Annotated in this window: 102 protein-coding genes and 2 pseudogenes (1 of these 104 running past the window's edge); 51 read left to right on the top strand and 53 right to left on the bottom strand. The window is 66.1% G+C overall.

Annotated features, from left to right (window positions below; genetic code table 11):
* Positions 1-5: 5 nt before the first annotated feature.
* The 4 genes and pseudogenes from HUK68_RS09445 to HUK68_RS09430 all read right to left on the bottom strand — a co-directional run.
* Positions 6-230 (bottom strand): annotated as a pseudogene (locus HUK68_RS09445) (LysR substrate-binding domain-containing protein); the annotation flags it as partial.
* Between the two features lie 222 nt (positions 231-452).
* On the bottom strand, positions 453-1,382 hold the full coding sequence (locus tag HUK68_RS09440) for a LysR substrate-binding domain-containing protein (protein WP_175503968.1): 930 nt from the start codon (positions 1,380-1,382) through the stop codon (positions 453-455).
* 190 nt (positions 1,383-1,572) lie between these two features.
* Positions 1,573-2,592 (bottom strand): tyrosine-type recombinase/integrase, encoded by a 1,020-nt coding sequence (locus HUK68_RS09435; RefSeq protein ID WP_175503967.1) that lies wholly within the window; start codon positions 2,590-2,592, stop codon positions 1,573-1,575.
* A gap of 192 nt (positions 2,593-2,784) precedes the next feature.
* Entirely contained in the window at positions 2,785-3,423 is a 639-nt protein-coding gene (locus tag HUK68_RS09430) for a GntR family transcriptional regulator (RefSeq protein WP_175505793.1), read from the bottom strand.
* A 106-nt stretch (positions 3,424-3,529) separates the two neighbouring features.
* Here HUK68_RS09430 and scpA point away from each other — a divergent pair, with 106 nt between their 5' ends.
* The 10 genes from scpA to HUK68_RS09380 all read left to right on the top strand — a co-directional run bounded on the left by scpA (position 3,530) and on the right by HUK68_RS09380 (position 16,703).
* Positions 3,530-5,704 carry a methylmalonyl-CoA mutase gene (gene scpA / locus HUK68_RS09425; RefSeq protein ID WP_175505792.1) on the top strand — a complete coding sequence of 725 codons (2,175 nt, stop codon included), beginning with the start codon at positions 3,530-3,532 and terminating at the stop codon, positions 5,702-5,704.
* Positions 5,701-6,729 carry a methylmalonyl Co-A mutase-associated GTPase MeaB gene (gene meaB / locus HUK68_RS09420; protein ID WP_175503966.1) on the top strand — a complete coding sequence of 343 codons (1,029 nt, stop codon included), beginning with the start codon at positions 5,701-5,703 and terminating at the stop codon, positions 6,727-6,729. The genes scpA and meaB overlap by 4 nt, the downstream gene beginning before the upstream one ends.
* Before the next feature lie 73 nt (positions 6,730-6,802).
* Entirely contained in the window at positions 6,803-8,335 is a 1,533-nt protein-coding gene (locus tag HUK68_RS09415; protein ID WP_175503965.1) for an acyl-CoA carboxylase subunit beta, read from the top strand.
* 25 nt (positions 8,336-8,360) lie between these two features.
* Positions 8,361-10,421 (top strand): acetyl-CoA carboxylase biotin carboxylase subunit, encoded by a 2,061-nt coding sequence (locus tag HUK68_RS09410; protein WP_175503964.1) that lies wholly within the window; start codon positions 8,361-8,363, stop codon positions 10,419-10,421.
* A gap of 183 nt (positions 10,422-10,604) precedes the next feature.
* Complete coding sequence (locus HUK68_RS09405) at positions 10,605-12,167, top strand: Fic family protein (protein WP_175503963.1); 1,563 nt, start codon at positions 10,605-10,607, stop codon at positions 12,165-12,167.
* Complete coding sequence (locus HUK68_RS09400) at positions 12,164-13,057, top strand: LysR family transcriptional regulator (RefSeq protein WP_175503962.1); 894 nt, start codon at positions 12,164-12,166, stop codon at positions 13,055-13,057. Before HUK68_RS09405 ends, HUK68_RS09400 begins: the two co-directional genes overlap by 4 nt.
* A 132-nt stretch (positions 13,058-13,189) precedes the next feature.
* A complete protein-coding gene (locus tag HUK68_RS09395; RefSeq protein WP_175503961.1) occupies positions 13,190-14,167 on the top strand; it encodes a Bug family tripartite tricarboxylate transporter substrate binding protein in 978 nt (325 codons plus the stop codon).
* 1 nt (position 14,168) lies between these two features.
* A complete protein-coding gene (locus HUK68_RS09390) occupies positions 14,169-15,338 on the top strand; it encodes a CaiB/BaiF CoA transferase family protein (RefSeq protein ID WP_175503960.1) in 1,170 nt (389 codons plus the stop codon).
* Positions 15,335-16,087 carry an enoyl-CoA hydratase gene (locus tag HUK68_RS09385; RefSeq protein ID WP_175503959.1) on the top strand — a complete coding sequence of 251 codons (753 nt, stop codon included), beginning with the start codon at positions 15,335-15,337 and terminating at the stop codon, positions 16,085-16,087. The genes HUK68_RS09390 and HUK68_RS09385 overlap by 4 nt, the downstream gene beginning before the upstream one ends.
* Before the next feature lie 145 nt (positions 16,088-16,232).
* On the top strand, positions 16,233-16,703 hold the full coding sequence (locus HUK68_RS09380) for a VOC family protein (protein WP_175503958.1): 471 nt from the start codon (positions 16,233-16,235) through the stop codon (positions 16,701-16,703).
* A gap of 7 nt (positions 16,704-16,710) precedes the next feature.
* Here the strand turns inward: HUK68_RS09380 and chrA are convergent, their stop codons facing one another.
* Entirely contained in the window at positions 16,711-17,928 is a 1,218-nt protein-coding gene (gene chrA / locus HUK68_RS09375) for a chromate efflux transporter (protein ID WP_175503957.1), read from the bottom strand.
* Here chrA and HUK68_RS09370 point away from each other — a divergent pair.
* Both HUK68_RS09370 and bioB read left to right on the top strand, forming a co-directional pair.
* Positions 17,891-18,241 carry a hypothetical protein gene (locus HUK68_RS09370; RefSeq protein WP_175502329.1) on the top strand — a complete coding sequence of 117 codons (351 nt, stop codon included), beginning with the start codon at positions 17,891-17,893 and terminating at the stop codon, positions 18,239-18,241. The two genes, chrA and HUK68_RS09370, sit on opposite strands and share 38 nt — an antisense overlap.
* 16 nt (positions 18,242-18,257) lie before the next feature.
* Positions 18,258-19,301 carry a biotin synthase BioB gene (gene bioB / locus HUK68_RS09365; RefSeq protein WP_175503956.1) on the top strand — a complete coding sequence of 348 codons (1,044 nt, stop codon included), beginning with the start codon at positions 18,258-18,260 and terminating at the stop codon, positions 19,299-19,301.
* Positions 19,302-19,310: 9 nt separating this feature from the next.
* On the opposite strand, the gene HUK68_RS09360 is transcribed toward bioB, so the two are convergent.
* The 4 genes from HUK68_RS09360 to HUK68_RS09345 all read right to left on the bottom strand — a co-directional run bounded on the left by HUK68_RS09360 (position 19,311) and on the right by HUK68_RS09345 (position 22,713).
* Complete coding sequence (locus tag HUK68_RS09360) at positions 19,311-19,727, bottom strand: organic hydroperoxide resistance protein (protein ID WP_175503955.1); 417 nt, start codon at positions 19,725-19,727, stop codon at positions 19,311-19,313.
* A gap of 28 nt (positions 19,728-19,755) precedes the next feature.
* Complete coding sequence (locus HUK68_RS09355; RefSeq protein ID WP_175503954.1) at positions 19,756-20,229, bottom strand: MarR family winged helix-turn-helix transcriptional regulator; 474 nt, start codon at positions 20,227-20,229, stop codon at positions 19,756-19,758.
* A gap of 82 nt (positions 20,230-20,311) precedes the next feature.
* A complete protein-coding gene (locus tag HUK68_RS09350) occupies positions 20,312-21,481 on the bottom strand; it encodes an ATP-binding protein (RefSeq protein ID WP_175503953.1) in 1,170 nt (389 codons plus the stop codon).
* Positions 21,482-21,570: 89 nt separating this feature from the next.
* On the bottom strand, positions 21,571-22,713 hold the full coding sequence (locus tag HUK68_RS09345) for a site-specific integrase (RefSeq protein WP_175503952.1): 1,143 nt from the start codon (positions 22,711-22,713) through the stop codon (positions 21,571-21,573).
* A gap of 116 nt (positions 22,714-22,829) precedes the next feature.
* Between HUK68_RS09345 and HUK68_RS09340 the strand changes: the two genes are divergently transcribed.
* The 3 genes and pseudogenes from HUK68_RS09340 to HUK68_RS23525 form a co-directional block, all read left to right on the top strand.
* Positions 22,830-23,804: a DNA-binding protein gene (locus tag HUK68_RS09340; RefSeq protein ID WP_175503951.1), complete on the top strand. Its 975-nt coding sequence runs from the start codon at positions 22,830-22,832 to the stop codon at positions 23,802-23,804.
* Positions 23,805-23,894: 90 nt separating this feature from the next.
* Positions 23,895-24,161 (top strand): YHYH domain-containing protein, encoded by a 267-nt coding sequence (locus HUK68_RS23170; RefSeq protein WP_208458691.1) that lies wholly within the window; start codon positions 23,895-23,897, stop codon positions 24,159-24,161.
* 165 nt (positions 24,162-24,326) lie between these two features.
* Positions 24,327-24,980, top strand: a pseudogene (locus tag HUK68_RS23525) (Fic family protein); the annotation flags it as partial.
* On the opposite strand, the gene HUK68_RS09325 reads toward HUK68_RS23525, so the two are convergent.
* From HUK68_RS09325 to HUK68_RS09280, 10 genes are all read right to left on the bottom strand, one after another.
* A complete protein-coding gene (locus HUK68_RS09325; RefSeq protein WP_175503950.1) occupies positions 24,911-25,438 on the bottom strand; it encodes a (2Fe-2S)-binding protein in 528 nt (175 codons plus the stop codon). The pseudogene HUK68_RS23525 and the gene HUK68_RS09325 sit on opposite strands and share 70 nt — an antisense overlap.
* Positions 25,435-27,720: a molybdopterin cofactor-binding domain-containing protein gene (locus HUK68_RS09320; protein WP_175503949.1), complete on the bottom strand. Its 2,286-nt coding sequence runs from the start codon at positions 27,718-27,720 to the stop codon at positions 25,435-25,437. Before HUK68_RS09320 ends, HUK68_RS09325 begins: the two co-directional genes overlap by 4 nt.
* On the bottom strand, positions 27,717-28,562 hold the full coding sequence (locus HUK68_RS09315; RefSeq protein WP_175503948.1) for an FAD binding domain-containing protein: 846 nt from the start codon (positions 28,560-28,562) through the stop codon (positions 27,717-27,719). The genes HUK68_RS09320 and HUK68_RS09315 overlap by 4 nt, the downstream gene beginning before the upstream one ends.
* An 8-nt stretch (positions 28,563-28,570) precedes the next feature.
* Positions 28,571-29,062: a nucleoside deaminase gene (locus tag HUK68_RS09310; RefSeq protein WP_175503947.1), complete on the bottom strand. Its 492-nt coding sequence runs from the start codon at positions 29,060-29,062 to the stop codon at positions 28,571-28,573.
* 25 nt (positions 29,063-29,087) lie between these two features.
* The gene (locus tag HUK68_RS09305; protein ID WP_175503946.1) at positions 29,088-29,846 is read right to left on the bottom strand and encodes an ABC transporter permease; all 759 of its coding nucleotides are present in this window, start codon (positions 29,844-29,846) and stop codon (positions 29,088-29,090) included.
* 48 nt (positions 29,847-29,894) lie between these two features.
* On the bottom strand, positions 29,895-30,668 hold the full coding sequence (locus HUK68_RS09300) for an ABC transporter ATP-binding protein (protein WP_175503945.1): 774 nt from the start codon (positions 30,666-30,668) through the stop codon (positions 29,895-29,897).
* Positions 30,669-30,711: 43 nt separating this feature from the next.
* On the bottom strand, positions 30,712-31,701 hold the full coding sequence (locus HUK68_RS09295; RefSeq protein WP_175503944.1) for an ABC transporter substrate-binding protein: 990 nt from the start codon (positions 31,699-31,701) through the stop codon (positions 30,712-30,714).
* A 103-nt stretch (positions 31,702-31,804) separates the two neighbouring features.
* Positions 31,805-32,593, bottom strand: a complete 789-nt coding sequence (locus tag HUK68_RS09290) for an alpha/beta fold hydrolase (RefSeq protein WP_244146298.1) — start codon at positions 32,591-32,593, stop codon at positions 31,805-31,807.
* The gene (locus tag HUK68_RS09285; RefSeq protein WP_175503943.1) at positions 32,590-33,561 is read right to left on the bottom strand and encodes an isopenicillin N synthase family dioxygenase; all 972 of its coding nucleotides are present in this window, start codon (positions 33,559-33,561) and stop codon (positions 32,590-32,592) included. The genes HUK68_RS09290 and HUK68_RS09285 overlap by 4 nt, the downstream gene beginning before the upstream one ends.
* Before the next feature lie 117 nt (positions 33,562-33,678).
* Complete coding sequence (locus HUK68_RS09280) at positions 33,679-34,578, bottom strand: LysR family transcriptional regulator (RefSeq protein WP_175503942.1); 900 nt, start codon at positions 34,576-34,578, stop codon at positions 33,679-33,681.
* Between the two features lie 49 nt (positions 34,579-34,627).
* Between HUK68_RS09280 and HUK68_RS09275 the strand changes: the two genes are divergently transcribed.
* From HUK68_RS09275 to HUK68_RS09245, 7 genes are all read left to right on the top strand, one after another.
* Positions 34,628-35,209: a nucleotidyltransferase family protein gene (locus HUK68_RS09275; protein WP_175503941.1), complete on the top strand. Its 582-nt coding sequence runs from the start codon at positions 34,628-34,630 to the stop codon at positions 35,207-35,209.
* Between the two features lie 390 nt (positions 35,210-35,599).
* A complete protein-coding gene (locus HUK68_RS09270; protein WP_175503940.1) occupies positions 35,600-35,887 on the top strand; it encodes a DUF3649 domain-containing protein in 288 nt (95 codons plus the stop codon).
* The gene (locus HUK68_RS09265) at positions 35,884-37,536 is read left to right on the top strand and encodes a PepSY-associated TM helix domain-containing protein (protein WP_175503939.1); all 1,653 of its coding nucleotides are present in this window, start codon (positions 35,884-35,886) and stop codon (positions 37,534-37,536) included. Before HUK68_RS09270 ends, HUK68_RS09265 begins: the two co-directional genes overlap by 4 nt.
* Positions 37,533-37,877 (top strand): DUF3325 domain-containing protein, encoded by a 345-nt coding sequence (locus HUK68_RS09260; RefSeq protein ID WP_175503938.1) that lies wholly within the window; start codon positions 37,533-37,535, stop codon positions 37,875-37,877. Before HUK68_RS09265 ends, HUK68_RS09260 begins: the two co-directional genes overlap by 4 nt.
* Before the next feature lie 45 nt (positions 37,878-37,922).
* On the top strand, positions 37,923-38,348 hold the full coding sequence (gene gloA, locus HUK68_RS09255) for a lactoylglutathione lyase (RefSeq protein ID WP_175503937.1): 426 nt from the start codon (positions 37,923-37,925) through the stop codon (positions 38,346-38,348).
* A 93-nt stretch (positions 38,349-38,441) separates the two neighbouring features.
* Positions 38,442-39,104, top strand: coding sequence for a pyridoxamine 5'-phosphate oxidase (gene pdxH, locus HUK68_RS09250; protein ID WP_175503936.1), 663 nt, complete (start codon positions 38,442-38,444; stop codon positions 39,102-39,104).
* Between the two features lie 283 nt (positions 39,105-39,387).
* Entirely contained in the window at positions 39,388-40,476 is a 1,089-nt protein-coding gene (locus tag HUK68_RS09245) for a site-specific integrase (protein ID WP_175503935.1), read from the top strand.
* Positions 40,477-40,725: 249 nt separating this feature from the next.
* Here the strand turns inward: HUK68_RS09245 and HUK68_RS09240 are convergent, their stop codons facing one another.
* The 5 genes from HUK68_RS09240 to msrA all read right to left on the bottom strand — a co-directional run bounded on the left by HUK68_RS09240 (position 40,726) and on the right by msrA (position 44,889).
* Positions 40,726-42,768, bottom strand: coding sequence for a TonB-dependent receptor domain-containing protein (locus tag HUK68_RS09240; protein WP_175503934.1), 2,043 nt, complete (start codon positions 42,766-42,768; stop codon positions 40,726-40,728).
* A gap of 220 nt (positions 42,769-42,988) precedes the next feature.
* Positions 42,989-43,405 carry a hypothetical protein gene (locus HUK68_RS09235; protein WP_175503933.1) on the bottom strand — a complete coding sequence of 139 codons (417 nt, stop codon included), beginning with the start codon at positions 43,403-43,405 and terminating at the stop codon, positions 42,989-42,991.
* A 33-nt stretch (positions 43,406-43,438) separates the two neighbouring features.
* Positions 43,439-43,714, bottom strand: a complete 276-nt coding sequence (locus tag HUK68_RS09230; protein ID WP_175503932.1) for a hypothetical protein — start codon at positions 43,712-43,714, stop codon at positions 43,439-43,441.
* Between the two features lie 39 nt (positions 43,715-43,753).
* Positions 43,754-44,194, bottom strand: a complete 441-nt coding sequence (locus HUK68_RS09225) for a transcriptional repressor (protein WP_244146296.1) — start codon at positions 44,192-44,194, stop codon at positions 43,754-43,756.
* A gap of 161 nt (positions 44,195-44,355) precedes the next feature.
* Positions 44,356-44,889 carry a peptide-methionine (S)-S-oxide reductase MsrA gene (gene msrA / locus HUK68_RS09220; protein ID WP_175503931.1) on the bottom strand — a complete coding sequence of 178 codons (534 nt, stop codon included), beginning with the start codon at positions 44,887-44,889 and terminating at the stop codon, positions 44,356-44,358.
* 87 nt (positions 44,890-44,976) lie between these two features.
* Here msrA and HUK68_RS09215 point away from each other — a divergent pair, with 87 nt between their 5' ends.
* The 6 genes from HUK68_RS09215 to HUK68_RS09190 all read left to right on the top strand — a co-directional run bounded on the left by HUK68_RS09215 (position 44,977) and on the right by HUK68_RS09190 (position 52,606).
* Positions 44,977-45,672 carry a TetR/AcrR family transcriptional regulator gene (locus HUK68_RS09215; RefSeq protein ID WP_175503930.1) on the top strand — a complete coding sequence of 232 codons (696 nt, stop codon included), beginning with the start codon at positions 44,977-44,979 and terminating at the stop codon, positions 45,670-45,672.
* Between the two features lie 15 nt (positions 45,673-45,687).
* Positions 45,688-46,848, top strand: coding sequence for an efflux RND transporter periplasmic adaptor subunit (locus HUK68_RS09210; RefSeq protein WP_175503929.1), 1,161 nt, complete (start codon positions 45,688-45,690; stop codon positions 46,846-46,848).
* A 12-nt stretch (positions 46,849-46,860) separates the two neighbouring features.
* The gene (locus HUK68_RS09205; protein WP_175503928.1) at positions 46,861-50,055 is read left to right on the top strand and encodes an efflux RND transporter permease subunit; all 3,195 of its coding nucleotides are present in this window, start codon (positions 46,861-46,863) and stop codon (positions 50,053-50,055) included.
* 65 nt (positions 50,056-50,120) lie between these two features.
* On the top strand, positions 50,121-50,831 hold the full coding sequence (locus HUK68_RS09200) for a protein-L-isoaspartate O-methyltransferase family protein (RefSeq protein WP_175503927.1): 711 nt from the start codon (positions 50,121-50,123) through the stop codon (positions 50,829-50,831).
* 1 nt (position 50,832) lies between these two features.
* Complete coding sequence (locus tag HUK68_RS09195) at positions 50,833-51,183, top strand: rhodanese-like domain-containing protein (protein WP_175503926.1); 351 nt, start codon at positions 50,833-50,835, stop codon at positions 51,181-51,183.
* A 10-nt stretch (positions 51,184-51,193) separates the two neighbouring features.
* The gene (locus HUK68_RS09190) at positions 51,194-52,606 is read left to right on the top strand and encodes a TolC family outer membrane protein (protein WP_175503925.1); all 1,413 of its coding nucleotides are present in this window, start codon (positions 51,194-51,196) and stop codon (positions 52,604-52,606) included.
* Here HUK68_RS09190 and HUK68_RS09185 read toward each other — a convergent pair.
* The 3 genes from HUK68_RS09185 to HUK68_RS09175 all read right to left on the bottom strand — a co-directional run bounded on the left by HUK68_RS09185 (position 52,597) and on the right by HUK68_RS09175 (position 56,211).
* Positions 52,597-53,919: a 3-deoxy-D-manno-octulosonic acid transferase gene (locus HUK68_RS09185; RefSeq protein WP_175503924.1), complete on the bottom strand. Its 1,323-nt coding sequence runs from the start codon at positions 53,917-53,919 to the stop codon at positions 52,597-52,599. The two genes, HUK68_RS09190 and HUK68_RS09185, sit on opposite strands and share 10 nt — an antisense overlap.
* Before the next feature lie 191 nt (positions 53,920-54,110).
* Positions 54,111-55,499, bottom strand: coding sequence for a phosphomannomutase/phosphoglucomutase (locus HUK68_RS09180; RefSeq protein ID WP_175503923.1), 1,389 nt, complete (start codon positions 55,497-55,499; stop codon positions 54,111-54,113).
* 109 nt (positions 55,500-55,608) lie between these two features.
* On the bottom strand, positions 55,609-56,211 hold the full coding sequence (locus tag HUK68_RS09175; RefSeq protein WP_175503922.1) for an isochorismatase family protein: 603 nt from the start codon (positions 56,209-56,211) through the stop codon (positions 55,609-55,611).
* A 195-nt stretch (positions 56,212-56,406) separates the two neighbouring features.
* Between HUK68_RS09175 and HUK68_RS09170 the strand changes: the two genes are divergently transcribed.
* A complete protein-coding gene (locus tag HUK68_RS09170; RefSeq protein WP_175503921.1) occupies positions 56,407-56,982 on the top strand; it encodes a C40 family peptidase in 576 nt (191 codons plus the stop codon).
* Here the strand turns inward: HUK68_RS09170 and HUK68_RS09165 are convergent.
* Both HUK68_RS09165 and HUK68_RS09160 read right to left on the bottom strand, forming a co-directional pair.
* A complete protein-coding gene (locus HUK68_RS09165; RefSeq protein WP_175503920.1) occupies positions 56,972-57,541 on the bottom strand; it encodes a hypothetical protein in 570 nt (189 codons plus the stop codon). The two genes, HUK68_RS09170 and HUK68_RS09165, sit on opposite strands and share 11 nt — an antisense overlap.
* Entirely contained in the window at positions 57,538-57,798 is a 261-nt protein-coding gene (locus HUK68_RS09160; protein WP_175503919.1) for a GlsB/YeaQ/YmgE family stress response membrane protein, read from the bottom strand. The genes HUK68_RS09165 and HUK68_RS09160 overlap by 4 nt, the downstream gene beginning before the upstream one ends.
* Positions 57,799-57,925: 127 nt before the next feature.
* Here HUK68_RS09160 and HUK68_RS09155 point away from each other — a divergent pair, with 127 nt between their 5' ends.
* From HUK68_RS09155 to HUK68_RS09145, 3 genes are all read left to right on the top strand, one after another.
* Positions 57,926-58,423, top strand: coding sequence for an EVE domain-containing protein (locus HUK68_RS09155; protein WP_175503918.1), 498 nt, complete (start codon positions 57,926-57,928; stop codon positions 58,421-58,423).
* Between the two features lie 200 nt (positions 58,424-58,623).
* Entirely contained in the window at positions 58,624-59,655 is a 1,032-nt protein-coding gene (locus HUK68_RS09150; RefSeq protein WP_175503917.1) for a M4 family metallopeptidase, read from the top strand.
* Positions 59,655-60,080: a protealysin inhibitor emfourin gene (locus HUK68_RS09145; protein WP_175503916.1), complete on the top strand. Its 426-nt coding sequence runs from the start codon at positions 59,655-59,657 to the stop codon at positions 60,078-60,080. The genes HUK68_RS09150 and HUK68_RS09145 overlap by 1 nt, the downstream gene beginning before the upstream one ends.
* A 59-nt stretch (positions 60,081-60,139) precedes the next feature.
* On the opposite strand, the gene lpdA is transcribed toward HUK68_RS09145, so the two are convergent.
* From lpdA to aceE, 3 genes are read right to left on the bottom strand one after another with little or no spacing between them, the layout of a single operon-like run.
* Positions 60,140-62,029 (bottom strand): dihydrolipoyl dehydrogenase, encoded by a 1,890-nt coding sequence (gene lpdA, locus HUK68_RS09140; protein WP_175503915.1) that lies wholly within the window; start codon positions 62,027-62,029, stop codon positions 60,140-60,142.
* A 12-nt stretch (positions 62,030-62,041) separates the two neighbouring features.
* Positions 62,042-63,811 (bottom strand): dihydrolipoyllysine-residue acetyltransferase, encoded by a 1,770-nt coding sequence (gene aceF, locus HUK68_RS09135; protein WP_175503914.1) that lies wholly within the window; start codon positions 63,809-63,811, stop codon positions 62,042-62,044.
* An 18-nt stretch (positions 63,812-63,829) separates the two neighbouring features.
* Positions 63,830-66,553: a pyruvate dehydrogenase (acetyl-transferring), homodimeric type gene (aceE, locus tag HUK68_RS09130; protein ID WP_175503913.1), complete on the bottom strand. Its 2,724-nt coding sequence runs from the start codon at positions 66,551-66,553 to the stop codon at positions 63,830-63,832.
* Between the two features lie 272 nt (positions 66,554-66,825).
* On the opposite strand from aceE, the gene HUK68_RS09125 reads away from it, so the two are divergent.
* The 6 genes from HUK68_RS09125 to HUK68_RS09100 all read left to right on the top strand — a co-directional run bounded on the left by HUK68_RS09125 (position 66,826) and on the right by HUK68_RS09100 (position 75,474).
* Complete coding sequence (locus tag HUK68_RS09125; RefSeq protein WP_175503912.1) at positions 66,826-69,378, top strand: PAS domain-containing sensor histidine kinase; 2,553 nt, start codon at positions 66,826-66,828, stop codon at positions 69,376-69,378.
* A complete protein-coding gene (locus HUK68_RS09120; RefSeq protein WP_175503911.1) occupies positions 69,375-70,013 on the top strand; it encodes a response regulator transcription factor in 639 nt (212 codons plus the stop codon). Before HUK68_RS09125 ends, HUK68_RS09120 begins: the two co-directional genes overlap by 4 nt.
* A gap of 76 nt (positions 70,014-70,089) precedes the next feature.
* On the top strand, positions 70,090-70,944 hold the full coding sequence (gene folD, locus HUK68_RS09115; protein ID WP_175503910.1) for a bifunctional methylenetetrahydrofolate dehydrogenase/methenyltetrahydrofolate cyclohydrolase FolD: 855 nt from the start codon (positions 70,090-70,092) through the stop codon (positions 70,942-70,944).
* A gap of 98 nt (positions 70,945-71,042) precedes the next feature.
* Positions 71,043-73,097: a M3 family metallopeptidase gene (locus tag HUK68_RS09110; protein WP_175503909.1), complete on the top strand. Its 2,055-nt coding sequence runs from the start codon at positions 71,043-71,045 to the stop codon at positions 73,095-73,097.
* 65 nt (positions 73,098-73,162) lie between these two features.
* Positions 73,163-73,840: a glutaredoxin family protein gene (locus HUK68_RS09105; protein ID WP_175503908.1), complete on the top strand. Its 678-nt coding sequence runs from the start codon at positions 73,163-73,165 to the stop codon at positions 73,838-73,840.
* 287 nt (positions 73,841-74,127) lie between these two features.
* Positions 74,128-75,474: a hypothetical protein gene (locus HUK68_RS09100; RefSeq protein ID WP_175503907.1), complete on the top strand. Its 1,347-nt coding sequence runs from the start codon at positions 74,128-74,130 to the stop codon at positions 75,472-75,474.
* Between the two features lie 117 nt (positions 75,475-75,591).
* Here HUK68_RS09100 and rpiA read toward each other — a convergent pair whose 3' ends face one another.
* The gene (gene rpiA / locus HUK68_RS09095) at positions 75,592-76,284 is read right to left on the bottom strand and encodes a ribose-5-phosphate isomerase RpiA (RefSeq protein WP_175503906.1); all 693 of its coding nucleotides are present in this window, start codon (positions 76,282-76,284) and stop codon (positions 75,592-75,594) included.
* A 46-nt stretch (positions 76,285-76,330) separates the two neighbouring features.
* On the opposite strand from rpiA, the gene HUK68_RS09090 reads away from it, so the two are divergent.
* The gene (locus HUK68_RS09090) at positions 76,331-77,377 is read left to right on the top strand and encodes a quinone-dependent dihydroorotate dehydrogenase (protein ID WP_175503905.1); all 1,047 of its coding nucleotides are present in this window, start codon (positions 76,331-76,333) and stop codon (positions 77,375-77,377) included.
* Positions 77,378-77,446: 69 nt separating this feature from the next.
* Here the strand turns inward: HUK68_RS09090 and HUK68_RS09085 are convergent, their stop codons facing one another.
* The 11 genes from HUK68_RS09085 to HUK68_RS09035 form a co-directional block, all read right to left on the bottom strand.
* Positions 77,447-77,785, bottom strand: coding sequence for a hypothetical protein (locus HUK68_RS09085; RefSeq protein ID WP_175503904.1), 339 nt, complete (start codon positions 77,783-77,785; stop codon positions 77,447-77,449).
* An 11-nt stretch (positions 77,786-77,796) separates the two neighbouring features.
* A complete protein-coding gene (locus tag HUK68_RS09080) occupies positions 77,797-78,192 on the bottom strand; it encodes a phage holin family protein (RefSeq protein WP_175503903.1) in 396 nt (131 codons plus the stop codon).
* 30 nt (positions 78,193-78,222) lie between these two features.
* Entirely contained in the window at positions 78,223-78,534 is a 312-nt protein-coding gene (locus tag HUK68_RS09075) for a DUF883 domain-containing protein (RefSeq protein WP_175503902.1), read from the bottom strand.
* Positions 78,535-78,664: 130 nt separating this feature from the next.
* Complete coding sequence (locus HUK68_RS09070; protein WP_175503901.1) at positions 78,665-79,771, bottom strand: NAD(P)/FAD-dependent oxidoreductase; 1,107 nt, start codon at positions 79,769-79,771, stop codon at positions 78,665-78,667.
* Between the two features lie 106 nt (positions 79,772-79,877).
* A complete protein-coding gene (locus HUK68_RS09065; protein WP_175503900.1) occupies positions 79,878-80,867 on the bottom strand; it encodes a tripartite tricarboxylate transporter substrate binding protein in 990 nt (329 codons plus the stop codon).
* Positions 80,868-80,909: 42 nt separating this feature from the next.
* Positions 80,910-81,365: a MaoC family dehydratase gene (locus tag HUK68_RS09060; protein ID WP_175505789.1), complete on the bottom strand. Its 456-nt coding sequence runs from the start codon at positions 81,363-81,365 to the stop codon at positions 80,910-80,912.
* 65 nt (positions 81,366-81,430) lie between these two features.
* Positions 81,431-82,645: a CaiB/BaiF CoA transferase family protein gene (locus HUK68_RS09055; protein WP_175503899.1), complete on the bottom strand. Its 1,215-nt coding sequence runs from the start codon at positions 82,643-82,645 to the stop codon at positions 81,431-81,433.
* Positions 82,632-83,675, bottom strand: a complete 1,044-nt coding sequence (locus HUK68_RS09050; protein ID WP_175503898.1) for an acyl-CoA dehydrogenase family protein — start codon at positions 83,673-83,675, stop codon at positions 82,632-82,634. The genes HUK68_RS09055 and HUK68_RS09050 overlap by 14 nt, the downstream gene beginning before the upstream one ends.
* A gap of 11 nt (positions 83,676-83,686) precedes the next feature.
* Positions 83,687-84,844, bottom strand: a complete 1,158-nt coding sequence (locus HUK68_RS09045) for an acyl-CoA dehydrogenase family protein (protein ID WP_175503897.1) — start codon at positions 84,842-84,844, stop codon at positions 83,687-83,689.
* Positions 84,841-86,088: a CaiB/BaiF CoA transferase family protein gene (locus tag HUK68_RS09040; protein ID WP_175503896.1), complete on the bottom strand. Its 1,248-nt coding sequence runs from the start codon at positions 86,086-86,088 to the stop codon at positions 84,841-84,843. The genes HUK68_RS09045 and HUK68_RS09040 overlap by 4 nt, the downstream gene beginning before the upstream one ends.
* Entirely contained in the window at positions 86,085-87,065 is a 981-nt protein-coding gene (locus HUK68_RS09035; protein WP_434082464.1) for a Bug family tripartite tricarboxylate transporter substrate binding protein, read from the bottom strand. The genes HUK68_RS09040 and HUK68_RS09035 overlap by 4 nt, the downstream gene beginning before the upstream one ends.
* A 116-nt stretch (positions 87,066-87,181) precedes the next feature.
* Between HUK68_RS09035 and HUK68_RS09030 the strand changes: the two genes are divergently transcribed.
* Positions 87,182-88,111 carry a LysR family transcriptional regulator gene (locus HUK68_RS09030; protein WP_175503895.1) on the top strand — a complete coding sequence of 310 codons (930 nt, stop codon included), beginning with the start codon at positions 87,182-87,184 and terminating at the stop codon, positions 88,109-88,111.
* 24 nt (positions 88,112-88,135) lie between these two features.
* On the opposite strand, the gene HUK68_RS09025 is transcribed toward HUK68_RS09030, so the two are convergent.
* The 5 genes from HUK68_RS09025 to HUK68_RS09005 all read right to left on the bottom strand — a co-directional run bounded on the left by HUK68_RS09025 (position 88,136) and on the right by HUK68_RS09005 (position 92,931).
* The gene (locus HUK68_RS09025; protein WP_175503894.1) at positions 88,136-89,065 is read right to left on the bottom strand and encodes an electron transfer flavoprotein subunit alpha/FixB family protein; all 930 of its coding nucleotides are present in this window, start codon (positions 89,063-89,065) and stop codon (positions 88,136-88,138) included.
* A 152-nt stretch (positions 89,066-89,217) separates the two neighbouring features.
* Positions 89,218-89,967 carry an electron transfer flavoprotein subunit beta/FixA family protein gene (locus tag HUK68_RS09020; protein WP_175503893.1) on the bottom strand — a complete coding sequence of 250 codons (750 nt, stop codon included), beginning with the start codon at positions 89,965-89,967 and terminating at the stop codon, positions 89,218-89,220.
* Positions 89,968-89,987: 20 nt separating this feature from the next.
* Entirely contained in the window at positions 89,988-91,295 is a 1,308-nt protein-coding gene (locus tag HUK68_RS09015; protein ID WP_175503892.1) for an MFS transporter, read from the bottom strand.
* On the bottom strand, positions 91,292-91,966 hold the full coding sequence (locus HUK68_RS09010; protein ID WP_175503891.1) for an alpha/beta fold hydrolase: 675 nt from the start codon (positions 91,964-91,966) through the stop codon (positions 91,292-91,294). The genes HUK68_RS09015 and HUK68_RS09010 overlap by 4 nt, the downstream gene beginning before the upstream one ends.
* Positions 91,963-92,931, bottom strand: coding sequence for an alpha/beta fold hydrolase (locus tag HUK68_RS09005; RefSeq protein WP_175503890.1), 969 nt, complete (start codon positions 92,929-92,931; stop codon positions 91,963-91,965). Before HUK68_RS09005 ends, HUK68_RS09010 begins: the two co-directional genes overlap by 4 nt.
* Positions 92,932-93,689: 758 nt before the next feature.
* Between HUK68_RS09005 and HUK68_RS09000 the strand changes: the two genes are divergently transcribed.
* The 11 genes from HUK68_RS09000 (at position 93,690) to HUK68_RS08950 (ending at position 108,071) form a co-directional block, all read left to right on the top strand.
* Entirely contained in the window at positions 93,690-94,646 is a 957-nt protein-coding gene (locus tag HUK68_RS09000) for an ABC transporter permease (RefSeq protein WP_175503889.1), read from the top strand.
* 12 nt (positions 94,647-94,658) lie between these two features.
* Complete coding sequence (locus tag HUK68_RS08995; protein ID WP_175503888.1) at positions 94,659-95,567, top strand: ABC transporter permease; 909 nt, start codon at positions 94,659-94,661, stop codon at positions 95,565-95,567.
* A 36-nt stretch (positions 95,568-95,603) separates the two neighbouring features.
* A complete protein-coding gene (locus HUK68_RS08990) occupies positions 95,604-97,307 on the top strand; it encodes an ABC transporter substrate-binding protein (protein WP_244146295.1) in 1,704 nt (567 codons plus the stop codon).
* Between the two features lie 44 nt (positions 97,308-97,351).
* Positions 97,352-98,320 (top strand): ABC transporter ATP-binding protein, encoded by a 969-nt coding sequence (locus HUK68_RS08985; protein ID WP_175503887.1) that lies wholly within the window; start codon positions 97,352-97,354, stop codon positions 98,318-98,320.
* Positions 98,321-98,336: 16 nt separating this feature from the next.
* Positions 98,337-99,308: an ABC transporter ATP-binding protein gene (locus tag HUK68_RS08980; protein WP_175503886.1), complete on the top strand. Its 972-nt coding sequence runs from the start codon at positions 98,337-98,339 to the stop codon at positions 99,306-99,308.
* Positions 99,309-99,341: 33 nt separating this feature from the next.
* Positions 99,342-101,084, top strand: a complete 1,743-nt coding sequence (locus HUK68_RS08975) for a long-chain-fatty-acid--CoA ligase (protein ID WP_175503885.1) — start codon at positions 99,342-99,344, stop codon at positions 101,082-101,084.
* A 114-nt stretch (positions 101,085-101,198) separates the two neighbouring features.
* Positions 101,199-102,401: an acetyl-CoA C-acyltransferase gene (locus HUK68_RS08970; RefSeq protein ID WP_175503884.1), complete on the top strand. Its 1,203-nt coding sequence runs from the start codon at positions 101,199-101,201 to the stop codon at positions 102,399-102,401.
* Positions 102,402-102,412: 11 nt separating this feature from the next.
* Positions 102,413-104,503 (top strand): 3-hydroxyacyl-CoA dehydrogenase NAD-binding domain-containing protein, encoded by a 2,091-nt coding sequence (locus tag HUK68_RS08965; RefSeq protein ID WP_175503883.1) that lies wholly within the window; start codon positions 102,413-102,415, stop codon positions 104,501-104,503.
* Positions 104,504-104,588: 85 nt separating this feature from the next.
* Positions 104,589-105,782: an acyl-CoA dehydrogenase family protein gene (locus tag HUK68_RS08960; RefSeq protein ID WP_175503882.1), complete on the top strand. Its 1,194-nt coding sequence runs from the start codon at positions 104,589-104,591 to the stop codon at positions 105,780-105,782.
* 10 nt (positions 105,783-105,792) lie between these two features.
* Entirely contained in the window at positions 105,793-106,926 is a 1,134-nt protein-coding gene (locus tag HUK68_RS08955; protein ID WP_175503881.1) for an acyl-CoA dehydrogenase family protein, read from the top strand.
* 104 nt (positions 106,927-107,030) lie between these two features.
* Entirely contained in the window at positions 107,031-108,071 is a 1,041-nt protein-coding gene (locus tag HUK68_RS08950) for a porin (RefSeq protein ID WP_175503880.1), read from the top strand.
* A gap of 54 nt (positions 108,072-108,125) precedes the next feature.
* On the opposite strand, the gene HUK68_RS08945 is transcribed toward HUK68_RS08950, so the two are convergent.
* The 4 genes from HUK68_RS08945 to HUK68_RS08930 form a co-directional block, all read right to left on the bottom strand.
* Positions 108,126-109,367 carry a TetR/AcrR family transcriptional regulator gene (locus HUK68_RS08945; protein WP_175503879.1) on the bottom strand — a complete coding sequence of 414 codons (1,242 nt, stop codon included), beginning with the start codon at positions 109,365-109,367 and terminating at the stop codon, positions 108,126-108,128.
* Positions 109,368-109,679: 312 nt separating this feature from the next.
* Positions 109,680-110,306 (bottom strand): hypothetical protein, encoded by a 627-nt coding sequence (locus HUK68_RS08940; RefSeq protein ID WP_175503878.1) that lies wholly within the window; start codon positions 110,304-110,306, stop codon positions 109,680-109,682.
* A gap of 73 nt (positions 110,307-110,379) precedes the next feature.
* Positions 110,380-111,135, bottom strand: a complete 756-nt coding sequence (locus HUK68_RS08935) for a hypothetical protein (RefSeq protein ID WP_175503877.1) — start codon at positions 111,133-111,135, stop codon at positions 110,380-110,382.
* On the bottom strand, positions 111,132-113,366 hold the end of the coding sequence (locus HUK68_RS08930; RefSeq protein ID WP_175503876.1) for a two-partner secretion domain-containing protein. It continues 6,210 nt past the right edge of the window; only the last 2,235 of its 8,445 coding nucleotides appear in the window; its start codon lies beyond the right edge, outside the window; it ends in the stop codon at positions 111,132-111,134. The genes HUK68_RS08935 and HUK68_RS08930 overlap by 4 nt, the downstream gene beginning before the upstream one ends.

The following is a 113,366-nucleotide window of genomic DNA, read 5'->3' as shown; positions in this document are numbered from 1 at the left end:
TCGAGCTACTGCGCCTGTGCAGCCTCGCGCTGCAACCAGTCCGAAAACGCCTGCAGCACCGCCGACGCTGGCTGCGCGGGCGTGATCAGGTAATAGCTGCGCTCGCGCCGCAGCGACAGCGAGCACGCGACCACCAGGTCGCCGCGCGCCAGTTCGGCTTCGACCAGCATGGGCGGAATCAGCGCGACGCCCATGCCATGCGTTGCCGCCATGGCCAGCATGGAGAAAAGCGAATTATGCAAAAACCGAATGATGACGCATTTGACATGCGTTTGGGAAATACTGAATCCTCATTTGCTTATTAGCAGGAACTGCTTGAAGACCTCCTGGTCCGGAGTACGCCCAGCCCGTCCGTTCTTAGCAGGCCCATGCCGTTCGTTCTGAGCAGGCCCATGCCGTCCGTCCTGAGCCTGTCGAAGGATGGACGTCCGCCCTCATACGTACCGCTCGAGCTACTGCGCCTGTGCAGCCTCGCGCTGCAACCAGTCCGAAAACGCCTGCAGCACCGCCGACGCTGGCTGCGCGGGCGTGATCAGGTAATAGCTGCGCTCGCGCCGCAGCGACAGCGAGCACGCGACCACCAGGTCGCCGCGCGCCAGTTCGGCTTCGACCAGCATGGGCGGAATCAGCGCGACGCCCATGCCATGCGTTGCCGCCATGGCCAGCATGGAGAAAAGCTCGTAGCGTGGACCGTCCAATGCACGCGCCGGCGCCAAGCCTGCGGCCTGGAACCACTGTTGCCAGCCATAGGGGCGGGTGCTCTGCTGCAGAAGCGGCAACTGGGCAATGGTTTCGGGCGGCACGGTCTGCCAGGCCCGTCCGAGGCCGCGCTGCGCCGCCTGGGCCAGCAGGGCAGGGCTGCACATCGGCACGACCTGTTCATCCATCAACCACTGCGCCTGGATACCCGGCCACTGGCTCACCTGCTCGGGCGTGCCGGCATACAGCGCGGCATCGAAACCGGTATCGGCAAACAGGAAAGGGCGGGTCTGCGTGTCGATATGCACGGTGATGCCTGGATGCTCCTTGGCCAGGGAGGGCAGGCGCGGCAGCAGCCAGCGCGTGGCAAAGGTCGGCACGGCCGCCAGGCTCAGCGCGCCGCCTTCGCCCTGACGCGCCATGATGTCCAGCGTGTCGCGCTCCAGACCCTGCAGCCAGCCGCGCACCTTGCGCGCATAGGTCTGTCCGGCAGGGGTGAGCTCCATGCCATGGCGCGTGCGGCGAAAGAGCGACACGCCGACGAAGTCTTCCAGCGCAATGATCTGGCGCGATACCGCGCTCTGGGTGAGTGCCAGTTCCTGCGCCGCCCGGGTATAGCTTTGGTGGCGTGCGCATGCCTCGAAGCAGGCCAGGGCTTGGGTGGAGGGGATGGCGCGGCGCATGGTTCTGAACGGATGGAACGTGGTGCAGGAATTAGGCCATAGATGATCGAGCGCCAGCGCAATGGTATGGGCATGCAGCGATCCAGTTTATGAATCCAGCTTACATGATTTCGCAAATAGAAAAAATCTAGGAATGTTGGGGATTTCTCCTGTTAAGCATGAAAAGAGGGCGTTTCCGGCCTCCGGCCCCTCAGAAACTGCGTGCGCGTTGCGAAAGTGCGGTGCGCGCTTCCTCGGAAACCAGGTCGCGCAGATGCAGCAAGCCGTTGACGTTCTTCAATCCGGCACGTTCCACCACATCGTTCAAGGACATTCCGGCATTGAGCCAGCGCACGATGGCCGTGTTGCGCACGATCTGCGGCCCGAGGCGGGCAGGCGTCGGCAAGCCCGCGGACTGCGCCGCCTCGGCAAGCGTCTTGGTGACCAGGTGCAGCAGGGTATGGTTTGAAAGCGTGCGCGCTTTGCGCGAGCAAAACAGCGACGGTTCACCCTGCATGGCGGGATATTGCGCACGCGCGCGCAGCCAGTGCGCCAGACCGCCGGCCAGCGGAGTGCTGATGGCCAGCTTGCGCTGCTGGTTGTCGCGCAGGCCTTCGACATGAACGCCGATGATCTGCTTTTCCTCCTGGCTGCCCGGTGGGGGATCGCTGTAGAGAATGCTGTCGACGCGCAGCGAGCGCAGTTCTTCGGGTGCCAGGCCCAGCTCGAACAGCAGCATCAGCACCGCGCGGTCGCGCGCGCCCACCAGGTCATCGCCCGGCGGAATGTGCGCAATGCCGGCCTGCCACATGGCGTCCGAAAGAATCGCGCCCTTGGGATCTTCGCTGGGCGGGCGCTCGGCGCTGGCCACGGCATGCACGGGATTGGCCGCGACCCAGCCATTGAACAGCGCGTGGTCGTAGATGCGATCGAGCACGCGCCAATAGCGCCGGCGCGTGATGTCGCTGACCTTGCGGCCTTTGGCGGTCTGCGGGATGTGATTGATGAAATGCAGCACCTCGACCGCACTGGCATGCTGCCATTCAACGGCGGGCATGCGCTGCGTCAGCAGGTATTTGCTCCATGCGCCCCAGATGAAGCGATAGGGCTTGGCGGCCTCGGCCGTCAGCGGGGTCCAGGCATCGTTCCCGCGCGCGCGAAGCCAGTGCTCGAACAGCCCGTCGGCATTGGGAATTTCGGTAGAAGGCTGGGGTAGGGCAGGTGTGGACATGGAGCGCCGCATCCGGGGAATGCGGGTAAAAGCAAAACGCGTGTGCATTGTTGCACTGGATCGCAAACAGGGCACGACCGGGGAAGCGGATCCCGCTCACCCTGAGCCTGTCGAAGGGTGTAATAGCTCGAAATCAACACCTGTCCCGTTCTTCGACAGGCTCAGCACAAACAGACTCGGGAACCCCGAGGGTCAAACCACCGCCGCCGCGAGCCCGTTTGCAAAATGCTGCTGCATCGCCTGGCGCGCGCGTTCGGGCTCGCGGGACTGCAAGGCTTGCACGATGAGGGCATGCTCATGCAGCGATTCATCGATGCGCCCCTGGCGGAACAGCGATTTGTGCCGATTGAGCTTCATCACCTTGCGCAGGTCGGCTACGACCTGATCCGACCAGCGGTTGTTTGCCAAAGCCAACAGCCGCATGTGAAAACGTTCGTTGACGGCAAAGAACTGCTGGGCGTCGTCCTTGTGGCGCACCAGTTCCTCGTGCAGCGCCTGCAATTCGGCGAGTTCGGCCTCTGTAGCGGACGATGCCACCACGGCAGCGGCGTCGCTCTCCAACAGTGCCAGCAGATGGTAGACATCGTGCACGTCCTTGGTGGAGACTTCCGTCACATAGGCGCCGCGGCGCACCTTCATCGTGACCAGTCCTTCTGCCGCGAGCACCTTCAGCGCCTCGCGCAGCGGCGTGCGGCTGATGCCGAGCTCCTCGGCAATCTTCAACTCGTCGATCCAGGTGCCGGGCTCGAGCACATGCTGGAAGATGCGCAGGCGCAGTTGTTCGGCAACCTGTTGGTAGAGCGCGGAAGGGGCTAGGGTAATCACTGACATGAATGTTGGATTGTAGCCTGGATTATTTTGAATCAATAATTATGAATCATGTACACTCATTTGGTCATAACCTACCGTGGTCTCACCGATGGACAAGCCTAACGATATGCGCCAAAGCGTGGCAAATGCCGCTGAATCCGGAGCGGCGCCCACAGACCTGAATGCCTGGGCCAAGGCTGCGGCCAAATCGGCGCCCGGCGGCGATATCGAGGCCCTGAACTGGATCACGCCCGACGGCATCACCGTCAAGCCGCTTTACACCGCGGCCGATACCGCCGAGCTGCCGCACGCCAATACCTTGCCCGGCTTCGCGCCCTATGTGCGCGGCCCGCAGGCCACGATGTATGCCGTGCGTCCCTGGACCATTCGCCAGTATGCGGGCTTCTCCACCGCCGAGGAATCGAATGCGTTTTACCGCAAGGCATTGGCAGCGGGCGGGCAGGGCGTCTCGGTGGCGTTCGACCTGGCCACACACCGCGGCTACGACTCCGACCATCCGCGTGTGACTGGCGATGTCGGCAAGGCCGGCGTGGCCATCGACTCGGTCGAAGACATGAAGGTGTTGTTCGACCAGATTCCGCTCGACAAGGTGTCGGTCTCGATGACCATGAACGGCGCGGTGCTGCCGGTGCTGGCCGGCTATGTCGTGGCGGCCGAGGAGCAGGGCGTACGCCAGGATCAGCTCTCGGGCACGATCCAGAACGACATCCTCAAAGAGTTCATGGTGCGCAACACCTACATCTACCCGCCCAAGCCGTCGATGCGCATCATCGGCGACATCATCGAGTACACGAGCCTGAACATGCCCAAGTTCAACTCGATCTCGATCTCGGGCTACCACATGCAGGAAGCCGGCGCGAACCAGGCGCTCGAGCTGGCCTTCACGCTGGCCGATGGCAAGGAATATGTGAAGACCGCCACCGCCAAGGGCATGGATGTCGACGCGTTCGCGGGCCGCTTGTCCTTCTTCTGGGCGATCGGCATGAATTTCTACCTGGAAATCGCCAAGATGCGCGCCGCGCGCCTGCTGTGGTGCCGCATCATGACGGAGTTCGGCGCCAAGAACCCCAAGAGCCTGATGCTGCGCACGCATTGCCAGACCTCGGGCTGGTCGCTGACCGAGCAGGATCCGTACAACAACGTGGTGCGCACCACCATCGAGGCCATGGCCGCGGTGTTTGGCGGCACGCAGTCGCTGCACACCAACAGCTTCGACGAGGCCATTGCGCTGCCCACCGAGTTCTCGGCGCGAATTGCCCGCAACACCCAGCTCATCATCCAGGAAGAAACGCATATTCCCAGCGTGATCGATCCCTGGGCCGGCTCGTACATGATGGAGAAGCTGACGCAGGACATGGCCGATGCCGCCTGGGCCATCATCGAGGAAGTCGAGGCCATGGGCGGCATGACGCAGGCCGTGGACAGCGGCTGGGCCAAGCTCAAGATCGAGGCCGCGGCGGCCGAGAAGCAGGCGCGCATCGATTCGGGCAAGGACGTGATCGTCGGCGTCAACAAGTACAAGCTGGCCAAGGAAGATCCGATCGACATCCTGGAGATCGACAACGTCAAGGTGCGCGACGGCCAGATTGAGCGCCTGAAGAAGATCCGGCAGGAGCGCGATCCGGCCGCGGTGCAGCAGGCGCTCGACGCACTCACGGCGGCCGCCGAGAGCGGCGAAGGCAACCTGCTCGACCTGGCGATCAAGGCAGTGCGCCTGCGTGCCACGGTGGGCGAAGTCAGCGATGCGCTCGAGAAGGTCTACAGCCGCCACCGCGCCGATACGCAAAAGGTCACGGGCGTCTACGCCGCGGCCTACGACTCGGCCGAAGGCTGGGACAAGCTCAAGGCCGAGATCAACGCACTGTCCGACGAACTCGGCCGCCGCCCGCGCGTGATGATCGCCAAGCTGGGCCAGGACGGTCATGACCGCGGCGCCAAGGTCGTGGCCACGGCATTTGCCGACCTGGGCTTCGACGTCGACATGGGGCCGCTGTTCCAGACGCCCGAGGAATGCGCGCGCCAAGCCATCGAGAACGACGTGCACGCGGTGGGCGTGTCGACGCTGGCAGCCGGCCACAAGACCCTGGTGCCGGCCATCATTGCCGAGCTGAAGAAGCAGGGCGCCGACGACATCATCGTGTTTGTCGGCGGCGTGGTGCCCGCGCAGGACTATGAATTCCTGTTCCAGTCGGGCGTCAAGGGCGTCTATGGTCCCGGCACGCCGATTCCCGCCAGCGCCAAGGACGTGCTCGAGCAGATCCGCAAGGCCGCTGCCGCATGACACCAGCGCAGCTGCTCGAAGGCATCCTGCAGGGCGAGCCGGCAGTCCAGCGCCGCGCGGTGGCCAAGGCCATCACGCTGCTGGAGTCGACGCGCGCCGACCATCGCCTGCAAGCCGATGCCTTGCTGACCGCGATGCTGCCGCACACCGGCAAGGCCTTCCGCCTGGGCATCAGCGGTGTGCCGGGCGTGGGCAAGTCGACCTTCATCGAGACGCTGGGCCTGTACCTGATCAGCCAGGGCCTGCGCGTCGCCGTGCTGGCCATCGACCCGTCGTCGTCGGTCTCGGGCGGCTCGATCCTCGGCGACAAGACGCGCATGGAGCATCTGTCGGTGCATCCCCAGGCCTATATCCGGCCGAGTCCGTCGAGCGGCACGCTGGGCGGCGTGGCCGAGAAGACCCGCGAGGCGATGCTGGTCTGCGAAGCCGCGGGCTATGACGTCGTGATCGTCGAGACCGTGGGCGTGGGCCAGAGCGAGACCGCCGTGAACGGCATGACGGACATGTTCGTGCTGCTGCAGTTGCCCAACGCGGGCGACGACCTGCAGGCGATCAAGAAGGGCGTGATGGAGCTCGCCGACCTGGTGGTCATCAACAAGGCCGACATCGACAAGAACGCGGCCACGCGCGCCGAGGCGCAGATCACCTCGAGCCTGCGCCTGCTGGGCATGCATGGCAATCCCGACCACGCCACGCATGGCGCGCTCTGGCAGCCGCGCGTGCTGCAGATCAGCGCGCTGCTGGGCCAGGGCGTCGAAGCCTTCTGGCAGGCCGTGGGCAAGTTCCGCGAGATGCAGACGGCCAACGGCCGCCTGGCGGCGCGGCGCGAGAAACAGGCACTGGCATGGATGTGGGAACGCATCGATGCCGGGCTGAAACTGGCCTTCCGCCAGCATCCGCAGGTGCAGGCGCTGCTGCCGCAGACCCTTGCCGCCGTGACCGAAGGCCGTCTGCCCGCATCGACCGCGGCGCGCCAGTTGCTGGCCGCACAGTCGCAACCGTCATTTCCCGGCGCGCCACAATAGGCGCGCAGTGACCGATTCCAAAGAAGCGCAGCCTTGGGGCCCGCGCCATGACTCAGAAAGAAAGACAGGCATCATGCAGGACATTCTGGAGCGACTTGAGAAGCAGCGCGAGCTGGCGCGATTGGGCGGTGGACAAAAGCGCATCGACGCGCAGCACAAGAAAGGCAAGCTGACGGCCCGCGAGCGCATCGAACTGCTGCTCGACGACGGCACCTTCGAGGAATGGGACATGTTCGTCGAGCACCGCTGCACCGACTTCGGCATGCAGGACAACAAGATCCCGGGCGACGGCGTGGTGACCGGCTACGGCATGATCAACGGTCGGCTGGTGTTTGTCTTCAGCCAGGACTTCACGGTGTTTGGCGGCGCTTTGAGTGAAACCCATGCCGAGAAGATCTGCAAGGTCATGGACCAGGCGATGAAGGTCGGCGCGCCCGTGATCGGCCTCAACGACTCGGGCGGCGCGCGCATCCAGGAGGGCGTGGCCAGCCTGGGCGGCTATGCCGACGTGTTCCAGAAGAACGTGCTGGCGAGCGGCGTGGTGCCGCAGATCAGCATGATCATGGGCCCTTGCGCGGGCGGCGCGGTGTATTCGCCGGCGATGACCGATTTCATCTTCATGGTCAAGGACTCGTCGTACATGTTCGTGACCGGCCCCGAAGTGGTCAAGACCGTCACGCACGAGGAAGTCACGGCCGAGGAGTTGGGCGGCGCGATGACGCACACCACCAGGAGCGGCGTCGCCGACATGGCGTTCGACAACGATGTCGAGGCGCTGATGATGCTGCGCCGCCTCTACAACTACCTGCCGCTGAACAACCGCGAGAAGGCGCCGCTGCGCACCACCAGCGACCCCTCGGACCGCGCCGACCTGTCGCTCGACACGCTGGTGCCCGAGAACCCGAACAAGCCCTACGACATGAAGGAGCTGATCGCCAAGACCGTCGACGATGGCGACTTCTTCGAACTGCAGCCCGACTACGCGAAGAACATCCTGATCGGCTTTGCGCGCATGGCCGGCCAGACCGTGGGCATTGTCGCCAACCAGCCGCTGGTGCTCGCCGGCTGCCTGGACATCAAGAGCTCGATCAAGGCCGCGCGCTTCGTGCGTTTCTGCGACGCGTTCAACATCCCGGTGCTGACCTTTGTCGACGTGCCCGGCTTCATGCCCGGCACCAGCCAGGAATACGGCGGCATCATCAAGCACGGCGCGAAGCTGCTGTACGCCTATGCCGAAGCCACGGTGCCCAAGATCACCATCATCACACGCAAGGCTTACGGCGGCGCGTATGACGTGATGGCCTCCAAGCACCTGCGCGGCGACGTGAACCTGGCCTGGCCGCAGGCCGAGATCGCGGTGATGGGCGCCAAGGGCGCGGTGGAGATCATCTTCCGCGAAGACAAGAACGACCCTGCGAAGCTTGCCGCGCGCGAAGCCGAATACAAGGCGCGCTTTGCCAATCCGTTCGTGGCCGGCGCGCGCGGCTTCATCGACGACGTGATCCTGCCGCACGAAACCCGCAAGCGCATCTGCCGCAGCCTGACCATGCTGCAGAACAAGCAGCTCGAGAACCCGTGGCGCAAGCACGGCAACATCCCGCTCTGAAGTCCACCGCGCCAGGAAACATCCCATGTTCACCAAGATTCTGATTGCCAACCGCGGCGAGATTGCCTGCCGCGTCATCGCCACCGCCCGCAAGATGGGCATTGCCACCGTGGCCGTCTATTCCGATGCCGACAAGGACGCGCGCCACGTGCAGCTGGCCGACGAGGCCGTGCACATCGGCGCCGCGCCCAGCCGCGAGTCGTATCTGCTGGCCGACAAGATCATTGCCGCCTGCAAGCAGACCGGCGCCCAGGCCGTGCACCCCGGTTATGGCTTTCTGAGCGAAAACGAAGCCTTTGCGCGCCGTGTCGAGGAAGAGGGCATCGCCTTCATCGGCCCCAAGCACCACGCGATCGCTGCCATGGGCGACAAGATCGCCTCGAAGAAGCTGGCCGCCGAAGCCAAGGTCAACACCATCCCCGGCTATAACGACGCGATTTCGGGCCCCGAGCAGGCTGTCGAGATCGCGCGCGGCATCGGGTATCCGGTGATGATCAAGGCCAGCGCCGGCGGCGGCGGCAAGGGCCTGCGCGTGGCGTTCAACGACAAGGAAGCGTTCGAGGGCTTTGCGAGCTGCCAGAACGAGGCGCGCAACAGCTTTGGCGACGACCGCGTGTTCATCGAGAAGTTTGTCGAGGAGCCGCGCCACATCGAGATCCAGGTGCTGGGCGATGCGCATGGCAACGTGGTGTTCCTCAACGAGCGCGAGTGCTCCATCCAGCGCCGCCACCAGAAGGTGATCGAGGAGGCGCCGTCGCCCTTCATCTCCGAGGAGACGCGCGCCGCGATGGGCGCCCAGGCCGTGGCGCTGGCCAAGGCCGTGCAGTACCAGAGCGCGGGCACGGTGGAGTTCGTGGTCGGCAAGGACCAGTCGTTCTACTTCCTCGAGATGAATACCCGGCTGCAGGTCGAGCATCCGGTCACCGAGGCCATCACCGGGCTGGACCTGGTCGAGCAGATGATTCGCGTGGCCGCGGGCGAGAAGCTGTCCTTCACGCAAGCCGATGTGCGCCGCGATGGCTGGGCCATCGAGTGCCGCATCAACGCCGAGGACCCGTTCCGCAACTTCCTGCCCTCCACGGGCCGGCTGGTGCGCTTTCAGCCGCCCGAGCAGACCATGTGGCAGGGCGACACCGAGCACCTGCAGGGCGTGCGCATCGATACCGGCGTCTACGAAGGCGGCGAGATCCCGATGTTCTACGACTCGATGATCGCCAAGCTGATCGTGCACGGCAAGGACCGCAACGACGCGATTGCCAAGATGCGCGAGGCGCTCAACGGCTTCGTGATCCGCGGTATCAGCTCGAACATCCCGTTCCAGGCCGCGCTGCTCGCGCACCCCAGTTTCATCGCCGGCGACTTCAACACCGGCTTCATCGCCGAGCACTACGCGGGCGGCTTCCATGCCGAGGACGTGCCGCACAGCGACCCGCAGTTCCTGGTGGCCCTGGCGGCCTACATGAACCGCCGCTACCGCGAGCGCGCCTCGACCATCACCGGCCAGATGCAGGGCCACGAGGTGCAGCTCGGCCTGCAGTACACCGTCGTGACGCTGGGCGCCGAAGGCCGCAACCAGCACACGCCGGTGCGCGTGGAGGATTTCGATCTGGCGCGCCATGCGAGCAAGGTCACCGTGCAGGGCGAAGGCGGCGACAAGACCTACGAGATCAGCAGCGCCAGCCATCTGCGCGATGTGCGCATCGAAGGCCTGGCCAACGGCAAGCCGTTCACCGTGCAGATCGAACGCGGCACGGGCAAGAACCCGCTGGCCCTGCGCATCGCGCACAACGGCGCGCAGATCGACGCGCTGGTGCTGTCGCCGCGCGGAGCCGAACTGTACCAGCTGATGCCGTACAAGGCGCCGCCGGATCTCTCCAAGTTCCTGCTGTCGCCCATGCCCGGTCTACTGATCGACATCGCGGTGCAGCCCGGCCAGAAAGTCCAGGCCGGCGAAAAGCTCGCGGTGATCGAAGCCATGAAGATGGAGAACATCCTGTTCGCGACGCAGGATGGCGTCGTGGGCAAGATCAGCGCCAGCAAGGGGGATTCGCTGGCGGTGGACGAGGTGATACTGGATTTCGTCTGATTCCGCTGCGGTCCTGGGCTGGTCAAGGATGGCACGCCTGCAGAACGACAACTCCTGCCTCTCGTCGGGGCCAGCGCCCGGCGAACAGCCCAGGACGGGTCGCTACTGCACCAGGCCATAGCATTTTCGCGAGAAATTCAGAAAATTCTATTGTTTTCACTTTAAATATAGTGAAATAGGCGGATGAGCACTAACTTCCTGGGCTTTCAAAAGCTCGCTGACCGGTACGCCATCCGCCTCATTCAACCGCTGCTCACGCAAAGCCGGCTCGGGACGGAGCGCAGAAGTCTCATGGAAGCCGATGTCGAACATCGCTTCTGGCCCGCCTCATACATGCCCCAGGATGACTTGCGTGGCCATTTCGAATTCGGCCTCAAATACGAGCGCATGAATTTCGAGTTTTTCTCGCGCTTGTTTGCCGTCATCGAACCGCAAGAGGTGCAAGCCTGGGTTCGGGACGCACCGACGGGCCAGTACGCCAGGCGCTGCGGCTTTTTCTACGAATGGTTCACCGGCCTGACGCTGGATGTGCCCGACACCCCGCAAAACGTCCCCTATGTAGACGCGTTGCCTTCCCGCGACTACCTCTGCGCCAGCAAATCGCACAACAGCAAGCGCTGGAAGGTCCGGGACAACATGCCGGGCGATGCCCGCTACTGCCCGCTGGTCTACCTGGGCCCGGTGGCGGACCGGGGCTGGATCTATGACGTGGCGGCAGGGGTCGAGAAACTCGATAACACCTATGGCAAGGACTTGCTGATGCGATCGGCAGCGTGGCTGACGTTCAAGGAGTCGCGCGCCAGTTTTGCCATCGAGCACGAAGACGACAACAAGGACCGGGTCAGGCGCTTCGCCGCGGCGATTCAGGAGCACAGCGGCAAGATGGCCAAGCCGCTTTTCATGCAGAATCTGCAGCTCCTGCAGCGCTCCATCCTGGGAGAAAATGCGCTGCGGCTGGGAGTACGCTCGTCGCCGGTGTTCGTCGGGCAGACCGGATTCAAGGAGGTCGTGCACTACATCGCGCCCATGGGCCCTGATGTGCTGCCCATGCTGGAGGGATTGCTGGTCTTCGACGAGAAAATCAAGGGCTGCAATCCGGTGGTGCGCGCCGCGGCGGTGTCCTTTGCCTTCGTCTACCTGCACCCGCTGTCGGATGGCAACGGGCGAGTGCATCGCTTTCTGATCAATCACCTGCTGGCCGAAGATGGCGCCACGCCAGCGCACATCATCATTCCGGTCTCCGCCACCATCGCTGGCTCGGCCCGGGGGCTGGCCGAGTACGACAAGGCACTGGAGGGTTTCTCGCGTCCCCTGATGCGGCGTTATGCCGACGAGTACCGCTTCGGCGAGGAGCAGACCTATCCTGACGGCGTGAGCAGCAACCTGGAGTTCCCCGCAGCGGCCGACGCGCTGCACGCCTGGCGCTATATCGATCTGACCGAGAAGGTGCATTACCTCAGCGGCCTGTTGCGAGAAACCGTGGAGCATGAAATGGCCGACGAGGCCGAAGCACTGCGCACCAACGACGCGGCGCGCGCGGCGATCAAGGAAGTGGTCGAGATGCCGGATGCCGATGCCGACCGCATCATCCGTTCACTCAAGGCCAGCCAGTGGACCGTCAGTGGCAAGCTGGCGCGCGAATGGCCCATGCTGTTCGCGCAAGGCGGGCGGCTGTTCCACCTGCATGCAGAGGTGGTGAGCGCGGTTCGCGACGCATTCGTGCGCCAGCCAGGCGCAAAAGCATGAAGATCGACACTCTCACGGTCCAGTTGGCCCTGGCCGTCGCCGAGGAAGGCAGCATCTCGCGCGCGGCCGACAAATTGCAGCTGGCCGTGGCCGCAGCCTCCAAGCGGCTGACCGATCTGGAGCGCCAGCTGGGCACGCCGCTGTTCAAGCGCGTGCCGCATGGGGTCAAGGTCACCGAGTCGGGCACCAAGCTGCTGGCGCATATCCGGCAGATCGACAGCCTCATTGCGCGCCTGGGCGATGATGCACATGCGATGCGCGAAGGGCAGGACGGGCGCATCATCATCGGCGCGCCCAAGGCGGCGATCATCGAGTTCCTGGCGCGCGATATGGCACGGGTGCAGCAGAAATATCCTCATATCACGCTGCAGATCATCGAAGAGAACAGCAAGATCATCCAGCAGCTGCTGCGCGACAAGGTGATCGACATCGGCATCTACGAGAAGAAGAGCGGCTTTATCGACATGGAGAAGTTCGATTACCGCAGTGGCGAACTGGTCGCGGTGTACAGCCATGCGCATTTCAGCTTCGGCCGGGCGCCGCTTGAAGCTGATCAACTGCTCGACTGCCCACTGGTGAGCCTGGGTCAGGGCTCGGCCGTCCTCGCCAGCCTGCAGCGGCTGCAGCAAAGCCGCGGCCGCGCGCTAGGACGGCAGTTCACGGTGAGTGGCTTCGACACCATGCTGGCCCTGGTGCGCCACGGCCTGGGCGTGGGGCTGATGCCGCCGGCCGTGCTGGACAGCCTGCATCCCGAGCCAGGCATCGGCCGCGTGGAACTGGCCGGCGACTGGCATCACCGCTCCTACGTGCTGTCCAGCGTCGCAGGCCGGGCGCAGGAGCAGACGCTGCGCAATGTGGTTGCCGAACTGTTACGGCCAGCCAGCAGCTGAGGTTCCATTACGTTTTCATTGAACCATCAGCCGTCAGGTTTCGCAAAACACGAAGCCAGGCATGTTGATTGCGGTCTTGCGGCCCACTCCTGGCTCGGCGAGCATTGCGCCAAACAGAACTAGGAGACAAGCATGAAACGTCGCGACTTCATTGCCGGCAGCACGGCTGCACTGGCCGCCCCATGGTCCATGGCTTCGGCCGCCGACCTGCCCAAAGGACCGATCAAGATCCTCGTCGGCTGGGCGCCTGGCGGCGGCACCGATGTGTTTGCGCGCATCGTCGGCCAGAAGCTCACCGAGCTCTGGGGCCGTTCGGTGATCGTCGAGAACAAGCCAGGCGCGACCGGTGCGCTCGCCGCAGACTATTTCGCCAAGACGCGTTTCCACGACGGCCTCACGCTGCTCATGGCCCACGTCAACACCCACGCGATCTCGCCGCAGATCTTCAAGAGCATCACCTATGACCCGCTCAAGGACTTCGCGCCCATCGTGCTGATCGGCGCGACGCCGCATGTGCTGGTGACCAGCAGCAAGAACAGCTACGCCTCGGTCAAGGAAGTGGTCGAGCTGTGCAAGAAGAACCCCGGCAAGATCAGCTTCGGCTCGTCGGGCACGGGCTCGGTGCAGCACCTCGCGGCCGAGATGTTCAACATGGCGGCGGGCGTGCAGACCATCCATGTGCCGTACAAGGGATCGGGTCCCATGCAGACCGACCTGATTGGCGGCCAGATCGATTTCAGCTTCGACACCATGACCGCGGCCACGGCCCAAGTCAAGGCCAAGAAGATGAACGCCATTGCGCAGACCCGCGTGAACCGCGCCAAGGGCTTCCCCGAAGTCGTCACGATGGACGAGCAGGGCTTCAAGGGCTTTGATGCGTCCAGCTGGTACGGGCTGGTGGGTCCGAAGGACATGCCCAAGGACCTGGCCAAGCGCATCAATGCCGATGTCAACAAGGTGCTGGCGATGCCCGACGTCATTGCGCGCTTCGACGGCTTTGGCGTCGAGGATGGCGGCGGCAGCGTCGAGAAATTCGCGGCCTTCATGGCCACCGAGTACAAGAAATGGGGCGAGGTCGTGCGCATCGCCAAAGTGACCGAGGAAAGCTGATATGAGCCAACAAACCACTCCACTGCCGCTGCAAGGCATCCGCGTTCTCGATGTGAGCCAGGTCATGGCCGGCCCGTTTGCCTGCATGCTGCTGGCCGACCTGGGCGCCGACGTGATCAAGGTCGAGCCGCCCACCGGCGACCAGACGCGCGGTGCGATGGGCTTCAAGATGAAGGGGCCCGACAGCATGGGCTTCCTCAACATGAACCGCAACAAGCGCTCGCTGACGCTGGACCTCAAGAGCGACGAAGGCCGCGAGTTCTTCTACAAGCTGGCCGAGACGGCCGACGTCATCGTCGAGAACTACCGTCCCGGCGCGGTGCAGCGCATGAAGATCGACTACGAGACCATCCGCAAGATCAATCCCAAGATCGTCTACGTGAGCATTTCCGGGTTTGGCCAGAGCGGCCCCTGGGCCACGCGTCCGGGCTTCGACCTGATGGCGCAGGCCATGTCGGGCGTGATGAGCGTCACCGGCTACAAGGGCGAGAAGCCGGTCAAGGCCGGCGTGCCCGTGGCCGACATCGGCTGCGCGCTGTTTGCCACCTACGGCCTGCTGTCCGCGTACATCGGCGCGCAGAAGACCGGCAAGGGCCAGCATATCGATGCCTCGCTGTTCGATTCGGCCATGGCGTTCTCGATCTGGGACATGTCCGACTACTGGGGCACGGGCGTCGCGCCTTCGCCGCTGGGCACCAGCAACAAGATGAGCGCACCCTACCAGGCGGTGAAGGCGCGCGACGGCTACTTCGTCATGGGCGCCACGAACCAGAAGCTCTGGGCCAAGCTGTGTGCGCTGCTCGAGCGCCCGGACCTGGTCGAACACGCGGATTACGCGACCGTGGCGCTGCGCCTGAAAAACCGCGAAGCGCTGATCGAGGAAATCGAAAAGAGCTTTGCCGAGCGCGACAGCCAGGACTGGGTCGACACCATGCTCGAAGCCGGCATTCCCGCGGGCCCGCTGCTGACCTACCCCGAAGCCTTCGAAGGCGAGCATGGCACGCACCGCAAGATGTGCATGGAGATCGACCATCCGATCGAAGGCAAGGTCAAGAACATCGGCTTCCCCGTGAAGATGCTGGGCACGCCGCAGCAGGTGCGGCGCCACCCGCCGCTGCTGGGCGAGCACAACGAGGAAATCATGGCGGAAATCTACGCGCTGTCGGCATGAGCGAGCTGGTCCAACTCACCATCCAGCCCACGGGCGCGGCGGAAATCACCATCCACCGGCCCGAGCGCCACAACGCGATGACGCAGGGCATGTACGAGTCGCTGCTCGAACGCATTGCCGAATGCGCGCGCAACCCGCAGGTGCGCGCGATCCTGTTTCGCGGCGCGGGCGGCAAGTCCTTCATCTCGGGCACGGACATCGGGCATTTCGCCGAGTTCAAGACGGCAGGGCAGGGCATTGCGTACGAGGCGTTTGTCGAACGCGTGATCGATGGCGTCGAGCGCATTGTGGTGCCGACGATTGCGGTGATCGACGGCTGGGCGGTGGGCGGCGGCCTGGCCCTGGCCACGGCCTGCGACTTCCGCGTCTGCTCCAATGGCTCGCGCTTTGGCGCGCCGATCGCCAAGACGCTGTCCAACACGCTGTCGTCGCGCAACATCGCGCGCCTGCAGGCCGCGCTGGGCGTGCCGCGCGTGAAGAAGATGCTGCTGCTGGCCGAATATGTCGATACCAGCGAAGCGCTGTCGTGCGGTTTCATCTATGAAGCCTGCCCGGCCGAGCAACTGAGCGAGCGCGCCAATGCATTGGCCGAGCGGCTCATGCAGCTCTCGGGCGTGACGCAGGCGGCCATCAAGGAAAGCCTGCGGCGCATTGTCGTCGAGCAAAACCTCGACGATGACGATCTCGTGGGCGACGTCTATGCCAGCGAGGCGTTCCAGCAGGGTGTCGCAACATTTCTCAAGCGCTGAAAGATTGCATTCACTTTCCCACCGCCGTCTGCACACACGCAACGGCGGTTTTTTTATTCGCGCATCGCAGCCAATCCGGGGCATTTCTTTGAAAATGGCCTGAGCGCCCGGGCCGGGCGTGGATCACAACGATACAAGGAGCAACATGACAGCAGCGCAGCGCCCATTCAAGGTCTTGGGCATTCAGCAGGTGGCCATTGGCGGCACCGACAAGAGCCGCATGAAGAAACTCTGGGTCGACATGCTCGGGCTTGAGCAGACCGGCACGTTCCAGAGCGAGCGCGAGAACGTGGATGAAGACATTCTGTCGATGGGACGCGGTGCCATGAAGGTCGAGGTCGACATCATGCAGCCGCTGGATCTCGAGAAGAAACCGGCCGTCCACACCACGCCCTTGAACCATATCGGGCTGTGGATCGACGACCTTCCGCGCGCCGTCGAGTGGCTGACCGCGCAGGGCGTGCGTTTTGCCCCCGGCGGTATCCGCGCAGGCGCGGCCGGTTACGACATCTGCTTTCTGCACCCCAAGAGCAATGACGAGTTTCCCATCGCGGGCGAGGGTGTGCTGATCGAGTTGGTGCAGGCGCCCGCGGATGTGATCGCGGCGCTGGGCTGAGCCGCGGTCAGACCAGCAGCCAGGCCGCAACAGCCGACAGCGCGACCACGCGCAGCGGGGGCTGGCGGCCATAGGCGAGCAAGCCGAAGCCGACGAGCGCAATGGCGAAATCCAGGCGCGTATGGATGGCGCTGGTCCAAAGCGGGTCGTAGAGCGCAGCCAGCAGCAGGCCGACCACCGCTGCATTCGCGCCGGCCATCGCGCGCTGCACGCTTGGGCGCTGGCGCAATGCTTCCCAGAACGGCAAGGCGCCTGCCACCAGCAGCAGCCCGGGAAGAAATACCGCGGCCAGCAGCACCAGGCCACCCGTCCAGCCGCCCAGTGGCGCGGGCATCAGCGCCCCCAGATAAGCCGCGAAAGTGAACAGCGGCCCGGGAACGGCCTGGGCCAGGCCGTAGCCCGCAATGAAGGCGTCGTTCCCAACCCAGCCCGGCGGCACGACCGCGGCTTGCAACAAGGCAAGTACGACATGGCCGCCGCCAAAGACCAGCGCACCGGCCTGGTAGAACGCCGCGAGCTGCGCGGGCAACGAGGTACCCGCGGCCAACGCCATTGACAGCAGCAGCAGCAACGCAAAGACCAGCAGGAGCACGACGGCCGCTGCCCTGCCCACGCCGGGGTGGCGAGGCGTGGCGGCGGGCAGCGCTGCGCTCTGCAGCCACAACAGACCGGCGAACGCCGCCGCTGCAATCGCGCCGACCTGTCCCAGCGCCGAAGGCACGGCCAGCGCGAGCAGCGCGGCCGCAATGGCCAATGCCGCGCGCGGGCGATCGGGACACAGCGCGCGCGCCATGCCCCATACCGCATGCGCCACCACGGCAACCGCGGCAAGCTTGAGACCATGCACGGCGCCGGAGTGGGCGAGCCAGGACCATTGCTGGAGACCATAAGCGCACAGTATCAATACCAGCGCCGATGGCAGCGTGAATCCCAGCCACGCGGCCAACGCGCCCGGCCAGCCCGCGCGCCCCAGACCCAGCGCAAAGCCGACCTGGCTGCTTGCGGGACCAGGCAGGAACTGGCATAGCGCGACCAGGTCGGCATAGCTGCCGTCATCGATCCAGCGCCTCCGCTCGACGAATTCCGCCCGGAAATAGCCCAGGTGCGCGACCGGCCCGCCAAACGCCGTCAGGCCCAGTTTGAAAAAAGCGAAAAAGACTTCGACAGCGTTGCCCGTGGGCGCGCGCTTGTCTGGCGTGGAAGGCAAGGAGGGCAAGGACGACATCGACAGAACCGGGGTGAAAAACCGCAACCCGCAGCATAGCGCGCGCATGACCCACGCGCAGCGCGAACGCCGGGCAGGCCGCGTATGGTTTTGGCTGCCGTTGGCACGCGTTGTCTGCAGCATGCGCGCGGCAATCGGCACAACCATCAAACAATGCCTAAAACGCTCGCATCACACACTAAAAATAGCGCAATTTACCTGCATTTGCAGGCATCCATTTTTCGCCATTTATTTTGCGGTCTGGAGCACGCAAGCGACGTATTCGCCTCCCACAATGGCTGGCATGGACTGCCGGCCTTCGCCCGCAGCCTGATCCAGGAGTGATTTCCATGTCCCACGACAACGTCTTGAACCCGCCTGCCAACGCAGCAGAGCAGGCCCTGACATTCCACGCACCGGTTGCGGCGCAGCGCGCGCCGCGGCCCGAGGCCGGCGAGTGGTCCGAAGCATCGGTGCAGCAATTGCTGGAGCTGCCTTTTCTCGACTTGCTGCACCGCGCGCAGGCCGTGCATCGCGCGCATTGGCCCGAAGGCGATATGGAACTTGCCACGCTGCTGTCGGTCAAGACCGGCGGTTGCCCCGAAAACTGCGGCTATTGCCCCCAGGCCGCGGAGTTCGATACCGGCGTCAGCGCACAAAAGCTGATGGAGGTCGATGAAGTGAAGGCCGCGGCCCAGGCCGCCAAGGACGCCGGCGCGACGCGCTTTTGCATGGGCGCCGCCTGGCGCGCGCCCAAGGACCGCGATATCGAAAAGATGGCGGCACTCATTGAAACCGTCAAAGGATTGGGCTTGCAGACCTGTGCCACGCTGGGCATGCTGCAGGACCACCAGGCCGTCGCGCTCAAACAGGCGGGCCTTGACTACTACAACCACAACCTCGATACCGCGCCCGAGTACTACACCGATGTGGTCAGCACGCGCAGCTACCAGGACCGGCTCGATACCTTGGCCGCCGTGCGCTCGGCGGGCATCAGTGTCTGCTGCGGCGGCATTGTCGGCATGGGCGAGGCGCCCGTGCACCGCGCCGGCCTGATCGCGCAGCTGGCCAACCTCGATCCCTATCCGGAATCGGTGCCCATCAACAGCCTGGTCGCTGTGCCCGGCACGCCGCTGGCCGACAGCGAACCGGTGGATCCGCTGGACTTCGTGCGGGTGATTGCCGCCTGCCGCATCACGATGCCGCGCGCGCGCGTGCGCATGTCGGCCGGACGCCAGCAGATGGGGGAAGCGGTGCAGGCCCTGTGCTTTGTGGCCGGCGCGAATTCCATCTTCTACGGCGACAAGCTGCTGGTCACCGGCAATCCCGAAGTCGAGGCCGACAACCGGCTGCTGCGCAAGCTGGGCATGCCCATCCGGCGCAGCGCCGGTTGATGCAGCCGGTCAGGCGAGGGTCAGCGTGACGTCGATGTTGCCGCGCGTGGCGTTGGAATAGGGGCAGACCTGGTGGGCGTCGTCCACGAGCTTCTGGGCCTGTTCGCGGTCCAGGCCCGGCAGCTTGACGGTCAGGCGCACGGCAATGCCGAAGGCCTGGCCCACGGGACCCAGGTCGACTTCGGCGTCGATAGCCGTGTCTTGCGGCAGCGTGACCTTCTGGCGTGCGGCCACGGCCTTGAGCGCGCCGATGAAGCAGGCGGAATAGCCAGCGGCAAACAGCTGCTCGGGATTGGTGCCCTTGCCCGCGCCGCCCGGCGAGGAGAGGGTGATGTCGAGGCGGCCATCATCACTGCTGGCGGCGCCATCGCGGCCACCCGTGGTATGGGTGCGAGCGGTATAGAGAACTTTGTCGAGCGATGCCATGGAGGTACTCCTTGAAAGTGAAAACGCTTCAGTGGGAAGCGGGAGGGATCAGCGTGACCAGGTGGTCACGCCATTGCTGGAGTTGCAGGCGCAAGGCCTGCAACTCGGAAAGGGTGCAGGGGCTTTGCTGCAGCATGCATTCGGGAATGCCGGCGAGCTTTTCGCGCAGTTCCCGGCCTGCAGCGGTCAGCACGATGCGCACACGGCGTTCATCGGCGCTGTCGCGCTGACGCTGCAGCCAGCCCGCGCTTTCCATGCGCTTGAGCAGCGGCGTCAGCGTGCCGGAATCGAGAAAAAGCCGTTCGCCCAACTCCGACACCATACAGTCGTCGTTTTCCCACAGCGCAAGCATCACCAGGTACTGGGGATAGGTCAAGCCCCAGGGCTGCAGCAGCGGCTTGTAGAGCTTGGTCGTCGCCAGCGACGCCGAATACAGCGCAAAGCACAGCTGGTTGTCGAGCCGTGGAAGCTGGTCGCTCAAGGAGGAATCGGTGCGGGGCATGGGCTTATTGTTGCGCACAATTAAATTGCACACAACTTAATTGCAAAAAGAACCTTTGTTCAGCAGGGTCGGCGTACCGCGTTCAGTCCTGGGCAGGCGGGGGCACGGCGCCGGGCCGCGACTTGTGGGCGAGCCAGGCGCGGCGCACGAACGGGTCGGTGACGCAATACATGCCATGGCTTTTGCGCATGATGATGTTGGCATTGCGCAATTCGTCCGCCACGCGCTGCACCTGATCGGTCGTCACCTCATGGCCCACCACGGCACCGTAGGCGGCCACGGAGTCGGCCGAGAACAAGCCGCGCACGCCGTCTTCGGCAGCGACCACACGCTCGAACACCGCCAAGGCGAGCAAGCCCAGGTCTTCGATCTTGCGCAACTCCACATCCGCGGCCGCGCTTTTGAGCGTGAGCGCAATGACCGGAAAAAAAGTATCGACCTGGCCGGCCACGTATTGCTGGACCATGCGCAAGGCGCGCAGCAGCTCTTCGGGACGGTGGCCCAGCGTCTCGAATGCCGCGACTGCGACCGCAAGACTCGGCACTTTCGCGCCTTCGGCCGCGACCGCGGCCAGCAGGTATTCGACATAGTCGTCGCCCAGCGTCGGGTAGCCCAGCGAAGTTGCGCCCGCGAACGCCTGCTTGCCCTGCAGCGTGAGACTCGCCACCTGCGCGCGGTGCGAGCCCGTGCCGATGAACAGGAAATAGCCGGGCGTGTCGGGCCGCGGGTTGATCGCATCGCGCGCGGCCTTGAGCGCGAGCATCAACTGCGCGCCTTGCTCGGTCGCAAGCACCTGCTGCACTTCGTCGACGATCAGCACCACATGGGTCTTGGCCTTGTCGACGACTTCCATCAGCGCCTGGGCGAGCGTCGGGCCGCCCTTGCTGCCCAGATCCATGAGTTCGAAGCCGAACTTGACGCCCAGCGCCTCGACATCGAGCCCCTTGATGCGCGCGAGCCGCGCCAGCACACTCGAAGCAGGCGTCTGCAATTCCAGCAGCGCATTGCGTATTGCCGCATGCACCAGTGCTCCGGGCTCGGCATGGGTGTCCGACCAGAGATCCACATAGATGACGACCGCATCGTGCGCTTCGAGCGCAGGCATCAGATCCTGCTGGAGAAAGGTTGTCTTGCCCGTGCGCCGCAGTCCCGAAAGAAACAGGCCGGAGCGCAAGCCCTGGTCCAGAATGCCAGGGCGCAGCAGTTGCCCCGCCATCTGCTCGGCCAGCGCGTGTCGAGGGAAGTAGCTCATTAGCGTAAATTATTCAAATGGGATAATTATGATTATTGGATAATTTTCCATAATTGACCAGCGCAAGGCCGTACGGCGGGTCGGGCAGGCTAGTCTCCTTCCATCATGCGCGCCGCCTGGTTACCCAGCGCGGATTCGGCACGGAAGTAGCCCAGCACCGTGGCCACGCTCTGGTGGCCTGTCATTGCCATGGTGTCGGACAGCGGTACATTGCGCCGGCCAGCCTCGGTGACAAATCCCGAGCGCAGCGAATGCGCGGAGAAATCGCCCTCGATTCCCGCCGTGGCACAGCGCTCGCGCACGATGTTGCGCACCGCGGCCGGGCTCAGCGGCTCGCCCAGATGGCCGCCCTTGAGAATGCGCCGGAAGATCGCGCCTTGCTGGATGCCGCTGGCCTGCAGCCAGGCCTCGAGCGCGCGCGCGGCCGCGCCCAGAACGGGTTTGTGGTTCTCCGGCGCATCCACGCCCGCCTGGTTGGTCTTGGAATAGGCCAGGGTGTAGAGATAGTCGCCCGACGGCATGCGGCGCAGGAACTGCATGTCGGCCCCGGCGACTTCGGAGCGCCGCCGGCCGCCACTGGCCCAGGCAAACAGCAGCAGCGCGCGGTCGCGCCGCCCACGCAGGCTGTCGTCGCAGGTATCGAGCAGCTGCGCCAGCAGGTCGCGCGTCAGCGCATCCTTCTTTTGCGGCATGGCGCCGCGCTTGGCATAGGCCTTGCGCGTGCGCGACAGCAGCTCGCGCACGCGCGGATCGTGGCAGGGGTTGGGCAGATCGCGCACCTGGTGCGCCTTGGAAAGCACCGACACCCGGTGCACCAGCGTGTTGTGCGCTGGTGCGCCAGGGCGCGATTTGTAGCCGGCCTCGACCAGCGCCTGGTCGATGGCCGCCGGCATCTCGCAGCTCAAGCCGTTCGGCGTGCTGCGCTGCGCATGGTCGACCACGAACTGCAATACGCAATCCGCGGAGAGCGGGAGCACGATCTGGCGGCCGTAGCGCAAGGCATGCCAGGCAGCCCAGTAGCGCAGCGCGCTCTGGTAACTGGTGCGCGTATTGAGCGACTCACCCTCGCGCAGCAGCGCGTGCATGGCCTGGCGGGCCTGCTCATCAAGGCCTTGCGCCGACAGCGGCGCCGGCAGGGTGGAGTTTCCATCGGCCCGGTACAGGGCGTCTGACGTTGCCGGGGAGGAATGCTGGGAATTCGACACATCACCCACAAAAACCGTATTGGACATGTTGAAACTACACAGTTTGTATTATTAAATATGTAATGCGTATTGTATAATACATATATAGCAAATAACTAACGATAACAATCTCTTATCGATACCAATCCTAGCAGGATGCCAAGATGAACAGTCCCAAAGTAACCCGCGGCGTGCAGGAAGCCGATGTCTGGGCCGCTGCCGACGCCTTGCTGGCCCAGGGCCTGCGCCCGACCATCGAACGCGTGCGCCAGCAGATCGGCCGCGGCTCGCCAAATACCGTGAGCCCGATGCTCGAGTCCTGGTTTGGCACATTGGGGCAGCGCCTGGGCGTGGTGCAAACCCCCAATCCACAGCAGGGCGTGCCCGAGAATGTGCTGCGCCTGGCGCAAGAGCTTTGGGACAGCGCGCGCGGACAGGCCCTCGAAGCGGCGCAACAGGCCTTGCAGGAGCGCGAAGCGGCGCTCGAAGCCAGTCGCCGGTCCCATGAGGCCGACCTGGAGCACATGGAGCAGCGCGAAAAGGCCTTGCACCAGCAGAAGCAGGCGATGGACGAAGCCATGAAGCTGGCGCGCGCCCAGGCGCAGGAATTGTCCCGCCGTCTCGACGAGATGCAGCAACTGGCACAGGAGCGCGAGGCGCAGCTCAGCAGCCTGCGCGCCGAATTGGCGGCCGCGGCCAAGGCGCGCGAGCAGGAGCGCAAGGAACACAGCGAGGAGCAGCAGGCCGCGGCGCAAGAGCGCCAGCGCCTGGCCGAGCAGTTTGCGGGCAACGAACGCCGCATGCTGACCGACCTCGACCGCGCACGCCAGGAGGTCACCAGCGCCAAGAAGGCGCAGGCCGAGCAGGAGCGCAAATCCGAGGCGCGCCTGGCCGAATGGCAAACCCGCCAGCAGCATCTCGAGGAAGAACTGCTGCAGGCGCGCACCCAGTTGCTGGGCGCGCAGCAAAGCGCCCAGGCGGCCCAGGAGCGCGTGACGGATCTCAAGGCCTTGCTGCTGGCCACGCAGAATGCATCCGCGACGCCTGCGCCCGGCGCCAAGGCGCAGCCGCGTGCCGGCACGCCGTCGCTGCAGCGCCGGGCCCTGGCCCAGCGGGCGCGCCATCTGCCGCGCAAGTAGACCGTTGGCAAGGGCATTGCTTGCGCGGCAGGGCGATCGGAGCCATGGTCTTGGCCCGCGGCCCCTGCCGCGCTCCCAAGGAGAACCGATATGCGCTGCTTCCTCATTGCCTTGCTGACTGCGGCCGCCAGCCTGGCGCAGGCGACACCCGGCGGCCTCGATGCCAACGGCTGCCACAACTCCAGGAAAAAGGACTTCCACTGCCACGTGGCCGGCGACAAGGCGCGCGCCAAAACCCAGGGCCGCGCCGAAACGCCGGCGCAGCGCGAGAAGCGTTTGCTGCGCGAATGCCAGGGCCACCCCAATGCGGGTGCGTGCCTGGGTTATGCCAAGGGGCCGGCAGGGCCCGCGCGCTAGCTGCGCAGCGCCAAGCGAGCGGTCCAGCGTGGTGGCGGCCGGCGGTTTGGTCCATGTAAGGAGCTGTCCACAGCACGTTTCACCTACAGGCTGCTGGTTTGCGGCGAATACAAGCTCTATTCACAGCAAAAATGCGGAGAATAGAGCTTCAATTGCCGCATACCCCCCGGGGCGGCTCGGCTGCCGGCCGAAATGGAAGGTTTCGTCGAATGGGGGCACACCGACGGCAGCCACCATCCACTGATCAAGGCCGGGCTGGCCCATCTGTGGTTCGTGACGCTGCACCCCTTCGATGACGGGAACGGGCGCATTGCCTGCGCCGTGGGCGACCTGTTCCTGGCACGCGCCGACGCCAGCCCGCAGCGCTATTACAGCCTGGCCGGCCAGATCCAACGCGAACGCGAAACCTATTACGCAATCCTGGAGTAGACACAACAGCACGGCATGGATGTCACGGCCTGGCTTCAATGGTTTCTGCGCACGGTGCACAGGGCCGTAGAACAGGCGTTGGCCGGCGTGGACGTGAGCCGGCAGCGCAACGCCTATTGGAGCCGGTTTGCCGACGTGCCACTGAATGCGCGCCAGCAGAAGGTGCTCCACCGCCTGTTCGAAGACTTCGAAGGCAAGCTGACGACGCAGAAATGGGCGGCCATTGCCAAGACCTCGCCCGACACGGCCTTGCGCGACCTCAACGCGCTGGTCGAGGCCGGCATGCTGGTAAGGGCAACGGCCGGAGGGCGCAGCTCGGCCTACGAATTTCCGGCCGAGTTCCGGCGCGCGCAGGCAGGTGCAGGGAACAGCACCTCGATGGCGCGCTGAATTCCGCCATACCCGGTGCAGCGGCAAAGATGACCGCACATCAGCGCGCTGGCGTTGGCGGCATCCATGCCCGGCTGCTGGTGCAGATAGGTCAGTCCCATGACCATGCCCGGACTGCAGTAGCCGCACTGCACGCCGCCGCATTGCGCCAGCGCCGCAATGACCGGGACGCTCTCGGGCGCCTGGGACAGCGCCTCGATGGTGGTGATGCGCCGGCCTTGCAGTTGCCAGGCCATCAGCAGGCAGCTGTTGGCGGGCTGGCCGTCGAGCCACACCACGCAGGCACCACAGCGGCCCACCTCGCAGCCGGGCTTGGCGCCGGCAAGACCGAAATGCTCGCGCAGCAGGGTCAGCAGCCGCTGGTCGGCCGCGCAATGCAGGGACACCGGCTGGCCATTGAGCACGAAAGACCAGGCCGGATCCTGGATTGCCGCGTCGTGCGGGAGGTCCTTGTTCATATGGAAGCTCCTTCCAGCAGGCGAAAGACCGTTTCCGGCCGTACCGGCAGGCGGTCGATCGGCGCCTGCAACGCACAGGCAATGGCGTTGGCACAGGCCGGCGCCGCAATATTGACGCTGATTTCGCCCGTGCCGCGCGGCCCGGCGGTGTCGCCCTCGGGCAATCCCTCGACGGCCCAGACATCGAACATCGGCGCATCGGCCAGCGTGGGAACCAGGTAGCTGTCGAGATTGCGTTGCTGGTAGTGGCCGTCCACACAGTCCAGCGCTTCCTGGGTGCACAGCGCCTGGCCCATCAGCGCACCGCCTTCAAGTTGGCCCATATAACCCATGGCCGACACCACGGGGCCGACCGCGCCCACCAGCGCCATTTCCACGATGCGGATGCTGCCGGTCCAGCTGTCGACCACCGCATGCGCCGCCGCCGCGCAGGCGCCAAACACATAGTGGGTGTCGGGCGCGTCGCTGGGCGTGACTTCGGGCGCCTGGTCGATGGCGATGGCCGGACGCTGCGCGCCCAGCAGCCGCGCCAGCCGCGCATAGCTGGCGACAAGGCCGGCAGGGCCGTGGATGCCGCCGGCCCCGAGGCGCAGACTTTCGAGCGGCAACCCATGCAGAGCGGCCGTGGCCGCGCACAGCTGCGCGCGCCATTGCGGCGCGGCGCGCTGCAGCGCGCGCCATACCAGCGTGGTGGCCCGGGAGGCCGCCACCGGGCCCGAGTCGGGCGTGCAGCGCGTGTCGCCCAGCACCGGGCGCAGGTCCTGTGCGCTGCAGTGCAGGAAATGCATGCAGGTGTTGCGCACTGCAGCCAGCAGGTTCTGCCCGAGTTCGGTGAAGCCGCTGCGCAGCTCGATGGCGCCGTCTGCGGCCAGCGCCAGCTCCATGCGGCAGCCAAAAGGAAATCCCTTGCCGAAGCCATCGCTGCGATGTACCAGCGCCAGGCCGATGCCATGGCGGTAGCGGACATGCGGGCCATCGCTCCAGTGGCGCGTGCGATGGGCCGTCCACAGCGGGTGCTGCACCAGTGCCGCGAGTGCGCGCTGCGGGCCGTCGAAAGGCACCACGGTCTGGCCCAGCGGCCCGGGCGCATCGGCGGGCTTGAGGTTCTGTGCGCGGAAATGCGCGGGATCGAGCCCTGCGGCGCCGGCCAGCCGGTCGACCTGCTGCTCGAGCGCGAACTGCACCTGTACCGCGCCAAACCCGCGGAAGGCCCCGGCAACGCCATTGTTGGTATAGGCCAGCCGGCCGGCGATGTCGACGGACTGCCAGGCATAGGGGCCGGGCGCATGTTCGAGCGCCGCGTCAAGGACTTCCGGGCCATGGGTCGCATAGGCGCCGGTGTCGGCCAGGATTTGCACGTGGTGGAACGTGAGCCGGCCGCGCGCATCGCAGCCGCTTTCCATGCGGATGCGCATGGGGTGGCGCTTCACGCCGAAGTCGCTGGACTGGGCGCGTCCCAGATGCAGGCGCACGCTGCGCCCGGTCTTCCAGGCCAGCAGCGCGGCAATCGGCTGCACCGTGAGTTCATCCTTGCCGCCATACGAGCCGCCGACGGGTGAGCCCAGGCTGTGCACGCGCTCTGCAGGCAGCGCTAGCATCGCGGCAATGACCTGGCGTTCCCGCTCCGGGTTGTGGTTGGCAAAGAACAGGCGCAAGCCGCCCTCGCCGTCGCATTCCGCCACGCCGCCTTCGGTCTCGAGAAAAGCATGCATCTGGCGCGGGGTCTCGTAGCAGGCGCTGACGCGATGCACCGTGGCCGCATCGGCGGCGCTGGCGTCGCCCAACCGGTGGTGGTGCGCATGCAGCAGATTGCCGCCCGCATGCAATTCAGGGGCCTGGGGCGACAGCGCGGCCTCGGGGCAGGTGAGAGCCTCCAGCAGTTCGTACTCGACGGCGATCAGATCCAGCGCCGCATGCGCGATATCCAGCGTATCCGCGGCCACGGCCGCGACGGCATCGCCCACATAGCGCACGCGGTCGCGGCACAGCGCGGGCCGGTCCACGCGGCGCAGTCCGTAGTCGGCCTGGCCCGGAATGTCGGCGTGGGTGACCACCGCGTGCACGCCGGCAAGCGCGCATGCCGCAGCGGTATCGATGCGCAGGATGCGGGCATGCGGGTGCGGGCTGCCCAGGATCGCGCCGCGCAGCTGGTCCGGCGCAATGCGGTCCGTCAGATACAGCGGCATGCCGCTGAGCTTGACCGCGGCATCGCTGCGCACCAGGTCCGCCTGTTCCAGCGGACGCACCACGCCCGCGGGCAGGGAGGCAAAGGAGGGCTTCATGGCAAGGGGGCAGGGGCCAGCAGGCCGCAATGGCCGGCAATCAGCCGCGCGGCCAGATGGGCCAGGTCTTCAGGGTGGCCGATGGGCAGCCCGTCGTCGGCACAGGCTTCGCGCAGGCCGTCGAGCGCCCAGGCGCCGTGCAGGCCGGCATTTTGCTGCAACCAAGCCAGCGCATGCACCAGCAGCCGTGCCGGCAGGCCCGGCGCGGCGGCCGCGGCATGGCTCAGCGTGCGGCCGCAGGCCGGGATACCGCTCCAGCGCAACGCCAGGCGCAGCCGTGCAGGAGCAAAGGCCGCACGCACCGCCGCTTTTTCAAAGACCGCCTGCGGTGGCTGGCACCCGGGAAGCAACGGGATGTGCAGGGCGGCCAGCAAAGGCAACGCGGGGACGGGTGCAGCGAGCCATTGGGCAAGGGGCAGGCGCTGATCCGGCGCCAGCACACCCTCGGCCTGGGCATCAAGCACCAGCAACGCCGGCGTGCTGTCGCCCCAGCGCCAGCCGACATTGCCGCCCAGCGTACCGAGATGGCGCACGCCCAGCGCACCGAGCTGGTCCAGCGCCTGCGCCAGCAGCGGCGCATGCGCGATCACCAGTGGATGCGTGCGCACGGTTTCAAGCGCGCACCCCGCACCGATGCGCAGCGTGCGGCCGCCATCGGCAAGGCCGATGCCGCGCAGTGCCTCCAGCGCATGCAGCGGCACCAGGCAGCAGCCTTGCGGGGCGCGGTGGCGGTCGCCCCATTCCTGCTGCAGCGCCGTGGCGCCGGCCACGAAGCGCGCGCCGGGATGCGCATCGCGCAGTGCCTGCGCATGGGCTGGACTGTCGGGCCAGAGCAGTTGCATGGGAGCTTTCAGCGTCCGGCCCAGAAGGCCTTTTGCTGCGCCGCGATCTCGGCTTCGAGCGCAGGCACCGGGCCGATCAGCTCGACCGGCTTCTGGCAGTGGTCGAAGACATAGCGGGACGAAACGCTCATGGTCGGGTTCTCGGCATGGTTGCCGGTATGCGCCAGCAGCGCGTGTTCGGTCATGCCGAACACCACGCGGCCGATGTTGGCCCAGTACGACGTGCCGGCGCACATGCAGCAGGGCTCGACCGAGGTGTAGAGCGTGCAGCCCCAGAGGTAGTCCGCGGGATAGCTGCTGGCCGCAACCCGCGCCAGCGTCGATTCGGCGTGGTTGACGGTGTCGATGTTGCACTGCTCCAGCAACACCGTTTCGTTGTCTGGCGCGACCAGGATGGCGCCAAACGGGTGGCGGCCCATGCGCACGGCGCGCTCGGCAACTTCCATGGTGCGGCGCAGATGGCGTTCGATCTGTGAAGGAGTGGGGGGCAGGGTGGTCATGGCAGTGCAATGGTGAGAGAAGGGATCAGACCTTGGAGCTGCTCCAGCCGAAAAAGCGTTGATGCACCCATTGCACCAGGCTGTAGAGCGTCAGGCTGCTGAGCACCAGCAGCGCCAGCGCGGCGAACGCCACCGGCACCTTGAACGAGGATGTCGTGAACAGGATCAGATAGCCCAGGCCTTTTTCCGCGGCCACGAACTCGGCCACCACGGCACCGACCACGGCCAGCGTGACCGAAACCTTCAGGGCCGAGAACACATGCGGAATGGCAAACGGCATGCGCACCTGCCAGTACTGGCGCGCGGTGGTGGCGCGCAGCGAGCGCGACAGCTCGATGAATTCGGCCGGCACCGACGACAAGCCCAGACAGGTCGACACCACGAGCGGAAAGAACGCCAGCAAGGTGGTGATTGCCACGCGCGGCAGCACGCCCGCGCCCAGCGTGACCACGATGATGGGCGCCACGGCAACGATGGGCGTGGACTGGATCACGACCAGCCAGGGCATGACGATGCGCGACAGCAGCGCCGAGCGCGTGATGGCCACGGCCAGCGGAATCGACAGCGCGATGGCCAGCGCGTAGCCCAGCAGCGCCACTTCGATCGTCGCCCACAGATGCTCGGCCCAGCGCGCCAGGCCCAGGCTGCCTGCAGCCGCAGCGATCACGCTGGGGGCGGGAAGAATGTATTCCGGCAACTGAAGCGCGCGGCAGGCCAGCTCCCAGAGTCCCAGCAGGACGATGAAGGCCAGCAGCGAAGCGTGGCGGTAGGCAAAGGCTTTCATGGCAGGTCGGATCCGGAAGATGGCATGGGGAAGGCGGGCGGCGGCAGGTCAATGCGGGTGCCGCGTGAACACCTGCTCGCGGATTTCATGGGCCATGCGCGTGAACACCGGATCGGCCAGCGTCTGCAGCGTGCGAGGCCGGGCCAGCGGTACGTCGATGATCTGTGCCACGCGGCCCGGGCGCGCGCTCATCACCACGATGCGGTCCGACAGCAGCAGCGCTTCCTGGATGGAGTGCGTCACGAACACCACGGTTTTCGGGCGCTCGCTGCAGATGCGCAGCAGCTCGAAGCTCATTTCGTCGCGCGTGAGCGCATCGAGCGCCGAAAACGGCTCGTCCATGAGCAGGATGTCGGGGTCGTGCAGCAGCGAGCGTGCAATCGCCACGCGCTGCTGCATGCCGCCCGACAGCTCGTGCGGGCGCTTGTGGCCGAAATCCTGCAGGCCGATCATCTTCAGCAACGCCTGCGCCCGGACTCCATCCTTGGCGTCGACGCGGCCGTATTTGTGGCGCATTGGAAAGGTGATGTTGTCGACCACGCTGAGCCAGGGCAGCAGCGTGGGCTTCTGGAACACCATGCCGATCTCGTCGCGCGGCTCGGTCACCGGCAGATCGAAGATGCGCACCTCGCCGGCACCGGGGCGCAGCAGCCCGGCAATCAGGCGCAGCACCGTGGACTTGCCGCAACCCGAAGGCCCGATCAGCGAGATGAACTCGTTGCGCTGCAGGTGCAGGTCGACGTTGTGCAGCGCCGTGACCGGGCTGCCATCGCTGGACACGAAGGTTTGGGTGACGGCATTCAGATCGATGACGGAGGGCATGGGGCGGCGGGTCCGGCGGGGTGTGAAGGTAGAGGGCGATAGCTCAGCGCGCGAGGAAGCGGCGGTCGACCAGCGCTTCTGGATCGACCGCCTTCGGCTCATAACCCATCGATGCCGCAACCCAGCCCCAGGTGTCGGCCAACAGCTTGGGCTGGAATGCTCCGAAGCCGTCGCGTGCCGAGACTTCGGTCTTGAGCAGCGGGATCGAGGCGCGGAACTCGGCTTCGATCACATCGACATTGGCTTCGGGCACCATGGCCACCAGCGACTGCGCGGCCTTGCGCGGCTGGGCCATGGAGAACTCCAGCGACTTCACCAGCGCGCGCACATAGCGCTTGAGCACATCAGGGCGGTTGGCGATGGTCTTGTCGCTGGCGATGGCCGACCAGCCGTAGCCGGTCAGGCCGAACTGGCTCCACGGCAGCACCGACAACTCCTGCTTGGCCTGTCCCAGCACGTTCTGGAACGCCGGCGCCACCGTCACCCAGTTGATGGTGGCATCGACGCGGCCCTGGGCCAGCATGGGCGCCAGCGTGGCGGGGTCGGTCTTGATGATCTTGATCTTCGAGATATCGACGTTGTTGCGTTGCAGCACGATGGGCCACAGCGCATTGGACGACGAGAACGTGGGCATGCCCACGGTCTTGCCCTCCATGTCCTTGAGGCTCTTGATGTTGCTGCTGGCCTTGGTGAACAGCGCATCGGGCTGCGACGAGTACAGCGACATCACGGCCTTGACCGGAATCTTGCCTTCGGCCGCGGCCATCATCACGGCCGAGATACCGCTGAACCCCACATCGGCGGTACCCGCCGCGACCTTGGTCACGGCATCGGCCGAACCGCGGCCCGGCAGGATCTTGACCTCAAGCCCTTCGGCCTTGAAGAAGCCCTGCTGCACGCCTGCATAGACAAACGACTTGTCGCCGCCGGGCAGCCAGTCGAGCTGCACCGTCAGTGCATCGGCGGCATGCGAAGTGGATGCAAGCAAGGCCAGGGCCAGGGCGGTCAGGACAGGGCGAACAGTGGTGGACATGGCAGGCGCTCCAGAAAGGGGAAAAACGAAGTGAAAGCTTCAAAGCAATAAGCGGGCCAGATTTGCATACTGATTTCGTATACACATTGGCGCGCGAGAAAATTCAATGCGTGAACTGGGCCAGCAGGGCCGCAAGCGCCGGCAGCAGCGCCGCAGTCAAGGCCTGCGGGCAGGCCAGTTGCGGCACATGTCCACAGTCCAAGGCAATGCTGGCCTGGGGCGCTTGCAGGTGCTGCATGCGCTGCTGCAGCGCCCAGGGCACCGAGCGGTCGTTGCGGCAGCCGACATAAAGGCGGGGCACCCGGCCGAAGCGCTCGGCTGTGAGCGCGTTGGCCATGGCCCGTCCGGCCTCCGGCTGGGGCGCAAGGCGCCTGGCGGCCGCCTGCGCCGCGTCGGCCGGACAGTCGTGCAGAAAGACCTGCAACGCGCCTTCGTGGCTGACCTGGCTGTGCGAACCATCCTGGCTCCAGGCCAGGTGCGGACCTATGCCGGCGTAGGCCCAGCTGGGATCTTCAGCATGGTGCTGCCTGATCAGGTCCGCATAGGACATTCCATCGGGCAGCATCATTCCCACCAGATAGACCAGCGCCGCCACCTGGCCGGGCATGGCCTCGGCCACCTGCGAGGCGACGATGCCGCCGCCGCTATGGCCCAGCACCACGGCCGGGCCGCCAAGCGAGAGCAGGGTTTCACAGACAAAGGCGGTATAGCCTGCCAAAGTCGCTGGATGCCGTTTGGTCGCCGGCGTATGGCCGTTGCCTGGAAGATCGACGCAGTGCACGCGCCAGCCCGCGTCTTCGAGATACGGGCGCCAGGCATCGAATGCCCAGCTGCCTTGCCAGGCGCCATGGATCAGCACGATGTCGCGGACAGCGCCGTCATCCATGCTCATGCGGCCGCCACATAGGTTCGGCGATAGCACGCGCGCTGGTGCTCCTCGACCGTGGTCACGGGATAGCGCGGCGCTTCACCCGGGGCGAGGCAGGTGGGAATGCAGCGCACCTCGTGCAGCGGATTGCCGGTGAAGAAAAAAGGCACCGAGTAGCGGCGTTGCCCCGAGCGGTTGATCACGCGGTGCAGCGTGGAAACATAGCGGTCGTTGGTCCATCTCGCAAACAGGTCGCCGATGTTCACCACGAAGCTGCCGGGCACGGGCGGCGCGTCGATCCAGCCCTGGTGCTGGCGGTCCCAGACCTGCAGGCCGCCCAGCGCGTCCTGGAGCAGCAGCGTCAGCCCGCCGAAATCCGTATGCGCGCCGCAGCCTTTTTCCCCGGGCGCGGGCTGTGCAGGCTGCGTCGGATAGTGCAGCAGGCGCAGCGTGGCCGCAGCATCCTGGAGATAGGCTTCGAAAAAATCCTCGGGCAAGCGCAGCGACAAGGCCATGCCGCGCACCAGATCGGCGCCCAGCGCATAGGCCGCTTCGTAGTAGGCCTGGGCCACCGGCGCGAAATCCGGCAGCTCCGCCGGCCATTGGTTGGGGCCGGTGTTGAAGCGGCCGGCCAGCACACGCGGATCATCGGCCGGCACTTCGGCCCCGATATAGAAGCTTTCCTTGAGATCGGGCGGCGCGCCGGCTTCGAGCGTCTGCGCGCGCAGCGGTTCATAACCCCGGTTGCAGGGCGAATGGCGCTTGTCGAGCGCAGTCTTGCTGGCTTCGGGCAGATCGAAGAACGCACGGCTCGCGCCAAACACTGCGTCCACCAGTGCCGGGTCGATGCCATGGCCGGTGATGTAGAAAAAGCCGTGCGTTTCGCAGGCGCGGCCCAGTCGTGCGGCAACTGCCTGGCGCTCGGCAGCATTGCCGCGGCGCAAGGCCTGCACGTCGATCAGCGGCAGTTGCGGGGAATGGAATGTGGTCATGGAGGAGAGCTTCAATGGACGCTGCGAAACCGCGGCAGCCGCCAGTCTAGGAAGGAGCCGGGGCCAGCGGGTAGCACCGTTTTTGGCGCAGGGTGCTGCCGTTTTTGGCGCGCGGCCTCAGTCCGCGAGTTCGGCCATGAGCAAGTGCACCAAAGCGGTGACCGCGGGCGGCAGGCTGCGCCGCGCACGCACATAGACGCCCAATTCGCACCACAGCGGTGCCGGCGAATGCAGCGGCACATGCACCAGCTGGTTCTGCGCAATTTCGTGCTCTAGCCCCCAGCGGCTCTGGAAGGCAATGCCCAACCCTTGCTGCGCCAGGCGCTTGGCAAGATCGAGCGATGCGGTTTCCAGCAAAACCTCGGTATCCGCAGGCAGACGCGAGAGCAGGGGGGTCAGCAGCGCATGCAGCGACAGGCTGGGCAGCGGAAGAATCAGTGGCGACGCCTGAGCGCATTCGGCCATGCTCAGCGTGGCACGGCCGGCCAGCGGATGGTTTGGGCTGAGCACCGCGCCAATCGGGTCGCGCCGCAGGCAGCAGGCCTGCAGTTCGTCGCTGGCGGAAATGGAAAATCCCAGGCCGATGTCGGCATCGCCGGTGCGCACGGCCTGCGCCGTGCCAGCCGAGCCGCCGGTCTGCAACTGCACCGACAGTCCGGGGTGCCGGCGGTAGAGTTCGGCCAACACGCGCGGCAGCAGCCCGCTGCACAGGCCTTCGACCGCCATCACATGCAAGGGTCCGCGCTGCAGGCCGCGAATCTGCCCCAGTTCCTGCGACAGGCGGCGCTCGTCCTGAAAGACGTTTTGCACATGCCGCGCAAACGCTTCGCCTGCGGCCGTCAGCACCAATCCATGCGGCAGGCGCTCGAACAGCGGCATGCCCAGCGTGTCCTCGAGCTGCAGCAACTGGCGGTTGACGGCCGAGGACGCAATGTGCAGATGGCGGGCGGCTTCACGGATCGAGCCGCAGCGGCGGATCATGTCGAAGGACTTGAGGACACGGGCGTGGATGTGCATGCGGCGCTTCCGAGCAGCTTGCGTGCCAGCGCTTCCTACAATGGCCGGGATGCACAGTACAGATGACAACCCGGCACCCGTCGTGGTGGTGCTGGCCGCGGGCCAGGGACAACGCTTTCGCGCTTCGGGCGCGCAAACCGGCAAGCTGCAGGCGCCGCTGCAGGGCCGCAGCGTGCTCGAGCACACCGTGGCAGCGGCCGAGGCCAGCGGGCTGCGCATGGTCCTCGTTGAGAACGGGCCGCTGTGGCGCAGCGAAGGCATGGGGCACTCGATTGCGCGCGGCGTGGCGCTGTCGCCGGATGCCAGTGGGTGGTTGATCCTGCCGGGCGACTTGCCGGCTGTGTCGCCACGCAGCCTCCAAGCCGTGGCGCGGGCGCTGCAGGCGCATGGCGGCGCGGTGCGCCCGCAGATCCATGGCCGCTGGGGTCATCCGGTGGGATTTTCCGCGGCGTACAAGGATCGGCTCCTGGCGCTCAGGGGCGATGCCGGAGCCCAGAGCGTGGTCCGCGCCGCGCAGGCACAGGAAAGCCTGCACACGCTGCAGCTGGATGACTGGGGCGCGTTGGCGGATACCGATACGCTTGCAGACCTGGCCGCGGTAGCGGACCGCTGGAGCGACCGGCAGGCTTAGCCGAGCGTGGCTCCGGCACCGGCCCGGCAGCGACTGAAGGCCCGGAATCGTGGCGAACGCGGTCGATGCTGGGAACAGCGGGATAGAACAGCATCCGATACAAGACTGCATGTAGCCGCAACACGACTTAACATAATATACATCGTATCTAGTTAATATGGATGACCCGCAAAGTTCCCCAACTTTACTTCCCGTTTAAGAAACTACCCGGAGAAAGCAATACATTGAGAAGCATTCGCATTTCAAAACCATCATGACATTTGCATATCCTGAGCGAGCGCAGACGCGCGCATCTTCTGCTTTCTTCGTTCCCGCGCCCGCGCAGGTTTTGCAATGAGTGATACCGCATCCGTTCATGAGCCACGTTTGCAGCCCAAAGCCTTGATTGGCATGGGCCGCTACCGCTGGGCGGTCGCCTCGCGCGCGCTGGCGGCCACTGCCGGCGGCTACGCGCTGTCATCGGCCACCGCTGCAGGCCTGGGCCTGTTGCTCGCACGCAGCGGCAACAGCTCCGTCGATGCCGTCCTTTGGGCCACGATGCTGGCCTTTGTGGTGCATGCCGTGGCCGCGCTCTGGGCTTTTGGCTGTGCCAGCGCACTGCGTGCCTGGCTGGGCATAGGCATTCCTGCGGCGCTGCTCGGCGGCGCCGCACTGGCGCTGCGGGGAGCCCCGGCATGAGACCCGATGGGAAACCTGAAGGCCTGCGCCAATCCATGTCGTGGCTTCACACCTGGTGCGGGCTGCTGCTGGGCTGGCTGCTGTATGCGGTGTTCTTCACCGGCACGCTGAGCTTCTTCGTCGATGAAATCACGGACTGGATGCGGCCCGAGCTGCATCGGTCGGTTCCAGGCCCGCAAACCGCCGAACTGGCGGTGGCGGCAATGCAGAAGATCGCCCCGGATGCGGCGACCTGGACCATCAACCTGCCAGGCGAACGCCAGACCGCCGTCGAGGCCAGCTGGCGCGCGCCGGGTGCGGCTGCCGGACGCGCGGGCACGCAGCGGGTGCAGCTCGATGCGGGCACGGGCGAGGTGCTCACGCCGCGCGAAACCCGCGGCGGCAATTTCCTCTACCGCTTTCACTTCGAGCTGTATGCGATGCCGCGCATCTGGGGCCGCTGGATTGTCGGCATTGCCACGATGTTCATGTTCGTGGCCATCATCAGCGGCGTGATCACGCACAAGAAGATCTTCGCCGAGTTCTTCACCTTCCGCCCGCGCAAGGGCCAGCGCTCGTGGCTCGATGCGCACAACGCCACCGCCGTGCTGGCGCTGCCGTTCCACATCGTCATCACTTTCAGCGGCTTGCTGCTGCTCATGAGCATGCTCATGCCCTGGGGCATCGACGCGGTCTATAACGGCGATGCGCAAAAATATTTCGCCGAAAGCCGCGGTCGCGCCGCGGGCGGCGGCGGTGAGCGCGAGGCGCGGGGCGGCCGGCCGCAGGCCGCCGAGCCGGCGCCACTGACCGCCATCGCGCCGCTGATGCAGGCCGCGCAGGCGCGCTGGCCCGAACGCGGCGTGGGCAGCATCGTGGTGCAGCGGCCGGGGACACCGGGCTCCACCATCGAGCTGCGCGAGCAAGGTGCGCACAGCGTGGCGCGTGGCGCGGGCGAAAAGCTGCTGTTCGATGGCGCCACCGGTGCGCCGCGCACGCCGCCCGAGGCGCGTGCGCCCTCCGCCGCACAGATGGTTTCCGGTACGGTGATGGGTATCCATCTGGGGCGCTTTGCCGATCCGGCCGTGCGCTGGCTGCTGTTTCTCTCCGGGGTGGTGGGTACCGTGATGGCCGGTTCGGGCCTGGTGCTGTGGGTGGTCAAGCGGCTGCCCGAACGCCGCAAGCTCGGCCGCACGCCGCGCGGACACCGTTCGGTCGAGGTATTGAACATCGGCGCGATTTCGGGGCTATCCATCGCGACCGCCACATACTTCTTCGCCAATCGGCTGTTGCCCGTGGCCATCGCCCAGCGCGCCGACCTGGAAATTCGCTGTTTCTTCGTGGCCTGGGGCCTGTGCCTGCTGCATGCGTTGCTGCGCCCGCACCGGCGCGCCTGGCTCGAGCAGCTATGGCTCGCTGCCCTGGCCTTTGCCGCGCTGCCGCTGCTCAATGCGGCCACGGGCGGCACGCCCCTCCCCGCAGCCATGCTGCATGGCCAATGGAGCGTGGCCGGTTTTGATCTGGTGGCGCTGGCGTTTGCCGCGCTGCACGGCTTTGCCGCGTGGAAACTTGGCAAGTCCGCAGCCTTGGCCGCAACCCGGCCTGCGGCCAGCGGTGCGGGGCTGCGCGTTCCGCGCCCGGTGGCGCAATCCGCGGAGAAGCAGGCATGAGCGCGTGGATTCCCGTGGCGCTGGCGCTGCCCGCATTCACCTGCTTGAGCCTGGCCATGGAGCGCCACCAGGAGCAGGTCTTCGCCCGTGCGCTGGCCGGGGAGGCCAGCATTGCCTGGCGCATCAGCGGCATCGCCCTGCTCGCGCTGTCGCTGGCGAGCTGCGTGCTGTCAGGCTGGAGCGGCGCCGTGGCGGTCACGGCCTTCATCGGCGTGCTGAGCTTTGGCGCGCTCGCCACCGGCTGGCTGCTGACGTATGCGCCACGCCAACTGCTGCGCATCGCAGGCGCGAGCATGGGCGCAGCCGCCCTGGCCTTTGCCGCGCGGGCCTTCGCGGCCTGATGCAAGCTGCTGCGCAGGGCTTTATCTCGCGGCACAATCGAGCGCATGAGATTCCTCCACACGATGCTGCGCGTTGGCAACCTTCAACGCTCGATTGATTTCTACACCCAGGTGCTGGGCATGCAACTGCTGCGCCAGTCCGAGAACGCGGAGTACAAGTACTCGCTGGCCTTCCTGGGCTTCGAGGGCGGCAATCCCGGCCAGGCCGAGATCGAGCTGACCTACAACTGGGGCACCGAAAGCTACGATCTGGGCACGGCCTACGGCCATGTGGCGCTGGGCGTGCCCGATGCGTATGCGGCCTGCGAGAAGATCAAGGCCGCCGGCGGCAACGTCACGCGCGAAGCCGGCCCGGTCAAGGGCGGCAGCACGGTGATTGCCTTCGTGACCGATCCCGACGGCTACAAGATCGAATTGATCCAGGAAAACTCGCGCCGCGGCGCGAATGCCGACCCGCTGCGTTCGGCCTGACGAGCGCGTCGCCAGGGGCAGTGCGGGCAGGCCGCCCGCACGCTTGCGCGTACGGAATTACGCCACCGGCATGCAGCCGGCCAGGTTTGCTCCATGCACAATGGGGGCATGAGCCAAATCTCCACCTCCATTGCCGATCTGCGCAAAAGCTACGAGCGCGCAGAGCTCAGCGAAGATGCTTCGCACGCCAATCCGATGCAGCAGTTCGACCAGTGGCTGCAAGAGGCGGTGAATGCGCAGGTGCCCGAACCCAATGCGATGACGCTGGCCACCGTGGGCGCAGACCAGCGTCCGAGCACCCGCATCGTGCTGATCAAGGGCTATGACGAGCGTGGCATCGTCTGGTTCACGAACTACGACAGCCGCAAGGGCCGGGAAATTGCCGGCAATCCATTTGCGGCGCTGCAATTCCACTGGGTCGACCTCGAGCGCGTGGTGCGTATCGAAGGCCGGGTCGAGAAAGTCACTGACGAAGAAAGCGACGCCTATTTCCAGAGCCGGCCGCTGGACTCGCGCATTGGCGCCTGGGCCAGCCCGCAAAGCCAGGTGATTTCGGGCCGCAGCGTGCTGATGGCCAATGCCGCGCGCTATGGCGCGCAGTTCCTGCTGTCCCCTCCCCGGCCGCCGCACTGGGGCGGCTTTCGCCTGCTGCCCGAGCGCTTCGAGTTCTGGCAGGGACGCAAGAGCCGCTTGCATGACCGCCTGCGCTATCGGCTCGAAGACGGCCAGTGGATCCGGGAGCGTCTTGCGCCTTGAAACCAGCGGACAAGCTTCGCCGCCCTGGCCCGGGCCCCGCTGGGGAGCCGGTCCCCTCCCCTGAAATCCTTCATTTCTGCGAAGCCATATTTTCAGATATGGCATTTACGTTTTATTTAGTGCTTACCCAATTCATGTAAGTTACATTCAAACAATGAATCACAGCTCGTTTGAGTAAGCCGACGCCCGCCGCGCGGCATCGCATCCCGTTGCATGCCTTTCCTGCGCCGTACCATGTGCCCGCATCCCTGTGAAAGCCGATTCCCTATCTACCGCTATCCCGATGAACCCCCCAAAACCCACTTCCCCCTCCCAGCGGCCCGATGCTCTTGGCGTGTTTGCGCATTGGCAGCGTGCCGAGTTGGGCGTCGAAGACACTGCCCTGCCCTGGGCCCACGGCGGACATTCCGGCAGTGGCTACGCGCTGGTGTGGAATGCCTGGGTCCAGCAGCTGCAAGGGCTTTCGGCTCCGGCGCAGCGCACGCCGCGCGCCACCCGTCGCACCGCCTCGCCCGCCTCTCCTCCGCCCAGCGGCAAGGCCTGGCACGAGGCCACGCCTGAGGATGTGTCGAATTTCCTGCAGTTGCGCCCCGGCCAGCGTGCCCACCACCAGCCCGAACGCCAGATCAGCGAAGTCACGCGCCGGCGCTACTGGCGGCTGCTCGACCGCATCTATGCGCATGCGCTGCTCGAAGGCTGGGTCGCCCGCAACCCGGTCCAGGCATTGCACCCGATGGAGCGCCCTGCCCCCGAAGACCCGACGGGCCATGTACTGCCGCCAGCGCTGTGGGCGGCACTGCCGCGCTACTTTCCCAGCAGCGACGACCTGCAGGGCGCGCGCGATCTGGCCGTGCTACGGCTCTTGTACGACCTCGCGCTCGCGCCCGAGGAAATCCGCCTGCTGTCGATAGGCGCAGTGCGCGATGCGCGCCAGGCCACGCTGGCGGCTGGCAGCCAGCCGTGCTTCCTGCAGATCGAAGGCCAGCGCGCCGCACAAAGCCGCTGCCTGGCCCTGCCCGCTTCCACGGCGGCTGCGCTCGCTGCATGGATGAAGTTCCGACACCAGGGCGGCACGCCCGCGCACGCCTCGGCGCCGCTGTTCGAGTCGCGCAAGGGCGGTCCGTTGACCATCCGAGCGCTGTTCCATATCGCGTGGAAGACGATTGCGCTGGTCCAGCAGGCACACCAGGGACAGGCCATGCCGCTGGCCCGCATGGGCCCGCAGGTGGTGCGCAACACGGCTATCGTGCACTGGCTGCATCAAGGCATTGCTCCCACGGAGGTCGTGCAACGCATCGGTGTCGACCATCCGCGCGCGTTGGCCCATTTGCAGCACTGTGTCGATGCGCTGCAACCGGTGCGCTACACCTGAGCCGGACCGGAAGCTGTAAATACATACAGCTTGGCCGGAACTCCGGGCTCGGCAGGTTTGATCTCATGCGCAAGACAGCGATGAACAGCCGCCACCTTGCGCCACGACCCATACGGGATGTGGGCTCTCGACCAGCAAAGGCACACGGTCCTAAGCCGGGTTCGCGGTCATACTGTGCATACATACAGATGACCGGCAAACCCACCAAATTCGGCACTACTCCCCGACTTGGCCGCACCAGCTTGCGGCTTAGAAATCGACCTTCACGCCCACCGTGATGTTGCGTCCCATCAGCGGCGCGGCCGATTTGATGAACGAGGTGTGGGCATAGGCCAAGCGATCGGTCAGGTTGTTGGCCTTGAGGTAGATCTGCCAGGGCGTGCCGCCACCGGTGCGCAACTGGTAGCTGGCCGACAGGTTCAACATACCGTAACCCGGGGTCGCGCTTTCGAACTCGGCCACGCGGTCCTGCTTGGCCACCTGCACCCACTCGGCCATGCCCTGCCAGCTGTTCCAGCGGGCATCGAGGCGCAGGCCCACGCGCGCGGACGGGATGCGCGGCAGCGCACCGCCGTTGTCCAGCCGCGCCCGCACCGTGTCGCCAAACAGCGTCACGCCCCATTGGCTGTTGATGCGCTGGCGCACATGGCCTTCCAGCCCGGTGAAGCGCGCATCGGCCTGGCTGTATTGCAGCAATTGCAAGCCGTCATGTTCGTCCAGCGTGCGGCCGTAGATGTAGTTGTCGACCTGATGCTGGAAGGCGCTGACGCCGAAGGTGGTGGCTCCCGCGGTCTTGCGAAACGACAGGTCCCACGCCTTGGATTTCTCGGGCTGCAGATCCGCATTGCCGCGCTCATAGGTCGAGGTCGCCATGTGCAGGCCGCGCGCATAGAGCTCCTCCACGGTCGGCAGGCGCGTGGAATGGGTGAACGAGGTCGCGAGCTGATAGCCCGGTGCGAGCTGCCACACCGCGCCGAGCGATGCCGAAGTGCCGCTGTGCTTGCGCGTGATGCCGTCCGTCAGTGCTTCGGCCGTCTGGCGCTCATGGCGCAGCGCCCCTTCGAAGCGCCAGTCCTGCCAGCGGTATTCCTCGAGCAGGAACAGGCTGTTGCGCCGGGTCTCGGTGGGCTGTACATAGGCTTCCTCGCCGACCGCGCTGAACTTGCGGTTGGTGGCCTGGAAACCGACCAGGCCGCGCAGGCCGCCGATCGGCAGATGCTCCAGCTCGACCCGGGCATCATGCGCCTTGTTGGAGAAGGTGGTGGCCACCGCGCCCTCCTCGATCTCCTCATGGCGGTAATCGGTGACCCCGGCTCGGAAGCGGATCGCAGCCGCGCCGGCAAAGGGTTGGCGCAGCTCGCCGCGCACATCAAGGCGCTCGCTCACCAGATTCACCTCCGGCACGCCGTGGTCATGGTCGTGATCGTGATCGTGCTCATGGTCGTGCCCTTCGTGGTCGTCGTGGCCGCCGCAGTGCAGATGGTCGCCATGGGTGTGGCAGCCCTCGAAATCGTGGCTGTGGCCCGGCAGGCCATAGCGCGAGGCCTGGCGCGTGTAGGCCGCACCCAGATAGCCCTGGCTGCCGATCCACGACAACCCCAGGCTGCCGGTGTCGGTGCGGTTGAAGCTGCCGTCCACGCGCTTGCCTTCGCTCCAGCCGCTGCCCACACGGTAGTCGCCGGCATCGCGCGCCATGCCTTCGGCATGCACCGCGACCTGCCCTGCGCCGCCGGTCAGCGAGAACGCGGCGGCCTTCTCGCGCGCGCCGCTGCCGTAGCGTGTCTCGACACTGCCTTCATAGCCCTTCTCGGGAATTGCCGTCGGAATCTTGTTGTCCAGGATGTTGACCACGCCGCCCATCGCGCCGCCGCCATGGATCAGCGCCGACGGACCGCGCAGCACCTCGACCTGCGTGGCCAGCATGGGCTCGCTGGCGACGGCATGGTCGGGGCTGATCGTCGAGGCATCGTGCAGCTCGACGCCGTCGCTGAGGATCTTCACGCGCGGGCCGTCCATGCCGCGGATGATCGGCCGGCTCGCGCCCGCGCCGAAATGGCTGGAATTTATGCCGGGCTCGCCGCTCAGCGTCTCGCCCAGCGTGGCTTCGCGCCGCAGCACCAGTTCCTGGCCTTCGAGAACGCTGGCGGGCGTGGTCATTTCGCTGCCCGACTTGCCCAGGCCGCTGGCCGATACCTTGACCTCGGACAGCGTGGTTTCAGTTGCGGCCGGAGCCACGGCCTGCGCCGAGGCAAGACCCGAAAATGCCCAGGCGGCCAGAGTGGCGCAGGCCATGGCGACCTGGGTGGGGCGCGGCGCGCGCAAAGTGGCGGACGCGGAAAAATCACCCCGGAGGGATTCGATGCGGTGCATGGGAACGCTTTCAATGCAGGCACGGCAACGCCCCGGCAGGCAGCAGGCCGGGCACGCGCAGTGCCGCGCAGGCCACGTGTACGGCCGGCGCAAAAATCAGGGAAACAGGAGGACAGGCGCCGGCGGGCCGGCGGCCGAAGGATCAGGCGGCAACAGCGGGCGGTGCGCGCGGATCGAAAAAGGCGGCAGAACCTGCCGAGGCGGTTCGCGCTTCCAGTTGGCAGGGAAGTTCCTGGGGCAAGGCCGCAGGCGGGTTTTGGCCCAGCGCGGGCCCGCTGGCCCAGGCATTGAGCTGATCGTGCAGCTGGCAATCGCTGTGGCTGTGGCCCGCAAACAGCGCCAGCAGCCAGTGGGCGTCTTCCGTCGCGGCGCGGTGCCCATGCGCCTGGCTCGCCGTCGGGGCATGGGCGCCCGATGCGGCAGCGCCGGACCACATGGACGGGTGCACGACCTGGTGGATGCGCCCCAAGGCGGGCGCCATCAGCATCGCCAGCACCAGCCACCACAGCAGCAGGCGCGCAGACGCGCGGCTACGCTGGCGAGGCACAGGCAAAGACATCGTCACGGGGGCGGCGAAGGAATCCGAAGCGGCTTAGTGCGCGTGGCGCATGCCGCAATACTTGCCGATGGCCAGGCCCTTGCAGCTTTGCTGCAACTCCTTCAGGCACACCGAGTGGCCCTTGCCCGCGGCCAGGCATTGCGCCGCGGCCTGGTGCGCGGCGGCCATGGCCTGGTGGCGTTCGATATCGGCCTTGAGCTCCTTGTCGCTGTGCTTGTCGTTGCCGTCATGGTCATGGGCGTGCGCGAGCGGCAGCACCGACAGGCTCAGGGCGGCAAACATCAGGGCAACAGTGCGAGGGAGATTCATGTCGGGACTTTCAGGATAGGAAAAACGGTGGGCGCCGCGTCAAGCAGCGTGCGCGGATGGATCGGCGCAGCCCGCGCAGCGGCCGCGCACGGCCAGATCCAGGCGCAGTTCCGCATGGCCCGCGGCCTGCAGTTCCTGGCGCAGCGCCTGCAAGGCGGTCTGCAACTGGTCTTGATGGCCCGCAAGCCGTATCTGCTGATGGCAGCCGTCGCATTCGAAGCGCGGCAACGGCGTGCCCCCGTCCGCCGCAGCGCGCAGGTAGCGCGCCACGCGCCCGGCATCGACGCTGCGCTGCAGTACGCCCCCCGCATGCAGCTTGTTCAACAGCCGGTAGACGGTGACGCGATTCACCACAATGCCCTGCGCCAACAGGCTGCGCTCGACATCTGCTTCGCTCAACACCGCGTCGGGCTGTGCAGCAAACAGCGCCAGCACCGCCTGGCTGGCACGCGTCGAGCGCATGCCGGCAGGCAGAGACATGGGAGCATGGGCAAGAGGCATGGGCAGGAAGGAAATGCAATGGATGCGGCTGCAAGGCACGCTCAAATGCGCGCACTAACGCAACCGCGTTGCATTATGCCCAAATTTCGACGCAATTCTTACAATCAGCGCACAAAGCTGCGGCGTCCGAGATCGGACGCTCAGGCTCCCGGCTTCATCCACTCCGAGAAGCTCTTACGGAACTTCTGCACCTTGGGGCTGACCACGAAGGCGCAGTAGCCCTGCTCGGGATGCTGGCGGAAGTAGTCCTGGTGATAGTCCTCGGCGGGCCAGTAGCTTTGCAGCGGCAGGACTTCCGTGACGATGTCGCCGCCGGCTTCCGGCGCCAGTTCGGCAATGACGGCGCGCGCCACTTCCGCCTGCAGCGCATCGACGTAGTAGATGCCGCTGCGGTACTGCGTGCCCACGTCGTTGCCCTGGCGGTTGAGCGTGGTGGGATCGTGGGTGGCAAAGAATATCTCGAGCAACTGGCGCAAGCCGATGACCTGCGGATCGAACACCAGCCGCACGACTTCCGCGTGGCCGGTCTTGCCCGTGCAGATCTGCTCGTAGCTGGGGTTGTCGACCTGGCCGTTGGCATAGCCGCTTTGCACATCGATCACGCCGCGCACGCGATCAAAGACGGCTTCCGTGCACCAGAAGCAGCCACCCGCGAGATAAATGGTTTCTTGCATTCCGTCCTTGTACACCATTGACCGGGGATGCGCACGATTGACGCTCGACAAGGCGGTGGTTATATTAATAACCAATCAGTCATTAACATGCCCCACCCGTCTCCAAGCCCTGCCGCCGGTTCCGCCGAGCCCCAACGCCGCGCGCGCCGCAAGAACGCCCGACCGGGGGAGTTGCTGGCTGCGGCGCTGGACCTGTTTGTCGAGAAAGGCTATGCCGCCACGCGCGTCGAGGAAGTCGCGGCGCGCGCCGGCGTTTCCAAGGGCACGCTGTTTCTCTACTTTCCCAGCAAGGAAGAGCTGTTCAAGGCCGTGGTGCGGGAAAACATCGCCGGGCGCTTTGCCGAGTGGCAGCGGGAGCTCGACAGCTTCGAGGGCGACAGCGAGGCCTTGCTGCGCCGCTGCTACACGGTCTGGTGGGAGCGCATCGGCAGCACCAAGGCCGCCGGCATCACCAAGCTGATGTGCAGCGAGGCGCGCAACTTCCCGGCGCTGGCGCACTTCTACCACCAGGAAGTGATGCAGCCGGGCACGGCGCTGGTGCGCTGCATCCTGGAGCGCGGCATCGCGCGCGGCGAGATCCGGCCGCTGGATCTCGACACCGGCGTCTATCTGGTGCTCTCGCCCATGATGTTCCTGATGTTCTGGCAGAACACCATGGCCGGCTGCCTGCCGGCGCGCACGGACGACACCTCCGAGACGGCGCCCTGCGCCAGCATGCCCTTCAGCCCCGAAGCCTACCTCGAAGCGCAGATCGACAACCTGCTGCGCGGCCTGCGCCCCTGATCCCTCCCCTCACCCATGTCCCGCCGCAAACTCATTCTCCTGGCCCTGGTGGCCGTGCTGGCCCTGTCCCTCGGTATCGGCCGCGCCTTGTTGGCGCGCAAGCATCAGCAGCAGGCCGTGCAGCAGGCGGCGACCGCCGCGCCGGTGGCTTTGCGCCTGCAGCCCAGCGAAGTGCTGAGCCTGCAGCGGCGCGCGCTGCCGCTGGGCGTGCCGGTTTCCGGGGTGCTCGAGGCGCTGCAGGCAGCCAGCATCAAGGCGTATGTCGCCGGCACCCTGCAGGACCTGAGCGTGCGCGAAGGCGATAGCGTGCAGGCAGGCCAGGTGCTGGCGCGCATCGACGCCGCCGATGCCAACGCGCGATTGCGCCAGGCGCAGCAGGAGGCCGAGGCAGCGCGCGCGCAGCGCTCGATCCAGGAGCGGCTGCACAGCAACAACCAGGCGCTGGTCGATCAGGGTTTCATCTCGCAGACCGCGCTGCGCACCTCCGACGCGAATCTGCAGGCCGCGCACGCGCAGTACCAGTCGGCGCTGGCCCAGGCCGAGGTGGCGCGCAAGGCCGTGGCCGATACCGTGCTGCGCAGCCCGATCGCCGGCCAGGTGGCGCAGCGGCTCGTGAACAACGGCGAGCGCGTGGCCGTGGAGACCCGGGTGCTGGAGATCGTCGACCTGCGCCAGCTGCAACTCGTCGCGCAACTGCCCCCCGCCGACTCGCTGCAGGTGCGGCCCGGCCTCGCGGCGCGGCTGCACCTCGATGGCAGCACGCAGGAATTCGCGGCGCGCGTGGTGCGCGTCAGCCCACGGGCCGACATTGCCACGCGCAGCGTGCCGGTCTACCTGCAGCTCGAGCCGAGCCAGGCGCTGGTGCTGCGCCCGGGCATGTTCCTGCAAGGCCAGATCGACCTCGCCACCGAACAGGCGCCGGCGCCGCTGGTGCTGCCGCTCGATGCCGTGCGCACCGACAAGCCCCAGCCCTATGTGCAGCTGCTGCAGCCAGGCGACGGCCGGCAGACCATCGTGCACCGCAGCGTGACGCTGGGCGCGCGCGCGCTCGTCGACGGCCAGGCCTGGGTCGCGGTCGAGGGACTGCCCGAAGGCAGCCAGGTCGTGGCCGCGGGCGTGGGTGCGCTGCGCGAGGGCACGGTGGTGGAAATCGCCGGCAGCCCCGCCGCGAAATAAGGGCCCGGCGCCATGTGGTTCACCAAAGTCAGCCTGCACAACCCGGTGTTTGCCACCATGGTGATGGTGGCGTTGCTGGTACTGGGCATGTTCTCCTACCAGCGGCTCAAGGTGGACCAGTTCCCCAACGTCGACTTCCCGGTGGTGGTGGTGAACGTGGCCTATCCGGGCGCCTCGCCCGAGATCGTCGAGAGCGAAGTCACGCGCAAGATCGAGGAGGCGGTGAACTCGATTGCCGGCATCAACGCGCTGACCTCGCGCAGCTATGCGGGCACCAGCGTGGTGATCATCGAGTTCCAGCTGCAGATCGACGGCCGCCAGGCCGCGGAGGATGTGCGCGAGAAGGTGGCCGCGGTACGTCCGCTGCTGCGAGACGAGGTCGAGGAGCCGCGCGTGCAGCGCTTCGACCCCGCCGATGCACCGGTATGGTCGCTGGCCGTGCTGCCTGCGGCCACAGCGCAGGCTTCCCTGAAGGCGCCGACGGCCATCGAGCTCACGACCTGGGCCGACCAGGTGCTGAAGAAACGCCTGGAAAACGTGCGCGGCGTCGGCGCCGTCAATCTCGTGGGCGCGACGCCGCGCGAAATCAACCTCTATCTCGATCCGCAGGCGCTGGAAGCCTTCGGCATCAGCGTCGACCAGGTCGCGCAGGCGGTGCGCAGCGAGAACCAGGACCTGCCCGTGGGCGCGGTGCGCTCGCTCGCGCAGGAGCGCATGGTGCAGATCGACGCGCGCATGCAGCGCCCCGAGGACTTTGCCGACATCATCGTGGCCCGGCGCCAGGGCGGCGCCGTGCGGCTGGGACAACTGGCGCGCGTGCTCGACGGCGCGCAGGAGGTCGAGAGCCTGGCGCTGTTCAACGGCCAGCGCAGCCTGCTGCTGACGGTGCAGAAGGCCCAGGGCGACAACACCATCGAGGTGGTCGAGGGCCTGCGCCGCGCGGTGGCCGCGATGCAGGCCGAGCTGCCGCCGGGCGTGCGGCTGGAGACCATCGGCGACATGTCGCGGCCGATACGCGTCGCCGTGGACAACGTGCGCCAGACGCTGATCGAGGGCGCGGTGCTCACGGTGCTGATCGTCTTCCTGTTCCTCAACTCCTGGCGCTCGACGGTCATCACCGGGCTCACGCTGCCGATCGCGCTGATCGGCACCTTCCTGTTCATGTACTGGTTCGGTTTCTCCATCAACATGGTGACGCTGATGGCACTGTCGCTGTGCGTGGGCCTGCTGATCGACGATGCGATCGTGGTGCGCGAGAACATCGTGCGCCACCTGCAGATGGGCAAGTCCGCGTATGCGGCGGCCATGGACGGCACGCAGGAGATCGGCCTGGCCGTGCTGGCCACGACACTGTCCATCGTCGCGGTGTTCCTGCCCATCGGTTTCATGCAGGGCATCATCGGCAAGTTCTTCCATGAGTTCGGCCTGACCATCGTGGTCGCGGTGCTGATCTCGATGTTCGTCAGCTTCACGCTCGACCCCATGCTGTCGAGCGTATGGCACGACCCCAGCGTGCATGGCGACAGCGCCGCCGCGCCCCGCGGCAGGAGCCTCTACGACCGCAGCATCGGCCGCGTCACGGCGTGGTTCGACCGCGCCACCGAACAGTTGGCCCGGTTCTACGAACAGATCCTGCGCTGGGCGCTGGGCCACCGGCTCGCGACAGCAGTCAGTGCGCTGGCGATCTTTGCCGCCAGCGTGATGATGGTGCCGCTGCTGGGCACCGAGTTCGTGCCCAAGGCCGATTTCTCCGAGACCACGGTGCAGTTCCATACGCCCCAGGGCAGCTCGATCGAGGCCACCGAGGCCAAGGCGCGGCAGGTCGAGGCGCTGATCCGCGCGCTGCCCGAGGTGCGCTACACGCTCGCCACGATCAATACGGGCGCGGCGCGCGGCAAGACCCATGCCAGCATCTATGTGCGCCTGAGCGACCGCAAGGAGCGCACGCGCAGCGTCGAGGCGCTGGCCATCGATCTGCGCGCGCAGCTGCGCCAGATCGCGGGCATCACCGTGACCCAGGTCGGCCTGCTCGAGCCGGTGGGCGGCCAAAAGCAGATCGCGTTCTCGCTGCAGGGGCAGGATCTCGCCGAACTTGGCCGCCTCAACGAGCAGGTGCTGGCGCGGCTGCAAGGCATTCCCGGCCTGGTCGATGTCGAATCGAGCCTCGAGAGCGATACGCCGCGCGTGCAGCTGGCCATCAAGCGCGACGCCGCGTCGGACCTGGGCCTCAGCACGGGCGCGGTGGCCACGGCGCTGCGCACGCTGCTCGCCGGCCAGGACGTGGGCAACTGGCGCGCCAGCAACGACGAGACCTACGACGTGCAACTGCGCCTCGCGCCCGAGGACCGGCTCTCGCCGCTGCAGCTCGGACGCCTGCCGCTGCTGGTCACGTCCCAGGACGGCACGCGGCACAACGTGCGGCTCGACCAGGTGGCCGAAATTCGCGAATCGGCAGGACCCAGCCAGATCAACCGCCGCGCGCTCACGCGCGAAGTCGCGATCACCGCCAATGCCTCGCTGCGCTCGGTCGGCGAAGTGTCGGCCGACATCCGCAAGGCGCTGGCCGGCGTGGCCTTCGCGCCCGGCTACGGCTACCAGTTCAGCGGCGCCACCAAGGACATGGACGAATCCTTCGGCTATGCGCTGTCGGCACTGGGCCTGGCCATCGTGTTCATCTACATGATCCTGGCCAGCCAGTTCCGCAGCTTCCTGCAGCCGATGGCGCTCATGACCGCCCTGCCGCTCACGCTGATCGGCGTGGTGCTGGCGCTGCTGCTGTTCGGCTCGGCGCTGTCGATGTTCTCGATGATCGGCGTGATCATGCTGATGGGGCTGGTGACGAAGAATGCGATCTTGCTGGTGGATTTCGCCATCCGCGCGCGCGCCGACCATGTCGACCCCGCCACCGGCGAGACCGTCGCCGGCCTGGCGCGCGAGCCCGCGCTGCTGCTGGCCGCGCGCGTGCGCCTGCGCCCCATCCTGATGACCACGCTGGCCATGATCTTCGGCATGCTGCCGCTGGCGCTGGCCGTCACCGAAGGCTCGGAGCAGCGCGCCCCCATGGGCCAGGCGGTCATTGGCGGCGTGATCACCTCGTCGCTGCTGACGCTGGTGGTGGTGCCGGTCATGTACTGCTACATGGACGATCTCGCGGCCTGGGCGCGGCGCCTCATGGGTCGAACACGCCACAAACCGGGCCCGGACTGAAACCTGGCCCCACTCGCTCGTAGAATCAAAGGTTTGTCGCGATCTGCCTTTCCCGGAGTAACCCCATGAACATGCCCCTGAACACCTCAGCCAACGCCGCCGATCCCATCGAGCAGGCCCGCTTCAACATGATCCAGCAGCAAATCCGCCCCTGGAACGTGCTCGAGCAGAACGTGCTGGACACGCTGACCGAGGTGCCGCGCGAGCTGTTCGTGCCACCCGAGCACGAAGGCCTGGCCTTCATGGACATCGAGATTCCGCTGCACGGCACGCCCGAGGAAGCCGCGGCCAAGGGCTGGACCATGCAGGCGCCGCGCGTCGAAGCGCGCATGCTGCAGGACCTGAACGTCAAGCCCACCGACAAGATCCTGGAGATCGGCGCCGGTTCGGGCTACATGGCCGCGCTGCTGGCCCACCTGGGCCGCGAAGTCCTCAGCCTGGAAATCGTGCCCGAGCTGGCCGAGATGGCGCGCGAGAACCTCGCCGGCGCGGGCGTCACCAACGCCAACGTGCGCCTGGCCGATGGCGCCACCGACGCGCTGCCCGAAGGCCCGTTCGATGTGATCGTGCTCAGCGGCTCGGTCGCCGAAGTGCCCGCCGCGCTGCTGCAGCACCTGACCGAAGGCGGCCGCCTGGGCGCCATCGTCGGCCAGCAGCCCGTGATGCGCGCCACCTTCGTGCGCCGCAAGGGCCACGATTTCGAGACCATCTCCCCCTGGGACACGATGGCCGCGCGCCTGCACGGTTTCGCCGAACCTTCGCCGTTCAAGTTCTGAGATGACCACGCTAGCCCAGGTCCGCCCCGCGCAATTCGATCAATGGCTCGAGCAATGCCGGGCCCAGGGCGTCACGCCGCTGGTGCTCGACGTGCGCGAACCCTGGGAATGCGCGACGGCCAGCATCACGCCCGACGGCTTCGAGCTGGTGCGCATTCCCATGCAGGAAATTCCCGCGCGCCAGCAGGAGCTTGATTTCGAGCGTCCCGTCGCCTGCCTGTGCCACCACGGCATGCGCAGCATGCATGTCGGCATGTTCCTGCTGAACCAGGGGTTCGAGCAGGTGACCAACATCACGGGCGGCATCGACGCCTGGTCGCGCGAGCGCGACCCCCAAGTTCCGTTGTACTAGAAAGCCCTCCATGCTCCTGGCCCGCACGCTGCGTGTCCCGCCCTCCTTCCGGCGCTCTGCCGCCACGCTTCTCGCCACGCTGGCGTTCGCGCCGCTGGCGCCGGCGCAAAGCCTGCTGGAACTCATGGAGCACGCGCGCGGCTACGACGCCACCTGGCAGGCACGCCAGGCCGAGACCGACGCGGCCTACAGCCGCTCGGAGCAGGCGCGCGCGGGCCTGTTGCCGTCGGTGGGCCTGCAGGCCGGTGCCAGCCGCGCGCGCACCGAAGTCAGCCGGCCGGAGTTCACGCTCAACGCCAGCAGCCAGAGCGCGGCGCTGAGCGCGGCGCAGCCGCTGTACCGGCCCGCGAACCTGATCACCTTCCACCAGGGCCAGCGCAGCTTCGAGATCGCGGTGGCGCAGCGCGATGCCGCGGAGCAGGAGCTGATCGTGCGCACCAGCCAGGCCTATTTCGACGTGCTGGGCGCCGAGGACTCGCTGCGCTTCGTGCAGGCACAAAAGGAGGCGGTGGCGCAGCAACTGGCTTTCGCGCAGCGCAATTTCGATGTCGGCAACGCGACCATCACCGACTCACGCGAGGCGCAGGCGCGCTTCGATCTGATCGTGGCGCAGGAAATCGCCGCCGAGAACGATCTGCACGTCAAGCGCCTGGCCCTGGAGCAGCTGGTGGGCATGCCTGGCGTGCGGCCGCTGCCGCTGGCCCAGCCGGTGGTGCTGCCGCCGCTCGCGCCGGCCGATCCCCAGGCCTGGGTCGATGTCTCGCAGGACACGCAGCCGCAGCTGCGCCAGGCGCAGCTCGCGCTCGACGTGGCACGGCTGGAAACGCGCAAGGCCGAAACCGGCCATCTGCCCACCGTCGACCTGCAAGCCGGCTACAGCGTCAACAACAACCCGCAGGGCACCATCACCGCGCCGCAAAACGGCTACCGCGCCAAGGTGGCCAGCGTGGGCGTGCAGTTGAACCTGCCGCTGTTTGCGGGATTCTCGGTGCAAAACCGCGTCAAGGAAACGCTGTCGCTCGAGCGCAAGGCCGAAGCCGATCTCGACAACGCGCGCCGCGGCATTGCACAGAACACGCGCGCCGCGTTCCTCGGCGTGCAGTCCGGCCAGGGCCAGATCAAGGCGCTTGAAGCCGCCGAGGCATCGAGCCAGAGCGCGCTGGACGCCAACCGCCTGGGCTATGAAGTCGGCGTGCGCATCAACATCGATGTGCTCAATGCGCAAAGCCAGCTGTATCAGACCAAGCGCGATCTGGCGCTGGCCCGCTACAACCTGATCATGGGCCAGCTCAAGCTGCGCCAGGCGGCCGGCACCCTGAGCAGCGACGACCTGCTGGCCGTCAATGCGCTGCTGGCCAGCACGCCGGCCGAACAGCCCGCCGCGCCCCTGCCCGCAGCGCGCGCGCCGGCGCCTCAGCGCTGAGGCGCGGCGCCGCTCCAGGCGTGCATCAGTTGCTCGATGGCCGCGGCGGTGGCCTGCGCCGCGCCGCGGTGCGCCTGGGCAAACGCGAGGCAGTGCGCGACGGCCGCCTTGCGCGCGGCCACGTCGTGCACCAGGGCCAACGCGGCTTGCAATCCCGCATCGAGATCCGGTACGCGCTGCGCCGCGCCTGCGGCACAGGCGAGCTCCGCGGCTTCGGCGAAGTTGAAGGTCGACGGTCCGACCAGCATCGGGCAGCCGCAGGCAGCAGCTTCTATCAGGTTCTGTCCGCCCAGGGGCGCAAAGCTGCCGCCCAGCAGCGCGGCATCGGCCATCGCGTAATACAGCGGCATTTCCCCCAGCGAGTCGCCCAGCCACAGGCACTCTTCCCCGGCCTGCGCCAGCGCGCGCGGCGGCGCACCCAGCCATTCGCTGCGCCGCGACACGCGCAGTCCGGCGGCCTGCAGCGCGAGCGCCACGGCGTCGAAGCGCTGCGGATGGCGCGGCACGAGCAGCCACTGGACTTTGAGCGCCTGCGCGCCCAGCCGGCGCAAGGCGTCGATGAACATCGCCTCCTCGCCTTCGCGGCTGCTCGCCAGCATCACCACGGGACGCGCCGAGCGCTGGCGCCACTGCGCGCCCTGCGCAAGCAGCGCGGCGTCGGGCAGCACGTCGAACTTGAGATTGCCCAGCACGGCGCGCACCGGCGCCGCGAGCGCGCGCAAGCGCTGCGCATCGGCCTGGGTCTGGGCCCACACCGCGGCCAGTGACTGGTAGGCCGGCATCGACAATGCCGACAGCTTCAAGGCTTTGTCCAGCGACTTCGCGTTGAGGCGCGCATTGGCCAGCGCCAGCGGCACGCCCTGCGCGCGGCAGACCGCGGCCAGGATGGGCCAGACCTCGGTTTCCATCAGCACGCCCACCGCCGGGCGGAACTGCGTGATGAACCGGGTGGCGGCCGCATGCGTGTCCCAGGGTTGCCAGACCTGCAGGTCGCCCGGCTGCAGCAGCTTCGCACCCTCGGCGCGGCCCGTGGCCGTGCCATGTGTCAGCAGCAGGCGCATGCCCGGCATGCGCGCGCGCAGCGCCTCGATCAGGATGGCAGCGGCGCGGGTCTCGCCCAGCGACACCGCATGCACCCAGATCCAGCGTCCCGCGCCGTCGCGTCCGAGGCTTTCGGGCGTGTAGTGGCCAAAGCGCTCTTCGACACGCAGGCCATAGCCGGGTTCGGCAAGGGCCCGCTGGCGCAGCTTGCGCCGCAGCAGCGGCTGGCCCGCCCAGGTCAGCGCCGAATACAGCGCCAGAACGAAATTCATTGCACGCTTCCACCCAACCTGGCTGACCATTGCACTTCGACTTGCACAGGCGCTTTGAAACTGGCGTGCTCCAGCGTGGGGGCAGCGAGCAAGGGCCGCCCCGCAGCGAGGCTGCCGTCCCCCTCCACCGAAGGATGAGAGGGGGAAGACGGGGCCGGCCATCCGGCGCAGCGGCTCAGGGGGTGCTTCATTCAGTGGCTAGCGCTGCCGACTTGGGCGCCGGGTTTGACGCGCTCGAGAAGCGCCAGCATTTCGCCTTCGATGCGCTGCAGCGCCTCGGGCGTGTGGCCTTCGAAGCGCAGCACCAGCACCGGCGTGGTGTTGCTGGCGCGGATCAGGCCGAAGCCATCAGGCCAGTCGACGCGCAGGCCATCGATGGTGTTGAGTTCCGCGGGCGCCGCAAAGCTGCTCTGCGCGAGTGCCTGCAGTTCGGCCGTGAGGCGGTGCGGCTCGCCTTCGGCGCAGGTGACATTGAGTTCGGGCGTGGAATGGCTGGTCGGCAGCGCATTGAGCAACGCGCTCGGATCATCGCTGCGGCTGACGATTTCCAGCAGGCGGCAGCCGGCGTAGGTGCCGTCGTCGAAACCAAACCAGCGCTCCTTGAAGAAGATATGGCCGCTCATCTCGCCGCCCAGCGGGGAGTCGAGCTCCTTCATGCGCGCCTTGATCAGCGAATGTCCGGTCTTGAACATCACCGCCTCGCCGCCGGCCTCGCGAATCGCGGGCGCAAGGCGCTGGCTGCACTTGACATCGAACACGATGCGGCCACCCGGCACGCGCGACAGGACGTCGCGTGCAAACAGCATCATCTGGCGGTCGGGGAAGATATTGCTGCCATCCTTGGTGACGATGCCCAGCCGGTCGCCGTCGCCATCGAAGGCCAGCCCCAGTTCGGCATCGCTGGCCTGCAGCGCGGCTATCAGGTCGCGCAGGTTCTCGGGCTTGCTGGGATCGGGATGGTGGTTGGGGAAGTTGCCGTCCACTTCGGAGAACAGCTCGATGACCTCGCAGCCCAGCGCGCGGAAAATGCCCGGAGCCGTTGCCCCGGCCACGCCGTTGCCGCAATCGACCACGATCTTCATCGGCCGCGCCAGCTTCACGTCGCCGACGATATGCGCCGTGTATTCGTCGAGCACATCGGCATGGCGCACCGAGCCGCCGGGCACCAGGTCCCAGGACTCATCCTCGATGCAGCGGCGCAGCGCCTGGATCTCCTCGCCGTAGATGGCACGGCCGTTGAGCACCATCTTCAGTCCGTTGTAATCCTTGGGGTTGTGGCTGCCCGTGACCTGGATACCGCTGTTGCACAGCGTGGCAGCGGCGAAATAAAGCATAGGCGTGGTGACCACGCCGATATCGATCACCTCGATGCCCGCGGCCACCAGGCCGTCGATCAGTGCCGCCGAGAGTGCAGGCCCCGACAGGCGGCCATCGCGGCCCACGGCCACCACCGTCTGCCCTTCGGCGCGCGCGGCTTGGCCGAATGCCAGGCCCACGCCGCGCACCACGGCTTCATTCAGGCTGCTCGGCACCACGCCGCGGATGTCATAGGCTTTGAAAATGGAAGGTGTCAGCTGCACGGAAAAGCTCTTGGTGAGGGAGGGACCAGCGCCGCGGGGGCACTGGCAGGAAGGCTGCCATTGTAGGCCGGCCCATGGCGTGCAAGCGCCGGCACGCCGGCCCGGGCGCTTACTTGACCAGCGCCAGCAGGTCCTTGAATGCCGGGTGCTCGCAGCCGCGCAGCCACTCGAACACGACCATCTCGGTGGTCACCAGTTCGACGCCCGCGCCGGCCAGGCGGTCGAACGCCGCATCGCGGTTGCGCTCGGTGCGCGAGCCGCAGGCGTCCGTGACGACCCACACGTCGAACTCCTCCTCGACCAGGTCCAGCGCGGTCTGCAGCAGGCATACATGGGCTTCGCAGCCCGCAATCACGATGGTGCCGCGCTCGGCTTCCTGGTTCTGCGGCTTTTGCAGGTGCTTGGGCAGGCTGCGCGCGTTGCCGCCCTGGGGACGCGCGGGCGGGCGCAGCCATTCGCCCAGGCCTTCCTCGACGGCGCTGAACTGCATCTTGGCCAGCGTCCTGCGGCACAGCGCGCGCAGCTGCGCGTCGTTGGCACCCAGCTTCGAGGGGTTCTGTTCCGTACCCCAGACCGGCACCTCGAGCAGTTCGGCGGCGCGCGCCAGCAGGCGGGCGTTGGCCAGCACCGCCTGGCCTTCGAAGATCGCGGGCATCAGGCGCTCCTGGTAGTCCACCAGCACCAACTGGGATTCAAGCGAGTCAAGCAACATGGAAATCTTTCTTTTACGGTCTGCAATGGCGGCATTGTCGCAGGCCCGGCGCGCTGCACGGCCCAGCGCGGCCCATCGCAGCAGAAGCAAAAACCCCGAGCATCCAAGACGGCGGCGCAGCGTGGGGTCGGAAAAATCCTTCAATTTGCGTATCCATTTGCGCCGAACAAATTTTCCGTGTTACCCTCTGCGCCCATGTCCCGATGGTTGTGCGTCCTTCTCTTTACCTGCGTCAGTGCCCATGCGGCACCTGACAGCCGCTACACCGACGACGAAATCCAGCGCATGCTGGCCAGTCGGGGGCTGATATCCCATCTCAACACCCAATTGCACGAGGCTGGCCACAGCGTCGCGGCCCGCACCTCCGAGCTGGTCGGTGCGGCCATGGGCTTCCTGGGAGTGCCTTACCGCCGTGGCGGCAACAACGCCAGCACGGGCTTCGACTGCAGCGGTTTCGTGCGTGCGATCTACTCGCAGACCGTGGGCCTGGTGCTGCCGCGCCGCGCCGACGAACAGGCAAATGCCACGCAGAAGATCGAGAAAAGCGATCTGCAGCCCGGCGACCTGGTGTTCTTCAACACCATGCGCCGCACCTTCAGCCATGTGGGCATCTATGTCGGCGAAGGCAATTTCATCCACGCTCCGCGCTCGGGTGCGACGGTGCGCGTGGAAAGCATGCAGACGCCTTACTGGTCGCGCCGCTTCGACGGTGCGCGCCGCGTCGAGACCGCCGAACTCGCGGGCACCGACAAGCTGCTCGTCAGCCGCTGACGCCGCGCGCGGCCTTGCGCGCCTTTGCTGCCAGGTGGTCCGCATGCGCGGCGCTGCCTATCGGCATGTCCACATCCGTAATTTGGGCCACACGGATGCAGTCACGGATATGCTGCTCCCCGAGAAAACGCAGCGCCGCATAGCCCATTGCGGCTGCGGCCGCCGTGCCGACAATGGGCACGAACTTGCCGAGTTGCTTGGCAGCCATGCGCGTGGCCACCTTCTGCACCAGCCGCACGATCATCTCGCGCGTGATCAGCTTGCCGATCAGCACCGATCCAACCACCGCCACGGCTTTTTGCACGCCTTCGCGGCGCGACGGCTCGAGCGCATCGAGCTGCTCGGCGCTCAGGCCAAACTCGCGGCTGATGCGCGGAATCATCCGCGACAGCAGCGCCGCGTCGGCCGCCCAGTCCAGCCCCGGCACCGGCACCGCGCTCACCACCGCTCCCACCAGCGCGCGCCGGTGCAGCAGCCGGCGCGCACGCTGTGCGGCGGCGTCGATCTGGGCCTGGCGCGCGGCCGAAGGCTTGTTGTCGGCGGATGTCGCAGTGCTCATCGTTCGGTGGTCTTGCCCCGCACGAACTGGTAGATCACCAGCAGCACGACGGCGCCCAATACCGAGGCAATCCAGCCCGCCGCATCGCCCTGCTGGTACCAGCCCATGGCCACGCCGATGTAGCTTGCAAGGAATGCGCCGGCAATGCCCAGCAGGATGGTCATGATCCAGCCAAGGCTGTCGTCGCCAGGCTTGATCGCGCGTGCAATGAGGCCCACGATCAGGCCGACGATCAAGGTACCGATCAGGGAAAACATGGGGTGGCTCCTTGAGGTTGAGAGGTTTGATGCCCACTCTATTCCGCGCGCCACGGGCAGCCATGTCGGACATTGGCTTAACCTGACGCCTGCGCGTGGGCTGCGCGGTCTTTGCCACAATGCAGCGATGACAGCTCCCCAGACCTGCGCCCCGCGCCGCTACTGGCTCATGAAGAACGAGCCGGACACCGAGTCCATCGACCACGCCCTGGCTGCACCGGATGCCACCCTCGCCTGGAGCGGCGTGCGCAATTACCAGGCTCGCAATTTCATGCGCGACCGCATGCAGGTCGGTGACGGCGTGCTCTACTGGCATTCGGGCTGTGCGCTACCCGGCATCTACGGCCTGGCTTGCATCGCCAGCGCAGCGCGCGTCGACCCGACACAGTTCGATCCCGCCAGTCCGTACTTCGATCCGCGCGCCACACCGGACAAGCCGCGCTGGCTGCTGGTCGACGTCAAGGCCCTGCGCAAGACCCGTCCAGTCGATATGGCCACGCTGCGCGCCGATCCCCAGCTGAGCCGCATGCAGGTGTTGCAAAAAGGCAATCGCCTGTCGATCACCGAAGTCACCCCCGAGGAGTGGCAACACCTGTGTGGCACGCTGCTACAAGACGCGCCGTGATGCGCGCCAAGCCATCCGCGCCGGCAAGGTCTCGCGCAGGGTGTTGGACAAGCCACATCTACCATGGATTAACGGCTGACAGAGCGCATTTCGCGCCAGCGCCGAGGGCTGGGTGTCTTGCACGCTTGCGGCAGGCTGGCGCAGTCCGCCGCCTGCGCTGGAGTGCGTGGCACCACCGCCCGCTCATGGGAGTTTGCGCCATGTACCGATGCCACTGTCAGCTCATTCCAGACGAAGTGCTCAAGCGCCTGGGCTGCGACCCGAAACTGTCCAAGGAGCAGTGCGAGCGCGCGGCCTATTCCGCGCGCCTGAGCCAGCACTTCCGTGATATCCGCCAGCAGACCAGAAAGCTTGCCGGTTTCTTGCTGGAGAGTCACCAGCTCGCGACCCTCACCGAAAATCCCGAGGTGACGGTGTTCGATTGCCGCCAGACCCAGAGCCTGCCCGGACTGCAGGTCAACAATGCGGGGAAATCCGAAGATCGGTCGGTTCAGCGCACCTATGATGAAACCGACCGCATGGCGACCTTTCTGCGCAAGGAGTTCAAGCTCAATTCCATCGACGGGGCCGGCATGACGCTGATGTCGTCGGTACATTACGGCAAAAAGTACAACAACGCGATGTGGAACGGGCTGCAGATGGTCTATGGCGACGGCGACGGCGAACTGTTTTTCGACTTCACGCTGGGCACCGATGTCATCGGGCACGAACTGGCCCATGGCATCACGCAATACACGTTGCAACTCGAGTACGACGCCGAACCCGGCGGCCTCAATGAGAGCCTCTCCGACTGCTTCGGATCGATGTTTCGCCAGTGGCGCAAGAAGCAGGACGCAGCCAGCGCCGACTGGCTGATCGGCCATGACATCCTCGGTCCGGCGACGCGCGAGCGCGGCTATACCTGCCTGCGCGACCTGTCCGAACCCGATGGCAAGCACTGCCTCGCGCCCCAGCCCACCCAGCACGCGCAACTCAAGCCCGGCGAGGACCCGCACAATACCAGCGGACCGCCCAATCTGGCGTTTTGCACCGCCTGCAAGCAAGTCGGCGGCTACAGCTGGGAAACCATAGGCAAGATCTGGTACCACGCCATGACCACGGCGGGCATGATGCCGCGCATGAGCATGTCGGAGTTTGCCGCCAAGACCCGCGAAGCAGCGGCCACGCTGTACGGCAAGAAATCGGCCGCCGAATCCGCCGTGGATGAGGGCTGGAAAAAAGTGGGGCTGTAATGCAGTTCACTCCCCTTTCGTCGAGCCCGGTCTCTGGCTGGGGCCGCATCGACATCGAGCGCTATGGCGGCCTCGCAGGCTATGGCATGCCGGGTTCGCGCATCCGCAGCCGCGGGTATTTCATGGCGCAGGATCTGAGTGCCGCCGACCAGGCGCTGTTGCGCGAGATCTTCCTGTCTCCGAGCGAAGCGCCGACCTGGGTGCGCGATGCGTTCCGCTACCATTTGACGCGGCAAAGCGATTGCGGTCCGCAGACCGTGGTCGTGGCAGAAAGCATGGTGCCCGAAGTCCTGCGCGATGCGTTGCACGACGAACTGCTGCCGCGCGAACCTGCTCCGCCGCACCCGGATCCGGGCCCTTCCCCGCCCAAGGACAAGCCGCCAACGCATGCACCGCCCAAGACCGGCGCATACGACAAGCCATGAAAAAACCGCGCAGGCCCCAAAGGACTTGCGCGGTCGGCATTGCAGCTTGATCTGGCGGCCTATTTCTTCGCTGGAGGCACGTCGGTGCAGCTGCCGTGGGCGACTTCGGCGGCCATGCCGATGCTCTCGCCCAGCGTCGGATGCGGATGGATGGTCTTGCCGATATCCACGGCATCGGCGCCCATCTCGATGGCCAGCGCGATCTCGCCGATCATGTCGCCCGCATGCGTGCCGACCATGCCGCCGCCCAGGATGCGGCCGTGGCCGTGGGCCTCGGGCGAATCATCGAACAGCAGCTTGGTCACGCCTTCGTCGCGGCCGTTGGCAATCGCGCGGCCCGAAGCCGCCCAGGGGAACAAGCCCTTTTTCACCTTGATGCCCTGCGCCTTGGCCTGGTCTTCGGTCAGGCCCACCCATGCGACTTCGGGGTCGGTGTAGGCCACGCTGGGAATCACGCGCGCATTGAACGCGGCTGCCGCCAGTTCCTTGTTGCCCTGGATTTCACCGGCGATGACTTCGGCGGCGACATGCGCTTCGTGCACCGCCTTGTGCGCCAGCATCGGCTGGCCGACGATGTCGCCAATCGCAAAGATATGCGGCGCGCTGGTGCGCATCTGGATGTCGACGGGAATGAAGCCGCGGTCGGTCACGGCCACGCCAGCCGCTTCGGCCGCGATCTTCTTGCCGTTGGGCGTGCGGCCCACGGCCTGCAGCACCAGGTCATAGGTCTGCGGCTCGGGTGCCGTGCCGCCGTCTTCGGCGGCCGCGAACGTGACCTTGATGCCGTCGGGCGTGGCCTCGGCACCCACGGTCTTGGTCTTGAGCATGATGTTGTCGAAACGCGGCGCGTTCATCTTCTGCCAGATCTTGACCAGGTCGCGGTCGGCGCCCTGCATCAGGCCATCCATCATCTCGACCACATCCAGGCGTGCGCCCAGCGTCGAGTACACGGTGCCCATTTCGAGGCCGATGATGCCACCGCCCAGGATCAGCATGCGCTTCGGAACACCCTGGAGCGCCAGCGCGCCCGTGGAATCGACCACGCGCGGATCATCGGGCATGAACGGCAGGCGCACGGCCTGCGAGCCCGCGGCAATGATCGCGTTCTTGAACTGCACGACCTGCGTGGCGCCGCTGCGCTCGGTGCCTTCGCCCTGCGTGAGTTCCACCGACAGATGGTGGCTGCCGGCGAACTGGCCGTAGCCGCGCAGCACCGTGACCTTGCGCATCTTCGCCATCTGCGCCAGGCCGCCGGTCAGCTTGCCGATGACCTTTTGCTTGTGGCCGCGCAGCGTGTCGATGTTGACCTGGGGCGCGCCGAATTCCACGCCCACGGCCGACAGGTGCTTGACTTCATCCATGACGGCAGCCACGTGCAGCAGCGCCTTCGACGGAATGCAGCCCACGTTCAGGCATACGCCGCCCAGCGTCGCGTAGCGCTCGACGAGCACGACCTTGAGGCCCAGATCGGCGGCGCGGAACGCGGCCGAGTAGCCGCCCGGCCCGCCGCCGAGCACGACGACATCGCACTCGAGATCGGCGGCTGCGCCAGCATATTGCTGCGGCACGGGAGCGGCCACGGCGGGTTCGGCGTTGGCCGCAGGCGTTGGCAGCGCCACTGCTGGCGCGGGTGCAGGCGCACCGGCGGCAGGGGCCGGCGCAGGCGTTGACGCGGCGGGCGCGGCAGCGGGGGCCGAAGCCTGGTCCGCGCCCTGCGCTTCGAGCGTCAGCACCACGCTGCCCTGGGCAACCTGGTCGCCGATCTTCACGCGCAGTTCCTTGATCACGCCCGCATGCGACGACGGGATTTCCATCGATGCCTTGTCGGATTCGACGGTGATCAGGCTCTGGTCCACGGCAACTGTGTCGCCGGGCTGCACCAGCAGCTCGATGACGCCGACGCTGTCGAAGTCGCCGATGTCGGGCACCTTGATATCAATGATGGCCATCTGCATCACTCCTTACAGCACGATGCGGCGGTAGTCCGCCAGCAGCTGGCCCAGATAGGCATTGAAACGCGCGGCCAGCGCGCCGTCGATCACGCGGTGGTCGTACGACAGCGACAGCGGCAGCTGCAGGCGCGGCACGAACTGCTTGCCGTCCCAGACCGGCTTCATCGCGCTCTTGGACAGGCCCAGGATAGCGACCTCGGGCGCATTCACGATGGGCGTGAAATGCGTGCCGCCAATGCCGCCCAGCGACGAGATCGAGAAGCACCCGCCCTGCATGTCGCCCGCGCCCAGCTTGCCGTCGCGCGCCTTCTTGGCGAGCTCGCCCATTTCCTGGCTGATCTGCATGATGCCCTTCTTGTCGGCATCCTTGAGCACCGGCACCACCAGGCCGTTGGGCGTGTCCGCCGCGAAGCCGATGTTGAAGTACTGCTTGTAGACCAGCGTGTCGCCGTCGAGGCTGGCGTTGAACTCGGGGAACTTCTTCAGCGCCGCGACCACTGCCTTGATCACGAAAGCCAGCATCGTCACCTTGACGCCGCTCTTTTCGTTTTCCTTGTTGGTCGACACGCGGAAGGCTTCGAGTTCGGTGATGTCGGCTTCGTCATTGTTGGTGACGTGCGGGATCATGACCCAGTTGCGGTGCAGGTTCGCGCCGCTGATCTTCTTGATGCGCGACAGGTCCTTGCGCTCGACCGGGCCGAACTTCGCGAAGTCGACCTTGGGCCAGGGCAGCAGGTCCAGGCCCGCGCCGCCGCCGGCAGCCGCCGCGGCCTTGGGCGCAGCCGCGCCCTGAGCCTTGGTCTGCACCGCGCCAGACATCACCTGCTTGGTGAATGCCAGCACGTCGGCCTGGGTGATGCGGCCCTTTTGCGCCGAACCGGTGACTTCCTCGAGCGGCACGCCCAGCTCGCGCGCGAACTTGCGCACCGATGGCGAGGCATGGGGCAGCTTGCCCGTGGGCGCGACCGTGGGGTTGTGGGCGGGCGTTGCAGCCGCAGGCGCAGCAGCCGGGGCCGCGGCCTGGGGCGCAGCGGCAGCCGGGGCCGGAGCCTCGGCTTGGGCAGCGGCTGCGGGCGCAGCCGCTGCCGCGGGCGCTGCGGCCGGGGCGGGAGCGCCCTCGCCTTCGAGCTCACCGACCACATCACCGATATTGACCTTGTCGCCGACCTTGAGCGTCAGCGCCTTGATCACGCCGGCCGCGGGCGATGGAATCTCCATCGAGGCCTTGTCGGACTCGACCGTGAACAGCGACTGCTCGGCCGTGACGGTATCGCCGGCCTTGACCAGGATCTCGGTCACGGCCACATCCTTGAAGTCGCCGATATCCGGCACCTTCAAGGGAACGCTCTTGCCGCCTGCGGCAGCCGGTGCAGGTTCTGCAGCTGCCGGTGCGGGCGCAGCAGCGGCCGGAGCCGGAGCTGGAGCTGGAGCTGGAGCTGGAGCTGGAGCCGGAGTCGGAGCGGGTGCTGGTGCTGGTGCCGGCGCAGCCTGCTCGGCTGGCGCCGCTGCGGGCGCAGGCGCCGGAGCCGCCGGTGCCGAAGCCGCGGTTTCAATCACCGCAATCACCGAACCCTGCTTGACCTTGTCGCCCAGCGCCACGCGCAGTTCCTTGAGCACGCCGGCGTGGCTCGACGGAATTTCCATCGACGCCTTGTCGGACTCGACGGTGAGCAGCGACTGCTCGGCCTTGATGGTGTCGCCGGCCTGGACCAGCACCTCGATCACCGACACCTCGTCGAAATCACCGATGTCCGGAATTTGAATCTCTACCATTGCCATATTCGTCTCCCGGATTTCTTAGGCGTACAGCGGATTGATCTTGTCGACCTGGATGCCGTACTTGGCAATCGCCTCGGCGACCTTGGTCATGGGCAGCTGGCCCGCGTCGGCCAGGCCGCGCAGCGCCGCGACCACGATGTAGTGGCGGTCGATCTCGAAGTGCTCGCGCAGCTTGCGGCGGAAGTCCGAACGGCCGAAACCATCGGTGCCCAGCACCTTGTAGATGCGGCCCTTGGGGATGTAGGCGCGGATCTGCTCGGCGTATGCCTTCATGTAGTCGGTCGATGCAATGACCGGGCCGGTGGTGTTGGCCAGCTGCTGCGTGACGAACGACTGGCGTGCCGTCTCCAGGGGGTGCAGCAGATTCCAGCGGTCCACGTCCTGGCCGTCGCGCGTGAGTTCGTTGAAGCTCGGGCAGCTCCAGACGTCGGCGGCAACGCCCCAGTCGCTGAGCAGCAGCTCCTGGGCCGACAGCGATTCGCGCAGGATGGTGCCCGAACCCAGCAGCTGCACGCGCAGGCCCGTCGCCGGCACCTTGATGCCGGGCTTGCACTGGTACATGCCCTTGATGATCTGCTCTTCGGTGCCGGGCGTGAGGCCGGGCATCGCGTAGTTCTCGTTGAGCAGCGTCAGGTAGTAGAAGACGTTTTCCTGCTCCTGCACCATGCGGCGCAGGCCTTCCTGCATGATCACCGCCACTTCGTGCGCGAACGTCGGGTCGTAGCTGATGCAGTTGGGCACCGTGTTGGCCAGGATGTGGCTGTGGCCGTCTTCATGCTGCAGGCCTTCGCCGTTGAGCGTGGTGCGGCCCGAAGTGCCGCCCAGCAGGAAGCCGCGCGCCTGCATGTCGCCGGCCGCCCAGGCCAGGTCGCCGACGCGCTGGAAACCGAACATCGAGTAGTACACGTAGAACGGGATCATGATCCGGTTGCTGGTGCTGTAGCTCGTGGCGGCGGCGATCCAGCTGGACATGCCGCCGGCTTCGTTGATGCCTTCCTGCAGGATCTGGCCGGCCTTGTCTTCCTTGTAGTACATGACCTGGTCTTTGTCGACCGGGGTGTACTGCTGGCCTGCGGGGTTGTAGATGCCGATCTGGCGGAACAGGCCTTCCATGCCGAAGGTCCGCGCCTCGTCCACCAGGATGGGCACGACGCGCGGGCCGATCTCCTTGTCGCGCAGCAGCTGCGTCAGGAAGCGGACGTAGGCCTGGGTCGTCGAGATTTCACGGCCTTCGGGCGTGGGCTCGAGGATGGCCTTGAAGGTCTCCAGCGCGGGCGCGGTGAACTGCTCGTCGGCCTTGACGCGGCGGTGCGGCAGGTAGCCGCCCAGCGCCTGGCGGCGCTCGTGCAGGTACTTCATCTCCGGCGTGTCGTCGGCTGGCTTGTAGAACGGCAGCTCGGCGATCTGGCTGTCGGGGATCGGAATGTTGAAGCGGTCGCGGAAGGCCTTGATGTCCTCGTCGCCGAGCTTCTTGGTCTGGTGCACGGTGTTCTTGCCTTCACCGATCTTGCCCATGCCGAAGCCCTTGACGGTCTTCACCAGCAGCACCGTGGGCTGGCCCTTGTGCTCATTGGCGGCGTGGAACGCGGCGTAGACCTTCTGTGAATCATGGCCGCCGCGTCGCAGGTTCCAGATCTCGTCGTCGCTCATGTGCTCGACCATCTTCAGCGCGCGTGGGTCGCGGCCGAAGAAGTGCTTGCGCACGTAGGCGCCGTCGTTGGCCTTGAACGACTGGTAGTCACCGTCGTTGCATTCCATCATGATCTTGCGCAGCACGCCGTCCTTGTCCTTGGCCAGCAGCTCGTCCCAACCCTTGCCCCAGATCAGCTTGATGACGTTCCAGCCCGAGCCGCGGAACTCGCCTTCGAGTTCCTGGATGATCTTGCCGTTGCCGCGCACCGGGCCATCGAGGCGCTGCAGGTTGCAGTTGATGACGAAGATCAGGTTGTCGAGCTTTTCGCGCGCGGCCAGCGAGATCGCGCCCAGCGATTCGACTTCGTCCATTTCACCATCGCCGCAGAACACCCAGACCTTGCGGTTCTCGGTGTTGGCAATGCCGCGCGCGTGCAGGTACTTGAGAAAGCGTGCCTGGTAGATGGCCATCAGCGGGCCCAGGCCCATGGACACCGTGGGGAACTGCCAGAACTCGGGCATCAGCTTGGGGTGCGGATAGCTCGACAGGCCCTTGCCGTCGACTTCCTGGCGGAAGTTCAGCAGCTGCTCTTCGGAGATGCGGCCTTCGAGGTAGGCGCGCGCATAGATGCCGGGCGAGACGTGGCCCTGGATGTAGAGGCAGTCGCCGCCGTGGTTTTCGCTCTCGGCATGCCAGAAGTGGTTGAAGCCCGCGCCGAACATGTTGGCCAGCGAGGCAAACGAGCCGATGTGGCCGCCCAGATCACCGCCTTCGGGCGGGTGGATGCGGTTGGCCTTGACCACCATGGCCATCGCGTTCCAGCGCATGTAGGCGCGCAGACGGCCTTCGATCTCGAGGTTGCCGGGGCAGCGCGCCTCCTGCGAAGTCTCGAGCGTGTTGACGTAGCCGGTGTTGGCCGAGAAGGGACGGTCGACGCTGTTCTGGCGCGCATGTTCCAGCAGTTCCTCGAGCAGCGCATGGGCGTACTGCGCACCTTCGCGGTCGATCACGGCGGACAGCGCGTCCATCCATTCGCGGGTTTCTTGCTGATCGGTGCTGGCCACTTGGGTGGCGCCGGCGCCGGCCTGGGGGTCGGTCTGAGCTGTCATGGTGTCTCCTGCAATAGGCTGTAAACGAACAGTGCGCGTTGGGCCCATTGTCATCGTGCAGGAACGACCCTGCCAAATGCTCAACCAGCTGCCGTGCGCAAACGGCCGCAAACCGGCCGTCACTGAGTGAATTTGGACGGAGTTTCGCACACTTTCCGAAGATTTCAAATGATGCTTTTCATTTTCATGATGTGAAATTTTGCTGCAATCGCACAAAGGCGCATGCGCCACCACAACACGAAAACCGCGCCCGGCTCCTCTACACTCGGGCCATGGATCCGACCCCCGCCAAGCCCGTTGCCGGCAACCCCTTGTCAGACACCCTCGTGGCCGCTCCCGTGCGCTGGTGGCGCAGCTGGTGGCGCAGCCTGTCGCCCACCCGGCAGGACCGTTTCGCGGCGCTCGCGCCGGTGGCGGCCGTGATGATGTTTCTCGCGGCCATCGTGGTGGCGTTCTGGTATCTGCGCGTGGAGGAAGTCGAGCGCGAACAGGAAGCGCTGCGCCGCGACGTCGAATATGCGCAGCAGCGCGTGCGCCTGCGCTTGCTCGAGCGCCAGGAGCAGTTGATGCGCGTGGCGCGCGACATTGCCAACCAGGAAATGAACAAGGGCGATTTCGCGCGCCGCAGCGAGGCGCTGATCACCCAGTATCCCGAGCTGCAGTCGATCACCTGGATCGACGAGCAGCAGCGCATCCGCGCCAGCCATTCCGCCCCCACGGTGCACAGCGAGCAGTTGCGCATCGTCGGGGAGAAACTCAGGCCCGGCGACACGGCGAAGACCTTTGCGCTGGTGCAGGACCTGCAGCAGCCGGTGTATGCGCAGTCTCCGTCCGTGCCTGGCGAGCCCACGCCGCTGCTGCAGCTGCAGGTGCCGCTCAACAGCACCGGCGGCTTCGGCGGCGTGGTGCTGGGCGAGTACTCGGTGGACAGCCTGCTGCGCTACGGCACGCCCACCGAAGTGCTGGCGCGCTATGCCGTGACCATGCTCGACGGCAGCGGCAGGCTGCTCGCCGGCACCGCATTGCCCGAGCGTGCCGCGAGCAACGCCTGGCGCTGGTGGCGCGACCGTGCCAATGAATATGAGGTGCCGGTGTCGCCGGTGGGCAGCGGGCTGGTGCTGCGCGCCCAGGCCTACCGCACCTCGCTGGGCTTCGTCGGCAACAGCCTGTTCTGGCTGGTCGGCACGCTCAGCGTCATGACGGCCTGGCTGCTGCTTGCGACCTGGCGCCACACGCGCCGGCGCCTGCGCGCGCAGGAAGCGCTGGTGGCCGAAACCAATTTCCGCCGCGCCATGGAGAACTCCGTGCTCACGGGCATGCGCGCGCTGGACCTCGAAGGCCGCATCACTTATGTGAATGCCGCGTTCTGCCAGATGACGGGCTGGAGCGAGAGCGATCTCGTCGGCCAGCTGCCGCCCTACAGCTACTGGCCCAGCAACGAATACGACAGCCTGCGCCTGAAGCTGCGCGACGAGCTCAGCGGCAAGACCATCGTCGGCGGTTTCCAGGTGCGCGTGCAGCGCAAGAACGGCAGCCAGTTCGATGCGCGCCTGTATGTCTCGCCGCTGATCGACGCCCATGGCCAGCACACCGGATGGATGTCGTCGATGACCGACATCACCGAACCCAACCGCATCCGCGAACAGCTGTCCGCCTCGCACGAGCGCTTCACCATCGTGCTCGAAGCACTCGATGCCTCGGTGTCGGTCGCGCCGCTGGGCAGCGCCGAACTGCTGTTTGCCAACAAGCTCTACCGCCAGTGGTTCGGCTCGCAGACCGATGGCCATCTGCAGTTGGTGGCGCAAGCCGGCGTGCTGCCCGCGCGCCATACCGACAGCATGGACGACGAGGACGGGCTGATGGGCCTGCCCACCGACCCGCTGACCAGCGCGCGCAGCGAGAACGCCGAGATATTCCTGCCCGAACTGGGCAAGTGGCTGGAAGTGCGCTCGCGCTACCTCAGCTGGGTCGACGGCCGGCTCGCGCAGATGGTCATTGCCACCGACATCACGCCCAGGCGCCTGGCGCAGGAACAGGCCGCGCGCCAGGCCGAGCATGCGCAATCCATCAGCCGGCTGATCACCATGGGCGAGATGGCCTCGAGCGTCGCGCACGAACTGAACCAGCCGCTCACCGCCATCAGCAACTACTGCAGCGGCATGATCTCGCGCAGCCAGAGCGGCCAGCTCAGCCAGGAGATGCTGCTCACCGCGCTGCAAAAGACCGCGCACCAGGCGCAGCGCGCGGGGCAGATCATCCAGCGCATCCGCGCCTTCGTGAAGCGCAGCGAACCCAACCGCACGCTGGCGCAGGTGGCGGACATGGTCGGCGAAGCGGTGGAGCTGGCGGACATCGAGCTGCGCCGGCACAACGTGCGCCTGACCTACCGCGTCGCCGAGCGCCTGCCGCCCGTCATGGCCGACACCATCCTCATCGAGCAGGTGCTGGTCAACCTGATGAAGAACGGCGCCGAGTCGATAGAGAACTCGCAGCGCCCGGGGCACCAGCGCAGCGTGGACCTGAGCGTGCTGCCGCGCGAGATCGATGGCCAGCAGGTGGTGGAGTTCACCGTGCAGGACACCGGAAAGGGACTGCCGCCCGAGGTGCTCGACCGCCTGTTCGAGGCGTTTTTCACCACCAAGAGCGAAGGCATGGGCATGGGCCTGAACCTGTGCCGCAGCATCGTCGAGTCGCACCACGGACGCATGCGCGCGGAGAACCTCTACAATGGTTCCGATGTCATAGGCTGCCGCTTCACCTTCTGGCTGCCGCTCGCGGCTCCCGTGGATGCGACAACACTCACCACTCCGAGGACGATTGCATGAGTTTGATTCCGAAAAAAGGCACTGTGTATGTGGTGGACGACGACGAGGCCGTCCGTGATTCCTTGCAGTGGTTGCTCGAAGGCAAGGACTATCGCGTGCGCTGCTTCGATGCCGCCGAATCGTTTCTCGCGCGCTACGACCCGCGCGAGGTCGCCTGCCTGATTGTCGACATCCGCATGGGCGGCATGACCGGCCTGGAGCTGCAAGACCGGCTGATCGAGCGCAAGTCGCCGCTGCCCATCGTGTTCATCACGGGCCATGGCGACGTGCCGATGGCGGTCAACACCATGAAGAAGGGCGCGCTGGATTTCATCCAGAAGCCGTTCAATGAGGAAGAACTGCTGGGGCTGGTCGAGCGCATGCTGGACCATGCCCGCGAAGCCTTTGCCGGCCACCAGCAGGCCGCGAGCCGCGACGCGCTGCTGTCCAAGCTCACCAGCCGCGAAGCGCAGGTGCTCGAGCGCATCGTCGCCGGCCGCCTGAACAAGCAGATTGCCGACGACCTGGGCATCAGCATCAAGACGGTGGAGGCGCACCGCGCCAACATCATGGAAAAGCTCAACGCCAACACGGTGGCCGATCTGCTGAAGATCGCGCTCGGACAAAACCAACCCACAGGCAAGGTCCCCGCCTGATCCCTAGAATCACGCCAGGTCCACGGCTGCTAGTGTCCGCAAGGTGCTAGCAGCATTTTTTATTGAGATTTCAGATATGACAGCCCAACTCATCGACGGCAACGCCCTCTCCCGCCAACTGCGCGCCGAAGTCGCCACCCGCGCCGCGGCGCTCAAGGCGCGCGGCGTCACGCCGGGCCTCGCCGTGGTGCTGGTGGGCGACAACCCGGCCAGCCAGGTCTACGTGCGCAACAAGGTCAAGGCCTGCGAGGAAGCCGGCCTGCATTCGGTGCTCGAGAAGTACGATGCCAGCATGACCGAGGCCGAGCTGCTGGCGCGCGTCGAAGCGCTCAACAACGACCCGAGCATCCACGGCATCCTGGTGCAGCTGCCGCTGCCCAAGCATATCGACGACCACAAGGTCATCGAAGCCATCTCGCCGCTCAAGGACGTCGACGGTTTCCACGTGGCCAGCGCCGGTGCGCTCATGGTCGGTGAAGTCGGCTTCAAGGCCTGCACGCCCTACGGCTGCATGAAGATGCTGGAATCGATCGGCATGAAGGACCTGCGCGGCAAGCACGCGGTGGTCATCGGCCGCTCGAACATCGTCGGCAAGCCCATGGCCATGATGCTGCTGCAGGCCAACGCCACCGTGACCATCTGCCACAGCGGCACGGCCGACCTGGGCGCGATGACGCGCCAGGCCGATGTGATCGTGGCCGCCGTGGGCAAGCGCGACGTGCTCACGGCCGACATGGTCAAGCCCGGCGCGGTGGTCATCGACGTCGGCATGAACCGCAACGACGAAGGCAAGCTCTGCGGCGACGTGGACTTTGCCGGGGTGAAGGAAGTCGCGGGTTTCATTACCCCGGTTCCCGGCGGTGTCGGCCCGATGACGATTACGATGCTTTTGGTAAACACCATGGAAGCCGCCGAACGTTCGGCAAGCTGAAGCCGCTCGTCCTGAGCCTGTCGAAGGATGGACGGTCAACGTCCAATCATCATGGGCTCACGCTTGAAATCTCCCGTTACGCCGTCACATAAGCACGCATGAGCAATCCACTTCTCGAGACCACAGACCTGCCGCTGTTCGACCGCATCCAGCCCGAACATGTGCAGCCAGCAATCAACCAGTTGATGGAGCAGGCCAGCCAGGCGCTGGAGACGGTGACCGCGGCGGACTTTCCCGCGCGCTGGGAATCGATTGCCGGCGTACTCGATGTCGCGACCGAGAAGTTTTCCAGTGCCTGGGGCGCGGTGAGCCATCTCAACAGCGTGGCCGACACGCCCGAGATGCGTGCCGCCTACAACGAGATGCTGCCCAAGGTCACCGAGTTCTGGACCCGCCTGGGTGCCGACGAACGGCTCTATGCCAAGTACAAGGCCATCGATCCGGCGACACTCAACCCCGAGCAGCGCCGCGCCTGGGACAACGCCATCCGCAACTTCGTGCTTTCGGGAGCGGAGCTGCAGGGCGAGGCCAAGGCACGCTTCGCGCAGATCCAGGAGCGCTCGGCCGAGCTGAGCCAGAAGTTCAGCGAGAACGCGCTCGATGCCACCGATGCGTTTGCCTACTACGCCACGCTGGACGAACTCGATGGCGTGCCCGCCGATGTGCAGCAGGCGGCACGCGCGGCCGCCGAAGCCGAAGGCCGCGATGGCTACAAGCTCACGCTGAAGATGCCCTGCTACCTGCCGGTCATGCAGTTCGCGCGCCGCAGCCAGCTGCGCGAGACGCTCTACAAGGCCTATGTCACGCGTGCTTCCGACCAGGCGCTGGGCGAGGCGCTCAAGTTCGACAACAGCGCCAACATCCGCGAAATCCTCGCGCTGCGCCAGGAAGAATCCGAGCTGCTGGGCTACGCCAACTTCGGCGAGCTGTCGCTGGTCACGAAGATGGCCAAGTCGCCGGCTGAAGTCATCGCCTTCCTGCGCGACCTCGCGCGCCGCGCCCGCCCCTACGCCGAAAAGGACGTCGCCGACCTGCGCGCGTTCGCGAAGGAGGAGTTGGGCCTGGCCGATCCCCAGCCCTGGGACTGGAGCTATGTGGCCGAGAAGCTCAAGGAAGCGCGCTATGCCTTCAGCGAGCAGGAGGTCAAGCAGTACTTCCCCGCACCCAAGGTGCTGGCCGGACTGTTCAAGATCGTCGAAGACCTGTTCGAGGTCAGCATCCGCCGCGATGTCGCAGCGGTGTGGAACCCCGCCGTCGAGTTCTACCGCATCGAACGTGCCACCGCCAGCGGCCCGCAGCTGGTCGGCCAGTTCTATCTGGACCAACCGGCGCGCAAGGGCAAGCGCGGCGGCGCCTGGATGGACGACGTGCGCGCGCGCTGGCTGCGCCCCGACAACGCCAGGCTGCAGACTCCGGTCGCGCACCTGGTCTGCAACTTCGCCGACGGCGTGGACGGCAAGCCCGCGCTGCTCACGCACGATGACGTGATCACGCTGTTCCATGAAACCGGCCATGGCCTGCACCACCTGCTGACCCAGGTCAACGAGCGCGACGTCTCGGGCATTTCCGGCGTGGAATGGGATGCCGTCGAACTGCCGAGCCAGTTCATGGAGAATTTCTGCTGGGAGTGGAATGTGCTCGAGCACATGACGGCCCATGTCGATACCGGCGAGCCGCTGCCGCGCGCGCTCTACGACAAGATGATCGCCGCCAAGAACTTCCAGAGCGGCATGGCGACGCTGCGCCAGATCGAGTTCTCGCTGTTCGACATGCTGCTGCACACCTCGGCCCCGCCAGAGGACATCATGCCGCTGCTGTCCCAGGTCCGTGCCGAAGTCGCGGTGCTGCCCGCCCCGGTCTACAGCCGCACGGCCCACACCTTCAGCCATATCTTCGCGGGCGGCTACGCCGCGGGCTATTACAGCTACAAGTGGGCCGAAGTGCTGAGCGCCGACGCCTATGCGGCCTTCGAGGAGACCGCACGGCCCGACGGCAGCAACGCGCCCGAAACCGGCCGCCGTTACCGCGCCGCCATCCTCGAAGCCGGCGGCAGCCGCTCGGCCATGGACTCGTTCAAGGCCTTCCGCGGCCGCGAGCCGTCGCTCGACGCACTGCTGCGCCATCAGGGCATGGCCGATCCGGTCGCGGCCTGACCGGACGCTGCAGATGGCATTGGCCATCTGCCCGGTGGGCCACCGATGTCTTACCATGCTGTGCGATGCATCTCCTGTCCCGCTCCCACCGCCCCGCCCTGCTGCTGGCCGCCGCGCTCATTCTGGCGCCAGGCCTGGCACATGAGGCCGCGGCGCAACTCATCTACCGCAGTGTCGGCCCGGACGGGCGTGTGACGTTTTCCGACCGGGAGCTGAACACCGCACGCCCTCCGGTGGTTGCCGGCGAGGCACGCACACCCACGGCGGCGGCCAACGACTCGCTGCCGTATGCGCTGCGCGAAGTCCAGGCCCGTTTTCCGGTGACGCTCTACACCGGCAACGACTGCAGCCCCTGCGCCAGCGCCCGCGCGCTGCTGATGCAGCGCGGTGTTCCATTCACCGAGTTCAGCGTGCGCAGCACCGCCGACGCACAGGCGCTGCAGGCGCTCAGCGGCCAGGACCGCCTGCCGTTCGCCACCATCGGCCAGCAGCATGTCACGGGGTTTGCCGCCGACGAATGGCGCCAGTACCTCGATGCGGCCGGCTATCCGCAGACCTCGGTCCTGCCCGCAAGCTACCGCCAGCCCGCGGCGCGCACGCTCGCACCCCAGGCGCCGCCAGTCGCGTCCGATCCGTCCCAGGCGGGCAATCCGGCCGCTGCGGCACGCGGGCGCACCTTCGAAGCGCCCGTGATACCTCCCAACCGCGTCACGCCCAGCAATCCTGCCGGCCTGACCTTCTAGTCCGGCGCTGCAGCGAGCTAGCGCTTTCTCTCGCGCGAGCGTGCCGCGCCGCGGCCGGATCGCGCCCGCGTTCCCGGGCAGCACATCACCGGCATGTCCTGCTGCCAAGGCCAGACAGCCACATTAAATAGCTATAGACTATTTTTATAGCAATACCTATAGTCTATATCTCTACTTCAGACGGAGAGCCATGCCCGGCGGAGCCGGGCTGCCGGTTCGAGTCCCATGTCCAGAATGTTTGCGCCATGCGCCTGACGGAAATTCCGGCTCGACTTCCCACAAACATAATGAAGAACAGTACTTCGTCAGATCTTCCCGCAGCCCATGAAAGCAATGCATTCAGGGCAAATCCTGTTCATGCAGGCAACCCAAGCGCCTGCGGCGGCGAGGAATACCCCCTGCGTTGGCAGGCCTACCTGCTGGCCCGCGAAGCCCAGGCACACGCGCAGGCCGCATACATCGATGCCGCACGCATCCATCAACACACGGGGGAGCAGTTGCAACAGCTCAGCGCAACTGCATTGCAATCGAACTCCCGCGTCATCGAACTGCTGATCGAATCCCGCAAACTGATCCCTCAGGTCATTGCGAACCGCATCCAGTACGACATTTCAGAGCGGGAACTTCACTATGTCCTGCAAACAAAGGCCATGCACCAGATTCTGGTGAAGATCATGGCGCAATGTCTGTTGGATGCACAGACGCAAAGGTATGACGCGATAAAGAACGCGGCAATCGCGTCGAATCCGGGAAATGTTCTTGGTCTCCAGCAGGAGGAGTGGATTTCGGAAGTGGTGGCTCAATCCGACGAGGACTTCCGCCTGGGTTCTGCAGTCGACATGTTCCACGTCATGTCCAGGGTATTGGAAGAACTCACGCAGGCATATTATTTCGATGACGCAACGCAAACACAGCTGCCCCCTCTCAACCCAGTCATCCTCGAAGCATTGTTTGCATCACGCACCGCCATGCATGACACCTTCGAATCCGAATTGTCACGTACCGAAGACGCACTGAATGCTCTGCTGGAGCAACAGAGGGAAACCGCATCCAGACAACTGGAAATCGAACTGCAGCATGTCCATGCGAGCGAGCGCCATAGCCAGGCGGCACACAAGCTGGAAACCAGCCTCGCTGCCAAAAGACAGGCAGATCTGGCGTTCGAGGCAAGCGCGGCGCAGTGGCTTGAAAATCCGGATGCGTTGCCCGACGCATCAGCCGCTGCCCGCCAAAATGCAGACGGTGATCATCCGATGCCGTCGAGCGCCTTGCCTGCAGATGCGGCCGCCACCTGGCAACCGCCCGGCTCGGCCACCGCAAGCGTCGGCACCGTAGGTTCGAGCCTGTCGGATGACGATCACATGCTGGACGAAGTGTGGAGTTTCACTTGGACGGAAATGCTCGAGCTGTCGAGCGACACCGAAGAAGACAGCAATGCGGCAGCCGCAGCGATGGCTGCACCCGGAAACTTCACTACCAGCCAGCCGTCAGTGACCGAGGCCGCGCCGGCCCTTCCCCCTGAGCCGCAGCATTCGATGCTGATGTCGCCCATGGACCTGGCCATTTCGGCCGGAGCCCTGATCGCGGCCTACCTCATAGCCAGCCAGGACAGGAGCGGTTTTCACGAGCTGTAACGGCGGCAAAGCCGCGGGCTGCACTCCCCCCGCACAGCCCGACGAGCCTGGAGTATTCCGCTGTGGCAGCCACCCGATCTGATTTCACGGGTTGCTGCGCGCCAGCAGGCATCGGCTTCAGTACGCCAGCGTGCGCACGCCCTGCGCCGTGCCCAGCAGGCAGACCGAGGCCTTCTGGTGCGCGAAGACACCCACCGTGACCACGCCGGGCCACTGGTTCACTTCGGATTCGAATGCCAGCGGATCGGCGATGGACAGGCCGCGCACATCGAGGATATGCTGGCCGTTGTCCGTCACCAGCGGCTGGCCGTCTTTCAGGCGCAGCGTGGCGCTCGCGCCGCGGGCCTCGAATCGGCGCGCGATCTGCTGCGCGGCCATGGGAATGACTTCGACCGGCAACGGGAATGCGCCCAGCGCGGCGACCAGCTTGGATTCGTCGGCGATGCAGACGAAGCGCTGCGCCAGCGCCGCCACGATCTTCTCGCGCGTGAGCGCCGCGCCGCCGCCCTTGACCATGTAGCCGTTGCCGTCGATCTCGTCGGCGCCATCGATGTAGACGGCCAGCGACTCGACTTCATTCGCGTCGAACACCGCGATACCCAGCGCCTTCAGGCGCTCGGTGCTGGCCACCGAACTCGAGACCGCGCCGCGGATCTGGTCCTTCATCGTGGCCAGTGCGTCGATGAACTTGTTGACCGTGGATCCCGTGCCCACGCCGACGATCTCGCCCGCCTGCACGTATTGGAGGGCGGCTTGGCCGACCAGGGTTTTTAGTTCATCTTGGGAAAGGGCTGCGGCAGGTGTCGTCATGGGCGAGAATTCGAGGTAATCACGGAAGTAATCAGCGAATTATCCAATGTCTCTTATTCCCTACGCTCTGGCCCGACCCTTTCTGTTCCGTCTCGACGCCGAGGCCGCGCATGACCTGACCATGAATCTTCTGGCGCGCGGCCAGGGCACGCCGCTGCAGTGGGCGTGGTCGCAGCCCATGGTGTCGGACCCCATCGAGTTGGCCGGCCTGCGTTTTCCCAACCGCGTGGGAATGGCTGCGGGCCTCGACAAGAACGCGCGCTGCATCGACGCGCTCAGCGCCATGGGTTTCGGCTTCGTCGAAGTCGGCACCGTCACGCCCAAGCCCCAGCCCGGCAATCCGCAGCCGCGCATGTTCCGCATTCCGCAGGCGCGCGCCCTGGTCAACCGCCTGGGCTTCAACAACCAGGGGCTTGAGGCCTTCATTGCCAACGTGCGCCAGTCGAAGTGCCGCGCGGGCGGCAATCCGATGCTGCTGGGCCTGAACATCGGCAAGAACGCGGCCACGCCCATCGAGGATGCGACCAGCGACTACCTGATCGCGCTCGACGGCGTGTACCCGCATGCCGACTATGTGACGGTGAACATCAGCTCGCCCAACACCAAGAACCTGCGCGCGCTGCAGACCGACGATGCGCTAGACGCGCTGCTGGGCGCGATTGCCGAGCGCCGCGAACAGCTGGCCGCGCAGCAGGGGCGGCGCGTGCCGGTGTTCGTCAAGATCGCGCCCGATCTGGAGCCGGAGCAGGTCACGGTGATCGCCGCGATCCTGCAGCGCCACGGCATGGATGGCGTCATCGCCACCAACACCACCATCCGCCGCGATGCCGTGCAGGGCCTGCCGCACGCCGAGGAAGCCGGCGGGCTCTCGGGCGCGCCGGTGCGCGAGGCCAGCAACGAGGTGGTGCGCCAGCTGCGCGCGGCGCTCGGCCCGCGCTTTCCGATCATTGGCGTGGGCGGCATCATGAGCGCCGAGGATGCGGTGGAGAAGATCCGTGCGGGCGCGGATGTCGTGCAGATCTACAGCGGCCTGATCTACGCCGGGCCGGCGCTGGTGCAAAGCGCTGCGAAGGCCATTCGCGCGCTGCGCTGAACGCCGGCCCATGCAAAAAGCCGCGGCTGGCAACAGCACGCGGCTTTCTGGGCTCCTACCCGCGGGCTATCAGCGGCGGAACTTGGCGATCATCGGCAATGCCACGCCCGCCCAGCGGATCACGCGGCGCGGGCCGAGCATCAAGGCCACACCCGCGGCCACGGCCACGGCCATGGGGTGCAGGCGGGCAAACGCGATGGCGCGGTCTGCAAACGGTCCCGTGACGGGCATGGTCTGGGCGTGGCTGCTGCGCAGTGCCAGCGCCTGGGCGCGGGCATTGCGGCGGGCCATGATGCGTTCGCGCTGTGCGGCAATCCGTTCGAGCACGACGCGCTCTTCGTCGGATACCGGCACATCCACCAGATCCGCGACCTGTGCCGCGGCGGCCTTGGCAGAAGGAGTGGCCATGGGGGAAGTGTTCACAGTCGCTCCTTCAATGCACGCCAGTCTTGTGCCAGCTCATTGCGCGTCAAGGCAAATGGATTGCCGACCTTGCGCAGCGTGACGATCAACCCGATCAGCAGGCCGGCCCAGATCACCAGCCAGGTGCCAGCCACGCTCCAGGCCACCGTAAGCCGCTGGGGCGTATCCCAGAAATGCACCATCAGCGCAATCGACAGCACCGTGAGCGTGACGACGGTCAGAACCGCCAGCGACAAACCCAGGACCACCAAGGTGGTCAGGCGCCGCTTCTGGTCCTGCCATTCGAGGCGCGCAAGCTCGAGGCGGTCCTCCGCGGCAATGGCGCCTTCGATGACATTGGCGCGCCAACGCGCGATGAACGCATCGACGCCCAATAGTGACAACCAGTTCACATCCATATCCGTGCAACAGCGGTTGCCGGATCAACGACGCGACAGCAGGAAACCGAGCACCGCGCCTGCGGCCAGCGCGGCGCCGGCGACGCGCCACGGTTCGTCATGCGCGTACTGATCGGCGGCCTTGGCCGCATCCTTGGCCTGGCGTGCGGCTTCGCGCGCGGCGCTCAATGCCGACTCGCGTGCGGTGTCGATGCCTTCATCGAGCTTCTTGCGCAGCACCTGGATTTCGGGCACGGCATCCAGCGTCTTGCTGTCCAGCAGGCCACGCAAATCGCTCACCAGCTTTTCCAGGTCGGAAGGAACATTGGCGATGGTTTCGGAGACGGATTTCGACATGAAGGCCTTTCGGATGGAAAAAGAAAACAGTGGCGACTTTCTCCGATGCAGTGATTGCGCTGGAAAAAGTCTTGCAAGCATCTTAGCCAAAGCCACCGCGCGCACCAAGAGAATCCGGGCCGCGCTGCTGTCAGACAGCTCCCACAATTTGCGCGACTTCCTCGCCCAGCGCGAGGCAGCTCGTCAAACCCGGGGATTCGATGCCGAACAGATTGACCAACCCCGGCACGCCGTGCAGCTTCGGCCCCTGGAGCATGAAGTCGGCAGCCGGCGCATCGGCTGCGCTGATCTTGGGCCGCATGCCCGCATAGCCCGGCGCCAGCGCGCCGTCGGCCAGCGCCGGCCAGTAGCTGCGCACGGCGGCGTAGAACGCGTCGCCGCGGCGCGGGTCCACCACCAGCGCATCGGGGTCGTCGACCCATTCCACATCCGGGCCGAACTTGGCCTGGCCGCCCAGGTCCAGCGTCAGGTGCACGCCCAGGCCGGCGGACTCGGGCACGGGATAGATCAGGCGCGAGAACGGGCTGCGGCCCGCGAGCGTGAAGTAGCTGCCCTTGCAGTAATGGGCGGTGGGCACCAGCGCCGAGGGCAAGCCTTTGAACGTCCGCGCGAGATCCGGCGCGTGCAGGCCGGCCGAATTCACCACGGTCCGCGCCAGCAATTCCATGCCGTCGGCGGTATGCAGCACGATGCCTTCGGGGGTGATCTCCGCGCCTTGCACGCGCGCATACAAGGCGACCATTCCGCCGGCATTCTCCAGATCGCCCTGCAGCGACAGCATCAGCGCATGGCTGTCGATGATGCCGGTGCTTGGCGAATGCAGCGCGGCCACGCATTGCAGCGCCGGCTCGAGCGCACCGGCCTGGGCCGCATCGAGCAGCACCAGGTCATCGACGCCATTTGCCAGCGCCTTGAGGCGAATGCTTTCGAGCGTCGCGCGCTGCGCGTCGGTGGTGGCGACGATCAGCTTGCCGCAACGCTCGAACGGCACGCCGCGCTCCGCGCAGTAGGCGTAGAGCAACTGCTTGCCGCGCACGCAGAGCCTGGCCTTGAGCGAGCCCTCAGGGTAGTAGATGCCGGCATGGATGACTTCGCTGTTGCGCGAACTGGTGCCCGTGCCTATGGCCTCGGCCGCCTCGAGCACCAGCACCTCGCGGCCCTGCAAGGCCAGCGCACGCGCCACCGCCAGGCCCACGACTCCCGCGCCGATCACGACGCAATCCACACTTTCTCGCATTGCCACCCCTGCTTGGAAAATGAGGATTTTGCCGGTGAAATGGCGCCCGTGCGCTACACCCGTGCGCTACACCCGTGCGCTACACCCGTGCGCTACACCCGTGCCCTCAGTCCAGCGATACGCCGGTCACCGCCACGACCTCCTTCCAGCGCTTGAGCTCCTTTTGCAGATAGGCGCCGTACTGCTCGGGGCTCGATCCCAGCGCCTCGGTGCCCTGCTGCGCCAGCTTGGCCAGCACTTCGGGATTCTTCAGGGCCCGGTTCACGGCGGTGTTGAGCCGAGCGATCACGTCGGCCGGCGTGCCCGCGGGCACCATGATGCCCTGCCAGGCGCCGGCCTCGAAGCCGCGCAGGCCGGACTCGGCCAGCGTCGGCACCTCGGGAAACAGCGACATGCGCTCGGCGGTGGTGACCGCCAGCAGGTTCATGTGCTTGCTCTTGATGAAGGGAATGACGGAGTTGATGGTGTCGGTGAGAAAGTCGATCTGGCCGCCGGCGAGCGCCAGATCGGCGGGCGCGCTGCCCTTGTAGGGAATGTGCGAGGCTTCGAGCCGCGCCGCGTGCAGCATCTGGAACGCCGCGAGGTGGGTCACGTTGCCATTGCCAGCCGAGCCGTAGGAAGCCTTGCCGCCCTGCGCCTTAAGCCAGGCCATGAACTCCGGCACGCTCTTCGCCGGCAGGTCCTGGCGCGTGACCAGCGCCAGGGGCACCACCGCGGTGAGCGCCACCGGCGCCAGTTCCTTGTTCACGTCATAGCTGAGCTTCTTGTAGAGCGCCGGGCTCAGCGCAATCGAAGACGTGTTGTAGAGCACGGTGTAGCCGTCGGGCGCGGCCTTGGCCACGGCGGCATTGCCGATGTTGCCATTGGCGCCGGGCCTGTTGTCGACGACGATGCTCTGCCCCAGCTGCTGCGCGATGTTCTGCGCCAGCAGCCGTGCCACGATGTCGGTGGGTCCGCCCGGCGGAAACGGCACGACCATGGTGATGGGCTTGGCAGGCCAGGCCTGGGCCCATGCCGCGGGCAGCACGCCGGTGCCCGCCACTGCGGCAACGCCCAGCGCCTGCCATATCCGAAGGGTGTTCCTTTGCTTGGTCATCGCTTGTCTCCTTTTTGGTTTTTTCAGTTCCGGCCCCGAGGCTCAGCGCGGATCGCGCCCGGCGAGCAGGCGCTTGGCCAGATAGCTCATGACGAGCTGCTGCTTCTGGTTCCAGACGTCGATGCGCGAGCTCACCACCGCGCGGCCGCTGCGCGAGGTGGGGCGGATTGCGGTGACCTCGATCACGGCGTGCACCGTGTCGCCCACGACCACCGGCGCGAAGATCTTCTGCTGCAGCTCCAGCATGGCCAGCCCCGTGCCCTGGATCATGGTCTGCAGGATCAGGCCTTCGATCAGGCTGTAGGTCAGAGCACCGGGAACGGGCCGGCCCGCCATGGCCGCGCCTTCGTAGCCGTCCTCGATGAAGATGGCTTCGAGCATGCCCGTGACGCCAATGAAATTGACCAGGTCGGTCTCTGTCACGGTGCGGCGGAAGGTGCGAAAGCACTGCCCCACCTGCAGGTCCTGCCAGACGTAGCCCTGGCCCAGGCGCGGCATGTCCAGGGCCGCGGGCCGCGCGTCTTCCGCGGCCAGCGTGGAGGTGGGGGTCAAGTCGGGAGCATTCATTGCGCTTTCTCGTTCATGGTGGAGGAGGCGTGGCAGCCGTTGCCGGCGGCCAGCAGTGGCTCGATCTGGGCATCGGCCAGCCCGGCCGCGCGCAGACAGGCACGCGTGTGCTCACCCAGGCGCGGCGGCATCCGTACCGGCAGGCGCTGGCCGTCAAAACGCACGGGATTCGCGGGAAAGGTCAGCGCGCCCATCGCGGGGTCGTCGAGGCGCTGGAAAAAGCCCGTGGCCTGCAGATGCGGGTCGGCAGGCAAGTCGGCGAGCCGCGTGATCGGCGCCGCAGGAATCTCCAGGCGTTCGCAGGTCTCCAGCCAATGGGCCGAACTGCGCCCGCGGATCACCTCTGCCGCGATGTCGAGCAGCGCCTCGATATGCGCGGTGCGCTGCGCGATGCTCGCAAAGCGCGGGTCCCGCGCGAGTTCAGGACGGCCGGCCTCGGCGAAGAAGCGCAGCCACTGCGCGTCGGTGTAGGGCATCATGGCCACATAGCCGTCCGAAGTCGCATAGGGCCGGCGCGAAGCCGCCATGGCGCGCGGATACCCGGCCTGGCCCAGCGCGGGCGTGAAGTGCTGGCCATACAGGTGCTCCACCAGATTGAAGCCGACCATGGCTTCGAACATGGGAATTTCGACAAAGCCGCCCTGCCCGGTGCGTTCGCGGCGCATCAGTGCCGCCAGGATCGCATGCGCGGCAACATGGCCGCAGGTCTTGTCGGCCGCGACCATGGGCAGGTAGCGCGCCTGGCCGCCCTGCTGCTGCATCAGGTCGGCAATGCCGCTCATGCCCTGGATCACATCGTCGTACGCGGGTTTGCCGGCATAGGGCCCGCCCTGCGCGAAGCCATGCAATCCCGCATACACCAGCCGCGGCAGCCGCGCCAGCAGGGTCTGCGGGTCGATGCCCAGCCGCGCGAGCTTCTGCGGCCGCATGCTGTGCATGAAGACATCGGCCCCCGCCACCAACTTTTGCAGCGCGGCCTGCGCCGCGGCCTGCCGCAGGTCGAGCACGACGCTTTGCTTGTTGCGGTTGCTGCCCAGGAACATGGCCGCCATGCCTTCCTCGCGCGCCGGCCCGGTGCGGCGCGTCGAGTCGCCCTCGGGCGGCTCGATCTTGATCACGGTGGCGCCATAGTCGCCCAGGATCTGGCTGGCCAGCGGCCCGAACACCACGCTGGTCAGATCGACCACGGTCAGGCCTTCAAGCGGCAGCATGCGTGTCCCCCGTTGCTGCATCGGTGATGCGCCGCACCAGGTCCAGCGTCATCCCCTGGTGCTGTAGCAGGGCTTCGCCCGCCACGCGCTGCCAGTAGGCTTCGCTGCCCGCGGTCTGGCGCCACGCATGCAGGCGCCGCGTGAACAGCTGCAGGTCATATTCCGCGGTGAAGCCGATCGCACCGTGGATCGCATGCGCGGTTTCGGCCGCCGCCAGCGCGGCCTCGCTGCAGCGTGCCTTGGCCGTGGCCACACGCAGGCGATCCGCTTGCAAACCCTCGCAGGTACAACCCAGTTGCGCGGCCATGCGCGCCGCAAACACCTGCTCGCTCATCACCGCCAACTGGTGCTGGATGGCCTGGAACTTGCCGATGGGCCGGCCGAACTGCTGGCGCTCGTTGGCATACTGCAGCGTGCGCTGGAACACGCTGCCCATCGCCCCCGCCATCTGTGCGGCCACGATCGCGGCTTGCAGGGTACGCATCTCCACGCCGGCGGGCAGCGCCACCGAAGGCGCGGCCTGGACTTCGTCACGGCTCCACGCCAGCGCCGCATCTTCCTGGCGGGCCTGCGCCGCCTGCTGCGCGCCGGCCACGGGCAGCAGCCTGCAGGCACTACCCGCCTGCACCAGCACCGCATCGGCCATGCGGGCGTTGCGCACCATCGCGCTATGCAGCGTGCCATCCGCGCGCAACTGGCCGCTGGCCAGCGCCACCGGCCCCGGCGGCCGTGGCGCGCCGGACTGCGCCAGCAGCGCCCGCGCCACCATCGTTTCGGCCAGCGGCAGCGGCAGCGCATGCGCGCCGCACTGCTCGAGCACGCCGAATACCTGCGCCAGGCCCAGCCCGGCACCGCCGGCGGCTTCATCCAGCAAGGCATCGGCCAGGCCGGTGGCCTCGAGCTGCGCCCACAGCGCGCCGGCTTCGGGCGCCGGCCGGCCGCCGGCTTCGATGGCGCGCACCACCTGGGGCGTGCACTGCCCGGCGAGCACTGCACGCGCGGCGTCGGCAAACATGTCGAGTTCGTTCATGGCTTTTCCTTTCAGCGCAGGCCCAGGCCGCGCGCAATCATTCCGCGCAGGATGTCGCGCGTGCCGCCGCGCAGCGAAAACGAGGGCGCGGCCTCGGTCACGTACTTGAGCGTCATCAGCAGCTCCACGGGGATGTCCTCGCTGTCGCCCGCGAACAGCGCATCGGCAATGGCCGCGGGAATCATCTGCTCGAGCGTCGTGCCCAGCTCCTTGACCAGCGCCGCTTCGACGATCGGGCTCGCACCCTGGGTGAGCTTTTCCTGCACGGCCACGGACATCGCGCGCAGCGGCGCGAGCTGCGTCAGCACCTTGCCGGCCAGCAGCACGGCGGCGTCGCTGCGTCCCGCGGGCGTGCGCACGTAGTCGAGCCACTGGTCGAACAGCACGATGCTGGAGAACAGCCGCTCGGGGCCGCTGCGCTCATAGGCCAGCTCCGCCGTGACCTGCTCCCAGCCCTGGCCTTCGGCGCCGATCAGCGCGTCCGGCGCCAGCTGCACGTTGTCGAAGAACACCTCGCAGAAATGCCGGTCGCCCGAAAGGTCCTCGATGGGCCGTACGGTGACGCCGGGCAGCGACAGGTCGACGATGACCTGCGACAGCCCCTTGTGCCGGTCGGCAGGGCCGCCCGAGGTGCGCACCAGCGCAATCATGTACTGGCAGTGGTGTGCGTTGGTGGTCCAGATCTTCTGGCCGTTGAGCAGGAAACCGCGCTCGTTGGGCACGGCGCGCGTGGCGACGCTGGCCAGGTCCGAGCCGGCATTGGGCTCGCTCATGCCGATGCAGAAGAACGCTTCGCCGCGGCACACGCGCGGGATATAGAACTGCTTTTGCGCCTCGCTGCCGTACTTGAGGATCAGCGGCGCGCTCTGGCGGTCGGCAATCCAGTGCGAGCCCACGGGCGCGCCGAAGTTCAGCAGTTCCTCCACCAGCACGTAGCGCGCAAACGCGCTGCGGCCGCCGCCGCCATACTCCGGCGGCAGCGTCATGCCGATCCAGCCGCGCGCGCCGAGCTGGCGGCTGAACTCCGTGCTGTACCCGCCCCAGGAGCGTGCACGGATATGCGCAGGCATGTCCCTGGTGGCCTGCGCCAGGAAGGCGCGGATGTCGGCGCGCAGGGCTTCGTCCTGCGCGGGAATGCACGTCAGTGCAAGCGAATCGAGGGTACTCATCCCAGCACTCCATTGTCTCGGTAGGTCTGCAATTGCTCGGGGCTCAGGTCCAGCAGGCGCGTCAGCACCGCGTCGGTGTGCTGGCCCAGCTGGGGCGGCGCGTGGCGGTAGCGCACGGGGGTGTCGGACAACCGTATCGGGCTGGCCACCAGCGGCACCTCGCCGGCCACGGGGTGCGGCATGCTGAACTGCATGCCGCGCGCCTGGACTTGCGGGTCGGCGAACACATCGGCCACGGTATTGATCGGGCCGCAGGGCACGGCATGCTGCTCCAGCAGCGCGATCCAGTCGCGCGTGCTGCGCGTCACCGTGAGTGCGCGGATGCGCTCCACGAGCTCGGCGCGGTGCTGCAGGCGCCCGGCGTTGCGCTGGAAGCGCGCGTCGGCGCCCCAGTCCGGCTGCTGCACGGCCGCGCAAAAGCGCGCGAACTGGCCGTCGTTGCCGATCGCCAGGATCATGTGGCCGTCCAGCGTGGGAAAGTCCTGGTAGGGCACGGTATTGGGATGGGCGTTGCCCATGCGCTGCGGCGTCGCGTGGCCGTACAGGTAATTCATGCCCTGATTGGCCAGGCAGGCCACGCCCACGTCGAGCAGCGCCAGGTCGATGTGCTGGCCGCGCCCGGTGTGCTCGCGCGCCTGCAGGGCCGCCAGGATGGCGGTGCTGGCATAGAGCCCGGTGAGCACATCGGTCAGCGCCACGCCGACCTTCATCGGCCCGCCGCCCGGTGCGCCATCCGGCTGGCCGGTAATGCTCATCAGCCCGCCCATGCCCTGGATCAGAAAGTCGTATCCCGCACGCTGCGCATACGGGCCGTCCTGGCCGAAACCCGTGACGGAGCAGTACACCAGGCGCGGGTTCACGGCGCTCAGGCTCGCGTAATCGAGCCCGTACCGGGCCAGTCCGCCGGTCTTGAAGTTCTCGATCACGACATCGCACTGCTGCGCCAGCGCACGCACCAGCGCCTGCCCCTGCGGCTGCGTGAAATCCACCGTGACCGACTGCTTGTTGCGGTTGGTGCACATGTAATAGGCCGACTCGCCCGTGGGTTCGCCATCGGGCCCGGTGACATGGGGCGGGCCCCAGGCACGCGTGTCGTCTCCCGTGCCCGGCCGCTCGACCTTGATCACCTCGGCCCCCAGATCGCCCAGCGTCTGCGCCGCCCAGGGGCCGGCAAGCACGCGCGACAGGTCCAGCACCTTGATGTGCTGCAGCGCTTGCACCGGCGTGGCGCTGGCGGCGCTCATTGCAGTGGCACCTTGGCTTGCACCACGATGCGCTTCCACAGCGCGATCTCGTTCTTCTGGAACTCATGCATCTGCGCGGGGCCGCCGGTCATGGGCGTGGCGCCCAGGCGCGCATAGAACTGCTGCGTCTCCTCGAGCCTGGAGATCGCGGTGAAATGCTCGGCAAGCTTCGCGGTTTCCGCCGCCGGCGTCTTGGCGCTGACCATCGCGCCCACCCAGGTGTAGGCCTCGAAGCCCGGCAGCCCCGCCTCGCTGGCCGTGGGCACTTCGGGCGAGGTGGCGACGCGCTTGTCCGATGCCACGGCAAGCACCTTGACGCGCCCGCCCTTGGCCAGTTCCTGCACCGCGGTGACCTCGGCAAACGCGTAGTCGACGGTGCCCGAAGCCAGCGCCGTCATGGCCTCGCCCGCGCCCTTGAACGGCACATGCACCGTGGCCAGCCGCGCCGAATCGTTGAACAGCTCGCCCATCAGCTGGTAGCCGGCCGAGCCCGCGCCGAAGTTCACCTTGCCGGGGTTGGCGGCCGCATAGGCCATCAATCCCTTGAGGTCGGCATACGGGGCCTGCGGCTTGATGGCCAGCATGGCGGGCGAGCGCATCATCATCGTGAGCGGCGCGAAGTCCTTGAGCGGATCGTAGGGCAGTTCGCGGAACAGTGCGGCATTGACCGCGAGCGTGGAGTTGCTGCCGATGAAGACCGTGTGGCCCTCGGCGGGCGCCGCGAGCACCTGCTTGACGGCAAGGAAACCGTTGGCGCCGGGCTTGTTCTCCACGATCACCGCCTGGCCCGTGCGTTCCTGCAGCTTGCGCGCGAAGTAGCGCGCCGAGGTGTCAGTACCGCTGCCCGGGCCGAACGGCACCACGAACCTGATGGGCCGGCCCGAAGGTTCCTGGGCCATGGCTGGCAGCGCTGCCAGGCCCGTTGCTGCCATCAGGCCCGCGGCCAGCCAGGGTCCCATGCTTCTTCTGTGCATCATTGGTTTGTCTCCTTCATGCGCCTCTCAGGGCTTGTTCGGAGACGCCAATTTAGAAGGCGCGGCTACAGTCGGTCAAATATCAAAAAAAGTGCTTCCGATACCAAAAGAATATCGCCATGAACCTGCGCCAGCTCCAGCAATTCATCACCCTGATCGAGACGCCCAACTTCCATCGCGCCGCTGAAATCCTGCACATGGCGCAGCCGCCGCTGTCCGTGTCGATACGGCGCCTGGAGGACGAACTCGGCGGCAAGCTCTTCACACGCACTCCGGGCGGCGTGGTGCCGACGCCGCTGGCGCACACGCTGCTGCCCGATGCGCGCGCGGCGCTGTTCCATGCGCAACAATGCAAGGTCAAAGCCCAGGAAGCGCTGATAGGGCTGGGAGGACTGCTGCGCATCGGCTTCATCGGCACGGCCACTTACCAGTTGCTGCCGCGCTTGATTCCCGAGCTGCGCAGCCAGTTCCCGAAGGTGGAGATGGAACTGGTGGAGATGACCTCGCTGGAAATCCTCGAAGGCCTGCGCGCGCGCCAGCTGGAGCTGGGTTTCCTGCGCTTTCCCGTGCTCGACAGCCTGGGCCTGACGATGACGCCGCTCGAGCGCGACGACTTCGTGCTGGCAGTGCCGGCGCACAGCGCGCTGGCCCGGGCGCCGGGCCAGCGCCTGGCGCTGTCGGACGCCGCGGGGGAGAACTTCATTCTCTATCCCCAGCAGCGGGTGCCCAGCTTGCGCGCGATGGCCGACCTGCGCTGCCAGATGTCGGGTTTCACGCCGCATGTGGCCCAGGAAGCCATGCAGGTGCATACCATCCTGAGCCTGGTGGCGTCGGGCATAGGGGTGGCGCTGGTGGCCGGTGTGGCGCGCCAGCATGCGATGCCCGGCGTGGTCTGCCTGGAACTGAGCGATACGCCGGAGCAGTTTTGCGTCGGCCTGGCCGTGGCCGTGGCATCGCAGCAGCGCCTGAATCTGGCGGACCGCGTGCTGGACCATGTGCTGCGCCACCACCAGACGCCCGAGATGGCGGCGCGCTGCCGGCAGGCGTGAACAGCGGCGCGCGCCGGCGCTTTCCTATAAGGCGCGGGCCAGCTCCGGCACGGCCGTGAACAGGTCGGCTTCGAGGCCGTAGTCGGCGACGCTGAAGATCGGCGCTTCGGCGTCCTTGTTGATCGCCACGATCACCTTGGAGTCCTTCATGCCGGCCAGATGCTGGATCGCGCCCGAGATGCCCACGGCAACGTACAGCTGCGGCGCGACGATCTTGCCGGTCTGGCCGACCTGCAGGTCGTTGGCGGCGTAGCCCGCGTCCACGGCGGCGCGCGAGGCGCCAATCGCGGCGCCGAGCTTGTCGGCCAGCGGCGTGATCACTTCGTTGAACTTCTCGGCCGAGCCCAGCGCGCGGCCGCCCGACACGATGATCTTCGCGGCGGTGAGTTCGGGGCGGTCGCTGGCGGCGATCTCGCTGCCGACGAAGCGGCTCTTGCCGGCATCGGCGGCAGCCGCCACGCTTTCCACGCCGGCGCTGCCGCCCGTGGCCGCGGCCGCGTCGAAGCCCGTGGTGCGCACGGTGATCACCTTGGTCGCATCGCTGCTCTGCACGGTGGCAATCGCATTGCCGGCGTAGATCGGGCGCTCGAAGGTGTCGGGGCTCACGACCTTGGTGACGTCGCTGATCTGCGCGACATCGAGCGTGGCGGCCACGCGTGGCGCGACGTTCTTGCCCGAGGCGGTGGCGGGAAACAGGATGTGGCTGTAGTTGCCAGCGAGCGCCAGCACCTGCGCGGCGAGGTTCTCGGCCAGGCCGTTCTTGAGGGAGTCGCCTTCGGCGAGGATCACCTTGGAGACGCCGGCAATCTGGGACGCGGCTTGCGCCGCGGCGGCAGCGCCCTCACCGGCCACCAGCACATGCACCTCGCCACCGCAGGCGGCGGCCGTGACGGTGTTCAGGGTCGCGGGCTTGATGGAGGCGTTGTCGTGTTCTGCAATTACAAGGGAAGTCATGGAGTTTCTTTCGATGGGTGTTACACCCTTCGACGGGGTCGCCTAGACAGGCTCAGGCGGCCCGCCGAGGGGTGAACGGTGTATCAACCGTTCGTCCTGAGCTTGTCGAAGGATGAAAGGCCTGTCCGCCGGGAACGTCCCGACAAGCAGCCTCAAATCACCTTCGCTTCGTTCTTCAATTTGTCCACCAGCGCCGCCACATCGGCCACCTTCACGCCCGCGCCGCGCTTGGCGGGCTCGGACACCTTGAGGGTTTTCAGGCGCGGCGCCACGTCGACACCCAGCTCCTCGGGCGTCACGGTGTCAAGCCGCTTTTTCTTGGCCTTCATGATGTTGGGCAGCGTCACATAGCGCGGCTCGTTCAGGCGCAGATCGGTGGTGATCACGGCCGGCGTGTTCAGCGACAGGGTTTCCAGGCCGCCGTCGACTTCGCGCGTGACCTGCACGCTGTCGCCCGACAGTTCGACCTTCGACGCAAACGTCGCCTGCGGCAGATCGGCCAAGGCCGCGAGCATCTGGCCGGTCTGGTTGGCGTCGTCATCGATGGCCTGCTTGCCCAGGATGATCAGGCCGGGTTGCTCCTTGTCGACCAAAGCCTTGAGCAGCTTGGCCACGGCCAGCGGCTGCAGTTCGGCATCTGTCTGCACCAGGATCGCGCGGTCGGCGCCGATCGCCATCGCGGTGCGCAGGTTTTCCTGGCACTGGGCCACGCCGCAGGACACGGCGATGACTTCGGTAGCGGCGCCATTCTCTTTCAGGCGCACGGCTTCCTCGACGGCAATCTCGTCAAACGGGTTCATGCTCATCTTGACATTGGCGATATCGACGCCGCTGCCATCGGATTTGACGCGCACCTTGACGTTGTAGTCGACCACGCGCTTGACGGGAACCAGGACTTTCATAGGCCCTCCTTTCACTTGTCTCAGGAATGCGCCGCCTGCATGCGGTGGCGCGGCTCATGCAGCTTCCAGACCATGATCAGGGACAGCGTCTTGACCAGCAGCGCCAGCCAGAAGATCAGGTGGTAGCCGAAATAGGTGGCAATGACGCCGCCCAGCAGCGGGCCCAGGGCCATCATCAGATGCGATGCGGTGTCGGACACCGCGATCAGCATCGGCAGTTCATGCGACTTGCCGAACTCGAGCACGAAGTTGCTGGACGCCACCTGGTAGCCGCCAAAGCCCGCGCCCAGGCCGCAGAAGGCAATGACGAACACCGGCAGCGAGGCGCCGCAGATCAGCAGCAGCGTGGCGCCCCCCCATAGCGCCATGCTCAGCAAAAAGACCAGCCGGTAGCCCCGCGCATCGGCAATCCTTCCCCACAACAGGTTGCTGATGGTCTGCGACAGCAGGAAGGCCAGCGAAAAATAGCCCAGCGTCGCGCCCGACAAGCTCACATACTGGCCCGCATACAGCACATAGAACGGCACCGCCACGGTGCCCAGCGCGCCCAGCGCGCGCGCATAGAAGAACTTGCGGTAGTCGTCGTCGCCCTTGAGCAGCGCCGGAATTTCGGCGACGCGCTGGCGAAAGCCCGCGGACTTCTTGCGCACCGTGAGCGACTTGGGCTCGCGCACGAAAGTCAGCGCGCTGATACCGATGCTGGTCAGGATGAACGCCAGCATGAATGTCGAGCCGTAACCATTGCCGAAGGCGTTGCTGCCCACCAGGTATTCGCCGCCCACATAGGCCACGCCCGCGGCGATCAGCCCGCCGAGGAAATTGCGCAGGCCGATCAGCCTGCCGCGCTGGTTGGTGGGAATCACCTTGGACATCAGGAAGTTGAACGCCACGCCCTGCATGCCGCCGAAGAAGCCAAACAGCGCCAGGAACACACAGGCCAGCACCAGCGCGGTGTGGCCGCTGAAGAAAAAGGTGCTCAGCGCGAGGCAGAAGATCTGCAGGCGCATCATCCAGCCCACCGAGTACACGACCTTCATCACCTGCTCGCGGTGCTCGATCAGCGTGGCGCTCCAGATCGAGGACATGGCCATGCCGATGAACTGCGCCCCGAGCGCCAGACCCACGGCGACCTTCGAGCCGGACAGCAGGAAGATGTAGGCCGGCACGAAGGTCGGCGCATGCATCAGCTTGAATCCCGTCAAGCCCAGCATGCCGTGCGCCAGGTTGGCGAGGAAATTGCGTGGCAGGTCGCGCTGCACCTGCGCCTGGTAGGCCTGCTCCTGCTGCGTCAGCTCGGGCGGCGATGAAAGTGCGGACGGGCTGCTCATGGCAAGGCCGCTGTGGGGAAAGCAACGGCGTAGGACAGGCAGGCCTTCGCGGGGTTGGCCGCATCGCTGCCCACTATCACGCGCACCGACTGCAGCCATGGCGGCTGCTCGCGCGTGCAGACCGTCACCGGGTTGCGCAGCGCGCTGAACTCCTGGGCCAGCATGGCGTAATGCGCCGCGTATTCGGGTGGCCGCGCGTCGGTCGCGAGTTCGGCCAGCGCAAAAGGATCGGGAGTCTGCGTGGACGCGGCGGGCACCAGTGGAATATAGGGCGATGCCGAAGCACTGCTGCCGGCTAGGCCCGGGCCGTCCAGCAGCACCGCGCCACGGACCTTTTTCGGCCGGGCTCCGGCAATCAGCAGCGCGATGTACGCGCCAAGCCCGCGGCCGCACACCGTGGCGGCGCCGGTGTGCCCCAGCGCGATGTCCACATCGCCCATCAGCACCTCGCAGCTGTAGCCGCCGCCGGCCGGAATCGACGAGGCGCCATGGCCCGTGAAGTCCAGCGCGTAGACCGCGCCCGGCCAGGCGGCGTAGAGGCCCGCTGGATGCGCACGCGCGGACTCCCCGAGCCCGTGGAGCAGCAGCAGCGGATGGCTTTCGGGACTCTGGGCGGGCCGCAGGCAATGCAGCGCGAGGCGCACGCGGCCGTGCTGTAGGTAGTGGGTCATGGGCGCAGGAAGTCAAGAATGAGATCGGCGGTCTGCCGCGGACGTTCGATGTGGATGAAGTGGCCGGTATCCGCCATGGCGATGGCCTGCGCCGAAGCCGGCAGATAGCCGATCAGGTCTTCGAGCTTGCAGTCCCAGCCCATGGGCTCGTCGATGGTGCTGAACAGCGCCAGCAGCGGCACGGGAAAGCCCGGCAGCCGGTCGGTCATCCAGCGCGAACGCATCACGCCAAAGCCGCCGGGCCGGATGGCGGGATCGAGTTTCCAGCGCCAGCCGTCGGGCTGCTCATAGGCGCCCTTGCTCACCAGATAGCAGAGCCATTCGTGGCTCAGGCGCGGGTTCAAGCGCGCCCGGCGCGCGGCCAGCGCCTGCAGTTCGCCGGGCTTGCGCTCCGATTCCGGCGAGACATGGCGATGGTCAAGCCACTTCGCTATCACCTCGGGTGTCATGTAACGCCGTTCATGCATGGCCGTGTCCGGATGCGGACTGCGAAACGGCATGCCGTCGATGCAGGCAAAGCGCGTGAAACGGTGCGGCAGGGCCTCGATCGCATGGATCAGCAGCGAGCCGCCCTTGCTGTGGCCGATCACCGGCATGGGCTGCTTCGACACCGCATCGGCCACGCACAGCAGATCGCGCTCATCGGCAACCCATCCGTAGAGCGCCGCCGGCGACGAATCGCCATGCCCGCGGTGGTCATACGAGACCACGCGATAGCCGCCATCGGCAATCAAGGGCGCAAATACATCGAAAGTGCGCGCGAAGTCCAGCGCCCCATGCACCAGCAGCACGGGTGGCGCATCCGGCGCGCCCCACTCGTAGGTGGCGATCTTCACGCCGAACACGTCGACCTGGCCCTGCCGGTCCGGCGGCCGGGCCCCGGGGTAGCGGTGAAAAGCCAGCTCGTCCTGCAGCACCCCAGCCTGGGCCTCGTCCTGCACCTCTGTTTCCTGGATTCCCGACATCTGCGCTCCTCTTTGTCAGCCCGCGCCACACCCTGCTTCAAAGGTATGGGAATGGTCGCTTCAATTAATGACAACTCATCGCCAAGCATTGCCTCAACAAAAACAACGGCTTATCAAACAAAAAAGCCTAGAAAAAGAACTTATTGGTATGGAATATTTTTTATTAGAACTTTCGGTATGCATGAATGCTAGCACAAAGAAAAAATCACCGCACACCTGCTCGAAGCCACCAAAAAGCGCACAGAAAAGCGGTGCAAGCAAGCCGGAGACGCATCCAACAAGGGTTTTCCAGCACTTAGCCAAGAACCTCCTAGTGTTTACGGTATGCACGAAAACCCTTGGGTAAAAACCCTGGCGCAAGCCAAGAAATAGCCAAATCTCTCTCTGAAAACCATTAACAAACAGTGCAGTACAAAGAGAAAAGCCGCTTCCAAATATTTGTTTGATCGTTTTAGTGTTTTGAGTATGATCGATCGCAGGCTGGGGAAATGCCTCGAAGAAACGCTGTCGGCGAGTCAAGCAAAAGGTAACAAGACGTCAAAAAAACGCCTTGCCACTCTCATACCGCCATTTCCAAGCCAGGCCCCAAGGCGTCGAAGAACGGGCCGGAATGCCTTGAACCAAGTCGATTCGAAATTTGAGTACAGGAGACATATGGTGCGAAACGCAATCACCGATCCACTCGGACAACCGCCCTTCGACCGGCCCGCCCAATGGCAGCGGCCAGGCAAGCGCCCTATTTCCACGGGGAGCCACTGATGCACACCTATGTACTGCGCCGCTTGCTGGCGCTGCTGCCCACGATGCTGATTGCCAGCATCATCGTGTTCGTGATCGTGCGCATGGTGCCCGGCGATGTCGTCGACCTGATGCTCAGCCAGAACGACGCCGGCTCGAACAAGCTGACCCGCGAGCAACTGCTGCAAACCCTGGGGCTCGACCAGCCGCTGTGGCGGCAGTACGGCGTCTGGATCAGCCGGCTGCTGTTCCATGCCGATCTCGGCGACTCGCTGTGGCAGGGCGATTCGGTGGTGAGCATGATTGCCGAGCGCTTGCCGGTGACCTTCGAGCTGGGCTTGCTGGCCATCCTGATCGCGCTGACCGTGGCCATTCCGATCGGCGTCTATTCCGCGGTCAAGCAGGACACGGCGGGTGACTATGCGACGCGTTCGTTCTCGCTTTTGATGCTGGCCGTACCCAGCTTTTGGATCGGCACGATGGTCACCGTGTTTCCCTCGATCTGGTGGGGCTGGTCGCCCGAAATCCATTTCACGCCGTTTTCCGAAGACCCCTGGGCCAACCTGCAGCAGATGCTGATTCCCGCCGTGATCCTGGGCCTGTCGCTGTCGGCGATCACCATGCGCATGACCCGCACCATGATGCTCGAGGTGCTGCGCCAGGACTACATCCGCACCGCGCGCGCCAAGGGCCTGAGCGAGATGCTGATCCTGGTGCGGCATGCCGTTCGCAACGCGCTGATCCCGGTGATCACGCTGATCGGCAGCCAGGCGCCGGTCTTGATCGGCGGAGCAGTGATCCTCGAGCAGATCTTCGTGCTGCCCGGCATGGGCCTGCTGCTGCTGGACGCCGTGAACCAGCGCGACTACCCCGTGGTCACGGGCGTGTTCTTTGTCGTCGGCATCAGCGTGATGCTCATCAACCTGGTCGTCGATCTGAGCTACGGCCTGATCGATCCCAAGGTCCGCCAACGCTAACGGAGGCAAGCCATGAAAACCCAGGCCATTTCGCTCTCGGCAGCTCCCAAGGCCGCCGCCTCCCGCCCACCCGGCGCGCTGCGCCGCTTCGTGCGCAAGCTGTTCCGCGAGAAGCGGCTGGGCGCCGCGGGGGCCGTGGTCGCGCTGTTCTTCCTGCTGGTCGGCCTCTTTGCCGACGTCCTGGCACCCTATGGCATGAACGAGGTCGACATGGCCGCGCGCATGCATGCCCCCTCGTGGGCCCACCCGTTCGGCACCGACAACCTGGGCCGCGACCTGCTGTCGCGCTGCATCTACGGCGCGCAGATCTCGGTGGTCATCGGGCTGTCGGTGGCCATGATCTCCACGGTCCTGTCGGCGCTGATCGGCATCGTCTCGGGCTACTTCGGCGGCAAGCTCGACATGCTGATCCAGCGCTTCGTCGATGCCTGGATGAGCTTTCCCGGCCTGGTCGTGCTGATCGTCGTGGCCTCGGTGTTCGGCTCGGGCATCACGCAGATCATCCTGACGCTGGGACTGCTGATCGGCATCGGCGGCTCGCGCATCGTGCGCAGCGCCGTGGTCTCGGTGCGGGAAGACATGTACATCCATGCCGCGAAGTCCATGGGCGCCTCGGCGCCGCGCATCCTCTGGCGCCATGTGCTGCCCAACGTGGTTCCGCCGCTGATCGTGCTGTTCTCCTCGAGCGTGGGCACCGCCATCCTGGCCGAATCGGGCCTGTCCTTCCTGGGCCTGGGCGTGCCGCCGCCGCATCCCACCTGGGGCGGCATGCTTTCGGGCAACGGCCGCACCTACATGCTGCAAGGCCCGTGGCTGGCGCTGGCCCCGGGCATCTGCCTGACCCTCGTGGTCTACGCCATCAACGTCTTCGGCGACGCCCTGCGCGACATGCTCGACCCGCGCATGCGCGGCACCCGCTGAGCCCTGCCCCGCCCCACCCCCCACCAGGAGACAAGAATGCACAGCACACCGTTCACGACCCCGACCCGCATGGCATGCGCCCTGGCGCTGGCAGGTGCAGCCTGCAGCGCCCTGGCCCAGGGCGAGGCGCCCAAGTACGGCGGCACGCTCAACTTCGCCAGCAGCAGCGCGGGCGTGACCACGCTGTCGTGGGACCTGGCCGACTGGCAGGCCACGCTGCAGACACGCGATACCGGCCAGTTCTACGAGCAGCTGTTTGCGGTGGACCTGTCCAAGGCCAAGAGCCGCGGCGGCAAGTATCCCTTCACCATCAGCGGCTGGCAGCCCAGCGATGCGGTGCGCGGCGAACTGGCCGAGAGCTGGAGCTGGCCCACGCCGCTGACGCTCGAAGTCAAGCTGCGCCAGGGCGTGAAGTTTCCGGCGAAGAAAAGCGTGATGGACGAACGCGAGCTCGTGGCCGAGGACATCGTCTACAACTTCAACCGCATGAACACCAGCCCCAAGCGCACCCAGGGCTACTACGACCATGTCGACAAGGTCGAGGCCAAGGACAGGCACACGGTGGTGTTCCACTTCAACAAATACATCGCCGACTGGGACTACCGCTTCGGCAACGGCTTCTTTTCCGGCATCGTGCCCAAGGAAGTGGTTGCCGCGGGCGCCGGCAACTGGAAGAACGTCAACGGCACGGGCCCGTTCATGCTGACCAACGTCGCGCAGGGCAACTCGCTGACCTTCAGCAAGAATCCGGTCTACTGGGACAAGCTCACGATCGGCGGCAAGAGCTACCAGCTGCCGTTTGTCGACCGCGTGGTGCACCGCGTGATCAAGGACGACTCGACCCAGCAGTCGGCGCTGCGCACCGGCAAGATCGACATCCTGTCCTCGATCCCGTGGGAGGCCGCCAGGGAGCTGAAGAAAAGCACGCCGCAATTGCAGTGGAACCGCTGGCTCACCACGGCCGCGCCCCGCGTCGCGCTGCGCGTCGACGCCAAGCCCTTCAACGATGTTCGCGTGCGCCGCGCGCTGAACATGGCCGTCAACAAGCAGGAGATCGTCGACAAGTTCTATGGCGGCGAGGCCGCGCTGTTCACCTTCCCCATGCATCCCGAATACGTGGGCTACCACAAGCCGCTGAACGAACAGCCGGCTTCGGTGCAGGAGCTGTTCAAGTACGACCCGGCCAAGGCCAGGAAGCTGCTGGCCGAGGCCGGCTATCCCAACGGCTTCGCCTTCAAGATGCAGATCTGCAGCTGCAACGTCGAGTCGATGGAGCTGATGCCGCTGGTCGCGGCCTATCTCGAAGGCGTGGGCGTGAAGATGGAGATCACGCCCATGGAATACGGCGCGCACCTGTCGGCCATGACCAGCCACACCAATGCCGCCGGCTACCTGACGGCCATTCCCGATGTCAATCCGACCACGTCGCTGCGCATCAACTTCGGCAAGGACCAGGTCTACAACGCGCCGATGATGAACGACCCCAAATTCGACGCGCGCGTCGCCGAAGCCAATGGCGAGCGCGACGAAGCCAAGCGCCAGCAGATGCTGCGCGAGCTCACCACCCAGGTGCTGGACCAGGCGCCCGCGATCTGGATGCCCGCGCCCTACCGCTACACCGCCTGGTGGCCGTGGGTGAAGAACTACGGCGGCGAGATGTTCGTCGGCGCGGGCCGCTTCGCGCCCATCCATGCCCAGCTGTGGATCGACCAGGAGCTGAAGAAAAAGATGGGCTTCTGACGGCGCCCGCGCACTTCCACCCCCTTTCGACCCAGAGGCACAACATGGCAACTCCGGTATTGCAGGTGAGGAACCTCACGACGCGCTTTCGCACCGAGCATGGCGAGGTCACGGCCGTCGACAACGTCAGCTTCGAAGTCAACGCCGGCGAGACGCTGGCCATCGTCGGCGAATCGGGCTCGGGCAAGAGCGTGACCTCGATGTCCATCCTCGGCCTGATCCCCAGCCCGCCGGGCCGCATCGAGCAGGGCGAGATCCTGTTCGAGGGCGAGGACCTGCTCAAGCTCAACGCCGCGCAGATGCGGCGCATCCGCGGCGACCGCATCGCGATGATCTTCCAGGACTCGATGGCCTCGCTCAACCCGTCCATCACCATTGGCAAGCAGATTGCCGAGCCGGTGCAACTGCACCGCCATGTGCCCTGGAGCGCGGCCTACGAGCGCGCCGCCGAGCTGCTGGGCCGGGTGCAGATCCCCGACGCCAAGAGCCGGCTGTCGGCCTACCCGCACCTGTTTTCCGGCGGCATGCGCCAGCGCTCCATGATCGCCATGGCGCTGGCCTGCGAGCCGCGCCTGATCATCGCTGACGAGCCGACCACGGCGCTCGACGTGACGGTGCAGGCGCAGATCCTCGACCTGCTCAAGGAGCTCACGCAGCGCGACCAGACCGCCATGATCCTGATCACCCATGACCTGGGCGTCGTGGCGCGCTATGCCGACCGCGTGGCCGTGATGTATGGCGGACGCATCGTCGAGCAGGGCACGGCGCGCGACATCTTCGAGCAGCCGCAGCATCCCTACACCCAGGGCCTGCTGGCGTCGATTCCGCGCATCGACAGCGACCCGGACCAGCCGCTGCCGGCCATCGAAGGCATGCCGCCCGACCTATCCGCCCTGCCGCCGGGCTGTGCCTTCGCGCCGCGCTGCCCGCGCTCGAGCCGCGACTGCGACGCCGCCCGCCCCGCGCTCACGCGCGTCAAGGACGGCCACAGCAAGGCCTGTTTCAACACCTGAACCGCGGGAGCACGCAATGCAGCAAGAGATTCTCAAAGTCGAAGACCTGAAGATCCACTTCCCGGTGATGGAGGGCGTGATCTTCAGGAAGCAGGTGGCCACCGTGAAGGCCGTCGACGGCGTGTCGTTCTCGGTGCGGCGCGGCGAGACGCTGGGCGTGGTCGGCGAAAGCGGCTGCGGCAAGTCGACCACCGGCCTGGCGCTGATGCACATGCTGCAAGCCACCAGCGGGCGCATCCTGTTCGAAGGCGAGGAAGTCACGCCCGCGAAGCTCAAGCAGTTCCGCAAGCGCGTGCAGATGGTGTACCAGGACCCCTATGGTTCGCTGAACCCGCGCATGAAGGTCAAGGACATCATCGGCGAGCCGCTCGAAGTGCATGGCCTCGACAAGGACCCGGAGAAATACCAGCGCCGCATTGCCGAGCTGCTGCGCATGGTCGGGCTGCTGCCCGACATGGCCGAGCGCTACGCGCACGAGTTTTCTGGCGGCCAGCGCCAGCGCATCGGCATTGCCCGCGCGCTCGCGCTCGAGCCCAGCGTGATCGTCTGCGACGAGCCGGTCTCGGCGCTCGACGTCTCCATCCAGGCGCAGGTCATCAACATCTTCAAGGACCTGCAGCGCCGCCTCGGCCTGACCTATGTGTTCATCGCCCACGACCTGGCCGTGGTGCGCCACATCAGCGACCGCATCGCCGTGATGTACCTGGGCCGCGTGGTCGAAGTCGCGTCGCGCGACGCGCTGTATGCCCAGCCCATGCACCCGTATACCCAGGCGCTGCTGTCGGCCGTGCCCGAAGCCAATGTCGATGCCGAAAGCCGCCGCCAGCGCATTGTGCTCAAGGGCGAGATCCCCAGCCCGCTGCGCGTGCCGCCCGGCTGCCGCTTCCATACGCGCTGCCCGGCAGCCATGGAGCGCTGCAAGGCCGAGGACCCGGCCCTGCAGGAAAGCCCCGGCGGTCATGCCGTGGCCTGCCATCTCTATGCCTGATAGCCCGTTACGACCTGTTTTGAAGGAAACCCGATGGACGCCCAGACCTTTCCCGAGTTCAGCACCAACTATCCGCTGCTGCTGACGACCTTCATGAAGCGGCCCGTGCGCTACTACCCCGACCAGATCGGCGTGGTCTACCGCAACCACGTGAGCGGCGAATACCAGCGCTTCACCTGGCGCGAGTGGCACCAGCGCGTGAGCCGGCTGGCCCACGCACTGCAGCAGCTCGGCATCGCCGGCGGGCAGCCGGGCCGCCTGGGCGACCGCGTCGGCACCATGTCGTACAACACCCACCGCCACCTCGAGCTGTACTACGCCGTGCCCTGCTCCGGCGCGGTGCTGCACCCGATCAACATCCGGCTGTCCGAGGAACACATCGCCTACACCATCGAGCACGCGCACGACAGCGTGATCTTCGTCGACGATGTGGTGCTGCCGCTGCTCGAGAACATCTACGACCGCATCAAGGACACCGTCAAGACCTTTGTCTACATGTCGGACAAGCCCGGCCTGCCGGACACGCGCATTCCCAACCTGATCGAGTACGAGAAGCTGATCGCCGACCAGCCGGCCGCGTTCGACTGGCCCTATCTGCACGAGGACACCATCGCCACGCTGTGCTACACCACGGGCACCACGGGCCAGCCCAAGGGCGCGACCTTCTCGCACCGCCAGCTGTACCTGATGACGCTGCATGGCATGGCGCGCCAGAGCATCGCCAACACGCCCGACTTCGTGCAGGCCGAGCGCCTGGGCGAAAACGCCGTGCCCATGCTCAACACGCCGCTGTTCCACATCCATGGCTGGGGCTCGCCGTTCAGCACCGTGTTCAGCGCGCAGAAGGTCGTGCTGCCCGGCACCTTCACGGTGCGCGGCTTCTGCGAGCTGGTGGAGCGCGAGAAGGTCACCTCGGTGGGCATCGTGCCGACCATTGCCGCGATGCTGCTGGAGTTCAAGGACTTCGACCAGTACGACCTCAGCAGCCTGGTCAATGTCGGCGTCGGCGGCGGCGCGCTGCCGCTGGGCCTCAAGACCAAGCTCGAGAAGGCCCTGCCCAACTTCCGCGCCAGCTCGGGCTACGGCATGACCGAAACCGCGCCCGTGGCCATCGGCGCCTTCGTCAAGAAGCACATGGTGGGCTGGTCCAAGGAAGCGATCGACGAGGTCATGGTCAAGACCGGCCTGCCCTCGCTGGGCCTCGAAGTCGAGGTCATGGACGAGCACGGCAAGCCCGTGCCCTGGGACAACCAGACCGTGGGCGAGATCGTGATCCGCGGGCCCTGGGTCACGCGCGAGTATTACCAGTCGCCCGACAAGACCGCCGAGGTCTGGTATGACGGCTGGTTCCATACCGGCGACATCGCCAAGGTCGATGCCGAAGGCTTCGTGGTCATTGCCGACCGCCTCAAGGATGTGATCCGCAGCGGCGCCGAGATGGTGCCCACGGTGCTGCTCGAGAACCTGATTGCCATGGCCGACTTCGTGCTCGAGGCCATGGTGGTCGGCGTGCCCGATCCGGTCTGGGGCGAGAAGCCGATGGCCGTGGTGAGCCTGCGCCCCGGCATGCAGGCCACCGAGGATGACGTCATCGATTTCCTCGAGGAGCATGGCGTGCAGACCGGCAAGATCACCAAGTGGATGCTGCCCAAGCTGGTGGCGATCACGCCCGACCTCCCCAAGACCAGCGTCGGCAAGTTCAACAAGAAGGCGGTGCGCGAGAACCTCGCGCACTACCTGGCCTTCGCCAGGGACACGGCGCGCCAGCCGGCATAAGCCGCCCGCCCCTCGCGTTCCATCCTCCCCCGTTTTTGCAGCACCGCGTGCCGGTGCGGGGGAGGCGTTTGCCTGAATTTCGCGATTCACCCCGTTTTCATCCAAGGAGCTCCCATGCGCGAAGCAGTGATTGTCTCAACCGCGAGAACCCCGATCGGCAAGGCCTTTCGCGGCGCGTTCAACAACACCCAGGCCCAGGAACTGGGCGCCCATGCGATCTCGCACGCCGTGCAGCGCGCGGGCATCGACCCGGCCGAAGTCGAGGACGTGGTCATGGGCTGCGCCTCGCAGCAGGGCAGCAGCGGCGGCAACACCGCGCGCCAGAGCCTGCTGCGCGCGGGCCTGCCCGTGACCGTATCGGGCATGACCGTCGACCGCATGTGCTCGTCGGGCCTAATGGCGATCGCCACGGCCGCCAAGCAGGTGATGGTCGATGGCATGCAGGTCGTGGTCGGCGGCGGGCTCGAATCGATCTCGCTGGTGCAGGCCGGCAAGCCCAACACCCACCGCGCGCGCGATCCGTGGCTGGTCGAGCACATTCCCGCGCTCTACATGGCGATGATCGAGACCGCCGAGGTCGTGGCCGAGCGCTACGGCATCTCGCGCGAAGCCCAGGACCGCTACGCCGTGCAGTCGCAGGCGCGCACCGCGCAGGCGCAGCGCGAAGGCCGCTTCGCGCAGGAAATCGTGCCCATGACCACGGTCTGCAACGTGACCGACAAGGCCACGGGCGAGGTTTCGCAGCAGACCATCACGCTGTCGCAGGACGAAGGCAACCGTCCCGGCACCAGCTACGAAGACCTGGCCAAGCTCAAGCCGGTGTTCAAGGACGGCCAGCGCATCCAGGAAGGCCGCTTCATCACCGCCGGCAATGCCTCGCAGCTGTCCGACGGCTCCTCGGCCATGGTGTTGATGGAAGGCGCCGAGGCCCAGCGGCGCGGCCTGCAGGCGCTGGGCGCGTACCGCGGCATGGCCGTGGCCGGCTGCAACCCCGACGAGATGGGCATCGGCCCGGTGTTTGCCATCCCCAAGCTGCTCAAGCAGCACGGCCTGCGCATGGAGGACATCGGCATCTGGGAACTCAACGAGGCCTTTGCCTCGCAGGTGCTGTACTGCCGCGACAAGCTGCGCATTCCCGACGAGCGGCTCAACGTCTCGGGCGGCTCGATCTCGATCGGCCACCCGTTCGGCATGTCCGGCGCGCGCATGGCCGGGCATGTGCTGATCGAAGGCAAGCGCCGCGGCGCGAAGTACGGCGTCGTGACCATGTGCGTCGGCGGCGGCATGGGTGCGGCCGGCCTGTTTGAAATCTACTGAGGAGGCATGCGATGAGCGCGATCAATTCCGTGACGCAACTGCGCACCGACGGCAACGTGGGTGTGATATCCATCAATTTTCCGCCGGTCAACGCGCTGTCGGCCGCGGTGCGCGACGGCATCCATGGCGCGATGCAGGCCGCGCTGCAGGAGCCGGCCATCGAGGCCATCGTGCTGATCTGCGAAGGCAGCACCTTCATTGCCGGCGCCGACATCACCGAGTTCGGCAAGCCGCCCGCGGGCGCGAGCCTGGGCGAGGTCCAGCGCATTGTCGAGGAATCGGCCAAGCCGGTGGTGGCGGCCATCCATGGCACGGCGCTGGGCGGCGGCCTGGAGGTGGCGCTGGTGTGCCACTGGCGCATTGCCGTGCCCTCGGCGCGGCTGGGCCTGCCCGAAGTCAACATCGGGCTGCTGCCGGGCGCGGGCGGCACGCAGCGGCTGCCGCGCATCGTCGGCGTGGAAAAGGCGCTGGAAATGATGACCTCGGGCAGCCCGGTGAAGGCGGCCGAGGCGCTGGAGATCGGCTTGATCGACGAACTCGCGCCCGAAGGCGGCCTGCAGGCCGCGGCCGTGGCACTGGCGCGGCGCGTGGTGGCCGAGAAGCGCCCGCTGCGCAAGGTGCGCGAGCAAAACGACAAGGTCCTGGCCGCACGCGGCCAACCCGCGCTCTTTGAGAAATTCCGCAGCGCCAATGCGCGCAAGTTCCGCGGCCTGGCGGCACCCGAGAAGATCATCCAGTGCGTCGAAGCCGCGGTGAACCTGCCCATCGACGAAGGCCTGCAGCTCGAACGCAAGCTGTTCCTGGAACTGATGCAGGGCCCGCAGTCGGCCGCGCTGCGCTACTACTTCTTTGCCTCGCGCCAGGCCTGGCAGGTGCCGGGCCTGCCCAAGGACACGCCCATCCTGCCGGTCGAGACCGTGGGCATCCTGGGCGCGGGCACGATGGGCGCGGGCATCGCGATGAACTTCCTCAACGCCGGCATTCCGGTGCATATCGTCGAGACGCGCCAGGAGGCGCTCGACCGGGGCCTGGCCACCATCCGCAAGAACTACGAGAACACGGCGAAAAAGGGCCGGCTCCAGCCCGAGGACATTGAAAAGCGCATGGCGCTGCTGACGGGTTCGCTCGAGCTGCAGCAGCTGGCCGATGTCGATCTGGTGATCGAAGCCGTGTTCGAGAACATGGAGGTCAAGAAGGACATCTTCAAACGCCTGGACCAGACCTGCAAGGCCGGCGCCATCCTGGCTTCCAACACCTCGGCGCTCGACCTCAACGAGATCGCCTCGGCCACCACGCGCCCCGAGTCGGTCATCGGCCTGCACTTCTTCTCGCCGGCCAATGTGATGAAGCTGCTCGAAGTGGTACGCGGCGCGCACACCAGCGACAGCGTCATTGCCACTTCGATGCAGCTGGCGAAGCGCATCGGCAAGGTCGCGGTGCTGGTCGGCGTCTGCCCGGGCTTTGTCGGCAACCGCATCCTGGCCCAGCGCCAGCGCGAAGCCAACGCCCTGATCATGGAAGGCGCGATGCCCTGGGCCGTGGACCGCGTGCTCTACCAGTTCGGCTTCCCCATGGGGCCTTTTGCCATGAGCGACCTCGCCGGGCTGGACCTGGGCTGGAACAAGGAGAAATCGAGCTCGTCGACGCTGCGCGAGGTGCTTTGCGAAATGGACCGCCGCGGCCAGAAATCGGGTGCGGGTTTCTATGACTACGATGAAAAGCGCACGGCCGTGCCATCGCAATTGGTCGAGCAGACCATTGCCGATTTCGCGAAGAAAAAGGGATATTCCACGCGCGAAGTCAGCGACGAGGAGATTCTCGAGCGCTGCATTTATCCCATGATCAACGAAGGCGCGAAGATTCTCGAGGAAGGCATGGCCTTGCGCGCCTCGGATATCGATGTGGTCTGGGTCAATGGCTACGGCTGGCCCATCCACCGCGGCGGCCCGATGTTCCATGGCGACCAGGTAGGCCTCGACAAGGTGCTCGCCAAGATGCAGGAATTCGAACGGCAACTGGGCCCGCAATTCAAGCCCGCCAAACTGCTCGAAGAACTGGCCGGCAGCGGGCGCAAATTCAGCGACCTCAAACCAGCGCGCTGATTTAAATCATTTTCAAGCAAGGCAAATGCATGGCTTTGAGGCCATGCAGCGGGGATTCACGTTCTTTTTTCACCAGGAGCCTATTATGGACCTCGAATATAAACCGGAAGATCTGCAGTTTCGTGATGAAGTCCGGCAGTTCTTCAAAGACCATTTGCCCAGCGAGCTGAGCGAGAAAGTCCGAAAGCGCCGGCATATGCAGCGCGAGGATGCCGTGCGTTGGCACAAGATATTGGCCGAGAAAGGCTGGATCGCCCCGGGCTGGCCCGTCAAATATGGCGGTACGGGCTGGAGCTCGATGCAGCGCCACATCTGGGCCGAGGAATATGCCAAGGCCTATGCGCCGCCGACGCTGTCGTTCGGCCTGAATCTGCTGGCGCCGGTGCTGCTGGGATTTGCCAGCGAGGAACAAAAGCAGCATTTCCTGCCGCGCATCTACCACGCCGAGGACTGGTGGTGCCAGGGCTATTCCGAGCCGGGTGCGGGCTCCGACCTGGCCTCGCTCAACACCCGCGCGGTGCGCGAGGGCGACTTCTACATCGTCAACGGCCAGAAGACCTGGACCACGCTGGGCCAGCATGCCGACTGGATCTTCTGCCTGGTGCGCACCAGCACCGAAGGCACCAAGCAGACCGGCATTTCCTTTCTGCTGATCGACATGAAGACGCCGGGCATCACGGTGCGTCCGATCATCACCATGGACGAGACCCACGAGGTCAACGAAGTCTTCTTCGACAACGTCAAGGTGCCGGTGGCCAATCTGGTGGGTGAGGAGAACAAGGGCTGGACCTATGCCAAATACCTGCTGGGCCATGAACGCACCGGCATTGCCGCGATCGGCAACTCCAAACGCGAGCTCAAGGTGCTCAAGCGCCTGGCGCTGTCCAAGCAGCTCGATGGCGCACCGCTGCTGCAGGACCCGCAGTTCGCAGCGCGCGTGGCGGACATTGAAATCGAGCTGATGGCGCTGGAGATGACCGCGCTGGCGCTGGTGGCCGACGGCGCCAGCAGCAAGATCGGTCCCGAGGCCTCGATGCTCAAAGTGAAGGGCACGGAAATCTCCCAGGCCATCAGCGAAATGCTGCTGGAAGCCAGCGGCCCCGCGGGACTGGCGTTCGATCCCGATTATCTGCACAACCGCAAGGATTCGAGCGACTCGGGCGAGGACGCGCTCGCGGCTTTGGCGCCGCATTACTTCAACCTGCGCAAGATCACCATTTTCGGTGGTTCGAACGAAGTGCAGCGCAATGTGATTTCCAAAATGATTCTGGGCCTGTAAGGAGACCACCATGGACTTTCGCCTTTCCGAAGAACAGCAGCAATTCTCCGAATCCCTGCAGCGCTGGATAGAACGTGATTATTCGTTTGAAGACCGCAAGAAGATCATTTACTCGGACACCGGCATTTCGGACCAGGGTTTCAACGCCTTGAGCGAGCTGGGCGCCATTTCCCTGGCCGTGCCCGAAAACGACGGCGGCCTCGGCGGCAGCTCCGAGGACCTGATGATCGTGATGAAGGAGCTCGGCCGCGGCCTGGTCGTCGAGCCCTACTTCGCGACCATCCTGGCCTGCGAGTTCCTGCGCCGGGGAAATCAGCATGCCGTGCTCGAGGAAGTCGCTGGCGGCCGCATGAAGCTGGCCTGCGCGCTCAACGAGAAGGATGCCGGCCACGAGCTGTTCAACATCACCACCTCGGCCAGGAAAGAGGGCGATGCCTACGTCATCGACGGCGCCAAATGCGCCGTGATCCATGGCGCCCAGGCCCAGGGCTGGGTGGTCTCGGCGCGCACCAGCGGCGCGGCGCGCGATGAACAAGGCATCACGCTGTTCTACGTGCCGGCGGGCCTGGAGGGCAGCCAGGTGGCCGACTACCGGACCTTCGATGGACAGCGCGCCGCCAACATCGCATTCACCAACCTGCGCGTGCCCGCCACGTCGATGATAGGCAGCGAAGGCCAGGGCTGGGAAATCCTCGAAGCCGCCACCGATTTCGGCGTGGCCATGCTGTGCGCCGAAGCCGTCGGCGCGATGGAAGCGGCCAACGCGCAGACGCTCGAATACCTCAAGACGCGCAAGCAGTTCGGCGTGCCCATTGGCACCTTCCAGGTGCTGCAGCATCGCATGGCCGACATGTTCATTCACGCCGAGCAGGCCAAATCCATCACCGTGCTGGCAGCGGTCAAGGTCAACAGCGTGCCGCCCGAGGAGCGCCGCAAGCTGGTATCGGCCGCGAAGGTGCGCGTGGGCAAGGCATTGCAGTTCGTGGGCCAACAGGCCATACAAATGCACGGAGGCATGGGCATGACCAATGAGATGCCCATTTCGCATTATTTCAAGCGGCTGACCGCCATTGAAATGACCTTGGGAAATACCGACTTCCACCGGAGTCGCTTCATCAGGCAGCCGGATTTCATGGCGGCCTGACTCCCGCGCCTCGTCACTAAATCCAGCCCTCTTCTGCTGCATGGCCCATTGCAGCAGGGGCTGGATTTTTTATTCGGTCAATTCCTTCCACAGGGGTGTCTGCAATGAAAAAATTCTTAGTGAGTTCCCTGGTCTTGGCGGCCACAGGCTGCGCTTATTCGCAAACCACCATCACCTTGTCTGGCTCCATTTACGCGGGCCTGGGCTTCAATTCCGGCGGCGCCTCGGTGCGCACCGCGCTGGGCGGGCCCTCGTCCTTCATGTTCAGCGGCAAGGAGGATCTGGGCGGCGGGCTGTCGGCCCTCTTCAAGCTGGAAAACGCCTTCAATGCCGATACCGGCAACACGGCCAGCGCGGCGTTCTTCGACAAGCAGGCCTTTGTCGGCTTGCAGGGCCCTTGGGGCACGGTACGCATGGGCCGAATCTACACGCCCTCGTTTGCCACGCTGGCGCTGGTGGCCGACCCCACGGGCACCTTTGGCGTGTTCACCGCCACCAACCTCATGGAGAGCCATGGCGTGCGCCTGAACAACGGCATCATCTACAACAGCCCGGGCTTCAACCCGTGGACCTATGCGCGCAAGGGCTTCTTTGGCGCGCTCGCGCATTTCTTCGGCGAATCGCCCACCGGCGGATCGTCGCAAAACAGCGCCACGGGCTTCAATTTCGGCTACGGCGCCGGGCCGCTGGACATCGAACTCTCGCACCAGCGGAGCAATCTATATACCAACCCCACGCTCGACGTCGACTCCAAAAGCACCATCGTTGCCGCCAACTACAAATGGGGCAATGCCAAGCTCTATCTGGCCTACTCGGACAACTCCGCGCGCAACCAGGCCAACCAGGCGCGGGTCAAGGACAACACCGATGTGCTGCTCGGCGTTTCCTACCCGCTGGGCCGCGGCGTGCTGTCGGCCTCCTACATCCGCAAGGACAACAAGCTGGTGCCGCAAAACGATGCCAACCAGCTCGGCGCGATGTATGAATACTTCCTGTCCAAACGCTCGAAAGTGACGCTGGGATTCGCGCGCATCCACAACCGCAACCCCGATCGGCCCTACCGCGTCGTCAATGGCTATGCCGGCACCACCGCGGCCACGGCCGGCACCACCGCCATCACGCTGGGCATGACCCACCGTTTCTGACGGCCGCGCGCCGGGGCAGGCGCACAGGCCCGTGCCCGGCCGACCGTTGCGCGATCAGGCACTCAGCAGCCCGTAATACATGGGCTTGACGTAGAGCACGTCGACATTGATGTTCTCCGAGCCGGGCACCCATTTGTCCAGCGTGAGCGAGCCATTGATCATGCCGACCACCATCATCGCGGCCACCGACTGGTGCGTGGCGCGGATGGAGCCATCCATCATGCCCGCAGCCAGGAAATCCTGCATGTTCTGGTAGAGCTCGCGCAAGGGCTTGATCTTTTCATGGAACAGGCTGTAGTCGGAAATCTGGCTCCATGCCGATGCGCGCAGCAGCGGCCCCTGCTCGGAGAAATGGTATTTGAGCAAGGCGCGCGACAGCGCGCCGAGCTTTTCGAGGCCCGTGCCTTGGTGCCGGTGCACCGTGGCCAGATAGCCTTCGAGCACCGCCTGGGTGCGCTGGATGCACTCGGCAAACAGGTCTTCCTTGCTGGGAATGTGGTGGTAGAAGGAACCCTTGGTCACGCTCAGGCTCGCGGAAATGCGGTCGATGGACGCCCCGCTGTAGCCCGCCTCGTTGATCAGATGGATGGCCGCGACCAGGAAACCACGGTTGGGCGACTCGGGAATGTGGAACTGCGCGAGCTTGGCATCGAGGGCGTTGCGCTCCCAGGGCAGATGCGGCGCGGCAATGCCGTTAAGCAGGATGTCGATCACATAGAACCGGATCCGGTCGTGGCTCTCGGGGCTGTAGCTGCCCATCCAGATGCGGCACCACTGGATCTGCGTCAGGAACAGATGCGTGCGCAAGGTCAGCGTCATCCGGTTTTCCGAACGGATGGCGCCCTCGGCCAGCAGCCCGCGCACGCGCTTGAACATGCTCCGGTAGCGGTCGAAGACGATCTTGGTGTACGAGCTGTCGAGTTCGGCGGCATCGCGGAACGTCATGATGGCCGGATATTCGCCGTTCGCGGATTCGGCCAGCTTGCGGAAGAATTCCTCGAGAAAGCGCCTGACCCTTTTCTCCGGCGTGGGCTCGCTTTCGGCCAGCGCCGTGATGCTGTCGAAGGTCCTGACCGTATGCATCAGGCACTCGAAAACCAGATCTTCCTTTTTCTTAAAGTAGTAGGTGATGCTGTTGGTGCTCAGGCCCACGCGTTTTGCCACTTCCGACAGCATCGCGCCCTTGATGCCATGCTCGTCGAAAAGCCGGGAGGCGACGTTGATGATCGCCTCGCGCTTCTTCACGTAGCGCCCGGTATTGCGCTCTGCCGCGGTGCTTTCCTCGATAGTCGTCATATTTTCGCTTCGCCCCAAGGAAACAGATTGGATGAGGCGGACTTCTTGTGAAAGCGCGCCCCGGTGGTGGGGTCGGGCGTCGCCATGCGAGGCCAGGCAATGCGATCAGGCATGGCCCCGACCCGGCTTGCCCAAGCCTACGCCATCACCCGCGCATTGCCGCCCGCCCAAATGCCACTATTTGCATTTTAGTTTTTCTGGTATCGAAAAATGAAGTGCTGCACGTCAGCAAATTGGTCCGCAAGCGTGTTTTCAGGCTTATGGAAATGCTGCAACTGCAGGCCGCGAAACCGCCGGGCAAGCATCCGGCGTTCAAAACGCGCCAGGCGGGACCGCGTTGGGTGCAATGGCAGCCTGCGCCGGCACGGTCGATGCATAGCTCACGCGCAGCTGGGCGGGGCCCGTGGGCGCCGCCGCGGGTTGCCCGTTGGCGCCTGACAGCGGGATACCGCTCGCCACGACTTCGACCATGGCATTCTTGGGATCGATGCCGGCAAACAGCAAGATGCTGCCCGGCCCGTTGGCGACGGCCACGACGCTGCCCTCGGGCTTCCAGTTCAGCTCACGGAAGTAACGCGTCAGCTGGATGCCGGCGACGGCGTATTGATTGCGTTGCGCTTCGCTGGGCGCCGGGCCGCTTTGCCAGACGACGTTGACGTGGCGCAGCTGCTGCGTCGCGTTGGCGAAGATGTAGCTGACGACGGCCGGGCCCGGACCGGGCTCCAGGGCATTCAACTTGACCAGCACCACGCGCGTGCCTTCGGCCGCGTTGTCCATCTCCGACACCGCATCGGCGCCGGCATTGAAGTCCTGCGCGATGGCCTTGCGGACCTGCTGCAGCGACATGCCGAAACGGGCGCTGCGAAACCCGTCGACCTGATGCATGGATGCCGCGGTGGCGGCCTGCGCCGCTGCCGGGCCGGTGGGAGTGATGGCCATGAAAACTGCGAGCAAAGGCCCGGTCAAGAAACGATGGAAGATGTGCATTGGAAGCTTTCCAGGATCGGGTATATCAGAACGCGCCGGCGGCGGGCCGGTACACGTCGGGCCGCTCGACTCGCGACACCAGCGAATAGCGCAGGCGCGCGGCGCCAGCAGGCGCCGGCATCCATACGGCGGGCCTTGCCGCGGCGTCGGGGCTGGCGAGGCGCTGCTCCATGGCCAGGCCCACTCCGTCGAGCCGCACCTCCACGCCCCCGCCCTGCGCATCGCGGCCCGAAAACACCACCAGGGTTCCAGGCCCGGGCACATGGCCGCGAATGAAGCTGCCGACCGGCCATTGGTAGCCGACCAGCGTCGCGGCAAGCTGCGTGCCCGCAGCCAGCAGCGCATCGCGCTGGGCGGCGGATGGCTCGCCTTCGAGCACCCAGGCCACATTGATCGCGGCCAGGCGCTGGCTTTGATGGCCGAATACATAGCTGATGGTGGCAGCCCCGGGCGCGGGCGCGAGCGCCGGCACCAGGATGGCGATGGCACGCGTGCGGTCGACCGCATCGACCTTCTCCCGGGTCTGGAGGACCTGCGGATGATCGGCCGCGATCGCCGCCTTCACCTCATCGAACGTCATGCCCAGGCGCGCGCGGCCAAAGCCCTGCACGACATAGGGCTCGGACTGCACCAGATAGCGGGTCGGCTGGCCGGTGAAGGAAATGCTGACCGCCGGCTGGGCATGGCTCACAAAGGGCATGGAGGACACCGATAACGCCAGCATCAGGCCGAGACGCTGCAAGGCCGGCGCGAGACGCAGGGGAGGAAAAGAGAGATTCATTGGGGTCTGCTCACAAAGGACACCTTGCCATCGGTCACCGCCAGCTGCACGCCGAGTTTTCTGGCGTCCGAGGACACGTCGATCTGCGCCATCTTCATCTGTGCCAGCTCGCCGGAACGCGAATACTCGATGGCCGCGGCCGGATCGGTCTTGAGCAGCTCCATGAACCGGGCCTGCACTTCGCCCTGCCTGGTGATCAGGCTGGCCGTGCGCTCCAGCAGCCCCTGGTAGGCATTGTAGAAGCCGGCGGTGGCGAGGTAGCTGTCGGTGTCCTTCTGCGTGGAACTGCTGCTGTTGGTGTTGTAGTCCTTCCAGTCCGGATGCTCGCTGAGGTACTTGAAGCGCGCCACCGGGTCGTTCTTCAACGCATCGGCGGCGCCAAGCACGCGCGGCGGCCATTCGGCGATCTTCCTGGGATTGGGATCGATGCCGAACGCACTGAGCACCGCCTTGCCAAAGGCGCTGTTGGCGATCGACCCGGCAAATGCCATCGGGTCGATGCTGAAGCTGAAGCTCAGGCCCAGCCCGGCAATGCCGATCTGCGCGCCGATATCAAAGCCCACCGTGAGCGCGCCGTTCTTGATGCCGGCATTGATATCGAGCTTCGCGCCCAGCGACCCCGGCGAGTAGACGGTGACGCCGGCATCGATGGCACCGGTACTGCCGGAGATGCCGCCACGCGCGCCCGCGGAGACGCCCGAGCCTATCACCAGGTCCAGGCTTTGCTGCAGCTTGTTGTCCTTGAGGCCCAGCGTGTAGTCGGTGCGCGCGATCGCAAAGCTGGTGGCGGTGGTGCTCAGATGGCCGTCGCCCACGCCATTGCCCAGCGAGCCGCTCGCGCCGGCGCTGGCCGACGCCCCGACCTTGACCTGCGCCGCCAGCGAGGCACTTGTCGGACCGACCGTGCCCTCCACCGCGGCATCGGCCTGCAGGCCGGCCATCACATAGCCCGGTCCGACCTGCATCATCACATCGATATGGCTGCCCGCGTTGGCACGCAGCGTGACGCCCGTGACCCCGTAGTTCAGCAGCGCGCTGGCGGCGCCGCTGGCCTGGGTCGACAGGTTGACGGGACCGATCTGCACATCGGCACCGGCGACGGCGCTGGCCGCGCCCGCGACGCGGCCGCTGGTGCCATCCGTGGTGGCCGAGGCGCTGCTGTCATTGATGGTGATGTTGCGGCCGAAGTCCGGCGTCAGCGTGGTCGTGGCCACGGTGTTCTTGAGTTCCTGGTTCTCGGGCAGGCTGAAGGGCTTGATCTCCTCGGTCTTGGGCACGGCGATGCTGGTGCTGGCGTAATTCAGCCCCAGCGAGGAGTTGAGGTAGAAGTCCAGCGAGCCCATCTCATCCGCACCGAGGATGCGGTAGTTCGCCGCATCGCGCCCCTGCAGCGCGACCACACGGTAGGTGAAGCGCGCGCCATTGAGCTGCGCCGCCGACCGGTCGCGGACGTAAGCGGAGAAATCGTTGATCTGCTGGCCGCTCGGGCTGAACAGCGCCACAACGGGCGTGACCTGGTCGCCATTGAGCGCCCCCACCCTGCCGGCCACGCGGATCGTCGCCACGCCCGGCTGGCCGACCACGCCTGTCGTCGGCAGGTAGACGCCGCTGGTCGTCGAGTAGCTGAGCCACACCGGGTCGATGGTCATGATGCCCGGGCGGCTGCCGCTGGCGGCAATACGGTAATTGCCTGCCGAAGCTCCCGTGAGTCCGTTGACGACCTGGAAGTACGTGCCAATCGGTGTCGTGCCGTCGATCACGCCCGGCGTGCCGTTGAGATCGACCAGGCCGACCGTGCCGTTGAGCGTATCGCCCGGCAGCACGCCTTCGAACCGCGCCTGCCCCAGTTGCGCACCCGGCTCCCAGCGGTTGCATGACCACTGGTCGCAGGCGCGGAAGTTGCCGTATTGGCCGCTGGAGTCGTCGACGCTGTAGATCACCGGCTTGGGCGTGACCGTCAATTGGCCTGCCGCGCCGCCGGCAACGGTGTAGTTGGCGGCCTGTGCGCCGCTGAGCGAGTTGCCGATGCTGAATGCATAGCCGCCGGCATCGACGCGCCCGCCGTAGGCGAGAGCGCCGGTGCTGTCAGGCACCAGCCGCGCCGGCGGCAGCCCGCCTGCGACCGTGACGCCGACATCGTCGCCGGACAGCACGCCGCCCAGCGTTCCCACCTGGAACGCAGATCCGTAAACCGCCGAAAGCTGGGCTTCGGCCGCCAGCGCCAGCGGCTT

This window comes from Comamonas antarctica (assembly GCF_013363755.1).
GTDB lineage: Bacteria > Pseudomonadota > Gammaproteobacteria > Burkholderiales > Burkholderiaceae_C > Comamonas > Comamonas antarctica.
Note: the sequence above shows the minus strand (reverse complement) of the source record. Positions and strands in the feature narration are given on the sequence as shown.

Coding starts and splice junctions, on each gene's coding strand:
- HUK68_RS09440 (WP_175503968.1), bottom strand. CDS start 1,382: ATGCGCCGCGCCATCCCCTCCACCCAAGCCCTGGCCTGCTTCGAGGCA.
- HUK68_RS09435 (WP_175503967.1), bottom strand. CDS start 2,592: ATGTCCACACCTGCCCTACCCCAGCCTTCTACCGAAATTCCCAATGCC.
- HUK68_RS09430 (WP_175505793.1), bottom strand. CDS start 3,423: ATGTCAGTGATTACCCTAGCCCCTTCCGCGCTCTACCAACAGGTTGCC.
- scpA (WP_175505792.1), top strand. CDS start 3,530: ATGCGCCAAAGCGTGGCAAATGCCGCTGAATCCGGAGCGGCGCCCACA.
- meaB (WP_175503966.1), top strand. CDS start 5,701: ATGACACCAGCGCAGCTGCTCGAAGGCATCCTGCAGGGCGAGCCGGCA.
- HUK68_RS09415 (WP_175503965.1), top strand. CDS start 6,803: ATGCAGGACATTCTGGAGCGACTTGAGAAGCAGCGCGAGCTGGCGCGA.
- HUK68_RS09410 (WP_175503964.1), top strand. CDS start 8,361: ATGTTCACCAAGATTCTGATTGCCAACCGCGGCGAGATTGCCTGCCGC.
- HUK68_RS09405 (WP_175503963.1), top strand. CDS start 10,605: ATGAGCACTAACTTCCTGGGCTTTCAAAAGCTCGCTGACCGGTACGCC.
- HUK68_RS09400 (WP_175503962.1), top strand. CDS start 12,164: ATGAAGATCGACACTCTCACGGTCCAGTTGGCCCTGGCCGTCGCCGAG.
- HUK68_RS09395 (WP_175503961.1), top strand. CDS start 13,190: ATGAAACGTCGCGACTTCATTGCCGGCAGCACGGCTGCACTGGCCGCC.
- HUK68_RS09390 (WP_175503960.1), top strand. CDS start 14,169: ATGAGCCAACAAACCACTCCACTGCCGCTGCAAGGCATCCGCGTTCTC.
- HUK68_RS09385 (WP_175503959.1), top strand. CDS start 15,335: ATGAGCGAGCTGGTCCAACTCACCATCCAGCCCACGGGCGCGGCGGAA.
- HUK68_RS09380 (WP_175503958.1), top strand. CDS start 16,233: ATGACAGCAGCGCAGCGCCCATTCAAGGTCTTGGGCATTCAGCAGGTG.
- chrA (WP_175503957.1), bottom strand. CDS start 17,928: ATGTCGTCCTTGCCCTCCTTGCCTTCCACGCCAGACAAGCGCGCGCCC.
- bioB (WP_175503956.1), top strand. CDS start 18,258: ATGTCCCACGACAACGTCTTGAACCCGCCTGCCAACGCAGCAGAGCAG.
- HUK68_RS09360 (WP_175503955.1), bottom strand. CDS start 19,727: ATGGCATCGCTCGACAAAGTTCTCTATACCGCTCGCACCCATACCACG.
- HUK68_RS09355 (WP_175503954.1), bottom strand. CDS start 20,229: ATGCCCCGCACCGATTCCTCCTTGAGCGACCAGCTTCCACGGCTCGAC.
- HUK68_RS09350 (WP_175503953.1), bottom strand. CDS start 21,481: ATGAGCTACTTCCCTCGACACGCGCTGGCCGAGCAGATGGCGGGGCAA.
- HUK68_RS09345 (WP_175503952.1), bottom strand. CDS start 22,713: ATGTCCAATACGGTTTTTGTGGGTGATGTGTCGAATTCCCAGCATTCC.
- HUK68_RS09340 (WP_175503951.1), top strand. CDS start 22,830: ATGAACAGTCCCAAAGTAACCCGCGGCGTGCAGGAAGCCGATGTCTGG.
- HUK68_RS23170 (WP_208458691.1), top strand. CDS start 23,895: ATGCGCTGCTTCCTCATTGCCTTGCTGACTGCGGCCGCCAGCCTGGCG.
- HUK68_RS09325 (WP_175503950.1), bottom strand. CDS start 25,438: ATGAACAAGGACCTCCCGCACGACGCGGCAATCCAGGATCCGGCCTGG.
- HUK68_RS09320 (WP_175503949.1), bottom strand. CDS start 27,720: ATGAAGCCCTCCTTTGCCTCCCTGCCCGCGGGCGTGGTGCGTCCGCTG.
- HUK68_RS09315 (WP_175503948.1), bottom strand. CDS start 28,562: ATGCAACTGCTCTGGCCCGACAGTCCAGCCCATGCGCAGGCACTGCGC.
- HUK68_RS09310 (WP_175503947.1), bottom strand. CDS start 29,062: ATGACCACCCTGCCCCCCACTCCTTCACAGATCGAACGCCATCTGCGC.
- HUK68_RS09305 (WP_175503946.1), bottom strand. CDS start 29,846: ATGAAAGCCTTTGCCTACCGCCACGCTTCGCTGCTGGCCTTCATCGTC.
- HUK68_RS09300 (WP_175503945.1), bottom strand. CDS start 30,668: ATGCCCTCCGTCATCGATCTGAATGCCGTCACCCAAACCTTCGTGTCC.
- HUK68_RS09295 (WP_175503944.1), bottom strand. CDS start 31,701: ATGTCCACCACTGTTCGCCCTGTCCTGACCGCCCTGGCCCTGGCCTTG.
- HUK68_RS09290 (WP_244146298.1), bottom strand. CDS start 32,593: ATGAGCATGGATGACGGCGCTGTCCGCGACATCGTGCTGATCCATGGC.
- HUK68_RS09285 (WP_175503943.1), bottom strand. CDS start 33,561: ATGACCACATTCCATTCCCCGCAACTGCCGCTGATCGACGTGCAGGCC.
- HUK68_RS09280 (WP_175503942.1), bottom strand. CDS start 34,578: ATGCACATCCACGCCCGTGTCCTCAAGTCCTTCGACATGATCCGCCGC.
- HUK68_RS09275 (WP_175503941.1), top strand. CDS start 34,628: ATGCACAGTACAGATGACAACCCGGCACCCGTCGTGGTGGTGCTGGCC.
- HUK68_RS09270 (WP_175503940.1), top strand. CDS start 35,600: ATGGGCCGCTACCGCTGGGCGGTCGCCTCGCGCGCGCTGGCGGCCACT.
- HUK68_RS09265 (WP_175503939.1), top strand. CDS start 35,884: ATGAGACCCGATGGGAAACCTGAAGGCCTGCGCCAATCCATGTCGTGG.
- HUK68_RS09260 (WP_175503938.1), top strand. CDS start 37,533: ATGAGCGCGTGGATTCCCGTGGCGCTGGCGCTGCCCGCATTCACCTGC.
- gloA (WP_175503937.1), top strand. CDS start 37,923: ATGAGATTCCTCCACACGATGCTGCGCGTTGGCAACCTTCAACGCTCG.
- pdxH (WP_175503936.1), top strand. CDS start 38,442: ATGCACAATGGGGGCATGAGCCAAATCTCCACCTCCATTGCCGATCTG.
- HUK68_RS09245 (WP_175503935.1), top strand. CDS start 39,388: ATGAACCCCCCAAAACCCACTTCCCCCTCCCAGCGGCCCGATGCTCTT.
- HUK68_RS09240 (WP_175503934.1), bottom strand. CDS start 42,768: ATGGCCTGCGCCACTCTGGCCGCCTGGGCATTTTCGGGTCTTGCCTCG.
- HUK68_RS09235 (WP_175503933.1), bottom strand. CDS start 43,405: ATGTCTTTGCCTGTGCCTCGCCAGCGTAGCCGCGCGTCTGCGCGCCTG.
- HUK68_RS09230 (WP_175503932.1), bottom strand. CDS start 43,714: ATGAATCTCCCTCGCACTGTTGCCCTGATGTTTGCCGCCCTGAGCCTG.
- HUK68_RS09225 (WP_244146296.1), bottom strand. CDS start 44,194: ATGTCTCTGCCTGCCGGCATGCGCTCGACGCGTGCCAGCCAGGCGGTG.
- msrA (WP_175503931.1), bottom strand. CDS start 44,889: ATGCAAGAAACCATTTATCTCGCGGGTGGCTGCTTCTGGTGCACGGAA.
- HUK68_RS09215 (WP_175503930.1), top strand. CDS start 44,977: ATGCCCCACCCGTCTCCAAGCCCTGCCGCCGGTTCCGCCGAGCCCCAA.
- HUK68_RS09210 (WP_175503929.1), top strand. CDS start 45,688: ATGTCCCGCCGCAAACTCATTCTCCTGGCCCTGGTGGCCGTGCTGGCC.
- HUK68_RS09205 (WP_175503928.1), top strand. CDS start 46,861: ATGTGGTTCACCAAAGTCAGCCTGCACAACCCGGTGTTTGCCACCATG.
- HUK68_RS09200 (WP_175503927.1), top strand. CDS start 50,121: ATGAACATGCCCCTGAACACCTCAGCCAACGCCGCCGATCCCATCGAG.
- HUK68_RS09195 (WP_175503926.1), top strand. CDS start 50,833: ATGACCACGCTAGCCCAGGTCCGCCCCGCGCAATTCGATCAATGGCTC.
- HUK68_RS09190 (WP_175503925.1), top strand. CDS start 51,194: ATGCTCCTGGCCCGCACGCTGCGTGTCCCGCCCTCCTTCCGGCGCTCT.
- HUK68_RS09185 (WP_175503924.1), bottom strand. CDS start 53,919: ATGAATTTCGTTCTGGCGCTGTATTCGGCGCTGACCTGGGCGGGCCAG.
- HUK68_RS09175 (WP_175503922.1), bottom strand. CDS start 56,211: ATGTTGCTTGACTCGCTTGAATCCCAGTTGGTGCTGGTGGACTACCAG.
- HUK68_RS09170 (WP_175503921.1), top strand. CDS start 56,407: ATGTCCCGATGGTTGTGCGTCCTTCTCTTTACCTGCGTCAGTGCCCAT.
- HUK68_RS09165 (WP_175503920.1), bottom strand. CDS start 57,541: ATGAGCACTGCGACATCCGCCGACAACAAGCCTTCGGCCGCGCGCCAG.
- HUK68_RS09160 (WP_175503919.1), bottom strand. CDS start 57,798: ATGTTTTCCCTGATCGGTACCTTGATCGTCGGCCTGATCGTGGGCCTC.
- HUK68_RS09155 (WP_175503918.1), top strand. CDS start 57,926: ATGACAGCTCCCCAGACCTGCGCCCCGCGCCGCTACTGGCTCATGAAG.
- HUK68_RS09150 (WP_175503917.1), top strand. CDS start 58,624: ATGTACCGATGCCACTGTCAGCTCATTCCAGACGAAGTGCTCAAGCGC.
- HUK68_RS09145 (WP_175503916.1), top strand. CDS start 59,655: ATGCAGTTCACTCCCCTTTCGTCGAGCCCGGTCTCTGGCTGGGGCCGC.
- lpdA (WP_175503915.1), bottom strand. CDS start 62,029: ATGGCCATCATTGATATCAAGGTGCCCGACATCGGCGACTTCGACAGC.
- aceF (WP_175503914.1), bottom strand. CDS start 63,811: ATGGCAATGGTAGAGATTCAAATTCCGGACATCGGTGATTTCGACGAG.
- aceE (WP_175503913.1), bottom strand. CDS start 66,553: ATGACAGCTCAGACCGACCCCCAGGCCGGCGCCGGCGCCACCCAAGTG.
- HUK68_RS09125 (WP_175503912.1), top strand. CDS start 66,826: ATGGATCCGACCCCCGCCAAGCCCGTTGCCGGCAACCCCTTGTCAGAC.
- HUK68_RS09120 (WP_175503911.1), top strand. CDS start 69,375: ATGAGTTTGATTCCGAAAAAAGGCACTGTGTATGTGGTGGACGACGAC.
- folD (WP_175503910.1), top strand. CDS start 70,090: ATGACAGCCCAACTCATCGACGGCAACGCCCTCTCCCGCCAACTGCGC.
- HUK68_RS09110 (WP_175503909.1), top strand. CDS start 71,043: ATGAGCAATCCACTTCTCGAGACCACAGACCTGCCGCTGTTCGACCGC.
- HUK68_RS09105 (WP_175503908.1), top strand. CDS start 73,163: ATGCATCTCCTGTCCCGCTCCCACCGCCCCGCCCTGCTGCTGGCCGCC.
- HUK68_RS09100 (WP_175503907.1), top strand. CDS start 74,128: ATGAAGAACAGTACTTCGTCAGATCTTCCCGCAGCCCATGAAAGCAAT.
- rpiA (WP_175503906.1), bottom strand. CDS start 76,284: ATGACGACACCTGCCGCAGCCCTTTCCCAAGATGAACTAAAAACCCTG.
- HUK68_RS09090 (WP_175503905.1), top strand. CDS start 76,331: ATGTCTCTTATTCCCTACGCTCTGGCCCGACCCTTTCTGTTCCGTCTC.
- HUK68_RS09085 (WP_175503904.1), bottom strand. CDS start 77,785: ATGGCCACTCCTTCTGCCAAGGCCGCCGCGGCACAGGTCGCGGATCTG.
- HUK68_RS09075 (WP_175503902.1), bottom strand. CDS start 78,534: ATGTCGAAATCCGTCTCCGAAACCATCGCCAATGTTCCTTCCGACCTG.
- HUK68_RS09070 (WP_175503901.1), bottom strand. CDS start 79,771: ATGCGAGAAAGTGTGGATTGCGTCGTGATCGGCGCGGGAGTCGTGGGC.
- HUK68_RS09065 (WP_175503900.1), bottom strand. CDS start 80,867: ATGACCAAGCAAAGGAACACCCTTCGGATATGGCAGGCGCTGGGCGTT.
- HUK68_RS09060 (WP_175505789.1), bottom strand. CDS start 81,365: ATGCCGCGCCTGGGCCAGGGCTACGTCTGGCAGGACCTGCAGGTGGGG.
- HUK68_RS09055 (WP_175503899.1), bottom strand. CDS start 82,645: ATGCTGCCGCTTGAAGGCCTGACCGTGGTCGATCTGACCAGCGTGGTG.
- HUK68_RS09050 (WP_175503898.1), bottom strand. CDS start 83,675: ATGAACGAACTCGACATGTTTGCCGACGCCGCGCGTGCAGTGCTCGCC.
- HUK68_RS09045 (WP_175503897.1), bottom strand. CDS start 84,844: ATGAGTACCCTCGATTCGCTTGCACTGACGTGCATTCCCGCGCAGGAC.
- HUK68_RS09040 (WP_175503896.1), bottom strand. CDS start 86,088: ATGAGCGCCGCCAGCGCCACGCCGGTGCAAGCGCTGCAGCACATCAAG.
- HUK68_RS09035 (WP_434082464.1), bottom strand. CDS start 87,065: ATGATGCACAGAAGAAGCATGGGACCCTGGCTGGCCGCGGGCCTGATG.
- HUK68_RS09030 (WP_175503895.1), top strand. CDS start 87,182: ATGAACCTGCGCCAGCTCCAGCAATTCATCACCCTGATCGAGACGCCC.
- HUK68_RS09025 (WP_175503894.1), bottom strand. CDS start 89,065: ATGACTTCCCTTGTAATTGCAGAACACGACAACGCCTCCATCAAGCCC.
- HUK68_RS09020 (WP_175503893.1), bottom strand. CDS start 89,967: ATGAAAGTCCTGGTTCCCGTCAAGCGCGTGGTCGACTACAACGTCAAG.
- HUK68_RS09015 (WP_175503892.1), bottom strand. CDS start 91,295: ATGAGCAGCCCGTCCGCACTTTCATCGCCGCCCGAGCTGACGCAGCAG.
- HUK68_RS09010 (WP_175503891.1), bottom strand. CDS start 91,966: ATGACCCACTACCTACAGCACGGCCGCGTGCGCCTCGCGCTGCATTGC.
- HUK68_RS09005 (WP_175503890.1), bottom strand. CDS start 92,931: ATGTCGGGAATCCAGGAAACAGAGGTGCAGGACGAGGCCCAGGCTGGG.
- HUK68_RS09000 (WP_175503889.1), top strand. CDS start 93,690: ATGCACACCTATGTACTGCGCCGCTTGCTGGCGCTGCTGCCCACGATG.
- HUK68_RS08995 (WP_175503888.1), top strand. CDS start 94,659: ATGAAAACCCAGGCCATTTCGCTCTCGGCAGCTCCCAAGGCCGCCGCC.
- HUK68_RS08990 (WP_244146295.1), top strand. CDS start 95,604: ATGCACAGCACACCGTTCACGACCCCGACCCGCATGGCATGCGCCCTG.
- HUK68_RS08985 (WP_175503887.1), top strand. CDS start 97,352: ATGGCAACTCCGGTATTGCAGGTGAGGAACCTCACGACGCGCTTTCGC.
- HUK68_RS08980 (WP_175503886.1), top strand. CDS start 98,337: ATGCAGCAAGAGATTCTCAAAGTCGAAGACCTGAAGATCCACTTCCCG.
- HUK68_RS08975 (WP_175503885.1), top strand. CDS start 99,342: ATGGACGCCCAGACCTTTCCCGAGTTCAGCACCAACTATCCGCTGCTG.
- HUK68_RS08970 (WP_175503884.1), top strand. CDS start 101,199: ATGCGCGAAGCAGTGATTGTCTCAACCGCGAGAACCCCGATCGGCAAG.
- HUK68_RS08965 (WP_175503883.1), top strand. CDS start 102,413: ATGAGCGCGATCAATTCCGTGACGCAACTGCGCACCGACGGCAACGTG.
- HUK68_RS08960 (WP_175503882.1), top strand. CDS start 104,589: ATGGACCTCGAATATAAACCGGAAGATCTGCAGTTTCGTGATGAAGTC.
- HUK68_RS08955 (WP_175503881.1), top strand. CDS start 105,793: ATGGACTTTCGCCTTTCCGAAGAACAGCAGCAATTCTCCGAATCCCTG.
- HUK68_RS08950 (WP_175503880.1), top strand. CDS start 107,031: ATGAAAAAATTCTTAGTGAGTTCCCTGGTCTTGGCGGCCACAGGCTGC.
- HUK68_RS08945 (WP_175503879.1), bottom strand. CDS start 109,367: ATGACGACTATCGAGGAAAGCACCGCGGCAGAGCGCAATACCGGGCGC.
- HUK68_RS08940 (WP_175503878.1), bottom strand. CDS start 110,306: ATGGCCATCACTCCCACCGGCCCGGCAGCGGCGCAGGCCGCCACCGCG.
- HUK68_RS08935 (WP_175503877.1), bottom strand. CDS start 111,135: ATGAATCTCTCTTTTCCTCCCCTGCGTCTCGCGCCGGCCTTGCAGCGT.